96 protein-coding genes and 1 pseudogene (2 of these 97 running past the window's edge) are annotated in these 115,343 nt (G+C 74.5%); 52 read left to right on the forward strand and 45 right to left on the reverse strand.

Annotation, left to right across the window (positions count from 1 at the left end):
* From IPL61_05110 to IPL61_05120, 3 genes are all read right to left on the reverse strand, one after another.
* Window positions 1–550: the beginning of a hypothetical protein gene (locus IPL61_05110; protein ID MBK9030708.1), read on the reverse strand. Its footprint begins 1,433 nt before the window's first position; only the first 550 of its 1,983 coding nucleotides appear in the window; its start codon is at window positions 548–550; its stop codon lies beyond the left edge, outside the window.
* 406 nt (window positions 551–956) lie between these two features.
* Window positions 957–2,330, reverse strand: a complete 1,374-nt coding sequence (locus tag IPL61_05115; protein MBK9030709.1) for a cystathionine beta-synthase — start codon at window positions 2,328–2,330, stop codon at window positions 957–959.
* Between the two features lie 75 nt (window positions 2,331–2,405).
* Complete coding sequence (locus IPL61_05120) at window positions 2,406–3,119, reverse strand: hypothetical protein (protein ID MBK9030710.1); 714 nt, start codon at window positions 3,117–3,119, stop codon at window positions 2,406–2,408.
* A gap of 162 nt (window positions 3,120–3,281) precedes the next feature.
* Between IPL61_05120 and IPL61_05125 the strand changes: the two genes are divergently transcribed.
* Entirely contained in the window at window positions 3,282–3,635 is a 354-nt protein-coding gene (locus IPL61_05125; protein MBK9030711.1) for a hypothetical protein, read from the forward strand.
* A gap of 109 nt (window positions 3,636–3,744) precedes the next feature.
* On the forward strand, window positions 3,745–5,556 hold the full coding sequence (locus tag IPL61_05130) for a TonB-dependent receptor (protein MBK9030712.1): 1,812 nt from the start codon (window positions 3,745–3,747) through the stop codon (window positions 5,554–5,556).
* Here IPL61_05130 and IPL61_05135 read toward each other — a convergent pair whose 3' ends face one another.
* A complete protein-coding gene (locus IPL61_05135) occupies window positions 5,557–6,720 on the reverse strand; it encodes a hypothetical protein (protein ID MBK9030713.1) in 1,164 nt (387 codons plus the stop codon).
* Between the two features lie 183 nt (window positions 6,721–6,903).
* On the opposite strand from IPL61_05135, the gene IPL61_05140 reads away from it, so the two are divergent.
* Entirely contained in the window at window positions 6,904–7,830 is a 927-nt protein-coding gene (locus IPL61_05140; GenBank protein ID MBK9030714.1) for a hypothetical protein, read from the forward strand.
* A gap of 146 nt (window positions 7,831–7,976) precedes the next feature.
* Window positions 7,977–8,195 (forward strand): hypothetical protein, encoded by a 219-nt coding sequence (locus tag IPL61_05145; protein MBK9030715.1) that lies wholly within the window; start codon window positions 7,977–7,979, stop codon window positions 8,193–8,195.
* 114 nt (window positions 8,196–8,309) lie between these two features.
* Here the strand turns inward: IPL61_05145 and IPL61_05150 are convergent, their stop codons facing one another.
* Together IPL61_05150 and IPL61_05155 are read right to left on the reverse strand one after the other, a co-directional pair.
* Window positions 8,310–8,672: a hypothetical protein gene (locus IPL61_05150; protein MBK9030716.1), complete on the reverse strand. Its 363-nt coding sequence runs from the start codon at window positions 8,670–8,672 to the stop codon at window positions 8,310–8,312.
* Window positions 8,673–8,799: 127 nt separating this feature from the next.
* Window positions 8,800–10,371 (reverse strand): DUF4157 domain-containing protein, encoded by a 1,572-nt coding sequence (locus IPL61_05155; GenBank protein ID MBK9030717.1) that lies wholly within the window; start codon window positions 10,369–10,371, stop codon window positions 8,800–8,802.
* A 75-nt stretch (window positions 10,372–10,446) separates the two neighbouring features.
* Between IPL61_05155 and IPL61_05160 the strand changes: the two genes are divergently transcribed.
* The 3 genes from IPL61_05160 to IPL61_05170 all read left to right on the forward strand — a co-directional run bounded on the left by IPL61_05160 (window position 10,447) and on the right by IPL61_05170 (window position 13,981).
* Window positions 10,447–12,432, forward strand: coding sequence for an ATP-binding protein (locus tag IPL61_05160; protein MBK9030718.1), 1,986 nt, complete (start codon window positions 10,447–10,449; stop codon window positions 12,430–12,432).
* 34 nt (window positions 12,433–12,466) lie between these two features.
* A complete protein-coding gene (locus IPL61_05165; GenBank protein MBK9030719.1) occupies window positions 12,467–13,615 on the forward strand; it encodes an aminotransferase class I/II-fold pyridoxal phosphate-dependent enzyme in 1,149 nt (382 codons plus the stop codon).
* Window positions 13,616–13,735: 120 nt separating this feature from the next.
* Window positions 13,736–13,981 carry a hypothetical protein gene (locus tag IPL61_05170; protein ID MBK9030720.1) on the forward strand — a complete coding sequence of 82 codons (246 nt, stop codon included), beginning with the start codon at window positions 13,736–13,738 and terminating at the stop codon, window positions 13,979–13,981.
* Here IPL61_05170 and IPL61_05175 read toward each other — a convergent pair whose 3' ends face one another.
* Together IPL61_05175 and IPL61_05180 are read right to left on the reverse strand one after the other, a co-directional pair.
* Complete coding sequence (locus IPL61_05175; protein ID MBK9030721.1) at window positions 13,982–14,911, reverse strand: hypothetical protein; 930 nt, start codon at window positions 14,909–14,911, stop codon at window positions 13,982–13,984.
* Between the two features lie 38 nt (window positions 14,912–14,949).
* Window positions 14,950–15,567, reverse strand: a complete 618-nt coding sequence (locus tag IPL61_05180; GenBank protein MBK9030722.1) for a hypothetical protein — start codon at window positions 15,565–15,567, stop codon at window positions 14,950–14,952.
* A 396-nt stretch (window positions 15,568–15,963) separates the two neighbouring features.
* Between IPL61_05180 and metH the strand changes: the two genes are divergently transcribed.
* The 3 genes from metH to IPL61_05195 all read left to right on the forward strand — a co-directional run bounded on the left by metH (window position 15,964) and on the right by IPL61_05195 (window position 22,076).
* Window positions 15,964–19,626, forward strand: a complete 3,663-nt coding sequence (gene metH, locus IPL61_05185; GenBank protein MBK9030723.1) for a methionine synthase — start codon at window positions 15,964–15,966, stop codon at window positions 19,624–19,626.
* Window positions 19,627–19,685: 59 nt separating this feature from the next.
* Complete coding sequence (locus IPL61_05190; protein ID MBK9030724.1) at window positions 19,686–20,126, forward strand: hypothetical protein; 441 nt, start codon at window positions 19,686–19,688, stop codon at window positions 20,124–20,126.
* A 1,071-nt stretch (window positions 20,127–21,197) separates the two neighbouring features.
* Window positions 21,198–22,076 carry a hypothetical protein gene (locus IPL61_05195; protein MBK9030725.1) on the forward strand — a complete coding sequence of 293 codons (879 nt, stop codon included), beginning with the start codon at window positions 21,198–21,200 and terminating at the stop codon, window positions 22,074–22,076.
* A gap of 163 nt (window positions 22,077–22,239) precedes the next feature.
* Here the strand turns inward: IPL61_05195 and IPL61_05200 are convergent, their stop codons facing one another.
* Window positions 22,240–22,587 carry an alkylphosphonate utilization protein gene (locus IPL61_05200; protein ID MBK9030726.1) on the reverse strand — a complete coding sequence of 116 codons (348 nt, stop codon included), beginning with the start codon at window positions 22,585–22,587 and terminating at the stop codon, window positions 22,240–22,242.
* Between the two features lie 247 nt (window positions 22,588–22,834).
* On the opposite strand from IPL61_05200, the gene IPL61_05205 reads away from it, so the two are divergent.
* Together IPL61_05205 and IPL61_05210 are read left to right on the forward strand one after the other, a co-directional pair.
* On the forward strand, window positions 22,835–23,959 hold the full coding sequence (locus tag IPL61_05205; GenBank protein MBK9030727.1) for a hypothetical protein: 1,125 nt from the start codon (window positions 22,835–22,837) through the stop codon (window positions 23,957–23,959).
* A gap of 291 nt (window positions 23,960–24,250) precedes the next feature.
* Complete coding sequence (locus tag IPL61_05210; protein MBK9030728.1) at window positions 24,251–24,847, forward strand: hypothetical protein; 597 nt, start codon at window positions 24,251–24,253, stop codon at window positions 24,845–24,847.
* A gap of 203 nt (window positions 24,848–25,050) precedes the next feature.
* On the opposite strand, the gene IPL61_05215 is transcribed toward IPL61_05210, so the two are convergent.
* Window positions 25,051–27,300 (reverse strand): hypothetical protein, encoded by a 2,250-nt coding sequence (locus IPL61_05215; protein ID MBK9030729.1) that lies wholly within the window; start codon window positions 27,298–27,300, stop codon window positions 25,051–25,053.
* 165 nt (window positions 27,301–27,465) lie between these two features.
* Here IPL61_05215 and IPL61_05220 point away from each other — a divergent pair, with 165 nt between their 5' ends.
* Window positions 27,466–28,251, forward strand: coding sequence for a VOC family protein (locus IPL61_05220; GenBank protein ID MBK9030730.1), 786 nt, complete (start codon window positions 27,466–27,468; stop codon window positions 28,249–28,251).
* A gap of 232 nt (window positions 28,252–28,483) precedes the next feature.
* Window positions 28,484–29,266, forward strand: a complete 783-nt coding sequence (locus tag IPL61_05225; protein ID MBK9030731.1) for a hypothetical protein — start codon at window positions 28,484–28,486, stop codon at window positions 29,264–29,266.
* A 17-nt stretch (window positions 29,267–29,283) separates the two neighbouring features.
* Here the strand turns inward: IPL61_05225 and IPL61_05230 are convergent, their stop codons facing one another.
* Window positions 29,284–29,916 carry a glutathione S-transferase family protein gene (locus tag IPL61_05230; GenBank protein ID MBK9030732.1) on the reverse strand — a complete coding sequence of 211 codons (633 nt, stop codon included), beginning with the start codon at window positions 29,914–29,916 and terminating at the stop codon, window positions 29,284–29,286.
* 132 nt (window positions 29,917–30,048) lie between these two features.
* Here IPL61_05230 and IPL61_05235 point away from each other — a divergent pair, with 132 nt between their 5' ends.
* On the forward strand, window positions 30,049–30,750 hold the full coding sequence (locus IPL61_05235) for a DUF1801 domain-containing protein (protein MBK9030733.1): 702 nt from the start codon (window positions 30,049–30,051) through the stop codon (window positions 30,748–30,750).
* A 426-nt stretch (window positions 30,751–31,176) separates the two neighbouring features.
* On the forward strand, window positions 31,177–32,067 hold the full coding sequence (locus tag IPL61_05240) for a hypothetical protein (GenBank protein ID MBK9030734.1): 891 nt from the start codon (window positions 31,177–31,179) through the stop codon (window positions 32,065–32,067).
* 471 nt (window positions 32,068–32,538) lie between these two features.
* On the opposite strand, the gene IPL61_05245 is transcribed toward IPL61_05240, so the two are convergent.
* Both IPL61_05245 and IPL61_05250 read right to left on the reverse strand, forming a co-directional pair.
* Complete coding sequence (locus IPL61_05245) at window positions 32,539–33,561, reverse strand: hypothetical protein (GenBank protein MBK9030735.1); 1,023 nt, start codon at window positions 33,559–33,561, stop codon at window positions 32,539–32,541.
* 266 nt (window positions 33,562–33,827) lie between these two features.
* Complete coding sequence (locus IPL61_05250; GenBank protein ID MBK9030736.1) at window positions 33,828–34,199, reverse strand: hypothetical protein; 372 nt, start codon at window positions 34,197–34,199, stop codon at window positions 33,828–33,830.
* Window positions 34,200–34,413: 214 nt separating this feature from the next.
* On the opposite strand from IPL61_05250, the gene IPL61_05255 reads away from it, so the two are divergent.
* A complete protein-coding gene (locus IPL61_05255; protein ID MBK9030737.1) occupies window positions 34,414–34,827 on the forward strand; it encodes an MAPEG family protein in 414 nt (137 codons plus the stop codon).
* Window positions 34,828–34,837: 10 nt separating this feature from the next.
* Here the strand turns inward: IPL61_05255 and IPL61_05260 are convergent, their stop codons facing one another.
* The 6 genes from IPL61_05260 to pncA all read right to left on the reverse strand — a co-directional run bounded on the left by IPL61_05260 (window position 34,838) and on the right by pncA (window position 42,449).
* Window positions 34,838–37,207 carry an MBOAT family protein gene (locus IPL61_05260; GenBank protein ID MBK9030738.1) on the reverse strand — a complete coding sequence of 790 codons (2,370 nt, stop codon included), beginning with the start codon at window positions 37,205–37,207 and terminating at the stop codon, window positions 34,838–34,840.
* A 3-nt stretch (window positions 37,208–37,210) separates the two neighbouring features.
* Window positions 37,211–38,611, reverse strand: coding sequence for a hypothetical protein (locus IPL61_05265; GenBank protein ID MBK9030739.1), 1,401 nt, complete (start codon window positions 38,609–38,611; stop codon window positions 37,211–37,213).
* Window positions 38,608–40,029 carry a hypothetical protein gene (locus tag IPL61_05270; protein MBK9030740.1) on the reverse strand — a complete coding sequence of 474 codons (1,422 nt, stop codon included), beginning with the start codon at window positions 40,027–40,029 and terminating at the stop codon, window positions 38,608–38,610. The genes IPL61_05265 and IPL61_05270 overlap by 4 nt, the downstream gene beginning before the upstream one ends.
* Before the next feature lie 52 nt (window positions 40,030–40,081).
* On the reverse strand, window positions 40,082–41,092 hold the full coding sequence (locus IPL61_05275; protein ID MBK9030741.1) for a FecR domain-containing protein: 1,011 nt from the start codon (window positions 41,090–41,092) through the stop codon (window positions 40,082–40,084).
* Window positions 41,089–41,655: a sigma-70 family RNA polymerase sigma factor gene (locus IPL61_05280; protein ID MBK9030742.1), complete on the reverse strand. Its 567-nt coding sequence runs from the start codon at window positions 41,653–41,655 to the stop codon at window positions 41,089–41,091. The genes IPL61_05275 and IPL61_05280 overlap by 4 nt, the downstream gene beginning before the upstream one ends.
* A gap of 176 nt (window positions 41,656–41,831) precedes the next feature.
* Window positions 41,832–42,449: a bifunctional nicotinamidase/pyrazinamidase gene (gene pncA / locus IPL61_05285; GenBank protein ID MBK9030743.1), complete on the reverse strand. Its 618-nt coding sequence runs from the start codon at window positions 42,447–42,449 to the stop codon at window positions 41,832–41,834.
* A 42-nt stretch (window positions 42,450–42,491) separates the two neighbouring features.
* Here pncA and IPL61_05290 point away from each other — a divergent pair, with 42 nt between their 5' ends.
* Window positions 42,492–43,565 (forward strand): AAA family ATPase, encoded by a 1,074-nt coding sequence (locus IPL61_05290; protein ID MBK9030744.1) that lies wholly within the window; start codon window positions 42,492–42,494, stop codon window positions 43,563–43,565.
* Between the two features lie 145 nt (window positions 43,566–43,710).
* Here IPL61_05290 and IPL61_05295 read toward each other — a convergent pair whose 3' ends face one another.
* The 3 genes from IPL61_05295 to IPL61_05305 are packed head-to-tail and all read right to left on the reverse strand — an operon-like array spanning window position 43,711 to window position 45,992.
* The gene (locus IPL61_05295) at window positions 43,711–44,412 is read right to left on the reverse strand and encodes a hypothetical protein (protein ID MBK9030745.1); all 702 of its coding nucleotides are present in this window, start codon (window positions 44,410–44,412) and stop codon (window positions 43,711–43,713) included.
* 36 nt (window positions 44,413–44,448) lie between these two features.
* Entirely contained in the window at window positions 44,449–45,171 is a 723-nt protein-coding gene (locus tag IPL61_05300) for a hypothetical protein (protein MBK9030746.1), read from the reverse strand.
* Complete coding sequence (locus IPL61_05305) at window positions 45,171–45,992, reverse strand: hypothetical protein (GenBank protein ID MBK9030747.1); 822 nt, start codon at window positions 45,990–45,992, stop codon at window positions 45,171–45,173. The genes IPL61_05300 and IPL61_05305 overlap by 1 nt, the downstream gene beginning before the upstream one ends.
* 48 nt (window positions 45,993–46,040) lie before the next feature.
* On the opposite strand from IPL61_05305, the gene IPL61_05310 reads away from it, so the two are divergent.
* Window positions 46,041–47,039 carry a glycosyltransferase gene (locus IPL61_05310; protein ID MBK9030748.1) on the forward strand — a complete coding sequence of 333 codons (999 nt, stop codon included), beginning with the start codon at window positions 46,041–46,043 and terminating at the stop codon, window positions 47,037–47,039.
* 81 nt (window positions 47,040–47,120) lie between these two features.
* Here IPL61_05310 and IPL61_05315 read toward each other — a convergent pair whose 3' ends face one another.
* Window positions 47,121–47,588 (reverse strand): nuclear transport factor 2 family protein, encoded by a 468-nt coding sequence (locus tag IPL61_05315; GenBank protein MBK9030749.1) that lies wholly within the window; start codon window positions 47,586–47,588, stop codon window positions 47,121–47,123.
* A gap of 402 nt (window positions 47,589–47,990) precedes the next feature.
* Here IPL61_05315 and IPL61_05320 point away from each other — a divergent pair, with 402 nt between their 5' ends.
* The 3 genes from IPL61_05320 (at window position 47,991) to IPL61_05330 (ending at window position 50,496) form a co-directional block, all read left to right on the forward strand.
* Complete coding sequence (locus IPL61_05320; protein MBK9030750.1) at window positions 47,991–48,860, forward strand: endonuclease/exonuclease/phosphatase family protein; 870 nt, start codon at window positions 47,991–47,993, stop codon at window positions 48,858–48,860.
* 154 nt (window positions 48,861–49,014) lie between these two features.
* Window positions 49,015–50,064 carry a hypothetical protein gene (locus IPL61_05325; protein MBK9030751.1) on the forward strand — a complete coding sequence of 350 codons (1,050 nt, stop codon included), beginning with the start codon at window positions 49,015–49,017 and terminating at the stop codon, window positions 50,062–50,064.
* A 48-nt stretch (window positions 50,065–50,112) separates the two neighbouring features.
* Window positions 50,113–50,496, forward strand: coding sequence for a glutaredoxin (locus tag IPL61_05330; GenBank protein MBK9030752.1), 384 nt, complete (start codon window positions 50,113–50,115; stop codon window positions 50,494–50,496).
* A gap of 66 nt (window positions 50,497–50,562) precedes the next feature.
* Here IPL61_05330 and IPL61_05335 read toward each other — a convergent pair whose 3' ends face one another.
* The 4 genes from IPL61_05335 to IPL61_05350 all read right to left on the reverse strand — a co-directional run bounded on the left by IPL61_05335 (window position 50,563) and on the right by IPL61_05350 (window position 52,938).
* The gene (locus IPL61_05335; GenBank protein ID MBK9030753.1) at window positions 50,563–51,231 is read right to left on the reverse strand and encodes an ATP-binding protein; all 669 of its coding nucleotides are present in this window, start codon (window positions 51,229–51,231) and stop codon (window positions 50,563–50,565) included.
* 39 nt (window positions 51,232–51,270) lie between these two features.
* Window positions 51,271–51,639, reverse strand: a complete 369-nt coding sequence (locus IPL61_05340) for a hypothetical protein (protein MBK9030754.1) — start codon at window positions 51,637–51,639, stop codon at window positions 51,271–51,273.
* A 42-nt stretch (window positions 51,640–51,681) separates the two neighbouring features.
* Window positions 51,682–52,110 (reverse strand): CoA-binding protein, encoded by a 429-nt coding sequence (locus tag IPL61_05345; protein ID MBK9030755.1) that lies wholly within the window; start codon window positions 52,108–52,110, stop codon window positions 51,682–51,684.
* A gap of 204 nt (window positions 52,111–52,314) precedes the next feature.
* The gene (locus IPL61_05350; GenBank protein MBK9030756.1) at window positions 52,315–52,938 is read right to left on the reverse strand and encodes a hypothetical protein; all 624 of its coding nucleotides are present in this window, start codon (window positions 52,936–52,938) and stop codon (window positions 52,315–52,317) included.
* Between the two features lie 69 nt (window positions 52,939–53,007).
* Between IPL61_05350 and IPL61_05355 the strand changes: the two genes are divergently transcribed.
* The 7 genes from IPL61_05355 (at window position 53,008) to IPL61_05385 (ending at window position 62,438) form a co-directional block, all read left to right on the forward strand.
* On the forward strand, window positions 53,008–54,159 hold the full coding sequence (locus IPL61_05355; protein MBK9030757.1) for a PDZ domain-containing protein: 1,152 nt from the start codon (window positions 53,008–53,010) through the stop codon (window positions 54,157–54,159).
* Window positions 54,156–55,421: a hypothetical protein gene (locus IPL61_05360; GenBank protein ID MBK9030758.1), complete on the forward strand. Its 1,266-nt coding sequence runs from the start codon at window positions 54,156–54,158 to the stop codon at window positions 55,419–55,421. Before IPL61_05355 ends, IPL61_05360 begins: the two co-directional genes overlap by 4 nt.
* A gap of 31 nt (window positions 55,422–55,452) precedes the next feature.
* The gene (locus tag IPL61_05365) at window positions 55,453–58,596 is read left to right on the forward strand and encodes a winged helix-turn-helix domain-containing protein (protein ID MBK9030759.1); all 3,144 of its coding nucleotides are present in this window, start codon (window positions 55,453–55,455) and stop codon (window positions 58,594–58,596) included.
* A gap of 39 nt (window positions 58,597–58,635) precedes the next feature.
* Window positions 58,636–59,406, forward strand: coding sequence for an SDR family NAD(P)-dependent oxidoreductase (locus IPL61_05370; GenBank protein MBK9030760.1), 771 nt, complete (start codon window positions 58,636–58,638; stop codon window positions 59,404–59,406).
* Between the two features lie 184 nt (window positions 59,407–59,590).
* Window positions 59,591–60,838, forward strand: a complete 1,248-nt coding sequence (locus IPL61_05375; protein MBK9030761.1) for a glycosyltransferase family 9 protein — start codon at window positions 59,591–59,593, stop codon at window positions 60,836–60,838.
* Window positions 60,835–61,929 carry an SIS domain-containing protein gene (locus IPL61_05380; GenBank protein MBK9030762.1) on the forward strand — a complete coding sequence of 365 codons (1,095 nt, stop codon included), beginning with the start codon at window positions 60,835–60,837 and terminating at the stop codon, window positions 61,927–61,929. The genes IPL61_05375 and IPL61_05380 overlap by 4 nt, the downstream gene beginning before the upstream one ends.
* Complete coding sequence (locus IPL61_05385; protein MBK9030763.1) at window positions 61,926–62,438, forward strand: HAD-IIIA family hydrolase; 513 nt, start codon at window positions 61,926–61,928, stop codon at window positions 62,436–62,438. The genes IPL61_05380 and IPL61_05385 overlap by 4 nt, the downstream gene beginning before the upstream one ends.
* Window positions 62,439–62,448: 10 nt before the next feature.
* Here IPL61_05385 and IPL61_05390 read toward each other — a convergent pair whose 3' ends face one another.
* Window positions 62,449–64,578, reverse strand: a complete 2,130-nt coding sequence (locus IPL61_05390) for a glycosyltransferase family 39 protein (protein ID MBK9030764.1) — start codon at window positions 64,576–64,578, stop codon at window positions 62,449–62,451.
* 127 nt (window positions 64,579–64,705) lie between these two features.
* Between IPL61_05390 and rfaE1 the strand changes: the two genes are divergently transcribed.
* The 8 genes from rfaE1 to IPL61_05430 all read left to right on the forward strand — a co-directional run bounded on the left by rfaE1 (window position 64,706) and on the right by IPL61_05430 (window position 74,396).
* The gene (gene rfaE1, locus IPL61_05395; GenBank protein MBK9030765.1) at window positions 64,706–65,680 is read left to right on the forward strand and encodes a D-glycero-beta-D-manno-heptose-7-phosphate kinase; all 975 of its coding nucleotides are present in this window, start codon (window positions 64,706–64,708) and stop codon (window positions 65,678–65,680) included.
* A gap of 251 nt (window positions 65,681–65,931) precedes the next feature.
* Entirely contained in the window at window positions 65,932–68,202 is a 2,271-nt protein-coding gene (locus IPL61_05400) for a hypothetical protein (protein MBK9030766.1), read from the forward strand.
* 63 nt (window positions 68,203–68,265) lie between these two features.
* Window positions 68,266–69,114 (forward strand): class I SAM-dependent methyltransferase, encoded by an 849-nt coding sequence (locus IPL61_05405; protein MBK9030767.1) that lies wholly within the window; start codon window positions 68,266–68,268, stop codon window positions 69,112–69,114.
* A gap of 191 nt (window positions 69,115–69,305) precedes the next feature.
* Window positions 69,306–70,091 carry a ThuA domain-containing protein gene (locus IPL61_05410; GenBank protein ID MBK9030768.1) on the forward strand — a complete coding sequence of 262 codons (786 nt, stop codon included), beginning with the start codon at window positions 69,306–69,308 and terminating at the stop codon, window positions 70,089–70,091.
* A 449-nt stretch (window positions 70,092–70,540) separates the two neighbouring features.
* Window positions 70,541–70,876, forward strand: a complete 336-nt coding sequence (locus IPL61_05415; protein ID MBK9030769.1) for a hypothetical protein — start codon at window positions 70,541–70,543, stop codon at window positions 70,874–70,876.
* The gene (locus tag IPL61_05420; protein ID MBK9030770.1) at window positions 70,873–72,813 is read left to right on the forward strand and encodes a hypothetical protein; all 1,941 of its coding nucleotides are present in this window, start codon (window positions 70,873–70,875) and stop codon (window positions 72,811–72,813) included. The genes IPL61_05415 and IPL61_05420 overlap by 4 nt, the downstream gene beginning before the upstream one ends.
* Complete coding sequence (locus IPL61_05425) at window positions 72,810–73,373, forward strand: hypothetical protein (protein ID MBK9030771.1); 564 nt, start codon at window positions 72,810–72,812, stop codon at window positions 73,371–73,373. The genes IPL61_05420 and IPL61_05425 overlap by 4 nt, the downstream gene beginning before the upstream one ends.
* 342 nt (window positions 73,374–73,715) lie before the next feature.
* A complete protein-coding gene (locus IPL61_05430; GenBank protein ID MBK9030772.1) occupies window positions 73,716–74,396 on the forward strand; it encodes a hypothetical protein in 681 nt (226 codons plus the stop codon).
* 2 nt (window positions 74,397–74,398) lie between these two features.
* Here the strand turns inward: IPL61_05430 and IPL61_05435 are convergent, their stop codons facing one another.
* Window positions 74,399–74,776 (reverse strand): hypothetical protein, encoded by a 378-nt coding sequence (locus IPL61_05435; GenBank protein ID MBK9030773.1) that lies wholly within the window; start codon window positions 74,774–74,776, stop codon window positions 74,399–74,401.
* A 55-nt stretch (window positions 74,777–74,831) separates the two neighbouring features.
* On the opposite strand from IPL61_05435, the gene IPL61_05440 reads away from it, so the two are divergent.
* A complete protein-coding gene (locus IPL61_05440; GenBank protein MBK9030774.1) occupies window positions 74,832–75,089 on the forward strand; it encodes a hypothetical protein in 258 nt (85 codons plus the stop codon).
* Window positions 75,090–75,102: 13 nt separating this feature from the next.
* Here the strand turns inward: IPL61_05440 and IPL61_05445 are convergent, their stop codons facing one another.
* The 4 genes and pseudogenes from IPL61_05445 to IPL61_05460 all read right to left on the reverse strand — a co-directional run bounded on the left by IPL61_05445 (window position 75,103) and on the right by IPL61_05460 (window position 78,195).
* Window positions 75,103–75,585, reverse strand: coding sequence for a hypothetical protein (locus IPL61_05445; protein MBK9030775.1), 483 nt, complete (start codon window positions 75,583–75,585; stop codon window positions 75,103–75,105).
* A gap of 147 nt (window positions 75,586–75,732) precedes the next feature.
* Window positions 75,733–76,119 (reverse strand): cyclic nucleotide-binding domain-containing protein, encoded by a 387-nt coding sequence (locus tag IPL61_05450; GenBank protein MBK9030776.1) that lies wholly within the window; start codon window positions 76,117–76,119, stop codon window positions 75,733–75,735.
* A gap of 199 nt (window positions 76,120–76,318) precedes the next feature.
* Window positions 76,319–77,188: pseudogene (locus IPL61_05455) on the reverse strand (mechanosensitive ion channel).
* 65 nt (window positions 77,189–77,253) lie between these two features.
* A complete protein-coding gene (locus IPL61_05460; protein ID MBK9030777.1) occupies window positions 77,254–78,195 on the reverse strand; it encodes an MBL fold metallo-hydrolase in 942 nt (313 codons plus the stop codon).
* A gap of 183 nt (window positions 78,196–78,378) precedes the next feature.
* Here IPL61_05460 and IPL61_05465 point away from each other — a divergent pair, with 183 nt between their 5' ends.
* The 5 genes from IPL61_05465 to IPL61_05485 all read left to right on the forward strand — a co-directional run bounded on the left by IPL61_05465 (window position 78,379) and on the right by IPL61_05485 (window position 83,439).
* Window positions 78,379–78,972 carry a superoxide dismutase gene (locus IPL61_05465; protein MBK9030778.1) on the forward strand — a complete coding sequence of 198 codons (594 nt, stop codon included), beginning with the start codon at window positions 78,379–78,381 and terminating at the stop codon, window positions 78,970–78,972.
* 299 nt (window positions 78,973–79,271) lie between these two features.
* Window positions 79,272–80,174, forward strand: coding sequence for a sigma-70 family RNA polymerase sigma factor (locus IPL61_05470; protein ID MBK9030779.1), 903 nt, complete (start codon window positions 79,272–79,274; stop codon window positions 80,172–80,174).
* Window positions 80,171–81,865: a protein kinase gene (locus tag IPL61_05475; protein MBK9030780.1), complete on the forward strand. Its 1,695-nt coding sequence runs from the start codon at window positions 80,171–80,173 to the stop codon at window positions 81,863–81,865. Before IPL61_05470 ends, IPL61_05475 begins: the two co-directional genes overlap by 4 nt.
* A gap of 97 nt (window positions 81,866–81,962) precedes the next feature.
* Window positions 81,963–82,592 (forward strand): hypothetical protein, encoded by a 630-nt coding sequence (locus IPL61_05480; GenBank protein MBK9030781.1) that lies wholly within the window; start codon window positions 81,963–81,965, stop codon window positions 82,590–82,592.
* A gap of 4 nt (window positions 82,593–82,596) precedes the next feature.
* On the forward strand, window positions 82,597–83,439 hold the full coding sequence (locus tag IPL61_05485) for a hypothetical protein (protein ID MBK9030782.1): 843 nt from the start codon (window positions 82,597–82,599) through the stop codon (window positions 83,437–83,439).
* A gap of 23 nt (window positions 83,440–83,462) precedes the next feature.
* On the opposite strand, the gene IPL61_05490 is transcribed toward IPL61_05485, so the two are convergent.
* Window positions 83,463–83,987, reverse strand: a complete 525-nt coding sequence (locus tag IPL61_05490; protein MBK9030783.1) for a hypothetical protein — start codon at window positions 83,985–83,987, stop codon at window positions 83,463–83,465.
* 356 nt (window positions 83,988–84,343) lie between these two features.
* Entirely contained in the window at window positions 84,344–85,648 is a 1,305-nt protein-coding gene (locus tag IPL61_05495; protein MBK9030784.1) for a trypsin-like peptidase domain-containing protein, read from the reverse strand.
* Window positions 85,649–85,839: 191 nt separating this feature from the next.
* On the opposite strand from IPL61_05495, the gene IPL61_05500 reads away from it, so the two are divergent.
* Window positions 85,840–86,139, forward strand: a complete 300-nt coding sequence (locus tag IPL61_05500; protein ID MBK9030785.1) for a hypothetical protein — start codon at window positions 85,840–85,842, stop codon at window positions 86,137–86,139.
* 982 nt (window positions 86,140–87,121) lie between these two features.
* Here IPL61_05500 and IPL61_05505 read toward each other — a convergent pair.
* The 3 genes from IPL61_05505 to IPL61_05515 are packed head-to-tail and all read right to left on the reverse strand — an operon-like array spanning window position 87,122 to window position 90,808.
* Window positions 87,122–89,107 (reverse strand): Gldg family protein, encoded by a 1,986-nt coding sequence (locus tag IPL61_05505; GenBank protein ID MBK9030786.1) that lies wholly within the window; start codon window positions 89,105–89,107, stop codon window positions 87,122–87,124.
* Window positions 89,104–89,826, reverse strand: a complete 723-nt coding sequence (locus IPL61_05510) for an ABC transporter permease subunit (protein MBK9030787.1) — start codon at window positions 89,824–89,826, stop codon at window positions 89,104–89,106. The genes IPL61_05505 and IPL61_05510 overlap by 4 nt, the downstream gene beginning before the upstream one ends.
* 7 nt (window positions 89,827–89,833) lie before the next feature.
* Window positions 89,834–90,808 (reverse strand): ATP-binding cassette domain-containing protein, encoded by a 975-nt coding sequence (locus IPL61_05515; GenBank protein ID MBK9030788.1) that lies wholly within the window; start codon window positions 90,806–90,808, stop codon window positions 89,834–89,836.
* Window positions 90,809–91,016: 208 nt separating this feature from the next.
* Between IPL61_05515 and IPL61_05520 the strand changes: the two genes are divergently transcribed.
* The gene (locus IPL61_05520; protein ID MBK9030789.1) at window positions 91,017–91,412 is read left to right on the forward strand and encodes a hypothetical protein; all 396 of its coding nucleotides are present in this window, start codon (window positions 91,017–91,019) and stop codon (window positions 91,410–91,412) included.
* An 86-nt stretch (window positions 91,413–91,498) separates the two neighbouring features.
* Here IPL61_05520 and IPL61_05525 read toward each other — a convergent pair whose 3' ends face one another.
* Window positions 91,499–92,572 (reverse strand): PA0069 family radical SAM protein, encoded by a 1,074-nt coding sequence (locus tag IPL61_05525; protein ID MBK9030790.1) that lies wholly within the window; start codon window positions 92,570–92,572, stop codon window positions 91,499–91,501.
* Between the two features lie 424 nt (window positions 92,573–92,996).
* On the opposite strand from IPL61_05525, the gene IPL61_05530 reads away from it, so the two are divergent.
* Together IPL61_05530 and IPL61_05535 are read left to right on the forward strand one after the other, a co-directional pair.
* Complete coding sequence (locus IPL61_05530) at window positions 92,997–93,686, forward strand: hypothetical protein (protein ID MBK9030791.1); 690 nt, start codon at window positions 92,997–92,999, stop codon at window positions 93,684–93,686.
* A gap of 254 nt (window positions 93,687–93,940) precedes the next feature.
* Window positions 93,941–95,473 carry a hypothetical protein gene (locus IPL61_05535; GenBank protein ID MBK9030792.1) on the forward strand — a complete coding sequence of 511 codons (1,533 nt, stop codon included), beginning with the start codon at window positions 93,941–93,943 and terminating at the stop codon, window positions 95,471–95,473.
* Window positions 95,474–95,727: 254 nt separating this feature from the next.
* Here the strand turns inward: IPL61_05535 and IPL61_05540 are convergent, their stop codons facing one another.
* Window positions 95,728–96,387, reverse strand: coding sequence for a DTW domain-containing protein (locus IPL61_05540; protein ID MBK9030793.1), 660 nt, complete (start codon window positions 96,385–96,387; stop codon window positions 95,728–95,730).
* A gap of 96 nt (window positions 96,388–96,483) precedes the next feature.
* Here IPL61_05540 and IPL61_05545 point away from each other — a divergent pair, with 96 nt between their 5' ends.
* Window positions 96,484–100,098 carry a hypothetical protein gene (locus IPL61_05545; GenBank protein MBK9030794.1) on the forward strand — a complete coding sequence of 1,205 codons (3,615 nt, stop codon included), beginning with the start codon at window positions 96,484–96,486 and terminating at the stop codon, window positions 100,096–100,098.
* A gap of 114 nt (window positions 100,099–100,212) precedes the next feature.
* On the opposite strand, the gene IPL61_05550 is transcribed toward IPL61_05545, so the two are convergent.
* The gene (locus tag IPL61_05550) at window positions 100,213–101,073 is read right to left on the reverse strand and encodes an FHA domain-containing protein (protein MBK9030795.1); all 861 of its coding nucleotides are present in this window, start codon (window positions 101,071–101,073) and stop codon (window positions 100,213–100,215) included.
* A 116-nt stretch (window positions 101,074–101,189) separates the two neighbouring features.
* On the opposite strand from IPL61_05550, the gene IPL61_05555 reads away from it, so the two are divergent.
* Window positions 101,190–103,769, forward strand: a complete 2,580-nt coding sequence (locus tag IPL61_05555) for a PQQ-binding-like beta-propeller repeat protein (GenBank protein MBK9030796.1) — start codon at window positions 101,190–101,192, stop codon at window positions 103,767–103,769.
* Here the strand turns inward: IPL61_05555 and IPL61_05560 are convergent, their stop codons facing one another.
* Together IPL61_05560 and IPL61_05565 are read right to left on the reverse strand one after the other, a co-directional pair.
* Window positions 103,770–104,585: a hypothetical protein gene (locus tag IPL61_05560; GenBank protein ID MBK9030797.1), complete on the reverse strand. Its 816-nt coding sequence runs from the start codon at window positions 104,583–104,585 to the stop codon at window positions 103,770–103,772.
* The gene (locus IPL61_05565) at window positions 104,582–106,609 is read right to left on the reverse strand and encodes a hypothetical protein (GenBank protein ID MBK9030798.1); all 2,028 of its coding nucleotides are present in this window, start codon (window positions 106,607–106,609) and stop codon (window positions 104,582–104,584) included. Before IPL61_05565 ends, IPL61_05560 begins: the two co-directional genes overlap by 4 nt.
* Window positions 106,610–106,669: 60 nt before the next feature.
* Here IPL61_05565 and IPL61_05570 point away from each other — a divergent pair, with 60 nt between their 5' ends.
* Window positions 106,670–108,709, forward strand: a complete 2,040-nt coding sequence (locus tag IPL61_05570) for a sulfatase (GenBank protein MBK9030799.1) — start codon at window positions 106,670–106,672, stop codon at window positions 108,707–108,709.
* Between the two features lie 62 nt (window positions 108,710–108,771).
* Here IPL61_05570 and IPL61_05575 read toward each other — a convergent pair whose 3' ends face one another.
* A complete protein-coding gene (locus IPL61_05575; protein MBK9030800.1) occupies window positions 108,772–110,955 on the reverse strand; it encodes a hypothetical protein in 2,184 nt (727 codons plus the stop codon).
* Window positions 110,952–112,580: a CehA/McbA family metallohydrolase gene (locus IPL61_05580; protein ID MBK9030801.1), complete on the reverse strand. Its 1,629-nt coding sequence runs from the start codon at window positions 112,578–112,580 to the stop codon at window positions 110,952–110,954. Before IPL61_05580 ends, IPL61_05575 begins: the two co-directional genes overlap by 4 nt.
* A gap of 26 nt (window positions 112,581–112,606) precedes the next feature.
* On the opposite strand from IPL61_05580, the gene IPL61_05585 reads away from it, so the two are divergent.
* Together IPL61_05585 and IPL61_05590 are read left to right on the forward strand one after the other, a co-directional pair.
* The gene (locus IPL61_05585; protein ID MBK9030802.1) at window positions 112,607–114,802 is read left to right on the forward strand and encodes a hypothetical protein; all 2,196 of its coding nucleotides are present in this window, start codon (window positions 112,607–112,609) and stop codon (window positions 114,800–114,802) included.
* 104 nt (window positions 114,803–114,906) lie between these two features.
* Window positions 114,907–115,343, forward strand: the 5' portion of a protein-coding gene (locus tag IPL61_05590) for a hypothetical protein (protein MBK9030803.1). Its footprint extends 424 nt past the window's final position; the window shows 437 of its 861 coding nt (coding positions 1–437); it begins with the start codon at window positions 114,907–114,909; its stop codon lies beyond the right edge, outside the window.

Raw genomic sequence — 115,343 nt, forward strand, 5'->3', positions numbered from 1 at the left:
CGCCGTCGACGTCCTTGAGCGTGTCGCGCAGGAACACGGCGTAGTGGCTGGCCGGCGCCAGGCGGATCAGCGGCCGGATGATCAGCGCCCGCTCGGTCGGCTGCTCGACGTTCTGATCGATCTCGGCGAAGAACGGCGCCCGGGTGTGGGTGTCCATGTTCCACAGCACGATCGGCGAGGTCGCCGCCAGCGAGGCGTCGGGATCCTCGGGCGGCGGCAGGCCGGCGCCGGCGATGCCGTTGGGCATGACCACCAGGATCGGCGCCGACGGCGGGAACCCGTCGAAGCGGTTGTACGGCACCGGGTCGATCGCGACCTGATCGATGTTGACCGGCATCGCCTCGAGCGGCAGCGCCAGGCGGACGCCGCTGGCCGTCGTCGCGTCGGCGACCTCGTACGCGGCCGACGGCCACGGCAACAGGCAGGTGACGCCCCCGAGCGGGTTGCACTCCGCGGGGATGCCGCCCGGGGGCGGCGTGGTGCCGTCATCGCCGCACGCGGCGGCGCCGAGGAACACGACGAGACAAGCCAGGCTGGTAGGACGACCCATGGTCGGGCACCGTATCACCGGCGCGATCGAATCCGGGGCCGGAAGTGTGCCCCCGTGGCGGCCGCCACGGCCTCGGCGACGAGCCGTGCGCGGGCCGACGGCGCCGCCGGCCGGTCCGGCCACCCTGGCGCCTCAGCGTGCGTCGGTGTTTCGGTCGCGCGTGGGTCGACGCGGCGGGCGCCTCGCGTCGCGGAGGAGCGGCGCGTCGGGGCTCGGCCTCCGGGTTCCCGTGCGCCTGCCTGGGGAGGCTGGCGACCGGCCGCCCTGGGACCTCAGCGCTTGTCAGTTCTTTCGGTCGAGCACCGGTCCCTGCGCCGGGAGCTTCGCGTCTCGGAGGGGAGGCTCGTCGGGGCTTGCCCCCGACGAGGGGAGGCCTGGCGACCTGGCGACAGGCCTCCCTGGAGACTCAGCTGGGACGGCGCCGGGCCGCGAGCATCTCGATCAGGTCCATCTTGGTCAGCAGCGCCACCACGTGGCGGTCGCCGTCGACCACCAGCGCCACCTCGCCGCGCTCGAAGATCGACGGCAGCTCGCTCGACGAGGCGTGCATCGCCACGGTCGAGACCTTGCGCACCATGACCTCGGCCACGATCGTGTCGGCGTTGACCCGGCCGCTGACCAGGGCGTGGAGCATGTCGCTCTCGGTCAGGATGCCGGCCAGGCGGCCCTGATCGAGCACCGGCACCTGGCTGATGCCGCGATCCTTGAACAGCGCGGTCGCGTGGCCGACCTTGGCGTCGGCCGCGACCGTGATGACCTCGCGCGGGCCCAGGGCGCGGACCACGTCGGCGATCGTGCCGACCTCCCAGTCGGCCTTGAGGAAGCCCTGCTGGCGCATCCAGCGATCGTCGACGAACTTCGACAGGTAGTTGCGGATCGAGTCGGGCAGCACGACGACGACGCGCTTGCCGGCGCCGAGCTCGCGCGCGACCTGCAGCGCCGCCCACACCGCCGAGCCCGACGAGCCGCCGACGAGCAGGCCCTCCTGCCGGATCAGCTGGCGCGCGACCCGGAACGAGTCCTTGTCGTTGCTCTTGATCCAGCGATCGACCAGGGTCCGGTCGAGGACGTCGGGGATGAAGTCGTAGCCGATGCCCTCGACCTTGTAGCTCTTGATCTCGCCGGGGCCGGCCAGGATCGAGCCCTCGGGATCGACGCCGATGACCTGGGCGTTGGGGACCTCGCGCTTGATCACCCGGGCCACGCCGGTGATCGTCCCGCCGGTGCCGGCGGTCATCACGACCGCGTCGAACTGGCCGCCGGTCTGGGCGATGATCTCGCGGCCGGTGCCCTCCTCGTGCGCGAGCGGGTTCGACGGGTTGCCGTACTGGTCGAGGATGTGCGAGTTCGGGATCACCGACTGCAGGCGCCGGGCGACGCCGATGTGGCTCTCGGGCGCGTCCCACGCGGCCTCGGTCGGGGTCCGGATGATCTCGGCGCCCAGCGCCTCGAGCACGACCTGCTTCTCCTGCGACATCTTCTCCGGCATCGTGATGATCATCCGGTAGCCGCGGGCCGCGGCCGCCAGCGCCATGCCGATGCCGGTGTTGCCCGAGGTCGGCTCGATCAGCGTGTCACCCGGCTTGATGCGTCCCGCCTTCTCGGCGTCGAGCAGCATGCGCACGCCGATGCGATCCTTGATCGATCCGCCCGGGTTCATGAACTCGCACTTCGCGACGACCTCGCACTCGAGGCCGGCGGTGACGGCGTTCAGGCGCACCATCGGCGTCTCGCCGACAGCGTCGAGGATCGACGGCAGGATGTGGTCGCGGGTGCTCATGGCCGCGCATACTACACGGCCGCCCCGGCGATGGAAGGCACCGGCGCCGGCGCCGTCAGCCCGCCCGGCCCCCCGTCACAGGCCGGTGGCCTGGACCAGGATCTCGATCTCGTTGCGGATCTCGACCCGCATCTGCGAGCCGCCGACCGCGCCGGTCGGCGTGACCCGCTGCGACCGCTCGACCCGGATCCGCTCCTGCTCGACCTGGGACGAGGTGCTCTTGAGGCTGCCGGCCGGGAGCATGAACGAGCCGGTGTCGGCGATCGACAGCGAGTCGATCTGCTCGGTCTCGATCGACGCCGCGTCGGCGGCCTCGCCCCGCTTCCAGTCGACCTGGAGCGGCACCAGCGCGTCGACCGTGGCGCCCGCCTGCGGCGCCGTGAACGAGTGCAGGGCCGGGCCGTCGACCCGGACCCCCTCGACGAAGTCGGAGCCCGAGGTCACGTCGAGCTCGTAGACCTCCCAGTAGCCGACCTGGGCCCCGTTCCAGCGGTTCGAGTCGCCGCCGTAGACCAGCGCCACCTCGCCCTCGCTGGACCGGACGATCACCGAGCCGGTCGTCACGGTCGTCCCGGCCTTCTCGATCTGGACGTGGAACTCGGTCGTGAAGTCCTGCCCGTCGCGGGCGTTGGTGAGGATCGGCCGGGCGTTGACCTCGGCGTCGACCAGGAGCGTCACCGAACCGGTGCCGGGGTCGTCGCCGACGCCGGGGGACAGCGCCCCGCCACCGCAGGCGACGAGCGGGGCGCCGAGGAACAGGGCGAACAGGATCGCTTGGGCGTCGCGCATGACACCCGACGAAGCACGCGACGTGCCCGCCGAAGGTCGCCGACATCACTCGCGCGCGCCCGTCCCGCCGCCGCGGCTGTGCAACCAGGGGACACAGCCCAGATGTAGGCGGCGGTGGTGACGACCGTGGCGCGGTCCCACCAGGTCTGGTACCACCAGGACATGCGTGGCATCACCCTGGGAGCGCTTTCGGTCGGGATCCTCGCCGCCACCGGGATCGCCGTGGCGATCGCGACGGCCGAGCCGCGGCCCCTGCCGATGAAGGTCGGCGCCGACTGCACGCTCAAGGGCAAGCACCTGGCCGGGCGCGTGAAGGTGGTCACCGCGTTCCCCGACCTGCGGGTCAAGCGCGTCGACGCGTTCCCCGACCTGCGGGTCAAGTGGGTCGACGCCTTCCCCGACGCGTGCGGGCGCTGGCAGCAGGTCGACGCGTTCCCGGACTTCACGATCCAGTACGTCGACGCGTTCCCCGACCTCGAGATCAAGACCGTCGACGCGTTCCCCGGCCTGCCCTGACCGGCGGGTGTCGCAGGGTGCGGGGCGCGGGCGGCGCCAGGTCGCCGGCGCTCAGCGGCGGTGAGGGCCGCGGCCAGATCGATGCGCCCGCGGCGGCGTGGGCACGTCCATGCGCGCCCTCGCCTGTGTCGGTGTCCTCGTCGCCTCCACCTCGCTGGCCTGGGCCGGCGGCATCGCCGGGCTCGTGGTCGACGAGGGGAGTCGCGACCCGCTGATCGGCGTGACCGTGGTCGCGACCCCGTGCGCAGCCTCGGCCACGGCGCCCACCGCGTACGAAGGCTCGTGCACGACGATCACCGAGGACGATGGGACCTTCCGGATCGATCTTGCGCCGGGCACGTACGTCGTGACGTTCTTCTACGGCGAGACCACGATCGAGCGCCGCGACGTGCGGGTCCGCGACCAGGACGAGCCGGCCCCGCTGTTCCAGCGCATGCCGCCCGAGACCGCGACCGCGTGCCGGTTCGACGAGGCGACCCCGCTCGCGTACACCGGGCGACCGTCGACGTGGGCGACGATCACCGCCGCCGCCACGCCGCTGGTGCGCCGCCGCGATCACCTGAGCCTCGCCGCCCTCGACGCCCGGGCCCGGCCCGCGACCGCGGTGACCACGATCGGCGGCGCCCTGCGGCTGCCCGGCGCCCCGGCCATCGCCAGCGAGCTGATCGAGGAGGTCGAGCTGACGACCACCACCCCCGGCCCGGCGTCGCCCGGCGCCAGCGGCGGCCACCTCGGCGTCGCGCTCGTGACCGGCACCAACCGCCACCACGGCCAGGCCCGGCTCGAGCTGGGCCCCGACGCGCGGCTCGTCATGACCCACGACGGGCCCTTCGACCGCAACCACGTGTGGTGGTCGACCGGCGTCGTGCTCGCGCGCGACGGCGCCACCGAGGACCACGCCGGCGCGCACGGCGCCCAGGTCCTGACGACCCTGGGGTTCGCGATCGACGAGGATGCGGACGATCATGGCCTGGTGAGCGCGCTCGCGACCTGGCTGCCCGGCGGCGGGCGCGATCTGTGGAGCGACGCGACGCTGGTGATCAGGCGCGACGACCGCCGCCGCCAGATCGCGATCGGCGTCACCGCCGAGGCGCTCGACCAGCCCGCGGCGACCGCGACGGCGCGCGTGGTCGACGGCAGCGCGGCGCGCCCGGGCGCGGTCGATCGCCTGGCCGGCCGCCTGGGCCTGACCCAGCGCTGGCGCGGCACCGGCGACCACACCACCCAGCTCGGCGCCGAGGTCGGCATGGGTCACGCCGACGACACCGAGCACGGCGACCAGCGCGCGTACCTCGGCGACGCGTGGGCGCCGCGCCCGAACTGGACCGTCGACGCCAGCGTGCGCTGGGACCGGCGCGAGCTGGGCACCGCGCGGATCGACGCGGTGCTGCCCCGCCTGGCGGTGGCCTGGGATCCGTCCGAGGAGGGCCGCGGGTCGTGGTTCGCATCGGCCGAGCGGGTGGCGCGGCTCGACGAGCGCGACCTCGGCGCGTGGCGCGACGCCGCGCCGGTCGCCTTCGACCAGGCCACGGTCGGCGTCACCCGCGATCCGCGCGACGACCTGCGCATCACCCTCGCGGTGCGCGGCCGGCGGCCGGCGGTGGTCGGCGCCGAGGTCGACGGCGGCGTCGAGGGCGAGGTCCTGTGGCTGCCGCCGGGGACCTTCGCCGGCGTGCTGACCGGGTCGACGCTCGAGGGCGCGATCAGCGCCCGCGCGCGCTTCGAGGTCGCCTGTGAACGCAACCGTTACACCGCGGCGGCGATCGGTCGGATCGATCGCGACGGCCACGGCTGGGGCGGATCGGCGCAGTGGGCGCGGCGCTACACGACCACGCCCGACCTGCGGATCGCGGTCGAGCTGTTCGATCTCGACGATCCGAGCCGACGCGGCGGTCGGGTGGCGCTGGCGGCCCAGTGGTGATCACTTCCAGCGCAGCACGTCGACGGTGGCCGGGGCCTGCTCGGCCAGCGGCTCGATCACCAGGCGCGGATGGCCCATGTGGATCACCAGATCGAAGCCGTCGAGCTGTCCGTCGGGGCCGCCGTGGGCGGGCCCGTCGGGATCGCTGCGATCCTCCCACAGCGCCGCGACGTGATCCCAGCCGCGCGGGGTGTGGCCGGTGAGCGCGCCGCCGTAGTCGATGCGGATGAGATCGCCCCGCGCGACCCCGGTGATCGGCCGCGCCGGCCGGCCGTCGTCGTCGAGCGTGGTCGCGCCGGCGATCGTGCGCGCGACCTTGGGCAGCCCGGCGACGTTGGTGTAGGCCAGCCGCGCGCCGCCGCGCCGCCGCGCGCCGACCATGACGTCGGCGCAGTCGGCGCCGGTGAAGCGCTCGGTCTGGTGGTTCTTGCCACCGCCGGCCGAGCCGAACACCTCGGGCACCAGCAGGTACGCCGACAGCCAGCCGACGAAGTCGTCGCTCTGGCGCAGCGACACCCGGTGCACCGACGGCAGCAGCCCGAACGCGTCGACCGCCTCGGCGCCGGGGCTGGCCACGACCGCGCCCGACGGCAGCCGCAGCGCCGCCTGGTAGCGCACGGTGCCGACGCCCGCGATCTGGATCGCCCGCGGATCGCCGCTGCCGATCTCGGCCGGGATCCGCGCCGCCGCGACCCCGTCGGTCCACGGCCGCACCTCGGTGGCGAAGTACTCGATGCGGTCGTAGCCGAGCCAGCGCCCGAAGTCGGCGCGCTCGGTCGAGACGTTGCTGTAGAAGCGCGAGGTGGCGCCGTTGGCGGCGGCGCCGGTGCGGAAGCCGTGGGGCTCGACGATCGACCAGCGCACCGCGATCGCGCCGAGCGTCGCCAGGTCGGCGCGGCCGCTGGTCGGCACCGCGCGGCCGCCCAGGCGCAGCGGCGCGATCGCCGGATCCGCCAGCACCACCCGCGCGCGACCGTCGCGGGCGATCGCCACCACGGCGAGCTCGGCGCCAGCGTCGGCCCGGGCCTCGGTCGCGGCGTCGGTCCAGGGCCCGGCGGGGTCGGCGCGGCCGACCACGACGACCCGCTCGATCACCGGCGCGGCCGCGGCCGCGGGCACCACCGCCGTCACCGCCAGGAGCACGAGCGCCGCATGGATCCGCATCCTCTGGGTATGCGCGATCGAGCCGGGCCGGGCAACCGTCAGCCGCGACGCGGCGGCGCCGGGCCCGGGGGACAGCACGCCGCGAACAGGCTCCGGACCTCGCCCAGGATCCGATCGAGCGCGCGCCGGCGCCCCCTGCGGCATTCTGTCCCCCGCCCCGCCGCGGTTCTGGCACCATGCGGCATGCGCCGCGCCTGCCTCGCCCTCGCCTTCACGTTCGCCCTCACCGCCTGCAACGGCGGCAGCTCGATGCCGGCCGACGATGTGCCCGACGTCGACGCGGCCGTCGGCATCGACGCGCCCGAGGGCTGGACCTCGCTCCTCCAGGGCGACTGGTCGCTCAACCCCGGCGAGGAGGGCTACTTCTGCGTCTACGCGACGGTGCCCCAGGACACGTACGTCAAGGCGTTCCGCCCGATCATCCCGCTCGGCACGCACCACACGGTGCTGACGCGCTACTCCGGCAGCCAGCCCGACGGCACCGTGCGCTGCAACGTCGGCACCAACGGCCAGAGCATGATCTACGGCTCGGGCGTCGGCTCGCCGGACTTCACGTTCCCGACCGGCGTCGGCCTGCACCTCACCGCCGGCACCCGGCTCCTGCTCAACCTGCACCTCTACAACGCCGGCGACCAGGTGCTGACCGGCACCTCGGGCACGCTGATCCAGGAGGCCACCGCCGCCGAGATCCAGAACGTCGGCGAGATCGTCCTGGCCGGCCCGACCGCGACCTTGACCGTCCCGACCGGCACCTCGACCCAGTCGGGCACCTGCAACATCTCGAGCATCACCAACCAGCCGATCCAGGTGTTCGCGCTGTCGCAGCACATGCACAAGCTCGGCACCAACCTGCGCTCGGTCATCACGCGCTCGGGCTCGCCCGACATCGTGCTGCAGGACATCCCGTACAACTTCGAGCAGCAGACCTTCCAGCTGGTCGCGCCGTTCGTCGAGCTCCGCCCCGGCGACGTGCTCACGACCTCGTGCACCTACAACAACACCACCGGCGCGACCGTGCGCTTCGGCGACTCGTCCAACGACGAGATGTGCTTCACCGACCTGTTCTACTACCCGGCCCAGGGCGCGAACTTCGTCTGCACCGGGTTCTGAGTCCCAGAGGGTTCGTCGCCGAACCCAGGCAGGTGTCGGGGGCCTTCGCGAGGTGCAAGCCCGTCGGCCCCCATCACCAAACCGCGCTCATCGGTCCGATGCTCGGCAGATCCCGTCACGCCCGTCGCCCTCGCAGGAGCAGCCCGATGAGCAGACGCCGACGCACCTTCGTGCAGGTCCTCGCCATCGCCCGGATCGCGCTCGCAGCTGGGTGGGGCGCCGCCGCGTCGGCGTGCGCGGCCAGCCAACGGCCCCCGCACACCCACGCGCACTGTCACCTGGTCGAGAAGCACGACGGCACGGGCCGCCCGCTGCACCACCTGCGCGTCTGCCACACCCACGCGCACCGCACCGACCACCACTGACCGTCGGCGCACCGCGCGCCTTGATCACGCACCTCGCCGTGCGCGACACAGGCGGGCGCGCGAATTGAGCGTCGATTCGGGATCCAGCCCCGGGATCGGGTGCGGATCCGGCCGCTACTCGGCGGTGATCGAGGAGATCTCGACCAGGCTCGGACGCGCGTCGGGCGCGGCCGCGCCCGGCTGGGCCGCGGACGGCCCGATCAGCTTGCCGATCGCGACCACGCGCTTGCCGGTGAGCGCGGTCATCTCGTCGTCGGGCCGCACCCACAGATCGATGGCCCCGCCATCGAGCTCGAGCCGCACCACCTTGTTGGTGGCGGCCGAGGAGCCGTCGGCGCGCGTGTACATGATCTTGTGGCGGCCGGTCGTCACCACCGCGTAGGTGCCGTGGGCCTCGACCTGCGCGCCGACGTGCGCGCCGACGTCCGCGAGCGCGGTCAGGGTCGGGAGGGTCGAGGGAGCGGGCGGAGTCGGCATGGGGGCCTTGGCGGGGTCAGGCGTCGTCGTGGTCGTCGCCGCGGCGCCAGGATCGGCGCCGCGCGAGCGCGAACCATTGCACGCGGCCACGGCGGCGGCCAACGCCACCGCCGCCAGCCACGCGGGGTCAGTCGATCTGCGCCGCGAACGTGCTGGCGCGGGTGCCGTGGGTGCCGGTGCCGAGGTGCTCTTCATGGAAGCTCTGGCCCTTCTTGGCCGTACCGTACATCTGGAAGTTCCACTCGTGGTTGACCCAGTCGTAGGCCTTCTGCGCGTTCTCCTCGTCCTTCTTGTCGTCGCCGGTCGGCGCGAACCCGACCGCGTAGTTCTCGAGCGTGACGTTGTTGCTGCCGTCCTTCAGGATGACGCCGCCCCAGTGGAAGTTCCAGCGGCTGTGGCCGGGGACCTCGGCCGAGCCGGGCATGTTGTACTCGGTGGCCATCGTGTAGGCGCCACCGATCGCGGGATCGGCCGCGGTGTTGATGCCCGCGAACTTGTCGAACGCGCGCCGGCCGGCGTCGCCCAGCTCCCAGTACATCGCCCGAGCCTCGTCGGCGTCGGCCGGTGACTTGAGCTTGGTCTTGTCGCCGCTCTCGTAGTGGACGCCGTCCTTGAGGAACGCCTTGGCCTCGGCGCTGGCCAGGAACTTCGGGATCTCCTTGACGTAGATCTCGTCGGAGAAGCTGGATGGGTCGTACGAGCGCGCGGTCGTGCCCTGGCCGCCGCCGTCCTTGTACCGGGCGTGGGGGGCCTTGCCGGCGCCGTCGGTGCCCATGATCGTGCGCGACGACCGGCCGCAGTCGGCCCACAGCGCCATCGAGTCGCCGGTGTCGCCGCCGCTATCGGCCGCCCCCGGCTTGTTCGCGTCCTTGAGGATCTTGTTGGCCGGGTCGGACCCGGTCGGGCTCATGACCGGCTCGACCTTGTGCAGCGTGTTCTCGCCGACCTTGAGCTGGCCCGCGCCTGGCTTGAGCGAGATGAACGAACCCTTGTCGCCGGCGGTCTTGAGCCCGGCGTTGGCGGTCGCGATCAGATCGGTGGTGGCGAACAGATCCTGGAGCGTGCCGTCCTGCTTGAGCATCGACTTGCCCGACTCGGACACCCGCCACTCCTCGCCGCTGATGTTCTTCTCGTTGAACATCTGGACCGCCGCGTCGGTGCCGCCGGCCGAGGCCGGCAGCAGGTCCGCGGCCGACTGGCCGGCGACGACGCGGTCGGCGACCTTGTCGGCGTGGCGCTCGTAGACGTCGTCGGCGCGCCCGACCCCGCCCTTCATGGCGACGCCCTCGCGCTGCTGCACGACGTGGGCGGCCTCGTGGGCGGCCAGGTGCAGGTCGGGCTGGCGCGCGAACGCGACGTCGTTGCCGGTGGCGTAGCCCTGGGCGCCCATCTTGGCGCTGGCCTCGGCCGCCTCGCCGCCGACGTGGGCCTTCACGCCCGACAGATCGTGGGCGCTGCCGAACGAGGCCTGGATGCGGTCGAGGTGGGGCAGCGCCCCGCCGCCGGCCTGAACGCCCGACGCGGCCGCGGCCCGGACGTCGCCGTCCTCGGTCAGCGCGACCCGGCCGCCGTCGGCCTTCTGCTGCACCACGCCCGCCAGATCCGGCGGCGGCGCGTCGGCATCCGCACGTTCGGCGGGGCGCCGCCGGGTGTCGAGGTCGGCGTCATTCCGGAGGGCGAGTTCGCGATCGAAGGACATGGCTGACCATAGTACGGAGATCCAGCCCCCGACCTTCCCGGTTGATCTCGCCGAGCGGCCATACGAGGGTCGGGCATGGGCGATTCGGTAACAGCTGCGCGGTACATGGCGGCGATCGAGCGGGTGCGCCTACGGACCCTGCGCGCGGTCGAGCTGGGCTCGGCGCCCCGGCGCGATGACACGATCGCGGAGCTCGAGGCCCAGCTCGCCGCGCTCGAGCGGACCCTGATCGCCACCGCCAGCGCGGGTCGCGACAGCGCGCTGGCCCGCCGCCTCGACCTGGGCCCCGACGAGCTCGACTTCCTGTGGACCGCGGTGGCCCTGACCGCCGATCCGCGGCTGTGGCCGCACCTGCAGCGGCTGGGCGGCGGCGACACCGCGCGGGGCGCCTCGGTCGGGCTGCACGCGCTCCTGGCCCGGCTCGACGGCGATCGCGCGCTGGGGCTGGGCCTGGCGATCGGCCCGGCCTCGCCGCTCGTGCGCCATCACCTGCTGGTCGCCGCCGACGCGCTCCCGATGGCGGCGCGCCGGTTCGTCGCCGCGCCGCGGGTCGCCGCCTACCTGGCCGGCGATCCCACGCCCGACGCCGACGTGGTCGCGCTGGGCGGCGCCATCGCGGCGCCCGAGGATCGCTTCGTCGACGAGGCCGGGGCCGCGCTGATCGCGCAGCTCACGCTCGTCCTCGCGGGTCGCCCGGCGCCCGTCGTCGTCCTCGACGGCTCGCCCGGCGTCGGTCGGCGCACCGCCCTGGCGGCGGCGGCGGCGGCGATCGGCCGGCCCACCGTCGCGATCGATCTGGCGCGGCTGCCGCCGGGCGCGCAGCTGCTCGACGACGCCCTCGCGGCGCTGGCGCGCGAGGTCGTGCTGACCGACGCGGTCGCGATCATCGCCGGCGCCGATCAGCTCGACCGCGACGGCGATCGCGGGCCGGTCCGGGTGCTGACCCGCGCGCTCGACGCGCTGCCGGGCGCGGTCGCGCTGGTCACGCTCGAGCGCGGCCTCGAGCTGCCGCTGGCGCGGCCGCTGGTGCGGGTGTCGGTCGCGACGCCCGGGGTCGCGACCCGGCGGGCGCTGTGGGATCGCGCGCTCGGCGACGCGCCGGTGCCGCCCGACGATCGCGATCGCCTGGCGATGCGTTACCGCCTGGGCCCGGGCGGCATCACCGGCGCGGTCGCCACGGCCCGGCGGCTGTCGGCGGCGCCGCCGGCGCTGGCCGAGGTGGTCCAGGGCGTGCGCAACAACATCGCCGAGCGCATGGGCGGCCTGGCCCAGCGGGTCGAGGTCAAGCAGGCCTGGGACGAGCTGGTGCTCGGGCCCGACACCCTCGAGCAGATCCGCGGCCTCACCGCCCGGGTCCAGCACGGCCACACCGTCCTCGAGAGGTGGGGCCTGGGCAAGAAGCTCCACCGCGGCACCGGCGTGGCCGCGCTGTTCTCGGGGCCGCCGGGCACCGGCAAGACCATGGTCGCGGGGCTGATCGCGCGCCAGCTCGAGCTCGAGCTGTACCAGGTCGACCTGTCGAAGGTCGTGAGCAAGTGGGTCGGCGAGACCGAGAAGCAGCTCGCGCAGATCTTCGACGCCGCCGACGCCGGCCACGCGCTGCTGCTGTTCGACGAGGCCGACGCGCTGTTCGCCAAGCGCACCGAGGTCAAGGCCGCGGTCGATCGCTACGCCAACCTCGAGGTCAACTACCTGCTGCAGCGGGTCGAGGCCTTCGGCGGCATCACCGTGCTGACGACCAACCTCGACCAGTCGATCGATCCGGCGCTGATGCGGCGCCTGGCCGCGCACGTGCGGTTCTGGCCGCCCGAGCTCGACGAGCGGATCGCGCTGTGGAAGAGCATGATCAGCGCCGACCTGCCGGTGGCCGACGATCTCGACCTCGAGGATCTCGCGACCCGCTATCCGGAGATGACCGGCGCCAACATCCGCAACGCCGCGCTGGCGGGCGCGTTCCTGGCCGCGAGCGAGGACGGCCGCGTGGCACAGGAGCACCTGCTGCGCGCGGCCCGGAGCGAGTACGTGTCGATGGGCCGGGCGCTGGGCGGTCAGAGCCGATAGCCGCGGGCCGCGGGCCGCGGGGTAGGATCGCGCGATGGATCACCCGTTCGACGCGGTCACCGAGGCCAGCCTGCGCCGACGCCGCAGCGCCAAGTGGTCGGCCTACCCGCCCGACGTGCTGCCGGCCTGGGTCGCCGAGATGGACTACCCGCTGGCCGCGCCGATCCGCGCAGCGCTGCACGCGGCGATCGAGGCCGACGACTGCGGCTACGCCGATCCGGCGGGCCTCGGCGACGCGGTCGCGCCGTGGGCCGCCGCGACCTGGGGCTGGCAGGTGGCGCCGCGCGACGTGCGGGTGGTGTGCGACGTGGTCACCGGCCTGGCCGAGCTCCTGCAGGTCGCGACCGCGCCCGGCGACGCGGTGGTGATCGAGCCGCCGGTGTACCCGCCGTTCGCCGGCACGATCCAACGGCTCGGGCGGCGCGTGGTCACCGCGCCGCTGCGGCGCACCGACGCCGGCTGGGCGCCGGACCTCGACGCGATCGCCGCCGCGTACGCCGCCGGCGCGCGCGCGCACCTGCTGTGCTCGCCGCACAACCCGACCGGCCTGGTCTATCCGCCGGCCGCGCTCGCCGCGATCGCCGAGCTGGCCGATCGCCACGACGTGCTGGTGCTGGCCGACGAGGTCCACGCGCCGCTGACCCTGGCGGGCGCCACCCACGCGCCGTTCCCGACGGTGTCGGCGGCGGCCGCGCGCCGCGCGATCGTGCTGACCGCGGCGTCGAAGGCCTGGAACCTGGCCGGCCTCAAGGCCGCGGTGCTGATCGCCACCGCCGACGAGCCGCGCGCGATCCTGGCGCGGCTCGCGCCCGACCTCGGCTACCACGCCGGCCACCTCGGCCTCCTCGGCGCCCGCGCCGCGCTCACCGCCGGCGAGCCGTGGCGCGCGAGCGTGCGCGCGATCCTCGAGCGCAACCGCGCGCTGCTCGGCGAGCTCCTGACCCAGCACCTCCCGGCCGTGCGCTGGCGGCCGCCCGCCGCCGGCTACCTCGCCTGGCTCGACTGCGCGGCGCTCGGCCTCGGCGACGATCCCGCCGCCGCGTTCCGCGCCCGCGGCCGGGTCGCCCTGTCTCCCGGTCCCAGCTTCGGCCCCGAGGGCGCCGGCTGGGCCCGCCTCAACTTCGCCACCACCGCCGCGCTGCTCGAGGAGATCGTCGTGCGCATGGCCCGCGCGATCGGCTGAGCGCGCGTGTACCGCGATCGCCGTCGTCGCGGCCCGTGCCTCGCGTGCGTCGCCCCTGACGCGCGCCCGTGCGCCGCGTGCGCGCGCCCGTGCTGCCCGCGCCACCTGCGGCGCCGGGGGATGTGCCGCACCTGCGACGCCGAGTTCTACCTCTACGTCCGGCGGCGGGGTGTGCGCGGATCGTCGGTCGCCGGCGTGGTCGCGGTCGCGGCCATCGTCGGCGCGCTGGCGGTCAGCCCGGCGACGCCGTACGCCATCGCGGTCGCGGCGGTCAGCTTCCCGCTGGCGGCGTGGCGCCGGGTCGTGCGGCGCCGGGCGCAGTTCGTCGCCGACGTGCGCGCGCGGCGCGGGCCGCCGGCGCCGTGATCACGCGGCGGCGGCGGCGGTCGGCAGCGCGACCACGAACCGGCGCGCGAGATCGACGTCGTCGCCGGCGGGATCGATCGTGCCGGGCGGCAGCACCCGGGCCAGCGCCGCGTGAGCGGCCGCGACCTCGCCGGGGCCGGCGTCGAGCACGTCGGCCGCGGCGTCGATCACCGCCAGCGACGCGTCGATCGCCGCGGTCAGGTGCTCGGCGAAGGTGCCCCAGGTGCCATGCAGGTAGCGTGGCCGCGCCGCGTCCTTGGCCGCGGGCGGCGCGATCCGCCGTCCCAGCGGCGAGCCCAGCAGCCACGCGTGGGTGCGGTAGCCGCGGCCGAGCCGGGCCAGGCCCCGCGCCGTCGGCGCGTCGCCGAACGCTGCCGCGAACGCCGCCAGGATCGGCGGCCCGACGTCGGGCTGATCGAGCGCGGCCACCAGCGGGATCGTGAGGTACGCGCTGATGCCGCGATCGCCCATCAGATCGCGGCCGAGGTAGGCCTCGTGGAAGCAGATCGACTGGAACTTCTCGACCTCGCGGTGTGACGAGCCGTGGTCGCCGTGCGGGTGGGCCCGGGCCAGCGCGTTGATCAGCGGGTGCAGCGCGCGATCGATCGCCAGGTGCGACGCCAGGCCCAGCGCGATCGCGCCGGCCAGCGGCTCGGGCTGTGCGCGCGCCACGTCGAGCAGCGCGGTCAGGAGCGCGATCGCTCCGCCCTCGTGGAGGATCGCGCCCCACGGCGACGGGCGCGCCGGCCGGCCCAGCGCGTAGCGCACGACCTCGCCGGCGTAGCGATCGAAGTACGGCAGATCGACCAGCAGCGCGCCCAGGCGCGCGGCGTCGGCGTCGCGCTCGATCCGGCGCCGGGCCGCCGGCCCCAGCCGCGGCGAGGCCACGGCCTCGCGCAGCGCGGTCAGGTGGATCCCCTCGGCTGGCATCGGCTCGATCTACCACGGACGGCCGCGGCCGCGGCCGCTCACGCCGACGGCGCGTCGAGCCCGGCGCAGGCCTCGCGCAGCGCGCGGTCGAGGTTGACCAGCACCCGGCCGAGGTGCGCCAGGGCCGCGTCGTCGCGCGGGCCCCAGGCCCAGAACGACAGCATCAGCTGAGCGCCGCGCTGGGCCTCGGCCGGCCCCGGCAGCGTCCGGTAGTGTACCGGGATCCGCGTCGTGCCGATCGCGCCGCCCGCGAACACCTGATCGCGCGCGGCCAGGCGCCGGTGCAGGCGCTCGGTGAGGTCGGCCAGGCGCGCGTCGTCGAGGTTCTGGGCCAGGTCGCGGAACAAGACCATCACCCGCCCGGTGCACAGGACCGGCGCGGCCACCGCCATGCCGTGATCGCGGTGGGGCCCGGTGAACGCGCAGTCGTTGCTGATCAACGGCGAGGTCGGCCCGTTGATCCACGCGACCAGGTCGAAGAACCGTGCGATCGCCGGCTCGTGCTGCCACGGCACGAAGTCCTCGAGCGCGGTGCGGATCAGCGCCGGCTCGGCCACCAGATCGAGGTGGCGCGCCGACGGATCGTCGACCGCGCCGTCCCACGGGTGCGAGCGCGGCGCGGTGAACGCCGGGCCCGCGTACTGGTAGGACTTCACGCGATCACCGTCGGCGACGGGTCTACCACGGCCGACCCGCGCGCGCCGACGCGCCGGAGCCGGCGTCGGCGTCGGCGTCGGAGCCGGAGCCGGAGCCGGAGCCGGAGCCGGAGCCGGAGCCGGCGCCGGAGCCGGAGCCGGAGCCGGAGCCGGAGCCGGAGCCAGATCCGGAGCCAGAGCCAGAGCCAGAGCCGGAGCCAGAGCCGGAGCCAGAGCCGGAGCCAGAGCCAGAGCCAGAGCCAGAGCCAGAGCCAGAACCAGAGCCAGAGCCGGAGCCGGAGCCGGAGCAAGAGCCGGAGCCGGAGGCGGAGCAAGAGCCGCGCTCACCTCGCTCGCGGACCGCGCCGGCGCCGCCGCCCCGTTGGCCCGCCCCGTCGATCGTGCTACCGACGGGCGATGTCCGACCGCACCGCCGCCCTGGAGAGCCTCGTCCGTGAGCGCATCGCGATCCTCGACGGCGCGATGGGGACGATGATCCAGCCGCTCGGCTTCGACGAGGCCGCGTTCCGCGGCGACCGCTTCGCCGACCACCCGACCAGCGTGCGCGGGTTCAACGACCTCCTGGTCCTGACCCAGCCGGCCGCGATCGAGCACATCCACTACCAGTTCCTGATCGCCGGCGCCGACATCGTCGAGACCAACACCTTCGGCGCGACCTCGGTCGCGGCCGCCGACTACGCGATGGCGCCCTACGTCGTCGACCTCAACGTCGCCGCGGCCCAGGTCGCGCGCCGCGCCGCCGACCGCGCCGAGCGCGCCGACGGCCGGATCCGGTTCGTGGCGGGCTCGATCGGGCCGACCACCAAGACCGCGTCGCTGTCGCCCGACGTCAACGATCCCGGCTTCCGCGCGATCACGTTCGCGCAGCTCGCGGCGTCGTACCGCGAGCAGGCCCAGGCGCTGCTCGACGGCGGCGTCGACCTGCTCCTGACCGAGACCCACATCGACACGCTCAACATGAAGGCGGCGCTGTTCGCGATCGCCGAGCTGTTCGACGGCGGCGCCCGGCGGGTGCCGGTGATCGCGTCGGTGACGATCCCCGATCGCTCGGGCCGGACGCTGTCGGGCCAGAACATCGAGGCGTTCTACAACTCGATCGCCAACCACGACCTGTTCGCGATCAGCGTCAACTGCGCGCTCGGCGCCGAGGAGATGCGGCCCCACGTCGCCGAGCTGGCGCGGCTGCACCCGGGCCGGGTCATGTGCTACCCGAACGCCGGCCTGCCCAACGAGTTCGGCGACTACGACGACACCCCGGCCGCGATGGCGCGGGTGCTGGCCGGGTTCGCGACCGACGGCCTGCTCAACCTGGTCGGCGGCTGCTGCGGCACGACGCCCGCGCACATCGCCGCGATCGCCGACGCGGTCCGCCCGGTCGCGATCCGGGTGCCGCCCAGCCCGCCGCGCCACACCCGGCTCTCGGGCATGGACCCGCTGGTGATCACGCCCGAGTCCAACTTCACGATGATCGGCGAGCGCACCAACGTCACCGGCTCGGCCGCGTTCCGGCGGCTGATCCGCGAGGACCGCTACGACGAGGCGGTCGCGGTCGCGCGCCAGCAGGTCGAGGCCGGCGCCAACATCCTCGACGTCTGCATGGACGAGGGCATGCTCGACGGCGTCGCCGCGATGCGCCGGTTCCTCAACCTGATCGCCGCCGAGCCCGACATCGCCCGGCTGCCGGTCATGATCGACAGCTCGAAGTTCGCGATCATCGAGGCCGGCCTGGCCTGCCTCCAGGGCAAGGGGGTCGTCAACTCGATCTCGATGAAGGAGGGCGAGGCCGAGTTCCTGCGCCAGGCCCGGCTGGTCCGCCGCTACGGCGCCGCCGTCGTCGTGATGGCGTTCGACGAGACCGGCCAGGCCACGACCGCCGAGCACCGGGTCACGATCGCCCAGCGGGCGTACCACCTGCTGACCGAGCAGGTCGGGTTCCCGCCCGAGGACCTGATCTTCGACCCGAACATCCTGACGATCGGCACCGGGATGGAGGAGCACGACGCCTACGCGGTGTCGTTCATCGACGCGATCCGCCAGATCAAGGCCAGCTGCCCGGGCATGAAGATCTCGGGCGGCGTCTCGAACCTGTCGTTCTCGTTCCGCACCGCGCCGGTCGTGCGCGAGGCGATGCACGCGGTGTTCCTGTACCACGCGATCAAGGCCGGCCTCGACATGGGCATCGTCAACGCCGGCCAGCTCGCCGTCTACGACGAGATCGATCCGGTGCTGCGCGAGCACGTCGAGGACCTGATCCTGAACCGCCGGGCGGACGCGACCGAGCGGCTGCTGACGCTGGCCGCGACCCTGGGCGGCGCGGTCGTGCGCAAGGAGGACGAGCTGGCCTGGCGCAAGGAGCCGCTGGGCAAGCGCCTGGCCCACGCGCTCATCACCGGCACCACCGACTTCATCGACGTCGACGTCGCCGAGGCGCTGACCGCCTACCCGCGCCCGCTGGCGATCATCGAGGGGCCGCTGATGGACGGCATGAACGTCGTCGGCGAGCTGTTCGGCGCCGGCAAGATGTTCCTGCCCCAGGTGGTCAAGAGCGCGCGCGTGATGAAGAAGGCGGTCGCGATCCTCGAGCCGCTGATGGCGGCCGAGCGCGCCGCCGGCGGCGACACCGGCACCCGCGCCGGCAAGGGCACGATGGTCATCGCCACCGTCAAGGGCGACGTCCACGACATCGGCAAGAACATCGTCGCGGTGGTGCTGCGCTGCAACGGCTACGACGTCCACGACCTGGGCGTGATGGTGCCGACCGCCAAGATCCTCGACACCGCCGCCGAGCTCGGCGCCGACGTGATCGGCCTGTCGGGCCTGATCACGCCGTCGCTCGACGAGATGATCGGCGTCGCCAAGGAGATGCAGCGCCGGGGCCTGACCGTGCCGCTCTTGATCGGCGGCGCGACCACCTCGGGCAAGCACACCGCGGTCAAGATCGCGCCCGGCTACACCGGCGCGACGATCCACGTCGGCGACGCCTCGCTCGCGGTCGGCGTCCTCGGCAAGCTGCTGGGCGGCGAGCGCGGGCAGTTCGTCGCCGACAACGCCGCGCGCCAGGTAGTCGCGCGCGAGGCGTTCGCGTCGCAGCAGCAGCGCCGGCCGCTCTTGACCGTGGCCGACGCGCGGGCCCGCCGGGCCGCGCTCGACTTCGCGACCCTGCCGACGCCCGCGTTCACCGGCGTGCGCACGGTCGAGGTGCCGATCGCCGAGCTGGTGCCGTGGGTCGACTGGTCGCCGCTGTTCCACACCTGGGAGCTGTCGGGCACGTACCCGAAGCTGCTCGACGACCCGCGCAAGGGCGACGCCGCCCGCAAGCTCTGGGCCGACGCCCAGGCGCTCCTGACCCAGCTCATCGAGCAGGGCGCGCTGACCGCGCGCGGGGTCTATGGCTTCTTCCCGGCCGCCGCCGACGGCGATGATCTGGTGGTCTACGCGCCTGACGGCGGCGCGGTCCTGGCGCGGATGCCGATGCTGCGCCAGCAGGAGGACAAGACCCCGTGCCTGTCGCTGGCCGACTTCGTCGCGCCGCTCGAGCGCGGCGTCCCCCGCGACCACGTCGGCGCGTTCGCGGTCACCGCCGGCCTGGGCCTCGACGCGATCGTCGCCCGGTTCGAGGCCGACCACGACGACTACCACGCGATCATGGCCAAGGCCCTGGCCGACCGCCTGGCCGAGGCGTTCGCCGAGCACCTGCACCACCGGGCCCGCGTCGACTGGGGCTACGGCGCCGCCGAGCAGCTCGACCACGCGGGGCTGCTCGACGAGCAGTACCGCGGCATCCGCCCGGCGTTCGGCTACCCGGCCTGCCCCGACCACGGCCCCAAGCGCGCGCTGTTCGAGCTGCTGGGCCACGCCGAGTTCCACGGCATCACGCTGACCGAGAGCCTGGCGATGGTGCCGACCGCGGCGGTTTCGGGCCTGTACTTCGCGCACCCGCAGGCCAAGTACTTCGGCGTCGGCCGCGTCACGCGCGAGCAGGTCGAGGACTACGCGCGCCGCGGCGGCGTCGACGTCGTCGAGGTCGAGCGCATGATTCCGTCCAACCTGGCGTATTGAGCCCCGATGTCGGCCGGCTCGGCGCCGCTTGGGGGTAGCATCGCGGACAGGAGGACCTCATGAACTGGATCACTGTCATCGCGCTCATCGCCGCAGGCATCCTCGCCCTGGCGGGAATCATCATCGCCCAGAAGCCGCAGGCCAAGGACCTGATCGACAAGCTGGTGCCGTTCCAGGGGTTCATCGGCGTCGGCCTGCTGGTCTGGGGCGTCATCAACGCCATCAAGTTCCTGCCGAAGATGAGCGACATGACCCAGAGCAACTTCCCCATGTCGATCCTGCTGGCGGTCGTCAGCACGCTGGTGGCCGAGCTGGGCCTGGGCTTCCTGTTCGGCATGCCGATGGTGGCCAAGTGGATCCCGGGCGAGACCCCGGCCGAGCAGAAGGCGATGGAGATGCAACAGAAGCTGCTGCCGTTCCAGACGCTCCTGGGCGTGGTCGCGATCGTCGCCGCGGTGCTCATGGGCTACGTCACGAGCAAGTACGGCAGCGGCTGGTGATATCCGGCGCCGCCCGCCGCGCCTCATCGCGCCGGCGACGGTCCGCCGCGCCCGTCCCTGGTGACGCGCTGTCCTGACATTCTCGGACGCCTTCGAAGGCGCGCCTCGCCGTAGAGCGACCGGCTTCCGGCGCCGGCGCCGACTCGGGTCCCGGAGCCGACTCGGGTCCCGGAGCCGACTCGGTCCCGGCTCCGGTTCCGGCTCCGGCTCCGGTTCCGGCTCCGGCTCCGGCTCCGGTTCCGGCTCCGGTTCCGGCTCCGGTTCCGGTTCCGGCTCCGATCGGCTGACACCCGTCGCTTGGCTCCGGCCCTCCGGTGCCGGCTCCGATCGGCTGACACCCGTCGCTTGGCTCCGCTCCGACTCCGCTCGGCTGACCTCCGACTCCGATCGGCTGACACCCCTCCGACTCCGATCGGCTGACACCGTCGCTTGGTGCTCCGACTTCGCTCGGCTGACACCCGTCGCTTGGCGCTCCGACTCCGCTCGGCTGGCACCCGTCGCTTGGCTCCGGCCGCCGGTTCCGATCGGGTGACACCCGTCGCTTGGCTCCGGCTCCGGTTCCGATCGGGTGACACCCGTCGCTTGGCGCTCCGACTCCGATCGGGTGACACCCGTCGCTTGGCGGCGCCCGTCGCTTGGCGCCGGCCGCTGGTTCCGATCGGGTGACACCCGTCGCTTGGTGCCCATTCCGATCGGGTGACACCCGTCGCTTGGCTGACACCCGTCGCTTGGCTGCTATCCACTGCGCGGCACGGGCGTGAGCTGGCGTACGCACGTGCGCTCGGTGTTCGCTCATCGATGTTCGGCCGCCGCGCGGCGCGCCGGTGTGCGCCTGGCAGAATTCATCGCGACCGAACCGGAACGTCCGACCAATTCCAGCTTCATGTCGATTTTCGGCCCACGCCCGGCCGGATCCTGGTTAGACTTTCGGTTCTCCCCTAGAGGAACCACTCCAACCCCTGCCCTCCATGGCTGTCCCGACGCGTTCGCGGGGATGAGTCGGACGAGGCGAGCCAAGCGGGTGATCGCCGGAGGCGTGCCGCCGGCAGGATCCCATCTCACGAGGTAACCATGCGTATCACCGATGACCTCCACCGCGCCGTCCGGGCCCTCCGGGCGATCGTGGATCGCCTTCGGAGACGCAGCATTGCCTGGCTGGAGGCCGGGCTCGGCCTCGCCGCCTGCGAGCGCGGCGGCCAGCGCCTCGAGATGCCCCCGCCGGAGGTCGCCGTCTCGGCCCCGCGCGAGGTCCGTCCGGCCCCGGCCCCGGCGCCGGTCTCCGAGGTGCCGATCGCTCGGTTCCAGATGACGTTCTACTTCATCATCCACGAGGCCGAGATGGAGGCCCCCCGGCCGGCCAACGACAACACCTCGGACGAGGTGTCGCTCGCCGCGATCGGTGCCGCACCAGCCCCCGAGCTGGTGCCGCTCAAGGACCAGGCCTGCGTCCCCCTCGCCCACGTCACCAAGGCGTTCGCGGGTCAGGTGATGATGCAAGGGACAGGAAAATTACGAGATGGACGGATGGTGAACGTCGCGACCCGCTGCAAGTGCGGGCGGCCGTGCTTCCACCTGGTGTCGCCGCAGCGCCAGTGGGGGACCGGAGGGAGCGGCCGGGCCCTGGTGCCGTTCCGATCGGTGGCCGTCGATCCGGCCGTCGTGAAGATGGGGAGCCTCCTGTACATCCCGGCCCTGGACGGGATGCGCATGCCCGGCCCGGCGGGGGTCGGCGGGTTCGTCCACGACGGCTGCGTGGTCGCGGTCGACACCGGCGGCGGGATCGATGGGCACCAGCTCGATCTGTTCGTCGGCCGGCGCGCCTACTACAAGGCGATGTCCAAGCGCGGCGGCAGCCACAGCTGGTCGAAGAGCATCGAGGTGTGGCACGGCGAAGGTCGCTGCGAGCAGAAGGGCGGCAAGGTCCGCCGCTCCGCCGCCGGCTCGATCTGATCGGTCGGCCCCGCGCCCGGCGCGCCGGTCGCTCGCCGATCTGACCGCCGGTCGCGCCTGACTTCCGGTCCGGATCCGCCCGCGGTCCGGCCCCGCTCGTGCGCAGCCGCACGGAAATTCGACAAATTCAACCGACGGCCGAGACCCTCGCGGAGGCGCTCGATCAAGCCTTGCGCAGGAACTCGGCCTTGAGCATCACGCTCAGGTTGTCGACCTTGCAGTCGACCGCGTGGTCGCCGTCGGCCAGGCGGATGTTGGTGATCTTGGTCCCCTGCTTGAGGGTCACCGACGACCCTTTGACCTTGAGGCTCTTGATCAGGACCACGGCGTCGCCGTTGGCCAGCGCCACGCCGTTGACGTCCCGGACCACGCCGTCGTCCTCCGGCGCCGGGGCCTCGGCCGCCGGCTCGCCCGGCGACCACTCGTGGGCGCAGTCGGCGCAGACGTAGCGATCGCCATCGGGGTAGACGTTGGGCTGCGCACAGCGCGGGCAGGTCGAGGGCTCGTCCATCGCGGCCTTGTCGCAGAACCGGGCACCGGGCGCAATCGCACTTGGCGGGCACGGCCCGGCCACCGCAATCGCACCGACCGCCTCCGTCCGTTCTGGGACAGGACGCCGCGCGAGCTGCACATCCGCGCGTTCAAGGACGCCAACGGCGACGGCATCGGCGACCTGCCCCGGCGGGCCCTCGAGGTCCCAGCGCCACCGCGATCTCGATGAGCTCGGGCCGGCACATCGCGTGCATCATTTGCCGGGCATGGCCCTTCGAACCATGGCGCTGTCGCTGACCGTCGCCCTCGCCTGCGGTGGGAGTGATCCCGCCCCGGTGCTCGACGCAGCCGGCGCGGCCGACGCCAGCCCGGACAGCCCGGACCCGATCACCGTGGGCGGCTGCGCGCCGAGCGACCTGGACCTGTGCGAGTGGATCCCGGCCCCGGCCGACCGGTACGCCGCCGCCCAGCCGGTCACCGCCACCCTCGCCTACGTCGACGTCACCGGCGCCTCCCGGACGATCGAGGTCGCGATCCGGGCGCCGGTCGGGGCGCCCGAGCCGCTGCCGGTGGTGGTGTGGTCCCACGGCGGCAACGACGGCGTCATGAACGCCCTGAACGTCGGGACCGAGTGGGCGGCGATCCTGGTCGCGGCGGGGTACGTGGTCATCGACGTCGCCCACGCGCCGCGCGACGTGGCCTCGCGCCAGGCGCTGTGCGAACAGCTCGGCTACGACGCGGCCGGCTGCCTGACGTTCAAGTACCTGCACTGGGATCGCCCCCACGACGCGGCCCGGGTGTTCGACTTCATCGAGGCCCAGGCGGCCGCGGGCCCCTGGGCCGGGCGCATCGACGCCGCCCGGATCGTGTACGCCGGCCACTCGGCCGGCTCCGGCGGCGTGCTGATGGTCGACGGGGCGCCCCGCGACTATGCCGGGCAGCTCGTCAGCCTGCGCGATCCGCGCCCGATCGCCTTCCTCGCCAACTCGCCCCAGGGCCCCGGCGACGAGGGCTTCGTCGAGGCGTCGTTCGCCGGCTGCGCGCGCCCGACCCTGGTCAACACCGGGGTCGGCGACGACACCAACGTGCTCGGGATCAACCGCGCGCGCTCGTTCGACCTCATGCCCGACGGCGACAAGTTCCGGCTCTACCTGCTCGAGCCGGCGGCGCGCCACGCGACGTTCGATCAGAGCGGCGACGCGTGCGCGACCTACTCGAACCAGCAGGGCCTCGACGCCGGCCGCTGCCCCACGTACCAGCGGTGGATCGCGTCGTCCGCGCTCGCGTTCCTCGACGCCTACGCCCGGGACTCGGCCGCGGCCCGGGCCTACCTGGCCTCGGACAACCTGACCGTGCTGGCCGGCGGCGCCGCGACCTGGGACCGGCGCTGACCGCCGTTCGCCGTCGGCCGCGCTGATCTGGCTCCGGAGCCGGAGCCGGAAGCCGGAGCCGGAGCCGGAAGCCGGAGCCGGAGCCGGAAGCCGGAGCCGGAGCCGGAGCCGGAGCCGGAGCCGGAGCCGGAGCGGAGCCGGAGCCGGAGCCGGAGCCGGAGCCGGAGCCGGAGCCGGAGCCGGAGCCGGAGCCGGAGCCGGAGCCGGAGCCGGAGCCGGAGCCGGAGCCGGAGCCGGAGGCCGGAGCCGGAGCCAAGGCAATACGTGGTCGCTGCCGCGCGTCGAAGCGAGGTGCAGCACAACGGCGCGCTGGTCCTGGTGGCATGGCTGGCGGCGTGCGGGGGCGCCGCGGTCGCGCCCGTGGCCGAGGCCGTCCCGCCCGCTCCAGCGCCGGCGAGCGTCACGCCGTGCTTCCCCGACCGGCCCCCGCTCGACGCCGGCGACCTCCTGCGCCAGCTCGAGCAGCACGCGTGGTGGTGGGCCCAGGACGAGGCCGAGCTCCCGCCGCCCGAGGCCTTCGGCACGTGCACCGTGCACCGCGGCCAGATCCACAGCGCCGACGGGGTCGTGGTCGCCGAGCTCGGCTGCGGCGTCCAGATCTTCGTGCCCGGCATCCACGACGAGGTCGGGATCGAGCTGGGCGCGCGCGGCGCCGACGTGATGGCGCGCTGGACCGCGCCCCACGGCCCGATGCTCTGCACCGGCGACGGCCCCGACCAGGCGCGGTGCGGGTACGAGCGCCCCGAGGACGGCGACACCGACCTCACCCGCTACGTCGTCGCCGGCGCCCTGCCGCCCGACGTCGACGCCCTCACCGGCGCCGACGCCGAGGTGTTCTTCGCGCCCCGGCGGGTGGTCCAGATCCACTACAGCGGCTGGTGCCACTGAGCTTTCGGGTCGGCGCCTCCGCCCTTGGCAGAGGGCTTCGTCGCCGAACTCCATCGGGCCAGGGCGCCGACAGGGCCCCCACCCAGGACCACCCAGGACGCGAAACTCGCGGCGCGTGGCCGGGGGGCAAGCCCCGAGGGGCCCCTCTTCACGACCGCCCAGCACGCGAGACTCCGGTCGCGTGGACCGCGCCGGGCCGCCGGTCAGCGGGCCTTGGCGGCCCACTCGATCGAGCGCATGAAGAACTCGATCGACCCGGCCTGGGTGCCGTCGAGCAGGCTCTCGTTGTCGTAGGCCCCGTAGTCCTCGACGAACATCGGGCCGGCGAACACCGAGCGGCCCGCGCCGAGCGTCCACGCCTCGGCGACCGTGGTGCCGCCGACGGTCAGGAGCCCGGTCGCGCCCGGCTGCGGACCGCCGCCCCAGGGCAGCCACTGGTTGGTGGTGAAGTTGGCGACGCCGGTGGTGATCGGGTGGCCAGAGACCACCGCGACCGACTGGTTGCCGCTGAGGTAGTTCGCGACCAGGGTGCTCGGCAGCACGCCGACCAGCTGCGGCGACATGAAGTCGCTGAACAGGAACCAGCCCGACGCGACCACGCCGTGGCCGGCGGTGCGGACGTACTGATCGACCACCGCATCGTAGCTGGTGTAGTCCGGCATCACGCAGCCCGAGTTGCCGGGCCCTGGGATCACGACGACGTCGAACGCGTTGATCTCGGCGGCGGTGTCGATCTCGGCGCCGGTCACCACGGTGACGGTGTGGCCGCGGGCCTGGACCAGGGTCGTGACCCGCGGGTACGCGTTGGTGGCGGCCCGCAGGCACGACATGGCGCTGGCGTTGAGGGCGACCCGGGCCCCGCGGTAGGTGGCGGAGATCGTCGTGGCCGCCGAGACCGTGAACACGCACGAGCCGGTGCCCGAGCAGCCAGCGCCGCTCCAGCCGTTGAACACCGAGCCCCCGACCGTCGTCGTCAGCGTGACCACGGTGCCGGGCGCGAAGCTGCCCGAGCAGGTCGCCCCGCAGGTGATGCCCGCCGGCGACGACGTGACCACCGCGCCGGCCGCGGCCAGGCCGCTCTTGCTGACGGTGATCGTGACCACCGACCCGTTGAACGTCGCGGTGACCGCGCGCGCGGCCGACATCGTGACGACGCAGGTGCCGGTGCCGGTGCAGGCGCCCGACCAGCCGGCGAACGTCGAGGTCCCGGTCGCGGCGGCGGTCAGGGTCACGACCGTGCCCGAGCCGTAGCTCGCGCTGCAGGTGGCGCCGCAGTTGATGCCGGCCGGTGACGACGTGACCGTGCCGCTGCCGGCGCCGGCCTTGGTGACCGTGAGCGTGAACTGCTGCAGCGTGAAGGTCGCGGTCACGCTGGCGGCGGCGGTCATCGTCACCGTGCAGGCGCCGACGCCCGAGCAGGCGCCGCTCCAGCCCGTGAAGGTCGAGTTGGCCGCGGGCGTCGCGGTGAGCGACACCGTCGTGCCCGAGTCGTACGGCTCGGTGCAGTCGACGCCGCAGTTGATCCCGGCGGGGTTCGACGTGACCGTGCCGGTGCCGGTCCCGGCGGTGGCCGCGGTCAGCGTGAACTGCCGCAGCGTGAACGACGCCGTCACCATCCGGCTCTGGGTCATCGTGACCGTGCACGTGCCGGTGCCGGTGCAGGCGCCGGTCCAGCCGTTGAAGACCGAGTCCGGTGACGGCATGGCCGTGAGCACCACGGTCGAGTTGAACGCATACGACATCGCGCAGGTGGCGCCGCAGTTGATGCCTGCCGGCGCGGAGGTCACCGTGCCCGTGCCGTTGCCGGCCTTGCTGACGATCAGCGTGAAGTTGTCGAGCTGGAAGCTGCTGTTGATCACCGCGTCGCCGATGACCGTGAACGTGCACGGTCCGAGGCCGGTGCAGATCCCGCCGCTCCAGCCACCGAACAACGAGCCCGGCGACGGCGCCGCGGTCAGGGTGAGCGAGGTGCCGTACGCGAAGGTCGCGACGCACGCCCCGCCGCCGGGGCTGCAGCTGAGCCCGGCCGGCGCGGACACGACCTCGCCGGCACCGTTGCCAGCGACGTTGAGCGTGACGGTGTGCTGCGCCGGCCCGAACTCGATCGACACCGCGGCGTCGGCGGTGACGGTGACGGTGCAGGTCGTGCCGGTCGTGCCGGCGCAGGCGCCGCCCCAGGACACGACCGATGACCCGACCTCGGGGGTGGCGGTCAACGTGATGATGGCGCCGATCGTGAACTGCCCCGAGCAGGTCGCGCCGCAGTCGATCCCGGCCGGGGTCGACGCCACCGTGCCCGCGCCCGTGCCGGACTTGGTGACGATCACCGTCGCCATCGTGTCGGCGTCGATGCCGGCGTCGATCGGTGGGGGCGCGTCGGTGCTTGGCGACGAGACCTCGCCACAGGCGACGGCCGCGAACAGGATGGCGAACGAGAGACGAGCTAAACGCATGGGACCTCCCCGGTCTATCGACCATCATACAGGTGCGCGGGGTCGTGCTGTAAAGCCCCCGACCGCCGCGACGTCGCGACGTGTGACGCGCCTGGCGTCCGACCCAGACGGTGCGCCGCCCACTTCGTGAACGCCGGCGCCGAAGGTTTGCTACCGTCCCGGGCCATGACCGACAGCACTGGACGGTTCGTCTGGTACGAGCTGCTCACCTCCGATCCCCAGGGTGCGATCGAGTTCTACGCCGACGTCGTCGGGTGGACCACGGAGCCGTTCGGCGATGACGGATACACGATGTGGGTCGGTGGCCAGGGACCGCTGGGCGGTGTCACGCCGCTGCCGGAGCAGGCCAAGCAGCTCGGCGCGCCATCGCACTGGCAGTCGAACGTGGTGGTCGCCGACGTCGACGCGACGATCGCGCGTGTGCGAACGCTCGGCGGCAAGATCTACGTCGCCGAGGAGGTCCCGACGGTCGGCCGGTTCGCGGTCATCGCCGACCCGCAGGGCGCGACGATGGCCGTGTTCACCCCCGCGCAGGACATGGCCGCGCACGACGTCGCTGAGCCGGGCGAGTTCTCGTGGCACGAGCTGTACACGAGCGACCTCGACGCCGGGTTCGGCTTCTACCAGCAGATCGTCGGCTGGGAGAAGACGGGCGCCGTCGACCTGGGGCCGATGGGCGAGTACCGGCTGTTCGGCCGCGCCGGCGCGCCGCTCGGCGGCATGATGACCATGCCGCCCGGGATGAAGACCCCCGACGGCCGCCCGGTACCGCCCTCGTGGATGTACTACGTCACCGTCGCCGATCTCGACGCCGCGCTCGGCCGCGCCCAGGCCCGCGGCGCCACGGTGCTCAACGGACCGATGGAGGTCCCGGGCGGCCAGCGGGTCGTGCAGCTGCTCGATCCCCAGGGCGCCGCGTTCGCGCTGACCACGCCGCCCGCCGCGCGTTGACCGGCTCAGGGCTCGCAGGTTCTTCGGTCGACGGGAGGAGGCCTGGTGAGCTCAGGGTTCTCCATCCGAAATTCCCACGGAGCGCCGAAATCCGGTCGATGAGCAGCTGGCGACGGCCTCTCAGGAGGCTCAGATTGTCGTGGTGCGCGACCGGCTCACCCTCGGGAAAGCGCGACCGATCGCGGCGGCGGCGCGCCGGGCGCTGGCACATCCGCTGCATCGTGCCTCGTCCGTGCGCATGCCCGTCGCGATGAAGGTCCTGCTGGGCGCCGCCGGCGCGCTCGGCTGTGGTGGGGACGACGTCGACGACGACGCGCCCGCCGACGTCGTCGGCTCGATCGAGATCGAGGAGGCGCGCCTCGATCCGTCGCTCCGGGTCGCGTCGATCTACGCGCTGTTCACCGACCCGCCCTCGCCCGACCGCTTCGACGACGGCACCTGCCGGGTCTACGAGCGCCCGTGCCTCGGCCAGGTCGGCGCGTGCGCTTCGCCGCCGCAGTACTCGGCCGGGCCGATCACCATCGCCGGGCTCGCGGTCCCGGCGACCCTGGTGCCGGAGCCGACGAGCCACGGCTATCCGACGCCGCCGCTGCCCGCCGACGCGTTCGCCGACGCCGCGATGATCACCGTGTCCGCGCCCGGCGCCGGCGTGCCCGGGTTCGAGATCGCGGTCGGCGGGGTCGTGCCGCTCGAGTCACCCTACGCTGGCGCCTCGGCCGCGGTCGTGCCCGGCCAGCCGCGGGCGCTGACCTGGACGCCCGCCACCGACGGCGCGCGCATCCAGTTCCGCTTGAACTGGGCCAACGTCTGCCACGCTGGCGCCGAGTGGTACGTGCTCGAGTGCGACGTCCCCGACACCGGCGCGTTCACGATCCCCGCCGCCGCCACCGCCGCCCTGCCCGCCGACAGCTTCGGCCCCTGCGGCGGCGGGCTCGCGCGGGTGCGACGCGCGTCGGTGCCCGGGCGCGCCGTCGAGGTCCGGGTCGCCAGCGCCGACTACTTCGGGTTCTTCTGACGGCGGCGCGGGCGCGGTCAGGTCCACTCGGTGAGGCCCTCGCGCGCGTAGAGCTCGCGGAACGACGGCAGCGCCTTCATCGCCGTCGCGTGGGCCGCCAGCGCCGGCCACGTGTGCGTCGGGCGCGGCATGTTGCGCGACCACCGCATCAGCATGGTGAGCATGAAGTCCGCGGCCGTGCGGTTCGCCCCCACGAGCCATGGCCCGCGCGCCTCGAGGTGCGCGGCGACCTGGGCCCACGCGGCCTCGACGCGCGCGCGCGCCGCCGTCTTGGCCGCCTCGGCGTGGGCCGCGCCGGCCGGCTCGTCGGGATAGAACCAGGCCCGGTAGGCCGGCTGCAGCGTGTTGGCCATGAAGCACAGCCACTGGTAGTAGAGCGCGCGCGCGGTCGTGCCCGGCGACGGCGTGTGCAGCGCCTCGGCGTGGAGGTCGCCGAGGTGCATCACGATCGCGACCGCCTCGGTGATCGGCGTGTCGTCGACGACCAGCGTCGGCACCACGCCGGCCGGGTTGAGCGCCAGGTAGGCCGGCGCCTTGTGCGCCCGGGCCTCGAGGTCAAGGCGGTGCAATGCGTGCGGTACGCCGAGCTCGATCAGCAGCCAGTGGACGACCAGGCTGGCGGTGCTCGGTGCGTAGTAGAGCGTGATCATGCGGCGCCGAGCGTAGCGCGCCAGGGCGCGGTGCGACCTCAAGGTCAGGTCCACGACGCCTGCGCCGGTTGCCACGGCAACGCGCCGGCCCGGATCCTGACCGCTCGGACGCTGTGCCCTAGGATGGGGCGCATGACGAAGTCGGTCGCGCTCCAGGCCACGCCCGCATCGGCCCTCATCTCGCAGCGCATCGCCGAGCTCGGGGACTGGCGCGGCGACACGCTGCGTCGGATGCGCGCGCTGATCCTCGCGGCCTCGCCCCAGATCGTCGAGGAGTGGAAGTGGATGGGCACGCCGGTCTGGTCGCAGGCCGGCATCATCTGCACCGGCGAGTCCTACAAGCAGGTCGTGAAGCTCACCTTCGCCAAGGGCGCGGCCCTCTCGGACCCGGCCCGGCTCTTCAACGCGAGCCTCGACGGCAACGTCCGCCGCGCGATCGACCTCCGCGCGGGCGAGACGATCGACGCGACGGCGTTCACGGCGCTCGTCCGCCAGGCCATCGCCCTCAACCGCGCCGGCAAGGCGAAGCCCGCGCCGGCGGCGAGCGGGCAGACGACGGTCGCGCCGGCGAAGACGACGGCCGCGCCGGCGAAGACGACGGCCGCGCCGGCGAAGACGACGGCCGCGCCGGCGAAGACGACGGCCGCGCCGGCGAAGACGACGGCCGCGCAGCCGCCGACGAAGGCCAAGGGCGCGAAGCCGCCGACGAAGGCCCAGGACGCGAAGGCGAAGGCCAAGGGCGCGACGCCGCCGACGAAGGCCAGGGCCGCGAAGACGTCGACGAAGGCCAAGGGCGCGACGACGTCGACGAAGGCCAGGGCCACGAAGGCCTGACGACCGCCAAGGCGAAGGCCGCGAAGGCGTGACGACCGCCAAGGCGAAGGCCGCGACCGCCGACGATGGCCAGGGCCGTGAAGGCGTGACGACCGCTCCGGACAGAATCACCTCGGCCGGATCCTGGTATCCGTCCGGGACGTCCTCCGCGAGCGTGCGTGACTTGGGGACCGGCGCCGGGCGCGTCAGCTGGGTCGGATGGATGACGACGTCCGGGTCGAACCTGGCGGAGGTGACGCGCCGCTGGCCCGCGACCACCGCGAGCTGGCGGCGAGACGCAGGGGCGCCGCGGCGCTGGCGACGCTCGGGGCGTCCGGTGTTGTCCGGATTTCGGACAGATGGCCGAACACCGGACGCGGCCGGACAGTGGGCCGCAGGCGGATCGAGGGGATGGCGTTGGCAGGCGGCTTGCTCTGGGCTGGTTCGATGTCGTTGCCACGCCCGGTCCGGCCCGGACGGTTCCTGATGGTGAACCGGCGCTGCGTGCAGCGTCAGTTCCTGTTGCGGCCGAGCCCCGGGACCAACCAGACGTACCTGTACTGCCTGGCGGTCGCGGTCGAGCGCTTCGGCCTCGAGATGATCTTGCCGTCGGTGATGTCGAACCACCACCACGACGTCACGTACGACCGCCACGGCTGCGAGGTCGAGTTCCGCGCGTACTTCCACATGCTGGTCGCGCGGGCGATGAACGCGCTCCTCGGCCGGGCGGAGAACTTCTGGTCGGCCGAGGCGCCGTGCACCGTCGAGCTGGTCGATCCCGCCGACGTCATGGACAAGCTGGTCTACGCCGCGACCAACCCGGTCGGCGACGGCCTGGTCGAGCGGGTCCACCAGTGGCCCGGCGTCAACGGCCTGGGCGCGCTGCTGCGCGGCCGCACGCTGACCGTGCAGCGCCCGCGGCACTTCTTCGCCGCCGACGGCGATCTGCCCGAGGTCGCGACGCTCACGCTCACCATCCCGCCCGAGCTCGGCGCCGCCGAGGCGGTCCGCCGCGAGCTGCGCGAGCGCGTCACCGCCGTCGAGGAAGCGGCCGCGGCCGAGCGCCGGCGCACCGGCGCCCGGGTCCTCGGCCGCCGCGCCATCCTCCGGCAGTCGTGGCACGACAGCCCCGACACGCCCGCGCCGCGCCGTCGTCTGCGCCCGCTGATCGCCGCCCGCGACACCGCGCATCGCATCGCCGCGCTGAAGGCCATCCGCGCCTTCCGCGAGGCCTACCGCGACGCCCGCCTCCGCTGGCGCGCCGGACTCCCCACCATCTTCCCCGCCGGCACCTACTGGCTCGCCCGCTTCGCGTCGATCACCGTCGCCGCCGCCTGACGCCGGCCCCGAGCCGTCGCCCAGCGCGTGGCCCCCGCACGCGCCGTCGCGGCGTGGCCGAAACGGCCGCCGGTCGCGCCCGCGTCACCCGCCCGCAGCCCGCCCTGCCGCGCCGGCGGCCTGCCCCAGGCGCCCCCGCCTCGCCGCCCCTTGCCGCCCTACCCCCGGTCCGGAGCCACCACGCCGGTCCGGCGCCCCTTGCCGCCCTACCCCCTACCCCCGGTCCGGAGCCACCACGCCGGTCCGGAGCCACGCCGCCCCTTGCCGCCCTACCCCCGGTCCGGAGCCACGGTCCGGAGCCACCGGGTCCGCAGCCACCCGGTCCGGATCCAGAGCCACGGTCCGGAGCCACCGGGTCCGCAGCCACCCGGTCCGGATCCAATGGCCCCTGGTCCGGATCCACCTGCCGCCCCCCCGTCCGGAGCCACCGGAGCCAGCCGGTCCGGAGCCCCGGCTGACGACGCTCAGCGCTCAGGGCTCGAGCGGCTCGACGGTCGCGTTGACCATGACGAGCGCCAGCCAGGCGGTGATGCGCTCGCGCGCGGTGCGGGCCCGGTGGGCCGGCACGGTGATGCGGTGTCGCCAGCCGCCGTCGTCGTCGAGGTCGAGGCGCCCCCACGACCGGATCGCGCCGAGCGCCTCGAGCTCGCGCACCAGGCCGCGGGCGACGCCCTCGTAGCGGCCGCGCGTGTGATCGTCGTCGCCGGCGATGACCACCGTCGTCCCGGGTGGCGGCGCGGCGGCGAGGTCGACGATCCGATCGAGCGCGGCGGCGTCGGTCGCGGCGTCGCCGATGGCGGGCGCGCACGCGCGCGCCTCGGCGAACAACACCACCGCCGCCCGCTTGGTCAGCCGCGCGACATCACGCGCCGGTGGCGCCGGCGCCGCGAGGTAGAACGGGTCGGCACCGCCGGCGCCGATGGCGTCGAGGTCGATCCGCGCGCCGAGCGAGAGCCGCGACAGCCAGCGCAGCCACGCGGGGATGACCGCGCCCGGGACCGCCGCGCGGAGCTCAGGATCGGCCGCCAGCGGCGCCGCCAGCAGCAGCGCCCACCCGAAGCTGCCGAACCAGCCGAGCCCGTTGTGCCCGAGCGCGCGCGCCCGCACGAACCGCCGCACGTGCGGCCAGGCGGCGGCGAACGCCTCGTCGCGATCGTGCGCACGCAGGTGCGCGACCAGCAGCTCGGCGTCGCGCGGCCCGGCCCGCATCCGCCGCGCCACCTCGTCGTCGCCGTTGACGACCGTGACGTCGACCGCCACGCCCTCGAGCGTCCCGTGCATGCGCGGTGGCACGGTCGGGATCGAGGTCAAGCCGAGCGCGGCCGCCAGCCGGGCCGGGTCGTCATGAGAGACCAGCACGTCGACGTCGCTGGCGTGGGCCGGCGCGTAGACGCTCGAGCCGTAGGCCTCGACCACGGCGCCCGCGGCGGCGACGGATCGGACCCGCGCGAGCACGCGCCCGGCGGCGCTGAGGTCAGGGACAGACCCGGTCATCGACTCCAGGAGACGTCGGATCGGGTCGGGGCGCCACCCGATCGCCGCGCGAATTCATGCGCGCGCTCCCTCGACGCGCGCACGTCGCGCGGACCCGAGCAGCGGCAGCGCCCAGCCGGCGGCCCGGCCTGACATGGCGAAGATCGTCGCGACGCCAGGCCCCTGCGCTGCGCAGGATGCCCTGACGTCGTCATCGGTCGTCGCCTGTCTCGTGGACACCGCACCAACGCGATCGGCGGCCGCTCGCGCGCGGCGGGACGGGCCGCTCACGGCGCCCCGCCAGCGCGCCTGACGTTGTCGTCCTTGATGCCGCGCGCTGCCCGGCAGCGGTGCGCCGCTCGGTTGCCGGACCAGGCCGATCCGCCAAACGCGACGGCCACGACCGCGCTGGCGACCGCGCTCACGCCGAGCGTGGCCCGATAGCCCGCGGCCCGATCGTCGAGGGCGGTGACGGCCATCGCGCCAGCGCCGACCGCGGACCCCACGGCCGCGGCGAGATCGACGAGGACCCATCCCTTGGTGGCGGTGCAGCGCGGCTCCTCGACGTGGACGGGACCATAAGGGTGGTCGAGGCGTTCCATCATCACCATCGAGCACCCCGACGCCCCGGCCAACGCTACCAGCGAGACAACAAGCACGCGTCGCATCCCACACCTCCGGCCCAGGATGCTCGCCTGTCACCATCTCCGAAGAAAGAGGTGACGACGACAATCGACAGGCCGGCTCTTCGGCGAGGTATCCAGTCCGGCCGCGGGCCACAGGAGCGGGTCAGTATCTCGTCACGGCGCGCTCGAGTTCGCGTGCCCGGCGCGCTACGTCAGGCGTGCGCGGGGTGCGTGCTAGCGTGCGCCGATGCACGGCATGCTGGCCCCGATCGTCGCGCTGGTCGCGTGGACCCACGTCATGTGGGCGTGGATGTACGCGACCCGGATCCCGGCGATCCGGCGCGCGCGGATGCGGCTCGATCCGCGGGCGCCGAAGGGCGCGCAGATGGGCAGCCTGCCGCCGGAGGTGCGGTGGAAGGCCGACAACTACAACCACCTGCTCGAGCAGCCGACGCTGTTCTACGCGATCGCCGTGGTGCTGGCGCTGGTCGAGCCCGACGGCGCCAGCCGTGGCCTGGCGTGGGCCTACGTGGGCCTGCGCGTGGTCCACAGCCTCGTGCAGGCGCTGGTCAACAAGATCGAGGTGCGCTTCGGCGTGTTCGCGCTTGGCTCGCTGGTGCTGATCGCGCTGACGGTGCGCGCGGCGCTGGCGCTGGCGTGATGGGCCGCGGTCAGAACTGGAAGTAGATGAACGGCACGATCGTCGGGTGCGCGAGCTCGCGCAGCACCAGCGCCGCGGCGGTCAGGACCGCGCCCTGCACCAGCGGGTGCGCGGCGACGAACCGGGCCCGGGCGGCGGCGAACGTGCCGGGCGCGAACCAGTGGGCGGCGAGCGCGGCGACCAGCGCGATGCGCACGACCCGGATCAGGTTGGGCGCGTCGTACTCGCCGGCGCCGAGGCGGCGCAGCACCGCCAGCGCGCCGGCGAAGGTCTGGGCGCGGAAGAAGATCCACGCCAGGCACACGTACGCGAACACCAGCGCGATCGCGAGCCCGCGCCGCGCGGCCCACGCCAGCCAGCGCAGCGCGTCGGCCGAGCTCGGGCCGACCGCGGCCGCGTCGGCCGACCACGCGACGATCGAGCCGACGACGATCGCCGGCAGCACCAGCGCGGTCGGCCCCCAGGCCAAGGCCGCCAGCGCGCCCGCGAACAGCGCCGCGGTCGCCAGCCGCAGCCCCAGCGCCGCGGCCGGGCGCGGCGCGCCGGTGATGATCGGCGCCGGCGCGCTCTCGAGCCACGCGGTCACGGCCGCCCACAGCGGCACCGCGTAGGCCCACGTGAACGCCAGGTGGGTCCACGGCCGGGTCGGCGCGAGGCCGGTCAGCTCGAGCGCGAGCCCGACGACGAACACCGCCACCGCGAGCCCCAGCACCTGCGTCCGCGCCGCGGCGCGCTGGTAGATGCGCGTCACCGCGAGCCCGCCGCCGTGGAGCAGCCCCCAGACGATGAAGGTCCAGCGGGCCCCGTGCCACAGGCCGCCGAGCAGCATCGTCACGATCAGGTTGCGGTAGGTGGTCAGCTCGCCGCCGCGGTTGCCGCCGAGCGGGATGTACAGGTAGTCGCGCAGCCACGTCGACAGCGAGATGTGCCAGCGGCGCCAGAAGTCCTGCAGGCTGGCCGCGCGGTACGGCGTACGGAAGTTCTCGGGCAGCGTGAACCCGAGCAGCTGCGCGGAGCCGATCGCGATGTCGGTGTAGGCCGAGAAGTCGAGGTAGATCTGGAACGCGTAGGCGGCCACGCCAGCGCCGACCTCGACCGACGAGTACAGCTCGGGGTGCGCGAACACGCGGTCGGCCAGGGCGTCGCCGAGGAAGTCCGCGACCGCGATCTTCTTGGCCAGCCCGACCAGGATCCGGAAGAGACCGTCGGCGGCGCGATCGCGATCGAAGAGCGGCAGCTCGCGGAGCTGCGGCAGGAGCTGCGTGGCCCGGACGATCGGGCCGGCGACGAGCTGCGGGAAGAACAGCACGAACGTGGCCAGCTCGATCACCGACCGGGTCGCGCGGATCTCGCGCCGGTAGACGTCGACCGTGTACGACAGCGACTGGAAGGTGTGGAACGAGATGCCGGCTGGCAGGATCAGCCGCCACGGCTCGGCGCCGCTGCCGAGCACGTCGATCCGGAAGAAGTCGGCATACTTGAACACCGCCAGGATGCCGAGGTTGGACACCAGCGACGCGATCAGCAGCGCGAGCCGGACGCCGCGCCGCTCGCTGGCCTCGATCGCGCGCGCCAGGTAGTAGTCCAGGACGATCGTCGCCGCGATCAGCGCCAGCAGGTACTGGTAGGCGCCGCGCTGGCCCGCGGCCCACGCGTGATAGAAGACCGCGCTGACGAGGCCGAGGATGAGCACGCGGCCGAGGTGGCGCCCGCGCTCGGTCTGGGCCGCGCCGAGCGCGAAGCCGACGGCGACCAGGTAGACCAGGTGGCCGACGCTGGCGAACGCGGCGGTGAACGCGCCGAGCGTGCCGGTGCGCCAGCCGACCAGGACGCACAGCCCGAGCCCGACCAGCCCGGCGGCGAGCGCGTGCGCGGTCCAGGTGCTGATGCGCTCGGCGGCCGCGGGATCGCCGCTGACGACGATCGCCGTCGGGATCGGCGCGCGGGCCGAACCCTTGCGGCCCTTGCCCTTGCGGCCCTTGCCCTTGCCCTTGCGGCCCTTGCCCTTGCTCTTGCGGTGGACGACGTGCGCGGTCGCGGCCCGGGCCGACGCCAGCGACGCCGCGGCGTCGACCACCGGGCGGTGGCGTCCGGCCAGCCCGAGGCCGAGCCGGACCGCGCCCGCGAGCACGAACAGGCCGATCGGGAAGCGCGCCACCGCCGGGAGCGGCGCGTCGGTGGCCAGCGCGAGCACGGTGCCGCCGATCGGATCCCAGAGCGTGCCGACGTCGTGCGTGAGCAGCACGTAGACCACGTCGGCCAGGAGCACCATCAGCGCGACGCGCGCGGCCGAGCCGGGCCACCGGCCGGTCCGGGCCAGGCCGTACAGGAAGAACACCGCTGCGAGGAACAGCGGGTATTGCGGGCTCGAGAAGAGCATGCGCTACGGCGTGGTGCCGGTCGAGCGCGCGGTCGGGTCGGTCGCGCTCCAGCGCGCGTGATCATCGAGCAGCGCGGCGAGGACCGCCTGGCCCCAGCGGTCGTAGCCGGCCTGGGTGAAGTGCACGTGATCGGAGTACGCCAGCGCAGGATCGGCGTGGAAGAACGAGTCCATGAGGTTGCCGCCTCCCATGGCGGCGAAGGTGTCGAAGAACGCGACCTGGTGCCGGGCCGCGGCCTGGCGCTGCACGTCGATCACCAGCGGCAAGAGCGCCGGCGTGTGCCACTGGCACTCGAACGGCACGCCCGCGTCGGGATCGGCCGGCGGCGGCAGCTTGCTGCAGGCCCGGCCACCGTCGCGCTCGCCCATGTCGGGCGGCCCCAGGATCAAGATCGACGCGGCGGGCGCGGCCGCACGCACGCGCGCGATCACGTCGTCGTAGGCCCGGGCCAGGTTGCCCAGGTCGAGCGTGGGATCGTCGGCCTCGTTGGTGCCGTACTGCAGCACGACCAGCGCCGGCCCGCGGGCCGCGACCTGGGGGCCGATGACGGACCAGTCCCAGGCGCGCAGGTGCGTGAGCCGGCGCCCGACCACGCCCAGCGCGTCGACCACGACGCCGGGGCCGGTGCGCTCGAGCGCGATCCCGAACAGCTGGATGGCCCCGCCGCCAGCCGGCTTGAGCCAGAGCTTGTGGGCGCCGTCCGCGACCGGGACCTGCAGCACCTCGGGCACCTGGGCCTCGGGCGCGCCGGCCGGCAGCTTGGTCGCGACCTTGGTCCAGGCGCCGTCGTCGACCTTGTAGCTGAACGCCCCCGAGGTCCGGGTGCGCAGGTGGAACACGTCGAAGCGCGCGACGCGGTCGACCGGACAGCTGCCGCAGGTCGCGACCCAGGCCAGCGCGCGCTTGTCGTCGGTGTGGCTGCGGACGCCGGCCAGGCCGACGGGCTCGACCGCGCCGCGCTTGCCGCCGAGCTCGGCCTTCCACTTACCCTCCGAGCCGAACGCGACGTCGCGCAGGTAGTAGTGCCGGACGGCGGGCTTGCCGGGCAGCACGAACCCGCGCCCGCCCTGGCCGAAGCGCGCGCCCAGGCCGCGGCGCAGCGTGCCGGTCAGCTGATCGCCGGCGGTGTGCGAGTCGCCGAACACCATCACCAGCGCGCGCCCGTCGGGGTCCTTGGCCTCGGCCCGCGCGAGCGCGGCGTGGAAGCCGTCGAGCGCGCCGGGCGGCACGGTCAAGAGCGGCAGCGCCGCGACCGGCGCGGGCCCGTCGTCGACGCCGGCGTCGAGCACGGCCGTGGGCGGCGCGGCCTCGGGGCTCGCCGGCGAGCGCGGCGGCACGTCGGTCGGCGCGCCAGCGCACGCGCCGAGCGCCAGCAGCGCCGCTATGAGACGAGGTGTGGTCACCGGCCCTTGTAGGCCTTGTAACCGGTCACCAGCGCGTCCGCCAGTCCGTCGGCGACCCGCGCCGTGCCGCGGCCAGACATGTGCGCGAAGTCGGGGCCGAGCAGGCCGCGCTTGTTCCACTTGATCGCCGCGCCCGAGCCGCCCATCCACGTGAACGTATCCCAGAACCCGCAGCCGAGCGCGAACGCGGCGCGGCGCTGGGTCTCGACCATCGCCGGCACGCCCCGGCGCGAGCGGACGTGGTCGTCATCGACCTCGGCCTGGTCGAGCGGCGACACCACCAGGCACGAGCCGTGCGGCTGCGCCGTCCGCACCGGCGCCAGGAGCCTGGTCCACACGTCCTCGTACTCGGTCATCGAGCGCTCGCTGCCCGACAGCCACTGCGCCTCGTTGGTGCCGATCATGATCACCACCAGGTCGGGCGCGCGGTGGGCCAGCTGGTCCCGCCAGTGGTCGGCCCGGTTGAGCAGCATGTTCTTCGCGGTGGCGCTGACCAGCGCCATGTTGTCGACGACCACGCCGGCGTCGCGCTCGAGCGTGAAGCCGAACAGCCGGACCCGGCCCGCGGCCCGCAGCTCGACCTGGTGCGCGCCGTCGGGGACGGTCACCCGCTCGAACCGGGCCTGCTTGTCGGCCGCGCCGGTGTCGATCGTGGCCGCGACCTCGCCGTCGACAGTCAGCTCGGCGGTGCCGCCGTGGGGCTGGGCCAGGTAGTAGACCTCGACCGACGACACCTTGCCGGTGGGCGTGCGCGCCGCCAGCTTGATCGTGCCGCTGCCCTCGGCGGTGGCGTTGCCGAGCCCGTAGAGGTGATCGCCGACGTTGGCCAGCGACACGCCGTACGACTTCCACGCGCCCGAGGCGGTGCGCGCGACCGCCTCGCTGTGGTTGAAGCGGTGGGGCGCGACCGCGTGGACGAACCCGGGGCCACCGTCGCCGAAGGCGTCCTGCAGGCGGGCGCGGATGCGGCCGGGCAGCGCGTCGGTCGCCGACACCGAGTCTCCGTACCACGACAGCCGGACCGGCCGGGCCGCGGCCCCGCGCTCGGTGGCCGCGAGCGCGGCGTAGAAGTCGTCGAGCGCCCAGCGCGCGCACCGCTCGGTCGCGCCGGCCGGCTGCACGCAGGTGTCCTCGAGGGTCCTGCCCGGGATCGAGGCCGGGACGCCGCCGAGCGCGGGCGCTGGCGCCGCGGCCAGGTCGGGCCGCGGGGGCAGCGGCGGGGCCACGGTGTCGGGCGTGTCCTCGAACGACGTGGTCCGCGCGGTCGGCGAGGACGGCGGCTGCGGCGGTCGCCGGGTCGGCAGGCCCCGCAGCGCGCGCAGGTTCCCGTCGGCGATCCAGACCGCGGCGCACAGCGCAGCGGCGAAGATCCCGAGGCTGGGAGCGACGGTCCAGGGTTGACGCGCGGCCTGCGCCATGGCGGCGTACGTAGAGCGCCCGGAGCGCGCCGTCAATTCCCGCGGGCCGCGATCACTTCCACACGCCGCCCGGCACGTCGCTCGGATCCGGAGGGGTCGGCGCCAGCCAGACGCCGCTGGTGAGCACGTCGCGCAGGCCGTCGATCGCCTGGGGCTGGCCATCGACCACGTCGCCCTCGAGGATCCACTCGGGCCGCGGGAACAGGTCGTCGAGCCGGGCCAGGATCGACCCGCGCTCAGCGGCCGGAGCGTTGGCCAGCAGGTTCCAGACCGTCAGGGTGTCGCCGGGGCCGGCGGCGACCAGGAGCGCGGGCAGCGCCGCCGCGTCGCCGGCGTCGTAGCGCTCGACCAGCTCGACCAGCGCCGGCGCGGCGGTGACCGCGACCGGCGTGCCGGGGCCGCGGCCGGCGACCGTCGTGACGGTGTGGCCGACCGTGACGTGGGCCAGGTGGTCGTGGGCGCCGAGCTCGACGACGCCGCTGGTGACCGTCAGGCGCGTGCGGCCGTCGGGCAGCACGACCAGCTCGTAGGCGCAGCCGAGATCGACCGCGGTCGCGGCCGGGGTGTCGACGACGAACAGCCGCGGCGGCGCGGTGACCCGGGCCGCGAGGCGGCCGCGGGCCAGGCGCAGGCGGTGCTGCTCGGCGCCGGTCGCGGCGAGCGTGAGCTGCGAGCCCCCGGCCAGGGTCAGCGCGCCGATGTCGGCGACCGTGACCTCGGCGGTGGCGCCGGCCGGGGTCTCGAGCGCGACGCCGACCGGCAGCACCCCGCCGCGGGTCGCGACGCCGCCACAGCGCGCGGGCGCGCCGGTGACCGTGAACGCGAACCCGGGCCCGGCCGGACCACAACCGGCGGCCCCGCCGCCGCCGCGCGTGGCCCACGCCGCGATCGCGATCGCCGCCGCCGCGACCACCACCGCCCCGATCGCGAGCCACGGCCGCCGCCGCCGGCGCTCGGGCAGCGGCCCCAGCGGCGCGTCGTGGGCGTGACCACCCAGCAGCGCCTCGAGCCGCGCGACCTCGGGATCCGCGCCGGTGCGATCCCACAGGTAGTCGTCGCTCATGGCGCACCTCCGTCGAGCCGCTCGCGCAAGAGCTTCATGCCACGGTGCAAGTTTACCCGCACCGACTCGGGCGTCAGCCCGGTGCGCTCGGCGATCTCGGGCCCGGTCAGGCCCTCGACCAGGCGCATGAGCAAGGTCTCGCGGTAGGCCTCGGGCAACGCGCGGATGGCGCGCAGCGCCGCGGCGGCCTCGGCGGTCGGCACCGGCGCGACCGCGACCTCGCGGGCGGTGTCGCCGCGCGGCTCCCGGGCCCGGGCCCGATCGATCGCCCGATGGCGAGCCATGGTCATGAGCCACCCCGCGAACGCGGCCGGCTCGCGGACGGCGTCGAGCCGGACCCAGGCCCGCGCGAACACGTCCTGGACCACGTCGGCGGCGTCGGCGGGCCCGACCCGGGCCAGCGCCACGGCGTGGACCGCGCGGTGGAAGCGCTGGTAGAGGCTCGTGAACGCGGGCTGGCTGCCAGCGCGCGCGGCCACCACCAGCTCGGCGATGGTCGCGTCGGTGATCGCCGGCGTGGCCACGCCTCGACCATGCGCTGGCCCGGCCGCGCGCTCAAGCACGCGCACGCCATGATCCCACGCGGATGGTCATGACGGCAGGACGGGCGCGACGGCCCGACCGTTAACCGTGATCGTTCGGAAGGACGGCATCGTGCGCCAGCGGGTGAGGCCACGTCGGCGCTGGCGCTGATGACCACGCGGGCGGCGCGGGGCCGACGGCGTGTCACGCCATCGCGTCAGGCCACGTCGGCGCTGGCGCTGATGACCACGCCGGCGTCGCGCATGGCCGCGATCGCCCGGTCGCCGTCGCCGGGCGCGAGCTCGACCGCCCGGCAGCCGTCGGCCACGAGCGTGACCGCGAGGCCCTCGGCGACCGCGTCGATGGCCGTGGCCCGGACGCAGTAGTCGGTCGCGAGCCCGAGCACGTGGACCGAGGTGACGCCGCGCGCGCGCAGCCACGCGCCGAGCCCGGTGGCCTTGCGCCGGCCGTTGTCCCAGAAGCCGCTGTAGCTGTCGACGGTAGGATCGGTGCCCTTGGGGAACACCGCGGCGATGCGCGCGCGATCGAGGTCGTCGTGGAGCGCGGCGCCGCGGGTGCCGGCGACGCAGTGCACCGGCCACAGCACCTGGGCCAGCCCGTGCAGGTCGACGACCTCGTACGGCGCGCGCCCGGGGTGGTTGGCGGCGAAGCTGCCGTGGTCGGCCGGGTGCAGATCCTGGGTCGCGACCACGCACGCGAACCCCGGCATCAGCCGGTTGGCGACCGCGACGGTCTCGTCGCCGCGCGGCACCGCGAGCGCGCCGCCAGGACAGAAGTCGTACTGCAGGTCGACCAGGATGAGCGCGCGGGTCACGGCGGCGATTGTACCGCCCCGGCCGGGCCCGTATCGTCGGTCATGGCCATCGATCCCGGGATCGAGCTCCTGCCCGACGTCCCCATCGCCGGGGCGCGCGACGATCTGCTCGGGCGCGCGCCGCTGGCCGAGCGGCTGATCGAGGTGGCGTGCGCGCAGCCGACCGCGCAGCCGCGCGTGGTCGGCCTGGTCGGCACCGCCGGCGCCGGCAAGACCAGCGTCGTGCGCCTGGCCCAGGCGGCGCTGGCCGAGCGCGCCGACGCCGCGACCGTCGCCGTCGACGCGACCGAGCACGGCACGGTCGAGTCGCTGCTGGCGACCTTGCAGCGCCACCTGTCGGACTACTTCGACGCCGCCGGCGTGGTCGAGCGCACCGACGCCGCGCGCGACGCGCTGGCCCGCTACGGCGAGGTGGTGTCGACGGTGGTGCGCCTGGTCGGCGTCAAGGTCGACGTCGCCGGCGCGGTCAAGCGCTCGCAGGACAGCGTCGCGGCCGAGCTGGTCGAGAACGCGTACCAGGTCGGCAAGCGCCTGGTCGTGATCATCGATCACCTCGATCGCCTGCCCGATCGCGATCTCGTGACCGCGCTGGTGGTGCTGCGCATGTACGCGCAGCTGCCGTACACCACGATGATCCTGGCCTACGACCGCCGGGCCCTGGCCGCGCGGACCGCGATCGAGGCCAGCGCGCTGGCGCGGCTGGTCACCGTCGAGGTCGCCGTCCCCCCGTGCGACCGCACGCTCCTGGCGCGGCTGGTCGCCGGCGGCGTGGCGCGCGTCGGCGCCCGCCTGGGCCGCGACACCGACGCGATCCTGCCGCTGTTCGATCCCGACGACGCCACCGGCCTGGCGCTGGCGCTGCTCGAGACCCCGCGCGACGGCAAGCGCGCGGTCAACGCCCTGGCCGCGGCGCTGCCGCTGTGGCCCGCTGGCGATCTGGGTCGGGCCGCCCTCGATCTCGTCGTCCGGCTCGTCGCGCCGGTGATCGACACGCCGCGGCTGGTCGCGGTCGCGAGCGGCGAGCGCGCCGGCCGCCGCGCCGAGCTGCGGGCCGCGGTCGCCCACCTCCCGATCGCCGCGGCATTGGGCCCGGCGATCGACGCGCTGCTGGCGTGACCCGCCCCCGGACTCAGAATCAGAGCCTGTCCGTATCTTCCGTCGAGCACCGGTCCAGGCGCCGGGCGTCTCGCGTCTCGGAGAGGAGGCTCGGCGGGGCTTGCCTCCGACGAGGGGAGGCCTGGCGACAGGCCTCCCGGGAAGCTCAGGTCAGCGGCTGACGCATCGGCTCGGGCACCGTCGGGCCCGGCGCTGGCGGCGGCGGCGGCGGCGCGTCGGGGCTGGGCTCGGTCAGCTGGGCCTTGCCGAGGACGAGGCCCTGGACGATCCACGCGGTCACGTAGACGAACACCAGCGACCACATCATCCGGCCGCCGTCGTCCATCGAGCCCTTGGCGAACAGCGCCTGCAGCCCGGCGACCAGGCCGATCGTCCCGACGACCGCGGTCACCAGCAGCGACAGGCCGCTGAACAGCCGCGTGACCAGCGGCAGCTCGGCGTGGTTGGTCTTGCCGAGCATGACCGTGTGGACGCCGAACAGGAGCCCGCCCGAGGTCAGGAAGCCGAGCGCCGCCCGCCACACCGGCGAGCGCTCGTTGCTGTTGCCCTTGAGCAGCACCGAGTACAGCAGCAAGAACGTGCCCAGCAGCATGAGCTGGTAGCCGTAGAACCGGAACAGGTGCAGGGCGAACTTCAGCCCGAACTGCGGATCGGCGGCGCCGGTGCGGTTGTGGCGCCAGCGGGCCACGACGTAGAGGATGCCGACGCCCCAGAGCGACGCCATGAACAGCATCGCCATCGCCGGCGCCAGCATGCTGACGAGGCCCATCATCTGGAACGGCGACGCGCGGTCGCCATAGTCGTAGTCGTCCATCGTGATCCCCCTGAGCGCGCGCGCTGCGCGCACGGCCATGCTACGCGGCGATCGCGCGCGCCGACAAGGTCACTCGTCGCCGACGACGCCCCCGGGCCCGTACTGGAACCGCGCGCCGGTGACGCGCGCGACCTGCTGGCCCGCGTCCTCCCAGCCGTAGGTGTACTTGCCGACGTGGCCCAGCCGCAGCGTGGTGTCGACGACGATCTTGTGGCCGGCCTGGCGCGCGCGCTCGCAGAAGGCGTAGTCCTCGCCCAGGTACCAGTACGCGCCGGGCGGCCCGGCGGGATCGGCCACGACCATCGGCAGGAAGTACGGCACGGTCGGCGCGCCGAACCGGGTGTTGCACGTGGGCAGCCCGAAGTGGCGGCGGACGTCGTCGTAGACCTCGCGCTCGGTGTAGAGGAAGCCGGCGCCGACGTACCGGACGTCGTAGAGGCCGCCGCTGGTGCCGACGCCGAGCTCGGTGGTCCCGGGCTCGAGGTGGACCGCGAAGTCGCGCACGCCCTTCTTGGGGTACAGGCCCGCGACCACCGGCAGGCGGTGCGCGCACAGCGCCGCGACCTCGGCGGCGGTGAACGCGACGTCGGAGTCGATCCACAGGAGCGCCTCGGCGCCGTCGGCCAGCGCCGCGGTGGCGGCGTCACCGCGGGTGCGATCGATCGCGGCCGAGGCCGCGAACCGCCGGACCTCGAGGCCCGCCGCCTCGACCTCGCGCAGCCCGCGCTCGCACGCCGGCTCGATGTGCGTGAGGAACGGGCAGAGGACGATCGTGCGCGGCGCCGCCGCCATCAGCTGCAGAAGCAGGCCGAGCTGCCGGCGATGTTGAAGCTGGCGGCGAGCGCGAGCGGCGTGACCGAGCAGACGGTGCCGGTCACCTGGTAGGTGACGGTCTCGCTGGCGGTGCAGGCGCCGAACGTCAGCACCGCGAGGTCGGTGCTGACGGTGGCGCCAGCGGCCACGTCCGACGACGGCGTGAAGCCACCGACCGTGAAGTTGCTGGCGCCGCTGTTGAACAGGCTCGCCGGGGCGTTGCCGCTGTTGTGGATGAAGATCGCCCGCGGCGCCGGGCAGCTCGCGTCGGCGGTGTCGAGCGCGACCACGGGCTGGGGCTGGCCCACGGCGTCGACCAGCGCCAGGTTGGCGCCGATGACCGTGCTGGTCAGGTCGATCGGGGTCAGCGCGCCGCCGGTGTCGGCGGTGATCGTCAGCGTGCCGGTGACGGTCGCGCCGCCGACGTCGGTGCCGATCACCGCGGCCGGCGGCGACACCGTGATGACGAGGTCAGCCCCGACGGCGATCGTCGCCGGCAGCGCGACGTCGAGCGTGAAGCCGCCGGTCAGATCGAGCGCGGTGATCGCGACCGGCTGGGCCGCGACGTTGGTGATCGTCAGCGTGGCGTCGGCGGTCGCGCCGCCGCACTCGGCGGTCATCGCCAGCGTGGGCGCGAACGTCACGGCCGGCGGCGCGGCGTCGACGGTCGCGGTGGCGTCGAACCCGGGCGCGTCGATGCTGGCGGCGTCGACGATCGCCGTCGACGGATCGTCACAACCCACGGCGGCGGTGACGGCCGAGGTCCACAGCATCGCGGTCAGGATCGGCGTACGACTCATGGCCGCAGACGGTACCACGCGTCGCCGGGCCCGCGTACGCTCGGCGCGATGCCGCGCGCCAGCCTGGTCATCCCCACGCGCAACCGGGCCGCGGCCCTGGCCCGGACGCTCGCCGCGCTGACCCGCCAGACCGAGCGCGACTTCGAGGTGGTCGTCGTCGACGACGGCAGCGACGACGCGACGCCCGAGGTCGCGCGCGCCTGGGGCGCGCGCCTCGACCTGCGCTACCTGCGCCGGGCCCACCGCGGCATCGCGGCGGCGCGCGCGGCGGCGATGCGGGCGGCGCGCGGCGCGGTGCTGATCCAGACCGACGACGATCGCATCGCCGCGCCCGGCTTCGTCGCCGATCACCTCGCGGCCCACGCCGACGGGTGCTGGCTCGTCGCCGGGACCCAGCGCGCGGTCCTGGCCGAGTGGTCGGCCACCGCCGAGCTGCCGGCGACCGCGGTCGCGGCGGTGCTGGCGCGGACCCCGGCGCTGGCCGCGCGCTGCACGGCCGCGCGCGCGGAGCTGATCACCGCGGACGAGCTGGCCGACGAGCTCGAGGCCGCGCTGGCGCGGGTCGCGGTCGACGAGCCGTGGTGGCAGCGCCACGGCGCGCCGCTCCGGGCGCGGTTCGGCCCGACCCTCGACGGCTACGCGTTCCCGTGGGCGGTGGCGGTCGGCGGCAACACCTCGGTGTCGGCGGCGCTGGCGGCGCAGGTCGACTACCTCGACGAGCAGTTCGTCGGCTGGGGCCTCGAGGACACCGATCTCCACTACGGGCTGTGCCAGGCCGGCGCCCGGGTCAAGCTCATCGACGGCGGCCTGAGCTACCACCAGCTCCACCGCCGCGGCCCCGAGCTCGGGCGCGAGTGGCTGGCCAACGCCCGGCGCCTGCTGGCCAAGCACGGCGACCTGGCGCTGTCGTCGTACGTGGTGGCCGTGCTGCGCCAGGCGGCCCTGCCTGAGGCCAGCGCGATCGCGCTCGCGGCCATGGCCGCCGCGCCCGAGGTCGGCGCCGAGCTCGGGCGGTGCCACCGCGAGCTGGTCGCCGCGGCGCGCTGAGGTGCGACGAGCCGCCCCGCCGAGACCGAGCCGCGGAGCGCGTCGACCGACGCTCGGCCGGAGCCGCGACCGGCGCCGAGATCAGGCCGGCTTGTACGCGGCCAGGCCGGCCGCCGCCTGACGCTGGACCTTGCCGCGGACCAGCGGGGTCCAGCCCAGCACCGCGCCCACCGGGCCCAGCGCCTGGCGGGCCCAGCGATAGAACGAGAATTCGTCGACGTGGCGCACGATCAGGCCGTCGCCGAACTCGAACCGCGCGTCGATCCGATTGAGCACCTTGCGACCCGTGGCCGAGAACGTGTAGCGCGCGTCCCAGTGGGCGCGGCCCGCACGATCGTCAGCCTCGATCCCCGAGTGCTCGATCTGCAGGTCCTTGCCCCGCTCGCACAGCATCGCCCACATGCGCCCGGCCTCCGCGCCGCGCAGCTCCGGGAAGACCGGGTCGGTGAACACCACGTCGGCGTGGTAGCAGCCGGCCATGGCGGCGGCGTCGCGGCGCGCGAACGCCTGGTAGAAGCGATCGATGAGGGCGGCGTTCGGGTGAGTCACGGCCGCATCCTACGCCGGAGCGGGAGCCGGTGCCGGAGCCGGAGCCGGAGCGGGAGCCGGAGCCGGAGCCGGAGCCGGAGCCGAACCCGGTGCCGGAGCCGGACCGGAGTCGCCGGAGCCAAGCCGGAGCCGGAGCCGGAGCCCGGCCGGAGCCGGAGCCGGGCCGGCCGGACCCGGAGCCGGAGCCGGAGCCGGACCCGGAGCCGGTGCCGGACCCGGAGCCGGAGCCGGACCCGGAGCCGGAGCCGGAGCCGGACCCGGAGCCGGCCCCAGAGTCGCGCCATCTGACAGCGTTCGCCCGCCCAGCCGCGCGGCGCCGTCGAACCTTCACCACCGGCGCGTCCCAACTCCGCGACCGCACGCCGCGGGCGCGGTGGCCGCGGGCTTGCTTCACTGCCGCCGGTGCGCCTGTCCGCTCTCGCCCTGGTCCCGCTGGTCGCCTGCGCCGCCCTCAACCACGCCCCGCCGCGCGATCCGTCGCCCGAGCTGCGGCCGACCCCGCCGACGACGCCCGCGCCGCCGGTGGCCCTGCGCGTCGTCACGTACAACGTCCACGGCGTCGACGGCGCCACGATCGCCGCGGCGCTGCGCACCAACCCGCGCCTGGCCAACGCCGACGTCGTGCTGATGCAAGAGGTCGCCGCCCACGGCCCGTGCAGCGCGGCGTGCGCGGCCGGCGCCGAGCTGGGCCTGGCGTCGATCTACGCCCCGGGGCACCAGCAGGACGGCGGCACCTCGGGCGTCGCGATCCTGGCGCGGTTCCCGCTGCGCGACGTCGAGATCATCGAGCTGCCGTACCGCTCGACGGTCGTGAACTCGGCGCGGCGCGTGGCGCTGGCCGCGACCCTCGACGGGCGCGACGGCCCAGTCCGCGTGATCGCCACGCACCTCGACAACCGGATCAACCCGGCCGCGCGGGTCGCGCAGCTGGCACCGGTCCTGGCCCACGCCCAGGCGTGGCCGGGCGCGGTCGTGATCGGCGGCGACATGAACACCAGCCCGTTCCTGTGGCTCGGGCACCTGGTGCCGGTGCCGGCCGGGATCCAGGACGACCGGCTCGAGCGCTCGGTCCGCGCCGCCGGCCTCGACACGCCCGTGGCCGGCAGCGCCGCCACCAGCCAGTGGATGAACATGCGGCTCGACGCCATCTACACCCGCGGCCTGGTCCCGGGCCGCTTCGGCGTCGAGCAGACCGTCCGGATCTCGGACCACCTGCCGCTGTGGCTCGACGCCCGCATCGGCCCCGCGCCGGCCGTGGCCGCGACCCGCTGAGCCCCGCGGCGGTCGGTGGCGCCAGCGCCGCCGCACAGGTGGGGCCAGGCGCGCGCGCCGGCGCACCCCGTCGGGCCTACCGCGGCGACGGCGCGCGGCGGGGCTGGGCGCGATCACGCTTGCCGCGCGCGGTCGGGCGCGGGATACCGCGGTCGTGCCCCATCGATCGCTCCTGCTCCTCGGCGTGCTCACGTTCGGCTGCGGCGGCGCGTCGTCGGGGGATCCGCTCGACGCCCCCGGCGCGGTCGATGGCGCGGCGCCCGACGGACCATCGGTCGACGCCGGCGGCGCCGACGCCGGCGGCGATGCGGCCATCGATGCCCCGCCGGTCGCGCCCGATCCGTGCTTCCCCGACCTGACCGCCGGCCACCACGTGTTCGGCTGCGGCGGGTTCCGGTTCGACGTCGAGGTGCCGGCCGCGTGCGTCGGCGGTGGCTGCGGCGTGATCCTCGACGTGCACGGCCTGACCATGAGCGCGGCGATGGAGGACGCCAACACCGGGCTGCGCGCGCGCGGCGCCGCCGCCGGCTTCGTCGTGATCCAGCCCAGCGCCAACCCGGCCCCGCCCCAGGCCTCGTGGAGCCCCACCGACGACGCGGCCGTCTACGACTTCCTGACCCGCGCGATCGCGGTCTACGCGATCGATCCCGACCGCGTGCACATGACCGGGTTCTCGCAGGGCGGCTTCATGACCTGGCGCATGCTGTGCGCCCACGCCGACCGCTTCGCGTCGGTCGCGCCCGGCGCGGCCGCCTCGAACTGCCCGACCGGTGGGATCGGGCCGGTGACCGCCGCGTGCCGCTTCACCGGCGCCGAGGTGCCGTCGCGCCACCTGTCGATCCTGTACCTGCACGGGCGCGCCGATCAGAACTACATCCCGTGGTCGTGCGCCCAGCCCCAGGTCGACGCCATCGTCAGCGCCTGGGGCCTGTCGGCGCAGGGCGTGGTCGCGTCGGGCCCGGCGTTCACGCGCACCCGGTGGACCGACGGCGCCGGCGCCGTGGTCGAGCTGCTCGCGCACGACTACACCTCGACCGCGCAGGTCCCGTTCGTCGCCGCCACCGAGCTCCAGGGCCACTGCTTCCCGGGCTCGACCGATCCGGGCAACCAGGTCGGCCAGCTGTTCAGCTTCAAGTGCGAGCAGCCGGCCGGGTTCGTCTGGGGCGCCGAGGTCGTCGCGTTCTTCGTCGCGCACCCACGCTGACGGCCCGCCGCGATGGCGCCGGCGGCGATCGCCGCTACAGTGGGCGCCATGACGCGCCGCACGTTGCCCGAGGCCCAGATCCACCCGGCGATCCGCGCCAAGCTCGCCGACAACCACCAGGACATCGTCGACGAGGTCCTCGCCGCGATCGCCGCCCACGACGTGGTCGTCGTCGGCATGAAGCAGAACCCGTACCCGAAGAAGGCGCGCAAGGCGCTGACCGCCAAGGGCACGCCGTTCCATTACCTCGAGTACGGCAGCTACCTGAACACCTGGCGGCGCCGCAACGCGCTCAAGATGTGGACCGGGTGGCCGACCTTCCCGATGATCTTCGTCAAGGGCGTGCTGATCGGCGGCTTCCAGGACCTCGAGAAGCTGCTGGCCTCGGGCGAGTGGGACCAGCTCCTCGCCGCGCCCCGCACCGCCGCCTGATCGAGCGCCGGTCCGGTCGCGCGCCGGGAGCCTCGCGTCGCGGATGGGCGACCGGCCCTCTGGGCTTCAGCTCGGGCGGACGCCGCCGATGGCGGCGCGCAGGGCGTCGAACGCGGGCGTCGACGAGGTCTCGACCGCGCGGCCGCCGTCGCTGGTCCTGGTGCGCTCGCTGGCCGCGACCGTCGGCGCGATGCCGGCGCGCGACAGCACGAACTCGACCGCGCGCACGCGCTCCTGCATCGACACGCTCTCGATCGGCAGGTACGGGATGCGGTGCTGCTCGAGCAGGAGCTTGATCATGCCGTCGATCCGCAGCACCGACTCCCACGACACGCCGGCGCGGACGCCGTCCTCCTTGAGGAGGTCGCGGTGCGGGCGCAGGAAGAACACCGTGCCCTCGGACACCCAGCGGATGTAGTCCTTGAACCGCTGATCGCCCATCAGGTCGGCGACGACGGTGGTGTGCTCGGCGGCGTAGGCCAGGTTGTCGAACGCGCGATCGCTGACGAACGCGCCCGCGTGCATCTTCTCGATCGCGACCTGCCGCCCGAACACGCGGTCCTGGTACTCGGCGACCAGCTCCATGTCGGTGCGCAGCGCGTCGAGCGAGCTCTCCATCTCGGCCAGGACCGCGCGGGCGACCTCGGTGATCATCGGCAGGCCGAACCGGCGGCTGACGTACCGGCACAGCGTGGTCTTGCCGGTGGCGTGGCTGCCCACGAAGTAGATGCGCATGAGCGATCGAGTACGGGATCGCTCTGACAGTCGCGCCGACTACGCGGCGGCCGGCTCGAGGTAGACCGACCGGGCGTGGCCGCACGCGGCGCACGCGAGCCGGACCACCACCAGCAGGCGACCGTCGAAGCGGATGGCCTCGTCGCTGGCCAGCGCGAGCGGCTCGCCGCAGGCGCACGTGCCGGCGGCCAGCTTGCTGCGCCAGGCGGCCGGGACCTTGACCGCGGTGGCGGCGGTGTCGCCGCGCAGGATCGGCGCCGCCGGCGGCGGGGACGGTGGCGGCAGCGCGGCCGGCCCCGCGGCCGAGCCGTCCGCGGGCGTCGGCAAGGCCATGCGGCGATCGGCCAGCACGCCGACCACCACGTACGCGGTGACGGCGCCGGCGAGCACGAGCACGACCCAGAGCATCTTGGCACCATGACCGATGCCGCCCCGCTGGTCAAAGGTGATTCAGGCCGGACGGCGCGGCGCGCCCAGGCCGAGCCGACGGTGGTCGGCCAGCGTGCATCGATCCTGGACCACGCGCTTGCCGGCGGCGCGCAGCGCCTCGGCCACGGCGTCGTTGCGGATGCCGAGCTGGAACCACACCACCGGCGCCGGGCACGCGGCCAGCTCGGCCAGGTGCCCAGGCAGCGCGTCGGCCCGGCGGAACACGTCGATCAGATCGATCGGCTCAGCCAGGTCGGCCAGGGTCGCCACGACGGGCGCGCCGAACAGCGCGCGGCCGACCAGCGCCGGGTTGACGCCGAGGACGCGATAGCCCTGCGCGTGCAGGTAGGCCGGCACGTAGTGGGCCGGGCGCGCGGGATCGTGGTGGACGCCGAGCACCGCCACGGTCGGGCTGTGCGCGAGGATCGCGCGGACGTCGAGATCGGTCATCGCCCCGATCTTAGGGCCCGCGCGTGAACAACTCGGTCGGTCTCGCGGCCGATCCATCCCGGCTGGCTGCGTTGCCGGCTCCGGTCCTCGGGTCACGTCCAACGAGGACGCTCCCCTCCGGTCCTCGCCGTCGCCTTGCCATCCGGGCGCCTCGTCCGCGATCCTCGATCGACTTGTTCACGCGCGGGCCCTTACCCCAAGGCGTCACTCCTTCGGCATGTCGATCATCGTGCGCGCGGCCTCGTCCTCGACGAACGCCCCGCCCTGCCACGCCCAGCGCTCGACCTGCAGCTTCGACGGACAGCAGGCGCCGTCCTCGGGCCCCGACATCATGCGCTCGACCACGACCGCGCCGCCCTCGACCTTGATGTCGTAGAGGCCGCCGTCGCCGCGATCGCCGCCGGGGAGGTGCCCGATCACCACCGGCTGGCCGTCCCGCAGGCCGTAGGCGTCGACGCCGTCGAACTGGCCGGTGCCGCCGCCGTTGTAGACCGAGACGATCAGCGCCTCCTCGACGCCGTCGCCGGTGACGTCGCCGAACACCGGCGGCTGGACGGTGAAGTAGCCGCGCTCGACGAACGCGTCGGGGTCGGTGGGCTGGTAGTCACCGGCGACCTCGTTGCCGTCCTCGTCGAACGCGAACGCGGCCTCGCCGTTGACGACGGTGAACGAGCCCTCGCCGACCTCGTAGGTCCGGTTGGCCCAGTCGATGGCGCGCAGGCCGGCGGGGGCCGTGGCGCCGCCGGTGTTGGCGACCGCGGTCGACCGAGCGCCGCCGCCGCAGGCGGCCAGCGTGAGGAGCGTGGAGCTGATGAGCGCGAGCTTCATGGGCGCGGATGTAACGCACCGGTCCGGCGCCGTCATCCGCGAAACCACCGTGGTAGCGTCGCGGCGGTCATGCGCGCGTCGTCGATCCTGGCCTGGACCTGCGTCGCGGCCGTCGTCGGCTGCGGCCGCGGGCGCGGCGGGCCGCACGGCCTGCTCGACGCGATCCCGCTCGAGGCCACCGCGGTGGTGCAGCTCGATCCGGCGGCGCTGCGCGACACCTGGATCGAGACGGTCGCGGTGGCGCTCGCGACCCGGGCCGAGGTGCCGCCGTGCGTCGTGACCCGGGCCCGCACCGCGACCCGGGTCGTGGTCGCGTGGGCCGACATGCTGCCCGACGACGGCTTCCTGGTGGCCCTGACCGGCGGCGCCGTCGCGCCCTGCCCCGAGCTCACCACCCGCGGCGGGATCGCGACCTGGTCGCGCGACCTCGCGCCCCGGGCCGACGGCGACGACGGCTACTTCGCCGACCGATCGCGACGCGCGCGCTTCACCCGCCTGGCGGCGGCGCCGGTGCGCGGCCTCGCCGACCACGAGCTGTCGGCCGGGATCGTCGCGCGGGCCGACGTCACGATCGACGGCCGCGACGGCGTCGACGCGCGCGCGACCGTGCGCTTCGACGCGGCCAGCGCCGCCGACGGCGCCCGGGCCCGGCTCGATCGCTGGCGCGCCAACGTCGACCGCGATCGCCTCGGCGGGGCCGCGGCCGCGGTCCAGGCGCTGGCGGTCGACGGTCCGGTGGCCGGCACGCCCAACCTCGAGCTGACGCTGCGGATGCCGGGCCCGCCCGGGGCCGAGGCGGCGGCGCTGCTCGCGGCGGCGGTCGTGGCCGGCTCGTACCTCGACGAGCGCATGCCGTGCCCGGCCGACACCGCGATGGCGCCGTGGGCGATCGTCTGCACCAGCGGCGAGGTGCGGGTGCCCGCCGCGGCGCGCGATCGCATGCTGGCGGTCGACGGCCCCGGCGCGCTGCTCACGCTGCGCCGGGTCGGCAGCAACGCCCAGCGCGTGGTCGTGCGCGCGGTCGAGCCGACGTCGCCGCTGCGCGCGCTGGGGCTGGCGGCCGACGACGTCGTCCTCGACGTCGACGGGGTCACCGCGACGCCGGCGTCGATCGAGGCCGCGCTGGCGGCGGCCGCGACCCGCCCGGTCGACAGCACCGCGACCGTGCGCATCATGCGCGGCGGCCGGCGGCTGACCTTGCGCTACCGGATCACCCCGTGAGCGCGCGCCCGCTCATCGCGCTCACGGCGATCGTCGCCGCGGCGCTCGCGCCCGCGTGCGCAGGCGATCGCGGCCCGGCCGCGGCCATCGACGCCGCGCCGGCCGCCGAGGCCGCGCCGCCTGCGGTCATCGCGCCGCCGCCGATCGCGGTCGCGCCGCCGCCGATCGCGTCCGCGCCGCCCGCGCCGGCCCCGCCGCCCGGCCACGACTTCTTGCCCGACGCCCGGGCGCTGCAGGCGCTGGCGCTGTGCCAGGGCGACACCGCCGCGGCGCTGCCGCCGGGCGTGCGCGCGCGCCACTGCGCGCGGGTCGCCGCGATCCAGGAGCGCTACCGCGCGCGCTGGCTGACGCCGGCCCGGGCGTTCCTGGCGACGATCGTCCCGGCCGACGTCCCGACCACCGTGGTCTACCCGTTCGCCGGCGGCGATCTCGCGACCGCGCTGACGGTGTTCCCGGCCGCGACCGAGCTGACGACCTTGTCGCTCGAGCCGGCCGGCGATCCGCGCACGATCGCGACCCTGACGCCGGCGCAGCGGGCCCGGGCGCTGGCGGTGATCGCCGACGAGCTGCGGTTCCTCTACGTCGCCAACTTCTCGAACACGCGCAACCTGATCGACGCGATGCGCGGCGGCGAGCTGCCGACCCAGCTCGCGTTCTCGCTGTCGGCGCTGGCGCTGCACGACTGCGAGCTGGTGTGGGTGCGCTACTTCCGGCTCGCGCCCGACGGCGCGATCGCGTACCTCACCGACGCCGACGTCGCCGCGGCGCCACCAGCCACGGCCGGCGCGCGCGACCGCCGCAACCGCGCGTTCGGCGACGTCGAGCTGGGCTTCCGCCGCGCCGGCGACCCGACCGTGCGGGTGTACCGCCACCTCCAGGCCAACCTCGACGACGCCCACCTCGGCGCCGACGGCCGGGTCCTCGCCCACCTCGCGGCCAAGGGCCACGTCGCGGCGATGACCAAGGCCGCGGCCTACCTGCTCGGCTGGGACACCTTCGCGCGGGTCCGCGCGTGGCTGATCGCCGACGCGGTGTGGATGGTGTCCGACGCCAGCGGCCTGCCGCCGCAGCGCGCCGCGGCGGCGGGGCTGGGCCAGGAGGTCTGGGGCCAGTTCGTCGGAGCGCACATGCACGCGCCCCGGGCCAGCGATCGCGCGTGGCGCGCGCTGTTCGCGGCCTCACCGACGCGCGCGCTGCCGATCCCGTTCGGGTACCGCGACCGCCGCGGCCACGCGCACCTGATCGTCACCCGGCGGCCGTGACCGCGCCGGCCAGCGCGGCTACGATCGCGCGGTGACCGAACGCGCCGGCCGCCGTCGCACCGTGCCGCCCCCGGCCGGGCCGCCGTTCCCGCGCGCGGTCGCGACCTGGGTCGGTCGCTCCGACGAACTGGCCCGGGCGGTGGCGCTGCTCGACCGCGACACGCTGCACCTGTTCTACGGCGTCGGCGGCGTCGGCAAGAGCGAGCTGGTCTACAAGCTGGTCGAGGAGGCGCAGCGCACGACGCGCTGGACCGACGCCGCCGCGGTCGTGCTGGCGGCGCGGCCCGGGGCCAGCGGCGCCCACCTCGCGGCCGCGCTCAAGTCGCAGCTCGGCGCCCGCCGCCGCCGGATCGCGTTCGCCGCCACCGGCGCGTCGGCCGACGACGATCTGACCGACATCGCGAGCGCGCTCGAGGCCCACCCGACGCTGGTGTTCCTCGACGATCTCCACCACCTGCCCGCGGCCGACACCGCCGAGCTGCTCGGGTTCCTGTCGCGGCACGTGCGCGCGAGCCGGATCCTGGTGGCGTCGCGGGTCGAGCTGGCGCTGCCGGCCGACACGCCACCGCCGGTCGTGCACCGGCTGGGCCCGCTCGACGCCACCGCCACCGCGACGCTGGTGCGCGAGCTCGCGGTGCGCCTGGGCGTGCCGCCGCCCGACGTCGACGTGGTGTTCGCGCGCTCGGGCGGCAGCCCGTTCTTCGTCCTGCGCGAGGTCGCCGGCGACGCCGCCGCGGACGGCGGCCTCGACGACACCGTCCGCGCGCTGGCGCCCGACGCGCGCGCGCTCTTGCTGGCGCTGGCCACCAGCCGCGGCCGGCTGTCGACCGGCGACGCCCAGGCCCTGGCCGGCGGCCCGCCCGATCCCGACGGCGGCCCCGGCGCCAGCGCCGAGCGCGTGCGCGAGCTCGGCCGACACCTGCTGGTCGACGTCAGCCGCGGCACCGCGCTGGTCCACGACCTCGTGCGCGACGCGGTCCTGCGGGTCGCGACCCGCCGCGAGCGCGCGGCCTCGCACCGCCAGCTGGCCGAGCTGCACCTGGCCCACGCCGGCGACGGCGTGCGCGCGACGACGCCCGCCGACGCCGCGTACCTGGTCGAGGCGATCCACCACCTGACCGCGGCCGGCGACGTCGACGACGCCTGGGATCGGTGCGAGGGCCACTACCGGATCATCGCCGCCGCCGGGCTCGATCACCTGCTGATCGACAGCCTGCGGACCCTGGCCGGCGCCGTCGACGACGCCCGCGACGGCATCGGCATCATGCTGGCGCGCATCCTGGTGCGGCGGTCGCTGATCGCCGAGGCCGCGGACGTGCTGGCCGGCATCAGCGCCGCGGCCCGCGGCTCGCTGCGCGGGCTGCGCCTGGCCGGCGAGGTCGCGCAGCGCCGCGGGCGGCTGACCGAGGCCGAGGCGCTGTTCCGCCAGGCCCGCGCCTGCGCCGCGACCCCGGCCGAGCGCTTCGGCGTCGCGCTCGAGCTGGCCGACATCGCCGGGCTGCGCGGCCACGGCGACGCCGCGCGCGAGGTGCTGTCGACCGCGCTCGCTGACCACCCCCAGGCGTCGCCGCGCGAGCGCGCGCGCTGGGGCTGGTCGATGGCGGTGTCGTACCTGATCCCCGAGGGGTTCGCCGCGTCGATCGAGTGCGTGCGCGCGGCCAAGGCCGCGATCGGCGGCGCCGGCCTCGACGATCTCGAGGTCATGCTGGTCATGCTCGAGGTGCTGGCCCGGGCCGAGTGCGACGATCTGCCGACCGCGCGCGCGCTGCTCGATCGCGTGACCCGGGCCGCCGCGGTCGGCGCGCTGCGCGAGCACGTCGGCGCGCTCTACGCCGGGGTCGTGGCCCAGGCCGCCGGCGAGCTGAGCGTGGCCCGGGGCCAGCTCGAGCGCGCGTTCGCGTACCTGTTCGATCACGGCGATCAGGTGCTGGCCTCGATCGCGGGCTACTACATGGCGCGGGTGTTCCTGGCCCAGGGCGACGTCACGGCCGCGATCGAGATGAGCGGGCGCATGAGCCGCCTCGCGCAGGCCGCGGAGCTCGACTCGCTCGGCGCCCACGGGCGCACCACGGCCGCCGAGGCGCTGCTGGTCGCCGGCAAGGCCACCGAGGCCCGGGCCCTGGCCGAGGCCGCGTTCGCCGCGGGCTACGCCGGCGCCCAGACCCGGCGCATGGCCCAGGCGGTGCTGGCGCGGCTGGCCGCGCTCGACGGCGATCTCGGCGGCGCCCGCCGTCTCCTCGACGCGATCGCGGCCGATCTGGACGCGCGCCCGACCGATCTCGAGACCGGCGCCGCCCGGGCCGCGCTCGAGCTCGACCGCGCCAGCGTCGAGCTGCACGGCGGCGACGCCCGCGCCGCGCTGGCCGCGGCCGGCCGCGCGCTCGAGCACTACCGCAAGAGCGGGCGCCACGGCCAGTACGCCCGGGCGCTGGTGGCGCGGGCCGCGGCCCTGATCGCCACCTCCGATCCGGCCGGCCTGCTCGAGGCCGAGGGCCTGACGACCGAGGCGATGGGCCTCGCGACCACCCACGGCCACGGCCGGGTGCTGGCGCGGTGCGCGCTCCTGCGCGGCGCGCTGCGCACGCGCGGCGGCGACGCGGTCGGCGGTCGCGCCGAGCTCCTGGCCGCGGTCCACGCCGGCGTCGCGTCGCTCGAGCACGGCGAGGGCCGCGCGGTCCGGGTCGCGCTGGGCGAGGCGCCGCCGACGCCGGGGCAGCGCGCGCTCCTGGCCGCGCTCGGGCTCGCGCCCGGCGCCACCTACCGCGTGGTCGGCAAGACCGGCACCCGGGTCGTCGACGACGCCGAGCTCGATCGCGTGCGCACCGGCCACGCGTTCGTGATCGAGCCCGTGCGCGCGGTGATCTCGTGCAACCACGCCGGCGCGGTCGCGATCGATCGCGGCCGACCGCTGGCGTGCGAGCTGTTCGCGGCCCTGGTCGAGGCCCACGGCGCCGTGATCTCGGCCGAGCAGCTGTTCCTCGGCGTCTGGGGCGGCCGCGAGTACCACCCGCTGCGCCACCGCAACACCGTCTACGTCGCGGTCAAGCGCCTGCGCCAGACCCTCAAGGGCCTGATCGCCGACGAGCGCGAGATCATCGAGACCGCGGCCGGCGGCTGGCGCCTGGCCGACGGCGTCGACGCGGTGGTCGTGCGCCCGGTCGACGACGCGCCGTGACGGCTTGACCCCTCGGGCGGCCGTCGGCATCGTGCCGGCATGCAGCTCGATGGAACCGTCGCTCTCGTCACCGGTGGCGCCTCCGGCCTCGGCGCCGCCACCGTCCGCCGGCTCGCCGCCGGCGGCGCCAAGGTCGTCATCGTCGATCGCGATCTCGCGGGCGGCACCGCGCTGGCCGAGGAGCTCGGCGTCGACCGCGCCCGGTTCGCGCAGGCCGACGTCACCGACGCCGCCCAGGTCGAGGCCGCGATCGCCGCGGCCGCGCACTTCGGCCCGCTGCGGATCGCGGTGTCGTGCGCGGGGGTCGGCTGGGCCGCGCGCACGCTCGACCGGACCGGCAAGCCCCACGCGCTCGACCTGTTCCAGACCATCGTCGGCATCAACCTCATCGGCACGTTCAACGTGCTGCGCCTCGCCGCCGCCGCGATGAGCGCGCACGAGCCCACCGCCACCGGCGAGCGCGGGGTCATCGTCAACACCGCGTCGGTCGCCGCCTACGACGGCCAGATCGGCCAGATCGCCTACGCCGCGTCCAAGGCCGGCGTGGTCGGCATGACCCTGCCCGCCGCCCGGGACCTCGCGCCCGCCGGCATCCGCGTGTGCACGATCGCCCCGGGCCTGATGGACACGCCCATGCTCGCGGCCCTGCCCGCCGAGAAGCGCGCCGCGCTCGCCGCCGACGTGGTCTTCCCCAAGCGCCTCGGCGCGCCCGCCGAGTACGGCGAGCTGGTCGCCGCGATCGTCGGCAACGGCTACCTCAACGGCGAGACGATCCGCCTCGACGGCTCGCTGCGCATGCCGCCGAAGTAACGCGCGGCGCGGCTCAGCGCGGCCGCCACCGCTGCAGCGCGGGGTGGCGGCGAAGGGGGGGGGGGCGGGGGGGGGCCACGCGACCGCGCCGACGTAGCCAGCACCGTGCCCCAGCGCACGCGACACTCCCGCTGGACTTCCGCGACCTTGACGCTCGCGGCCGGGCCGTGGGATGCACGGGGCCGTGAACGTCAAGCTGATGCGCCGCATCGACGGCCTGGTCGGCAACCTGCTCTGCACGGCGCTGGCCGCGGGCAAGGAGCTGTCGCGCCCGTTCGCCGGGCCGCCCGGGCCGGTGCGCAACATCGTCGTGATGAAGTTCTTCGGGATGGGCTCGATCGTGGTGGCCAGCCCGGCGCTGGCGGCGCTGCGCGATCAGTTCCCGGGCGCGCGCCTCCACTTCGTCACGTTCAAGGGCAACCGCGACGTCCTCGACATCCTGGCGCTGACCGACGTCAACCACTACATCGACCCGTCGACGCCGGCCAGCTTCACCCGCTCGACCCTGGCGGTGGTCCGAGCCCTGCGCGCGGCCCGGTGCGAGCTCGCGGTCGACCTCGAGTTCTTCGCCAAGTTCCCGCTGACCCTGGCCAGCCTCGCCGGGATCCCGCGCAAGGCCGGGTTCTACCTGCAGTCCGAGGCGTGGCGGCGGTCGCTGCTCGACGTCACCGGCATCTACAACCACTACTTCCACACCAAGGACATCTTCCTGTCCTTGCCGTACCAGCTCGCCACCGGCGATCCGTACTTCTTGCGGTTCGGCGAGTGGACCGCGCGCTACCACTACCCGCGCCGGCTGCCGTCCGAGGTCGAGCGCGCGGCCCTGCGCAAGAAGCTGGGCGCGCGCATCGCGGTCGGCGACGAGCTGGTGGTCATCAACGCCAACACCTCGCCCGATCTCGCGCCCGAGGCCCGCAAGTGGCCCGAGGACCGCTACGCCGAGCTGGCCGATCGGATCGTGGCCGAGCGGCCCCGGGCCCGGTGCCTGTTCATCGGCGCCCCCAGCGAGCGCGCGTACGTCGAGCGGGTCGTGGCCCAGGTCAAGACCCCGCGCGTGGTGGCCATCGCCGGCGACCTGTCGCTGCGCGAGCTGGTGACGCTGTTCGCCGAGGCCGCGCTGGTGGTGTCCAACGACAGCGGCCCGATGCACCTGGCGTGTCTGGTCGACGCGCCGATCGTCGGGCTGTTCTTCGCCGACTCGCCGGTCCTGTTCGCGCCGATCGGGACCCGGGTCCGGTCGGTGGTGCCGCCGCTGTACTCGATCCCGCTGTTCACCGTGTACAACGGCAAAGACATCTCGGTCGGACGGCCGTCGTCGGAGATCACCAACACCGCGGCCTGCACGGTGGCGGTCGACGACGTGATGACCCAGGTGGGTGAGGTCCTCGGGGTCGCGCTGCCGGCGCCGGCCCGCGCCCGGCTGGTGCCGTGACCGACCTCGTCGCCACCGCCCGGGCCGCGCTCGCCGATGGCGTGCGGGTGCGCCATGAGCTGATCGCCACCGAGCTGCCGGCGATCGTCGCCGCCGGCGAGCTGATCGCCGCGACCCTGGCCGCCGGCGGCAAGGTGCTCCTGTGCGGCAACGGCGGCTCGGCCGCCGACGCCCAGCACATCGCGGCCGAGCTGGTCGGGCGGTTCGTCGTCGAGCGACGCGCGCTGCCGGCGATCGCGCTGACCACCGACACCTCGGCGCTCACCGCCATCGGCAACGACTACGGCTATGACGTGGTGTTCAGCCGCCAGGTCGAGGCCCTCGGTCGGCCCGGCGACCTGCTGATCGCGATCACCACCAGCGGCGGCTCCCGGAACGTGGTCGCGGCGGTGGCCGCGGCCCGGGCCGCCGGCATGCAGGTCGTCGGGCTCACCGGCGCCCGCGGCCGAGACTTCATCGCCACCTGCGACGCCGGCGTCGCGGTGCCGTCGGGCGAGACCGCGCGCATCCAGGAGTGCCACATCGCGATCGGCCACGTCTGGTGCGAGCTGGTCGACACCGACCACGGCGGCGCGCGCGTCCCAGCCAGCGGCGACGGCCGGGTGACCGCGTCGGCCAAGGAGTACGGCCTGGCCGAGCTGATCGAGTTCCGGGCCCGGTGCCGGCAGAGCAAGCGCGCCGTGGCGTGGACCAACGGCGTGTTCGACGTGCTCCACGTCGGGCACCTGCAGTCGCTGCGGGCCGCCCGCGGCTTCGCCGACGTGCTGATCGTCGGGGTCAACAGCGACGCCTCGGTCCGCGGCAACAAGGGCCCGAGCCGGCCGATCTTCCCCGCGGCCGAGCGGGTCGAGCTGCTGGCCGCGCTCGAGTGCGTCGACGCGATCACCGTGTTCGACGCGGCCACGCCGGTCGACGTGCTGACGGCGGTGCGCCCCGACGTCCACGTCAAGGGCGCCGACTACGCGCCGCCCGACGGCAAGCCCATCCCCGAGGCGGAGCTGGTGCGCAGCTGGGGCGGGCGGGTCGAGTTCGTGCCGCTGGTGCCCGGGCGCTCGTCGACCGACACCCTGGCCCGGCTCCTGGCCGAGTGACCCGGGCGCTGTTCCTCGATCGCGACGGCACGCTGATCGTCGACGTCGGCTACCCGCGCGACCCCGACGCCGTGGAGCTGTTGCCGGGCGCGGCGGCCACCCTGGCCGCGCTGCCGGCCGACGTCGCGCTGGTGATCGTCACCAACCAGTCCGGCCTGGCACGCGGCCTGGTCACCCCGGCCGAGGCCGCGGCGGTGCAGGCCGAGGTCGAGCGGCAGTTCGCGGCGGCCGGCGTGCGCTTCGCCGGGGTCTACGTGTGCCCCCACGGTCCCGACGACGGCTGCCCCTGCCGCAAGCCGGCCCCCGGCATGCTGCGCGACGCCGCCCGGGACCTCGGCCTCGACCTCGGTCGTTCGCTGATGATCGGCGACAAGGCCGCCGACGTCGCCGCCGGTCGCGCCGCCGGGTGCGCGGTAACCCTGCGCTTCGCCGAGGCTTCGGGCCCCAACGTCGACGTGGTTGGCTGGCCGGCCGCCGGCGCCACGCTGGCCGCGTTCTTCGCGGCGTGATCCGCAACGGTCAGCGAACCCCGGCGCCGACGCGGGCGACGCGCAACTCGGTGCCGGCGATCAACACGACGATATCGGGTGCACCGGGCGCGTCGACGACTCGCCGCGCGGCCTCAAGCGCGGCTGGAGGCACCGCGTAGGTGACCTGCTGCCATCCGGCCACCAACCGCTGCTCGCCGAGATCCACGCCGTTGAGTTGGACCCGCAGCCGCCCTTCCCCCGCCGACCACACCGCGACATCCACCACCGCTTCGGCACCAACGACGTGGAGCTGGACGGCACCGCGCGCTTCATGGCCTGCCGGCACATCGACGAGGCCCTGCATGGTGAAGCGCACGTCCGCGACCTCGTGACCGCTCAACGCCGCCGCGGCGACCCCATCGGCGCCGACCGTCGCCGGCCCGAGCCCGTACAGCTTGTAGCGGACCGCCTGCGGATCGCCGAGATCGACCGTCGACACGTCATCGGTGATCGGCGTGGCCCAGCCCCGATCGCCGATGGCGGGATCGATGCGGTACACGCGGAACGGCCCACGCACGAACTCGAGCGTGCCTCGCGCCTCGATCGCCTCCATCAGGTCGTCATCTGTCTGGCTCAAGCGTTTGCGGATCTTGGCGCGGTTCGCGTACGGGCTGGCGATCCACGACCAGCGCTTCTGGCCGGCCAGCAACGCGAACACGAGCTTGTCGTAGGCGACGTCCGGGGCGCCGCTGATCGCGACGAACCGCACTGGGCGGTTGCCGTACCGCCAGAACAGGTCCCGGAAGTACGCGTCGGCCGCGGGCTCGGTCATCGCCGGCAACCCCATCAGGTGCCGCTGCCAGTAGTACCGCACCGGCCCGTCGACCAGGAAGTTGGAGAGCACGAAGCGGCGGTCGTCGACTCGCGCCAGGTGACCACCGACCGCATGGAGGTCAGACTCCGCGAGCACCACCTTGGGGAACCGCGCGATCTCGCGCGCCTGCCAGGCGAGGAGAAACCCGGCCAGTACCAGGCCGCCGCGCCGAAGCGCCGGCCGGGCGTGCTCGCGCATCGCGACGATGATCGCGGCGAAACCGACCGCGTAGTACGGCACGAACTGCAGCGTGGGGTGGTACTGCTCGACGAGCAACTGCGAGAACACCACGCAGAACGGCACACCCGCCGCCAGGAACCATAGCGGCCGGAACGTGATCGGCGCCTCGACGCCGGTCCGGCGCCAGCGCCACGCCAGCCACGGGCCGCCGAGCACGAGGGCGAGGAACAGCGGCGTGAAAAACCGCCACAGCCGGGCGCTGACGATCGGCATGAGCCCCGCCGTGTAGTTGGTCGAATGCCGCCCTGTGGCGCGCTCCTCGAACTGAAACAGCAGGTCGTGGACGAGATGCACCGGCCCCACCGCCCACGCGATGAGGGCGAACTTGACGGCGACGCCGAGGATCAGGCCGGCGCCCACCGCCACTATCACCGGCCACGACTCGCGGTCGCGCAGCCTGCGCCCACTCCATACGACCGCGGCCACGGTCATGATCGGCAGGTACAGGCCGAAGTCATAGGACGCAAGCGCACACAGCGTCGTCGCGATCAGGATCACGGCCAGGCGCCCCCGCGCCGGTCGTTCGGTCCAGGCGCCGACCTGATCGAGCGCGGCATAGCCGAGCGCGGTGTACAGCGGCACGTGGTGCAAGGTGTCGGCGTACTGGAGCCACAACAGGTTGGTCCCGACCAGCAACACGGCGTAGCCCGCCAAGGCCGCCGACGTGAAGCGGCGGACGAAGCGATAGAAGAACACCAGGCTGAGCAAGCTCAGCAGGTCGGCGAGCACGCGGAAGCCGCCGATCGACATGGTCCCAACCACGCGCTGCTGGACGCCATTCACCAGGTCCGGCAGCGGTGGATAGTGGGTGTAGCGCAGCGAGTCCGGGGTCAGCGGACCGACGTCGAGCACCGGCGTCATGCCGGTGGCGGCGAAGCCATCCCTCGCGAAGTAGCGTCCCGAGGTCAGCGCGTTGCCGTCGGACCACGGATCGCCCCAGTTGGCCCGAAATCCCTCGGTGCGCGTGGCGAACAGGAACGCGGCGGCCAGCGCCAGGCCCAGGAGCGCCGCGGGGTGAACACGCGGGCGCGCCCGGGGCGCGCCGTTCGTCGACGAGGAGGTCACGCGCGTGCGAGCTTTAGTCGTGAGCATCGACGGTGTCAACCGCTTGTCTCGACTGGAAGCGTGGCGACGCACACGCGCTCCGCCACCGCGTTGCATCGGCTGGAGGCGTAGAGTAGCGTCGGCCAGCATGTTGAGCCCGGCCCTCGTCGACGAGCTGCGCGGTCGCCGCGTGGTCGTGCTCGGCGACCTGATGATCGACGAGTACCTCCGCGGCGAGGTCCACCGGGTGTCGCCTGAGGCTCCCGTACCGGTCCTCGATCTCCGCACCACCGAGCATCGGCTGGGCGGCGCCGCCAACACCGCGCACAACCTGGCCCAGCTCGGCGCTCACGCGACCGTGGTTGGCGTGGTCGGCGACGACGAAGGTGCGCAGATGCTCGGCGCAGCGCTCCACCGCGCCGGGATCAAGCCGTGGACAGTGGTCGACCCCGCGCGCCCCACGACCCGCAAGACCCGCCTGGTCGCAGGGGGCCACCAGATCGCCCGGGTGGACAGCGAGCGGCGGACCCCCGTCAGCGGCGCGGTGGCCGCGGCCCTCGGTGATGCGCTCGAGAGCGCGCTCGACGCCGCTGATGCGATCGTGCTGTCGGATTACGACAAGGGCGTGGTCACGCGCGATCTGGCGCGCCGCGCGATCGACGCCGGCCACCGCCGTCCCGTGCCGGTCGTCGTGGACCCCAAGCAGCGCGACTTCTCGGTCTACGCCCGGGCCACGGTGATCACCCCGAACCTGGCCGAGCTCGAGCGGGCGGTGAGTCATCCGGTACACAACCTCGCGGAGATCGACGCGGCCGCCCGCCGCCTTGCCCCAGCGCTCGACGGTGCGGCGTTGCTGGTTACCCGCGGCGCGGATGGCATGACGCTATATCGTGGCGGCGACCGCGGCGCCCACGTCCCGGCCGCCGCGCGCGAGGTCTTCGACGTCACAGGTGCGGGCGACACCGTGGTTGCGACGCTGACGCTGGGCCTGGCAGCTGGCCTCGAAATGGAGGTGGCGATGGAGCTGGCCAGCCTGGCCGCGGGCATCGTCGTGTCGCGGCGTGGTACCTCGACGGTGTCGCCGGCCGAACTCGCGGCCGCAATCGCGTCGGCGCCACGATGACGAGCCGACGACCGGGCACGGCCCTGGCTCGCTGGGTCGTGGTCGAGATCTACGCCGCCTTGACGGTCGCGTAAGGCATCGCGGCCGACCTCGCGCTGGCAGGCTGGCTGATGCTCGGTCGGTCAGGCCACCGCGCTGGTGCACGGCGGGCTGCTCGCGATCGGCGCCGCGCCGCCCGCCGTGGACACGTGGCGCGGTCCGGCGACGCGGCCGCGGCGCTCTGGCGTCGCTGGGCCGTGGTCGTGGTAGCCGTGGCGCAGGCGGCCGCCAACCTCGTGGCCGGCGTCGCCCGCCTGCCCGCAAGCGTGAAGACGAGGCGTCGCGCGTCGCGTGGCCTGAGGTACGGTTGGTCCATGCGATGCGCGTGGCGTCACCTCGGGTTGGCCTTGCTCGCCATGGCGGGCGCTTGCAGCGGGGACTCGGAACCCGCGTTGGCGATCGACTTCGAGTGCCAGCCCACGGCGACGATCGACTTTCCGCCGACGCAGGTCGGACAGCAGGCCGACGCCGTGCTGATGGCCCGCAATGACGACCATGCGGGGACCGTCGTCGCCGCACTCGATGGCCCGGACGCCGACCAGTTCACGATCGACCCGATCTCGACGTGTGACGGGCGGCGGCTGACAGCCGGCGATCGGTGTCTGGTCCGGATCAGCCACACGCCGTCCCGGGCCGGCGCCCACGTCGCCACGCTACGTATCGGCAGCACCGCCACTCCGTTGACCGGCATCAGCACCGCGACGACGACGGGGTTGCTCGTCACGTCGGCGCGGCTCGGGTTCGCACGCGGCGCCGTGGCGCTGGGCCCTACCGACGTGCTCATCACCAACCAAGGGACCACCCCGATCACCCTCGGGTCGCCCATCTTCGCCGGCGACGGGTTCCTCGGCTCGACGGCGGGCGCGTGCGGTCCGACGTTGACCCAGGGCGGCGCCTGCCGCCTCCAGGTCGCGATCACCCAGCTTCGGAACGGCTGCGTCGCCGGCACCCTGACGATCCCGTCGAGCGTCGGCGACGTGACGGTGCCGGTGACGACGCGCCTGACCCGAGGCGTCGACGTCGCGTTCTCTGGGACCGGCGCCGCGCGGGTGACGTCCGATCCGCCAGGCATCGACTGCACCACCAATGGCGGCGTCTGTGGCTGGCTGTTCGACGAGGACACGGTCAACCTCACCGCGGCGGGCGAGGGCGGCACGCGCGTGGTCAGTGTCCCGACGCCCTGGGCGCCGGAGCTCACGCCCCTGGCGCCCGTGTACCACGCGATCGTCGCCCTGGCGCCCCCCGATGCCAAGACGCTGGTGGTGACGCACGAGGGCGCCGGCGCCGGCATGCTCATCGGCAGTGGCACCGTGACAGCCACGCCGTGCACCGAGGCTACGTGCGTGTTCTATGCGCCGCCCAACAGCACCGCCAGCATCGTCGCGTTGGCGCCGTCGCGCTTCGTCGGGTGGAGCGGGGCCTGCATCGGCCAGGCGCGCGTCTGCAATCTCGGCCTGATCGTCAATGACCGGATAGCCGCGGCCACGTTCGCGCGCGACGACCGCGAGGTGACCACGCTGTTGCCAGGGTACGAGTTCCCGGCGGACGCGGTTGCGGCAACCCGCGATGGCGACCTGCTGGCCGCTGGCCGATCGCGCGATGGGACCGTCACGAGCCTGCGCGTGACCCGGCTCGGCCTCGATGGCACACGCCGCTGGCACGTGTCGCTGGTCGAGAACGACCCGTTCCTCGCGATCGGGGACCTCACGACGATCGGCAGCGACGCCATCTACGTCGCCTCGTTCCATCGGCTCTGGAAGCTGACCGCCGCCGGCACGGTCGCGTGGACCGTCCCGCTCCCGGTCGGGCTCGCGACCAGCGCAGGGTTCGCGGCCCGGCTGTTGGCGGTCGGCGACGACGTCCTGGTCGCGACCGCCGACCACGTCGAGCGACGCGCCGCGAGCGACGGTCACGTCGTGTGGACAGTCCCGGCGCCTGGCGCCATCGCGGTCGCGGCGCGCGCCGACGGAGAGATCGCGATCGCGCATGCGGAGACGCCGCTGGCGCTGACCATCGAGCGGGTAGCGCTCGACGGCACCACGCGGGGACCGCCATGGTCGGTGGCGGTACCTGGAGCGGCGACGTCGCTGACCTACGACGCTGGCGGGGCGCTGGTCGTGGGCGCGAGCGGCGCCCTGCTCCGCCTCGACGCTACCGGCGCCGTGGTCGCGACGACCGACGCCGAGGCGGGGCGACCGATCGGCATCGCGACGACCGCGACCGGTCGTGTGGTGGCGATCCATGGCCACCTGTACCGTTCCCACTACGACTTCGAGGCGGGGCTGCGGGTGGATGCGCTCGACGACGCCGTCGGCGTCGTGTGGTCGCTCGACAAGCCCGTCGACAACCCGTCCGACTACGAGACCGGCTGGTTCAACGGCGTCGAGGTGACCGACCTCGCGGTCGACGCCACCGGCCGGGCGATCGTCGCCGGGCGGTTCAACACGCGGCGGACGTGGATCGAGGTCCTCGCGCCGCCGTGACCTCCCCGCGCCATTGACGCGCCGCTGCGACGGTGGCACACACATCCGATGATCGCCTGCGAGGTGTGCGCTTCGTCTCAGTTCCGGCCGATGTTCGACAAGGCCGAGCACCACTTCGTGCGCTGCGGCGACTGCGGCCTCGAGCGGATCTCGCCGCAACCGTCCGACGAGACGCTCGGCAAGATCTACGGCGCCCACTACTACGACGCCTGGGGCCTCCACGACAACGAGACCACCGTCGCGAACCTCAAGCGCGGCACGTTCAAGTTCGTTCTCGGCAAGCTGCCGGCGGCGCAGCCCGGCGACAAGCTGCTCGACTGCGGCGCCGCCACCGGGTTCTTGCTGGAGGTCGCGCGCGACCTCGGCTACCAGCCCTACGGCCTCGAGCTATCCGATTTCGGCGCCCAGGCGATCGCGACCAAGTTCGGCCCCGACCGCGTCTTCTGCGGCGAGCTCGCCGACGCCCGGTTCGCCGACGCGGGCGCCGGAGACTTCGCGGTCGTCACGATGTGCGACTACATCGAGCACGTGCGGGATCCGCGGCGGACGCTCGAGCTCGCGCGCAAGCTCTTGCGCCCGGGCGGCGTCCTGGCGATCACGACGCCCGACGCGGGCTCACCCTCGCGCCGCGTGCTCCGCACCGGCTGGACCCACTACAAGGTCGAGCACCTGTTCTACTTCAACCAGCAGAACCTCCGGCGCCTGCTCACCGACGTTGGCTTCGCGTCGGTCCACTTCCACACGCTGTGGAAGTCGCTCACGCTCGACTACATCGGCCACCAGTTCGAGGTCTACCCGCACCCGGCGCTGACCAAGGTCGCGCGCGCGGTCACCCGCCTCACCCCGGCGGCTGTGCGCGCGTTCCCGCTGCCGTTCTCGACGGGCGAGCTGCTCGCGGTCGCCCGGCTGTAGCCGCGCCGTCAGCGCGCCGGCCCGGTGTACGGCGCGGCCGCCAGCGCGGCGTCGAGCTGCTCCGGGAACGGTCCCCCCCGCCCCCGGCGGGTGCACCTCGCAGCGATCGCCTCGAAGGTCAGGAAGTCCATCCGAGGCCAGCGCGCAAGACAGCGTTTCGAGATGGCCGTGTGGCCTGGTACCCTGGCGGCGTGCGCCCCGTCGCGGTCGTCTGCGCCGTCGTCGCCGCCGCGGGTGGCTGCGGCGACGATCTGCCAGTGGCGCACCCGGCGGCGATCGACGCGGCGTGCGCCGGCGCCGCGGGCCAGCCGCGGGTGCTGGTGTACTCGCGCGAGACGCTGTGGACCCACCCATCGACGCCGGTGGCGCGCGCCGCGCTGATCGACATGTGCGCGAGCCGCGGGTTCACCGTCACCGCGTCGCGCGATCCGGCGGTCTTCAGCGCCGCACGCCTCGCGGACGTCGACGTCGTGGTGTTCGCGGTCACCAGCGGCAACGTCCTCGACGCCCCGGCCCGCGCCGCGTTCGAGCCGTGGGTGCGGGCCGGCGGCGGCGTGGTCGGCCTGCACTCGGCGTCCGCCACCGAGTACGACTGGCCGTTCTTCGTCGAGCTGATCGGCACCCGCTTCCGCACCCACCCGCCGGTGCTGACCCTCGCCGACGTCACGGTCGAGGACCCGGCAGCGCCGGTCACCGCCGGGCTCCCCGCCCGCTGGTCCCGCGCCGACGAGTGGTACGCATTCCACGAGCGGCCCGAGGCGCTAGGCCTCCACATCGTGCTCGCGCTCGACGAGGCCAGCGCCCAGCCGGCGCTGCCGGATGACCAGCGCGTCGGCTACCACCCGATCGCCTGGACCGACGACCACCTCGGAGGCCGCATGTTCTACACCGCGATGGGGCACACCCCCGAGTCGTACGCCGAGACGGTGTTCCTCGACCTGCTCGCCCAGGCGATCACCTGGACGGCGGGCTCGTAGCGGCGCCCGGACGGCGGCGCCAACCCGCCGGTCGCGGCCGCCTCGGCGCCGCGCCATCGCATCGTCACCGCACGATGTCGCTGCGGTGGGTCCAGCGCTGTTCCTCGACCGCGATGGCAGGCTCATCGTCGACGTGGGCTATCCACGCGATCCCGAGACCGTGGGCGCTCCTCCCTGGCGCAGCGTGGGCGCTCCGCGCACTGCCGCAGACGTCGCGCTGGTGATCGTGTCGAACCAGGCGGGCCTCGCGCGTGGACGCATTCACGCCGGCCGAGGCTGCAGAGCCACCTCGGCCTCGACCTCGCGGCATCGCCCATGCTCGACGACAAGCCGTTCGACGTCCTCGCCAGCCGCACCGCCAGCTGCGCGGCGTCGCTGGGGTTCACTGACAGGGCCGACGCCGGCTCACGCGTTGCGGCGCTCCCGGGCTCGGGTTAGCCTCCGCCGCGATGATCTCCATCATCGAGGGTCTGCGCGATCACCGCGTGCTTGTGATCGGCGGTCTGATGGTCGACGAGCACCTGCGCGACGACGTCCACCGGGTTTCGCCCGAGGCGCCGGTGCTGGTCCTCGAACGGCACGCCACCGAGTACCGTCTAGGCGTCGCCGCCAACACCGGCGACACCGTGGTCGCCACGCTCGCGCTGGCGCTCGCGGCCGGGCTCACGCTCGAGGACGCGATGGATCTGGCCAACCTCGCGGCCGACATCTCGGTGTCGCGGCGCGGGACCTCGACGGTGAATCCCGAGGAGTTCGCCGCGATCGCCGCCGCAGGGCCGGTGTGACCGCGCGCGCCCGGCTCGCCGCGCGCGCGCTCCTGCTCGCCGCGCCGGTGACCGGGGCCGTGGTCGGCCTCGGCTGCCCCGACGATCGGCTGCTCGGCGGGGCCGCGTGGCTGCTGGTGCTGGCGACCAGCTTCGCCGGCTGGGGTCGGTGGGTCGCGCGCGCCGCGCGGCTCGACGTCGATCTCGGCCTCCGCCTGGCGTGGGGCTGCGCAGCGTACCTCGCCGTCGCCGGCTGGCTGATGATGCTCGGTGTGCTCACCGCGCCGGCGCAGCTCGCGCTGCTCGGCGTCGGCGCGGTCGGCTACGGCTGGCACGTCGTCACCGCCGCGCCGCCGGATCTCGCGGCCACCTGGCGCGCGCTGCGCGATCGTCCGGCGCTGGCGCTCTACGGCCTGATCGCGCTCGCGGTCGCGATCGACGTGCTGCACGGCATCGCCAACCGCCAGGTCAACGTCAACGACGACGACCTCGCCTACACCGCGCTGGTGCGCCGCCTCTTGCAGATCGGCGACCTCGACGAGCGGTTCAGCTTCCGGCGCATCTCGGCGTACGGCGGTCAGACGATCCTGTCGTCGCTCGGCGCGGTGCGCGGTACGTTCGCCAACCCGTACCTCGTCGACCATGGCCTGTTCCGCCTCATCACCTTCGCGCTGGTGATCGGCCTGGCCCGCGGCCGCGCCGCGATCGATCACGCGCTGGTCGCCGCGCTCTTGCTCGTGCTCGCGGTCCTGCCCGACACCTCGATCAACACCGGCAGCCACTGGTCCGGGCTCGCGCTGTGTCTGGCGCTATACCGCACCGCCACGCTCGACGACACCGCGCGCCGGTGGGCGCTGGTGGCGCTGGTCGCCGCTGCGGCGTCGTCGCTGCGCCAGACCAACCTGTTCATCGCCGGCGTGTTCGTGCTCGCCACCCTGGCGTGGTCGCCGCGGCCGTTCGCCCGCCGCGATCGCTGGGCCGCCCTGGCGCTCGGCTTCGCCGTCGGGCTCCTGCCCTACGCGATCGCCGCGTGGCGCACCTGCGGCACGCCGCTGTATCCGCTGTGGCCCGGCAACTTCAGCCCCGACATCCAGCTCGGCGCGACTGGGTCGCTGTGGCGCGAACTGCAGTTCTTCGGCAAGGTCGCCGTCGAGCCCACGCCGATCCGCGTGATGTTGCCGCTAGCGCTGGTGCTGTTCTCGATCCGAGATCGCCGCCCCGGCGCGCCGCTCACGGCGCTCGCGGTCGCGTGCGCGCTCGGCTTCGTCGAGCTGGTCCACGCCTTCTCGCTGTCAGATCCGCCCAACCTGTGGCGCTACGCGTTCGGCTTCATGACCGCGTGGACCGTGGTCGCCATCGTCGAGCCCAGCCACCAGCCCGATGCGCCGGTGACCACCCCGGCGCTGGCGCGCCTGATCGCGCTCGCTGCGCTCCTGACCCAGCTCGCGATCGCCGCGCCCAGCATGATCAGCAGCTACGCCAATCTCGCGCGCGATCTCGACGGCGCCCACCGCGGCGCCGCCGCCGAGGAGCTCACCGCGCCACGCGCGCTCTACGCCGAACTCCAGGCCGCGACCCCACCTGGCGCGACGCTCGCCGTGCTGCTCGATCAGCCGTTCCTGCTAGACTACGATCGCAACGACATCATCAACGTCGACACCCCCGGCTACGTGAGTCCGGCGCCGGGCTGGCCCGCGTTCGCCGGCCCCGAGGCGTTGGCGACCTACCTGCGCGGCCAGGGCATCCGCTACTACGCGTTCGTCCGCGGCGATCGCTCGCGCTACTTCTACCGCCGCGACTACTGGGTGCTGCGCACGCTGTTCGACAGCGAGCTGTGGCAGGTGATCGGCGCGCACACCGTCGACGCGGTCGAGACATCGGCGGCGCTGGCCACCACCCGCGCGATCCTCTTCGAACGCGACGGCATGGTGCTGCTCGATCTGGAGAGCCGGCGATGAAGCGCCTCGCGCTGACGATCGCCCTCGCCGCGTGCCGCGAGCCGGCGCCGTCGGCCGGCGTCCGGGCCCGCGAGGCCTTCGTGCGCGACCTCGCGGTGCGCGAGGGCCTGGTGGCGGCATGGCAGCTCGGCAACCGCAGCGACCTCCGTTTCGAAGACGACCTGTCGGCGATCCAATGCGTGGCGCCCGACGGCTCCGTGGTCGATCGCGATCGCGGCCAGCGCTGCAAGAGCGGCGAGGCCGCGCCGGCGCGGTGGATGGGCGCGACCGCGCGGCTGCGGGTGCGCGGCACCGGCGCCATGCGGCTGTGGCTCCACGGCCACGTCGATCGCACACGGGTGCTGACCGAGCCTGACCTCACCGTCACCTTCGCCGGCGCGGTCGTCTACACCGGCGCGCTCGCCACCGACGGCAGCTTCGAGGTGACGGTCGACCTCCACCCGAGCGGGGCGTGGCAAGACGTGTACGTGATCCTGTCGTCGGTCGGCGAGCCGATGCGCGAGCCGTCCCGCATGGCCGCGGCGCGGCTTGACGGCGTGCGCTGGGAGCCGGTGCGGTGACGCCGCGCGCGCGCGCCGTCGCGGTCGCCGCGCTGCCCGTCGTCGCTCAAGCGCTCGCGCTCGTGCCCGGGCTCGACGTACGGATAGCGCTCGTCGCAGGCACAGTCGGCGTCGCCGGCGGGCTGCACGGTCTCGGCCGCGTCGTCGGGCGCGCGCTCGATCGCGATGACGCGCCGGTCGCGCTGGCGATCGCCTGGGGCCTCGCGCTCATCGCACCGCTAGGCGCGATCGTGCAGCTCGGTGCGTCGATCGTGCTCGTCGACCTCGCGCTGGCGCTCGGCGCCGCTATCGGCGGGGCCCGGGCCGCGACCCGGGCGCCGCTCGGCGCGCGGGTGGCCCCGGGTGCCGGTCGCCATCGCCTGCGCCTTCGCCGGCCTGGCCATCGTCGCGGGCGCCGGCGATCACCACGGCCTCGGCAGCGCCGCCCATCACCCGCGCGGGCTCCAGGCCGGGCTCGATCTGCTCACGCATCGGGTCGCCGCGAGCGCGCATCTCCTCGACGACGGCTGGGCCTTCGCGCTGGTGCTCGGCCTGGTCTTCACGCGCCTCGACGCCGGGCACGCCATCGGCCGCGTCGCGCTGGTGCTCCTGCTCGCATCGCTGCCCTTCGACGGCCACGATCTCGCGCCGCGCTGGACGCTCATCGCGGTCGTCCTCGCCGCGTACATGACCGCGCGCACGATCCCCGGGCGACGCGCGCAGTTCGTCGCCCTCGGGCTCACCGCGGTCGCGATCGCGCTGGCCGTGCCACCGACCCGTCCGGCCCACGCCGGCATCGCGCTGGCCATCGCAGCGGTCGTGATCGCGCTCACGGCGGTCCTCGCCGACGATCGCGCCGACGCCGTCCTCGACACCGGCCGGGCCCGCGGCACCACCGCACTGATCGCGGTGTGCCTGATCATCATGCTGGTCCTCGTTGGTGTGCGCACGCGCCGCGGCGTGCCGGCGACCTCGTGGCAGGACCGGCTGCGCTACAGGATCGACGTCGCGGTCGCGCTGGGCGACCTGCCGCGGGCGCGATAGGCTCACCCCATGCGTACGCGCGTCGCCGTCCGCCCGACACCCGGCTCGTGCAGCGCGACCACGGTCACCCGGTTCCGCAACGACGGCGCGCCCGGCCCGACCTCGCCGACGCCGCCGAGTTCACCGTCGCTCCGATCACCGACTGCGACGAGGGCCGCCGCCTCGGCGCTGGCGACCGGTGCTTCGTACAGGTCGACGTCGCGCCGCAGTCCCTCGGCGCCAACCAAGCGTCGCTGCGCGTCGGAGGCACCCGCATCGCGCTCACCGGCACCGCGCTCGCCACCACCACCGAGCTGTTCGTCGGCGCCGCCAGCCTGTCGTTCAGCCGCGGCGCGGTCGCTCGTGCTCGGCGCGCCCGCCTTCAGCGGCGCCGGCTTCATCGGCAACACCGCCTCGGGCTGCGGTCTCATGCTTACCGCTGGCGGGGCGTGTCGGATGCAGGTCGTATACTCGCTGACGATCCGCGGGTGCGCCGCGGGCGCGATGCGCCTGGGCGGCGTGGGCATCCCCATCGACGGTCGCTTCGTCGGCGGCACCGAGGTCTACGTCCGCGGTGGCGGCCCACTCCCCAGCAGCCGCCGGATCGTGAGCGACGTCATCCCGTTGGTTCGGCGCCTTCGACGCGCAATGATCGGCACGCTGGCCGGCGCCGCGCCGATCGACCTGCGCGGTCCGCTGCCCGGCCTGGTGTGACCAGCCCCGCCGGCTACGACGGCGGCGTCGGGCCCGGCGCGGTGGCGACCGTCGCCGGCCACGGGCAGACGTTGGCGATGCGGAGCCCCAGCTTGTGGAACGTCGCCTGGAGGATGTCGCCGTCGAAGATCTGGATGCTGTCGCCGTCGGCGGCGAACCACGGTCGGTGCTCGACCATGCAGTCGGCGGTGCAGTAGCCCGCGCGGTTGCCGAAGTAGTCGGCCTCGGCCAGGTCGCAGCAGCCGTCGCCGCACTCGTTGAGGTGACGCAGGGGATCGTCGCAGGTCGAGGGCGCGTCGACGACCTGCAAGCCGGGCTCGTCGATCGACAGCCGGCAGAGGGTCTTGCACGGCCGATCGGGCAGGCAGGCGTCGACGCACAGCCAGTCGCGCGCGGCCGCGGCGGTGGCGGGCTCGTCGGCGCTGGTGCACGCGCCCAGCGCGGCCGCGAGCAGGATGGAGGACAGCGGGAGACGGCGGTTGATCAAGATCGGCATGCTCCCAGGGGACCGCTGCGGCGCCCGGTCGCGCGGGATTCGTCGTTGGCCCCGCGGTCGGTATCGGCGATCACAACCCGCGACCGAGCGATCGCGCGCGCTCGGTCGCCGTCCTCGGGGTCGGTCGGCCGCGCGCGCCGGCAGCGCCTACCCGCGCAGGCCGAAGAAGTCGCGGATGCGATCGGCCAGGTCGGCCTTGACGTCGGCCCGGCTGGTGGCGGCGCGGGCGCCGCGGGCGCTCTCGAGCGCCTCGCGCCGGGCGGTCAGGACCTCGGCGATCTGCTCGGCGATCTCGGGCCGGGCGGTGACCAGCGCCTGGAACACCGCCTTGTCGATGCGGTAGCAGTCGAGGTCGGTGGCGGCGACCACGGTGGCCGAGCGCGCCTCGCCGGTCATGAGCGACATCTCGCCGAAGAACTGGCCGGGGCCGAGGCGCGCGACCTCGCGGGCCTTGGCGCCGCGGCCGAGCTGGACCACGGCCGCGCCGGTGGTGATGAGGTACAGGCCCTCGCCGGCCTCGCCCTCGTGGGTCACGGTCTCGCCGGCGGCGAACGGCTCGGGCTTGAGCGCGGCCGCGAGCGTGGCCCGCTCGGCGGCGCCCAGCGGCGCGAACAGATCGACCTGGTCGAGCGCGGCCAGGCGCCGGGCCTGCTCGTCGTCGAGCTTGCGGGCCCGGCGCTCCTCGGTCTCGGCGGTGACGAACAGCGCCTGGGCCGGGATCGACCGACATCGGGATGCCGGCCCGGCGCAGCGCGAAGTACGCGCGGATGCGGACCGCGCTGTCGGTGACCTCGTCGATCGACAGATCGGTCAGCCAGTAGCGCACGGTGTAGACCGCGTAGCTGTCGCGGATGCCGGTGAACAGCACCTGCGGCGGCGGCTCGGTCGCCATGTTGGCCACCGGATCGCTGGTCAGCTCGCGCAGGACCGCGGCGATGACCTCGGTCGGCGCGGTCCGGAAGTCGACGTACAGCTCGAACGCGCGCCGCAGCTGCAACGGCTCGCCCTGGCGTCGCCCCTGGACCGTGACCTGGCTCTTCATCAGGACCGAGTTGGGGATGACCACGGTCTCCCAGGCCCGGGTCTCGATCGCGGTGTAGCGCCAGCGGATCTCGCTGACCCGGCCGGCCGGGCCGCCGGGCCCGAGCGTGATCCAGTCGCCGACCTTGATCGAGCTGTCGGCCTGCAGCGCCAGGCCGCCCATCAGGTTGCCGAGCGTGTCCTGCAGCGAGAAGCCGATCACCGCGGTCAGCACCGCCGAGGTGGTGATGAGCCCGGCCACCGACCAGCCGGCGCGCTTGCCGACCGCGATCAGCACGATCACCGACGCCACGCCGGTGGCGATGTCGACCAGGATCCGCGGCACCACCACCCCGACCCGCGGCAGCGCCACCGCGAACAGCCCGACCTGGGCCAGGCCGACCGCGGCCAGGAGCTCGCACCCCAAGGCCGCCACCGCGATCGGCCGATCGTCGTAGCCGGTCGCGGCCGCGGCCGCGCCCCACACCAGGAGCGCCGCCGCCAGCGCCAGCAGCACGATCGACGGCTGGACCCGGCGTCGGGCCGCGGGCGCCCAGCGCCGGACCGCGTTCGTGACCACCAGGGCCGCCAGCGCCATCCACACCACGTGGCCGGCGCGCGCGTACGCGACCAGCGTGTCGACGAAGATCACGACGGCGCGCTCCCGATGACCTGGCCCAGCCCGAGCGTGCGCACGGTGAAGTCGCGCGACACTGCGCCGACCTCGTCGACGAACCCGGCCAGGTTGACGTTGAGGCTCATCGCCAGCGGCGCGTCGAGGGGCCGGAAGAAGTCGTCGAAGTGGTGGGGGACGATCAGCCGGGGCTCGAGCCCGCGCAGCAGGCGCGCGACGTAGCGGCGCGTGAAGCGCCGGCCGGCGATGCCGCACAGGAGCACGTCGACGCCCTTGTGGCGCAGCTCGCCGTCGAGCAGATCGCACGAGCCCTGGTGGTAGAGGGTGCAGCCGGCGACGTCGACGTGGATGCCCCAGACCTGGCCGCACCGGTAGGCCTGCGGGGTCAGCTGGTCGACGTGCTCGCACGTGAGCTCGCCGCTCGACGGGGTCCACAGCCCGCCGGCCAGCTTGGAGTGCAGGCTGGGCACGAACGTGACCGCGAACGGGCCGATCCGGTAGACCCGGTGCGGCTCGACGGTGACCGCGCGCTCGGGCTGGCCGTGCAGCGCCATCAACCGCGCCAGCGACGCCGAGCCGTAGACCGGGCAGCCGGCGCGCCGGGCCAGCGCCGGCACGTCGAGCGCGTGATCGAAGTGGGTGTGGCCCACCAGGATCGCCAGCGGATCGGGCACCGCCGCCAGGCGCGCGGGATCCGCGGGCACGACCCGGCGCCGCACCACGTCGCCGAGCGACAGCCGGGTGAGGTACGGATCGATCAGCAGGTGCTGGCCCTGGTAGCTCAGCCGGAACCCGGCGGTGCCGAGCCAGGCCAGCTCGAGGCCCGGGGGCAGCCCCGGGGACGCCGCGCGATCCCAGGCGAGCTCGCGGTGCGCGTCGAGATCGTGGGCGACCTGGGCACCGCGCCGCACGCCGTAGGCCGCCAGCGCCGCGAGGTGGCCGATCGGTCCGAGCATCGCGCCCATGGTAGCCCCGCGCCGCCCGCGCCGGGACCGCTGGCCGGCCTGCCAATCTATTGGCAACAGTTCCATCCCTTGGCCATGCATTGACCCGCCCGAGACCGGCGCGCCGGGCCAGGCCTGGTACGGTGCCCGCCAGCAACCACCCGCCGGCTCCGGCCGGCCACCGAGGAGAACGTCATGGCTTTCACCCTGCCCCCGCTGCCCTACGGCAAGGACGCGCTCGCGCCCACCATCTCGGCCGAGACCATCGAGTACCACTACGGCAAGCACCACCAGAGCTACGTCACCAACCTGAACAACCTCGCGCCCGGCACCAAGTACGAGGCGATGTCGCTCGAGGAGGTCATCGAGGCCTCGGTCGGCCAGGCCTCGGAGAAGGCGTTCTTCAACAACGCCGCGCAGGTCTGGAACCACACCTTCTACTGGAACTCGCTGGCGCCCAAGGCCGGCGGCGCGCCGACCGGCGCCATCGCCGCGGCGATCGACGCGAGCTTCGGCAGCTTCGCTGACTTCAAGGACAAGTTCAGCAAGGCCGCCGCGACCCAGTTCGGCTCGGGCTGGGCCTGGCTGGTCAAGAACGCCGACGGCACGCTGGCGATCGAGCAGAGCGCCAACGCCGACACCCCGTTCGCGGTCGGCAAGTCGTGCATCCTGACGATCGACGTCTGGGAGCACGCCTACTACATCGACTACCGGAACGCCCGGCCCAAGTACATCGAGGAGTACTGGAAGCTGGTCAACTGGGACTTCGCGAACGCCAACCTGCGCTGAGCGCGATCGGGTTCGTCGCCAGGCCCAGGGCCTCCGCCGCGCGGATTCGGTGCGCGACCGAGCGCGTTGCCAGCGCTCAGCGGTCGAGCGCACCTCGCGCCACGCGCCGCAGTGGCCGGCTTCGATCGCGTCCCTGCGGCCGAGCAGCCGCCGGATCGCGTCGCGCCGCGGCGCGACCTGGCCGGACGACCTCCGTCCGGATCCTCGTGAACGCGCTCGTCTGGACCCGGTCGGCGGTGCTGCCCCGCGCCGCGCTGCGGCGATGGGGTGGCTGGGGGCGCCGTGCTACCGTCGCGCCGATGGCCGGCGACGAGCTGGTGGCCCGCTTCCGCGCGAGCGTCTCCGCCGCGCGCCTCGACGAGGTCGACGCCATCGCCGACCTCGGCGATCGGCTCGCCGCCCTGGTCGCGGCGGCGGCCATCGCCCATCCCGCGCTGGCCGATGGCCCGACGCTGGCCGCGGCCATCGCGATCCGCCTGGGCGCCGGCGCCATCGCCGATCAGCTGGCGCGGGTCCACGCCGCCGACCTCGCGCTGGCCGTGGCCGCCAGCGCGGGTGACCGCGTCGCCGTCGCCGCGTTCGAGCGCGCCCACGGTCCCGTGCTCGACGCCGTCGCGCGACGCTTCGCCGGCGGGGACCACTCGGTCGAGGACCTGCGCCAGATCGCGCTGGGCCACCTGCTGGTCGCGGCGCCCGGGCGCGGCCCGAAGCTGGCCGACTACGCCGGGCTGGGCTTCCTCGACAACTGGCTGCGGGTGACCGCGGTCCGGCTGTTCCTCGATCTGGGCCGCCGCAAGGACCGCGCCCGCGAGGCCCCGGTCGACGACGACGTGGTGGCCGCGCTCGCCGCCCCGGGCGACCTCGCGCTCGATCACCTGAAGAGCGAGTACCGGGGCGTGGTCGCGGCCGCGCTGCAGCTCGCGGCCCGCGGGCTCGAGCCCGGCGATCGCCACCTGCTGCGGCAGCACCTGGCGCACGGCATGACGATCGATCACCTGGCCGCGGCGCTGGGCATCCACCGCGCGACCGTGGCCCGCCGGATCACCCGCGCCCGCGAGCGCATGCTGGCGGCGGCCCGCGCCGAGCTGGCGGCGCGGCTGCGCTTGCCCGACGACGAGCTGGCCAGCGTGATCCGGCTCGCCGCCAGCGGCTTCGACGTCAGCGTCGCCCGGCTCCTCGCGAGCGCGCCGGAGCCGTCGTGACGCCGTGCCCCGACGAGACCCAGCTCGCGCTCCAGGCCGAGGGCGGCCTCGACGCCGCCGCGCGGGCCGCGCTCGAGCGCCACCTCGACGGCTGCGCCGCGTGCGCGTCGGTGGTGCGCGAGCTGGGCGCGCTGATCGCGCCGGTCGGCGGGCCGAGCCGCTACCGCCTCGAGCGCCGCCTGGGCGAGGGGGCCATGGGCGTGGTGTGGGAGGCGTTCGATCGCGAGCTGGAGCGACCGGTCGCGCTCAAGTGGATCCAGGTCGTCGGCGACGGGGACGACGAGCGCCGCGCGCGGCTGGTGCGCGAGGCCCGGGTGCTGGCGCGGCTGCGCCACCCGAACGTCGTCGCGGTCCACGACGCCGGCATCGAGGGCGACGAGGTCTGGGTCGCGCTCGAGCTGGTCCGCGGCCAGACCGCCCGCGCGTGGCTGGCGGCGGCGCCGCGCTCGTCCGCCGAGATCCTCGCGCTGTGGCGCGCGGTCGCCGGCGGGCTGGCGGCGGCCCACGTCGCCGGGGTGATCCACCGCGACGTCAAGCCCGACAACGTCCTGGTCCGCGACGACGGCGAGGCCGTGCTGGTCGACTTTGGGCTGGCCTCGGCGCCGGTCGGCGCGGTCGACGCGCTGACCCGGACCGGCGAGGTCGTGGGCACGCCGGCGTACATGGCGCCGGAGCAGCTGCGCGGCGACGCCGTCGACGCCCGCGCCGATCAGTTCGCGTGGAGCGCGTGCGTGTGGGAGGCCCTGACCGGGCGCCGGCCGTTCACCGGCGCCTCGGTCGCCGCGCTCGCGGTCGCGATGACCCGGCCGCCGACGGTGCCGGCGGGCGCCGACGCGCCCGTGCTGCGGGTCCTGGCCCGGGGCCTGGCCCACGAGCCGACGCGGCGCTGGCCCGATCTGCCCGCGCTGATCGCCGCGCTCGATGGCGCCGCGCGCGGCCGAGGTCGCCGTCGGCGCGGCCTGATCGCCGCCGCGCTCGCCGGCGCGCTGGCGGTGACCGCGGTGACCGCGACGCTGGCGCTGAGCGGCGGCGGCGCGCGGTCCGCGCCGCGCCCGCCGACGCCGTCGGTCGAGCCGGCGTCGATCACCGCCGCGCCCGTCGCGCGGCCGCCGCGGCGCTTCGTCGACGAGGCCACCGACCGTCTGGTCGAGCTCGACGGCGCCGGGTGCCTGCGGATCCTCGACGCCCACGCGCCCGTGGCGCCGGCGCTGGTCGACGAGGTCGAGTCGCTGCGCGCGCTGTGCGAGATGCGCGCGGGTGACTGTGACGGCGGGCGCGCGCGGCTCACGCGGCTGTTCGAGGCCCGCCGGCCGCCCGCTGTCGCGGCGCGCGCCGTCGACGCGCAGGACGCCGCGCAGTGCCCGCTGGCCGCGCCGGCGGCGACCCCGGCGCAGCGCGCGCAGCGGCTCGTGACCCAGCTGATCGTCCTGACCGCCCGCCACCAGTCGTGCCGGCCGCTGCTCGCCGAGGAGGCGCGCCTCGGCGTCGAGCTGGACGCGTTCCAGCGACGCGCCGTCGCGTTCCAGCGCGCGCTGTGCCACGCCATCGACGGCGACTGCGCGCAGGCCCGCGCCAGCTGGCGCGCCGCTGCCACCGCCGCCCTCCCCGCCGGCGCGGTCCCGGGGCCGGCCTGGCGCGCGGGCGTCGAGCTCGACTTCGATCGGTCGGCGCCGACCTGCGCCGGTCGCTGACCACGGCGCCGGCCCGCACGACCGACGGCGGCAAGAATCTGGGCGCGCCCGCGCGACCTGGCGCGACGACCTCCGTCTGGACCGAGGAGAGGTCGTCGTGCACTCCAGTCCCACCTGCCTGATCGTCGCGCTGGCCGTCGCCGTCGGCGGCTGCGCGCTGTTCGTCCCCGGCCTGCCCCCGCCCCACGGGCTCACCGGCGGCGAGCACCTCCACGTCGTCGACGACTCGCTGCTCCTCGACATCATCGGCCCCGGGCTCCATCCCGAGGACTTCCACCGTCGCGGCTTTCGGTTCGACCGGGTCCTGCCAGCCGGCGCCGAGGTCCGGGTCGCCGACGACTACGTGGCGCAGCGCGAGGCCCTGGCGCCCGACGCGTGGCTGATCGGCCGCAACCCGTGGATCTACGTCGAGGTGGTGACCTCGCCGATCCCGGCCCAGCGCGGCTGGAAGGGCTGGATCTACCTCGGCACGACCGGCGCCGCGACCGCGCCGGTGGCGCCGCTGGCCGACGCCACCGTCACGCGCGAGTCGAGGCTGTGCCCCGGCGCCGACAGCATCGTGCCGGCGTGCGTGGTCCTGCTGCGCGCCGTCACCCCGGTCCGCGTCCTCGGCTGCGGCGGCCGCCGCGTCCACGTCGAGCTGTGGAACGTCGACGGCCTCTACATCCACGGCTTCGTCAACGCGACCCAGCTCGATCGCACCCCGTGCGTCGCCACCAAGGAGTGACCCCATGTCCCCCCGTCGATCCCGCCTCGTCCCCGCCGTCGTCGCCCTGTCGCTGGTCGGCGGCCAGGCCGCCTGCAACCTCCCCGCGCTCCTGGAGCGCAACGCCGCCGACCGGAAGATGACCGAGGACGCCCGGCGCCGGGGCGAGGCCGCCCAGGCCAACGCCCGCGTCGATCGCTACGTCATCGCCGACGAGGTCTGGCTGTGCCCGACCGCCGAGGCCGCGCGCGCCGGCGGCCCGTGCGCCGGCGGCCACCACGTGCTCCACAACCGCGACGTCACCGTCATCGGCCAGGCCGCCACCGACGGCGTCTGGCGCACCGAGATCTGGGACGCCCAGGGCGCGCACCCGCTGTTCGTCGCCGACGCGGCGCTGGGCGAGCTGCCGGAGCTGACCGCCCTCGACCAGCTCGCCGCCGACCTCGACCGGCGCTACCCCGACGCGCGCCGCATCCCGGTCGCCACCGTGACGCTCGCCAACCTGATCGAGGCGCCGCGCTCGTTCAAGGGTCGCTACCTGGTCCTGCGCCAGCCCAGCGGCAGCATGACCAACAAGGACTTCACCGGCGATCGCTTCGTCTTCACGATCCCCATCGCCGTGAGCAGCACCTCGCGCTGGTCCGCGCTCGCGCAGTTCGAGCTCACGAACCGCGCGCTGGTCGCTGACTTCAAGGCCGGCGACCGCTCGTACCGGTGCGGCGCGTCGTACTGCGATGAGTTCCTGATCGTCGCCACGCTCACCGGCCGCACCGTCGAGCGCCTCGACGACCTCGGCCACGTCCACCGCCTGCCGGTGTTCGAGATCAAGGAGCTCGGCGACCGCTTCGGCGCGACCCGAGGACGCTAGCGCACCGGCGCCATCGTCGCGGCCTACCGCAGGCCGATGGTCAGCGCGACGCCGACCGCGACCCCGAGCACGAACAGCGGCCAGCGCGCGGACGCCACCGCCGCGACCGGCAGCGCGAAGCGGACCTCGTGGACCGCGCCGGTGGTGGCGTCGACCAGCACGACGCCGACCGCGCCGTAGGCGACCTGGTACTCGAGCAGCTGGCGGCGCGTCGCGGGGTTGGCCAGGCTCGGCGCCTCGGCCCCGGTCTTGATCTCGCCGACCCAGCGCTGGCCGGCGCGCTCGACCAGGTAGTCGCAGCGCAGCCCCGCGTCGTAGCGCTCGGCGTCGACCTCGACCGTCAGCGCGTGGCGGACCTGACGATCGATCACCGCGAAGCCGGCGGCCTCGAGCAGGGCCGCGCCGGCCAGCTCCCCGTCGGCGGCGGCGCGCCCGACCCGCCGCGCCCGCCGCGACCGGCCCCGGGCCGCGAGCCGGCGTGCGCCGACCGTGAGCGCCAGCGCCAGCACCACCGCGGCGAGCAGCGCGGCCAGCGCGATCATCGGCATCGCGACGATCGTGCGCGGTCACTCTGACAGCGCGCGGCGGCCGGCGGAGCCCCGGGACTCACCCGGGGGTCGACCCACGGCGCGACGTCGCGCGCGGGTCCTCGTCGTCGCGTCCGCGCCGGCCGGCGCCGCGCCTCGACCGCGCACGCGGATCGGGCTCGACCCCGGCGAACCCTCAGGGCCCGCGCGTAAACAACTCGGTCGGTCTCGCGGCCGATCCATCCCGGCTGGCTGCGTTGCCGGCTCCGGTCCTCGGGGCACGTCCAACGAGGACGCTTCCCTCCGGTCCTCGCCGTCGCCTTGCCATCCGGGCGCCTCGTCCGCGATCCTCGATCGACTTGTTCACGCGCAGGCCCTCACGTCAGGGCTGGACCTGGCCCTGCGGGTCGTCGCTGCTCGACTGGCGCCGCTCGACGCGCCCGTCGGGGTGGATGATGATCTCCTCGCGCTGCCAGCTCGACGCGTCGGGCCCGAGGCCGCGGCCCGTCGGCGCCCGCGGTCGCAGCCGCGACGGCGCCGGCGCCGCCTGGGCCACGCGCACGTCCGGCAGCTCGCCGAGCGTCACCGCCACCGCGCGGGCGTCGCCGCCGCGCACGACGTCGAGCTTGGCGGTCTTGCCGGCGCCGCGGGTGGCGATCAGGTTGCGCAGCCGACCGACCTCGCGCACCGGCTGGCCGTCGATCGCCGTCACGAGGTCCCCGACCGCCAGGCCCGCCTTCGCGGCCGGGGTGCCGGGGCCGACCGACTGCACGACCACGCCGCTCGCGGCCTTGATGCCGAACTGCGCGCGCGTCCTGATCGAGCGGCGCGAGCTGCACGCCCAGATAGCCGCGCGACACCCGCCCGTCCTTGATCAGCATGTCCATGATCGGCCGCGCCATGTTGGTCGGGATCGCGAAGCCGATGCCCTGGTAGCCGCCGGTGCGCGACAGGATCGCGGTGTTGATCCCGACCAGGTGGCCCTTCATGTCGACCAGCGCGCCGCCCGAGTTGCCGGGGTTGATCGCCGCGTCGGTCTGGATGAAGTCCTCGTACTGCTCGATGCCGACCGAGGCCCGCCCGACCGCCGAGACGATGCCCATCGTCACCGCCTGGCCGACGCCGAACGGGTTGCCGACCGCGAGCACGACCTCGCCCAGGCGCAGCGTGCTCGAGTCGCCCATCGGCAGCGGCCGCAGCGCCGGCAGCTTGGCGCCCTTGCCCGGGATCAGCTGCAGCACCGCGACGTCGCTGCGCGGATCGGCGCCGATCACCTTGGCGGCGAACTCGGTGCCGTCGCGCAGCGTGACGCGGATCGCCGCGGCGTTGTCGACGACGTGGGCGTTGGTGAGGATCCGGCCGTCGGGGCTGACGATCACCCCCGAGCCGAGGCTCTGGGCCTTGCGCGGGTCGTCGCCACCGAAGAACGGCGAGCTGGGATCGTTCCAGAACGGATCGGCCGCGTACGGGCCGGCCGCCGCGCGCTGCGTGGTCGACACGTTGACGACGCTGTCGACGACGCGCTCGGCGACGTCGGCGATCTCGGTCGAGCCGCCGGCGAGGGGCGTCGCCTGGGCGGCGCGAGGATCAGCGGAGCGCGCGACCAGGCCGACGCCAGCGGCCAGGCCGACCGCGCAGGCGCCGGCGACGAGGGAGCGACGGATGCGAGTGAATCGGGTCATGGGGTCTCCGTGGGGTTCAGATCGACAGACCGCCGCCGCGGTTGCTCGTATTCCGATGCGCGTCGCCGCCCGCGCGCCGAAAAGCACCGAGGCCGCCTCGCGGGCGGCCTCGGCTCGACTCACGCCCGCGGCGGCGTCACTGCGCGAACAGGGTCGGCACGTCCTGCTCGACCCGCTCGGCCTGCAGCGTCGTGAGCAGCCCCGGCACCCGCGTCCGCTCGGTCCACAGGAAGTACTCGACCTTGTCCGCCGGCTTGGTCGGCGCGGCGGTCGGGTCGGCCGGCTTGGTCGGGTCGGCCGGCTTGGTCGGGTCGGCCGGCTTGGCCGGGTCGGCCGGCTTGGACGGGTCGGCCGGCTTGGCCGGGTCGGCCGGCTTGGCCGGGTCGGCCGGCTTGGTCGGGTCGGCCGGCGCGCTCGGATCCGCCGGCGCGGCGGTCACTCGGCGCAGCAGCTTGATCGTGCCGAGCTGCGCGCCCTTGCCGTCGCGGTAGGTCGCGGCCACGACCACCTCGAGCGACGCGAGGTCGGTCTTGGTGTCGTAGCTGGTGGGGCGCAGCTTCTCGAGCTTGTCGAGGAAGTTCGCGGCCACGGTGTCGGCGGTCGCGCCCTGGCCCCAGGTCTCGATCAGCTCGTCGGCGTTGGGCGGCGGCGCGTGGGGGTCGGGCTCGTCGGGGGTCGGCGGCTTGACCTTGATGCGCTGGACGCGCTTGGTCTTGTCCTGCGCGACCAGCTCGACCGCGGTCGCGGCCTTGGCGTCGAACGAGCGCAGGTCGATCGGCCGCAGGCTGGCCTCGCCGCCCTCGAGCGACGCGACCAGGGTGCCGAGCACGACGAAGGCCTTGCCGGTGTCGAGATCCTGCAGATAGCGATCACCGCCGCCGAACACCCGGCCGCCGACCACGAGGGTCTTGGCGCCGTCGGCGAACACCACCGCGATCGAGGTCTGCGAGTCGAGCAGGCCGTAGTCCTTCTTGACGTCGTCCTTGGGCACGCCCACGCCCTTGATCGCGCGCATGCGCGCGAACTGCTTGACCAGCTTCTCGCCCTCGGGCCCGATCGGGAACTCGGTCGTGGTGGTCTCGTCGATGAACTCCGGCGCGGGCGGCGCCGGCGGCGGCTCGGCCGCGTCGGAACCCGAGCCCGCGCCCGGCGTCGCCGGATCGGCCGAGCCCGAGCCCGCGCCCGGCGTCGCCGGATCGGCCGGCGGCGTCGGCGGGGTCGGATCGACCGGCTTGGGCTTCTTGACCGTCTTGGCCTCCGAGCCCCACCAGTACGCGTCGGCGCCGGTGCCGCGCCGCTCGATCGTGACCAGGCGGTTCTCGGTCTGGAACTCGATCTTGGTGAGGCTGTCCTCCCCGCGGGTCCACATGACCACCTCGCCGCTCGCGGGCTTGGTGGCCGCCTCCTTGGTCCAGGTCTTGTAGCCGTAGACCAGCATCACGCCCAAGAGGGCGCCGTGGACGATGACTCCCTTCATGACGTCTTCTCCATCTTCGCGGGCGCCAGCGGCCGGCGCCGGCGGGTCGACAGCGCGTACGCGAGGCCGAGCCCGAACACCATGATCGGGACCACGAGCGTCGTCGCCAGGAACCACAGCGCCTGCTGCTTCTTGGTCTGGCGGACCTCGTTCTCCTTCTCGTTGTTGACGATGCCGGCGAAGGCCTCCTCGCCGCCGAGCCAGCGGATGCCGTCGTCGGGCAGGGTCCGGCTGTTGGTGTCGAGGCCCTTCTGGCCGGTCAGGGTCTGGAACAGGCGGTCGGCGAACAGATCGTTGTCCGAGAACACCAGCGCGCGCCAACCCTCGGCGTCGGCGCCGTCGGCGTCCTTGCGCTTGGGGCCCTCGACCGCGGCGCCGACCGGGTAGCGATCGCGCTTCTCGGTGGCGCCGTCGAAGCTGTGGTTGCCGTCCAGGTCGAGCCACGAGTCGCTCATCGACCGGATGATGATCGTGCGCTTGGGCTTCTCGGTCGAGCCGGGCACGTCGAAGTCCCGCTCGACCAGCGCGCCGGCGGTCTGCAGCAGGATGGCCTGGTTGGCCGAGCCGCGCGACAGCGCGGTCGTGGCCGGGTGCGACGAGAACCCGTTGGTCAGCGCCAGCATCTTGTCGGTGGGCTGGCCGCGCTCGGGCGTGTAGTTGCGATCGTCGTGGATGATGTGGCGGTCGACGGTGACGCCGAAGTAGCCCGCGAGCGGGCCCAGCTCGAACTCGCCCATCGGATCGACCGCGACCAGGAGTCGGCCGCCGCGATCGAGGTACGCCGTCAACGCCGTCAGCTCGCCCGGCTCGAACCGGGTCTTGGGGCCGAGCACCATCACGATCGTCGCGTCGGCCGGGACCTCGCGGTTGAGGTCCATCGTCGGCAGCGTCTTCACCTCGTAGTTGAGCTGGCCGAGGATGGCCTTGATCACCACCGACTTGGCGTCGGGGTAGCGCCCGCGGGCGGCGACCGGCAGCGAGTCGGGATCGTTGAGCTCGGCGTGGCCGACCGTCAGGTAGGCCTTGCGCTTCTCGCGCACCAGCTTGAGCAGCTCGCTGTTGACGGTCTGGTCGAGCACGCGCAGCTTGCCGGTCTGACGCCGGGCCCGATCGAAGTCGGTGTCGACGTCGAACTTGCCGCTCTTCTCGGCGTCGGCGCCGGTGGCCTTCGGATCGTCGCTGGCGCGGACCAGCACGACCGTGCCGTCCTTCTGCACCTGGTACTTCTGGGCCAGCTGGGCCGAGACCAGGCGGTCGTGGCGCTCGATCGTCACCTTGCCGGTGCGGCGCGCCAGCTCCTTGAAGTAGCCCTCGACCTCCTCGCCGACCTCGTTGACCTCGGGGAAGAACAGCAGCACCCGGACCGGCGCCTTCATGCTCTCGACGATCTTGCGGGTCGAGTCGCCCGGCGCCGAGGTCTTGAAGTACGAGACGTCCTTGCGGATGTTCTTCTGCTTGGCGACGTTGCACGTCACCATCATCAGCGCCGCGGCCAGCGCGATCGTCAGGCCCGACAGGCCCATCTCGCGGACCCGCTGGAACTCGACCGCGTCGTCGGGATCGTCGGCGGTCCACTCGCCGACCGTGGCCTCCATGAAGACCGCCGGCAGCAGCGAGCACGCGCCCACGAGGACCCAGCCGATCGTCATGACGACGTCGTAGCGGGCCAGCGACCTGGGCGCGGCCTCGGCCATGCCGACCAGGCCCAGGCCGCCCTTGGTGGTGAGGAAGTACATGAGCCCGGCGACGAGGACGCCGAGGTAGCACGCCAGGAGCGTGGTCTCGGACTGCCGGCGCTTGCCCTTGGCCGCGGTCCAGCGCCAGGCCTGGGCGCCGAGGCCGCCCAGGAACACCGCGACGCCGAGGATCGTCAGCGCCCTGGCCAGCGACGGCATGGTCTCGAGGTTGCGCCGGGCCGGGATCAGGAAGACCACCGACGCCAGGAGCGAGACCCGCACCCACAGGCGGGACGGAGTGTTCATTGCCATCGCTTCGCCTCCAGCGTCTTCACCGCGAGCAGCAGGAAGAAGTACGTCATCGCCAGGTAGTAGACGAGGTCCTTCAGGTTGAAGATCCCGCGCATGAACCCGTTCTGGTAGTGGATCCACCACAGGTCGAGCTCGGCGAAGACCGAGCGCAGCGGCGGGTCGAGCACCAGCGACAGCTTGTAGAGCAGCACCAGCGACGCCACCGCCATCGCCGCGACCACCGCCGCGATGACCATCTCCCGGGTCAGGCTCGACGCGAACACGCCGATCGCCAGGCAGGTCGCGCCCAAGAGCCACAGCCCGAGGTACCCGACGAAGATCTGGCCGCCGGTGATCTTGCCCTGGCCCTTGATCAGCAGCGGGATGTACGCGGACAGCGCCAGGATCACGGTCAGGAAGGCCAGCGTCGCCAGGAACTTGCCGACGACGATCGCCGACTCGCGCACCGGCGAGGTCGACAGGAGCATCATCGAGCCGGACTGGCGCTCCTCGGCGATGACCCGGAACGACAGGATGACCGAGATGATCATGACGACGCCGCTCGAGCTCCAGAAGAACTGCTGCAGCATCTCGCTGGCCAGCGCGCTCTTGTAGCCGAAGGCCTGGAAGGTGATGCCCATCGCCAGGAGCGCGACGGCCGCCACGACCCAGCCGAGGATCGAGCGGGTGTAGGACGCGAACTCGCGTCGGAAGATCGTCAACATCGCTCGCATGGTCAGGTCACTCCTTGGCCTCGGCCGACGGCGCCGCGGGCGCGACGTCGACCATGCGCAGGAACGTGTTCTCGAGGTCGACCCGGCGCGCGTCGAGCCGCAGCAGATCGAGGCCGGCGGCGATCACCGCCCGGCTGATCTCGGCCCGGACGTCGCGCTTGCTCGACACCACCAGCTCCCAGCCGTCGCCGCGCTCGGCCGGCGCGCTCTTGCCGAGCAGGCCGTCGACCCCGGCGACCGCGTCGACGATCGTCGCCGCGGCCGCGGTCTTGCCGTCCGGGATCCGGACCGTCACCTCGACCGAGAACACCGGCTCCTGCTGCGCCGCCAGCTCGGCCTCGGTGCCGCTGCCGAGGATCTGGCCGCGGCCCAGGACCAGCAGCCGGTCGCAGGTCTGGCTGACCTCGGACAGCACGTGCGACGACAGCAGGACGGTGTGCTTGTCCTTGAGCTCGTGGATGAGCTTGCGCATCTCGACGACCTGGCGCGGATCGAGGCCGCGGGTCGGCTCGTCGAGGATGACCAGCTGCGGGCGGTGGACGATGGCCTGGGCCACGCCGACGCGCTGGCGGTAGCCGTGGGACAAGGTCCCGATCGGCTCGCCGGCGACGAGCGTGAGATCGGTCAGCGCGAGGGCGTCGCCGATCTTGGCCTTGCGCTCGCTCGACGGGACCTCGCGCAGATCGCACACGAACGTCAGGAACGCCTCGACGGTCATGTCGGTGTACAGCGGCGGGGTCTCGGGCAGGAAGCCGATGCGCCGGCGGACCTCGTGCGGGTTGGACAGCGCGTCGGTGCCGCCCACCGAGACCGCGCCGGCGGTCGGCCGCAGGTCGCAGGCCAGGACCCGGAGGGCGGTGGTCTTGCCGGCGCCGTTGAGCCCGAGGAAGCCGACGGTCTCGCCCTTCTCGATCTCGAACGAGACCGGGCCGAGCGCGCGCTTCCCACCGTAGTACTTGGTGAGGTTGGAGACTTGGATCATGGGTGCTCCCCGGGCTTGCGGAGCCGGGCTCGCGTCGTGGAGATCATCGAAAGAACAGCGCTTTTATTGTTGACCGGAGTTTCTGTCAAGCCCCCGACCTCGCTGCGACGGGGTGCGACACCGGCCGAACCGACCAGACGGGCAAGACATTCCCGGATCGGCTCCCAGATCGGGCGCGGCGATCGCGCGGCGGCGCTATGGTCGGGGCATGGCGACCAAGGCACAGGCGTTCCGGACCGAGCAACAGCGGGCGGCCAAGCCCCCCCGCCCCAAGCAGCCCAAGAAGCCCCGTCGCGACGAGGTCGTCGACACGTCGCTGCCGGGCGTCAGCGCGACCGACCGCAAGGCCACACGCGGTCCCAACCGCAACCTGCTGGCCGGGCGCCGCGGCGGCGCCGCGCTCGAGGACTCGGCGACCGGCACGCCGTCGCGCAAGTCGACCCGCAAGAGCGTCGACCGCACCAAGCGCACGACCAACCAGCAGCTCCAGGCGGTCCGCGCGACCACCTCGCCGACCGCGCGCGCGACCCGCAGCAAGGCGAAGGCCAAGGTGACGCCCAAGGCGGCGCCGAAGAAGCCGTCCACGCGCACGTCGCGGCGCTGACGAGACGACGCCGCGCCGGCGGTCAGAACAGGCGCAGCCGACCGCGCCGGCGGTCAGAACAGGCGCTGCCCCGCCCGCGCCGGCGGTCAGAACAGCCGCAGCTGCCCCGCCCGCGCCGGCGGTCGGAACTGCGCGCGGTCGAGGATCGGCGGCGTCGGCGCGTAGCCGAGGCGATCCCGGGCGACGGTGAAGCGGCGCTCGAGCAGCTGGGCGTACGGCCCGGTGCCGCGCATGCGGGTCGCGAAGTCGCTGTCGTAGAGCTGGCCGCCGCGCAGGCCGCGCACCAGCGCGAGCACGCGCTCGGCCCGATCCGGAAAGTGCGCGCGCAGCCAGTCGTCGAAGATCTGCTTGAGCTCGTGCGGCAGGCGCAGCACCACGTACGACGCGTAGCCGGCGCCGGCGGCGCGCGCCGCGGCCAGCAGGGCCTCGAGCTCGCCGTCGTTGATCGCGGGGATCATCGGCGAGGTCAGCACGCCGACCGGGACGCCGGCGGCGGCGAGCCGCTCGATCGCCGCCAGGCGCCGGTGCGGGCGCGCGGCTCGAGGCTCGAGGATCGCGGCCAGCCCGGGATCGAGCGAGGTCAGCGACAGGTTGACCTGGGCCAGGCCGGCGGCGGCCATCGGCGCCAGCAGGTCGAGATCGCGGACCACCAGCGCGCTCTTGGTGATGATCGTGACCGGGTGCCGGGTCTCGGCCAGGACCTCGAGCACCGCGCGCGTCAGCCGGCGCTCGCGCTCGATCGGCTGGTACGGGTCGGTGTTGGCGCCGAGGTTGATCGGCGCGCACTGGTAGCTGGCCTTGCCCAGCTCGCGCCGCAGCACCGCCGCCGCCTCGGGCTTGGCCCGGAGCTGGGTCTCGAAGTCGAGCCCCGGCGACAGGCCCAGGTAGGCGTGGGTCGGCCGCGCGAAGCAGTAGACGCAGCCGTGCTCGCAGCCGCGGTACGGGTTGATCGAGCGATCGAACGGCACGTCGGGCGAGTCGTTGCGCGCGATGATCGACTGGATCTGCTCGTCGACGACGGTCGTCGCCGGGGCCGGGCGGGGATCGTCGTCGCTCAGCGGCCCCCAGCCGTCGTCGAAGGTGGCGCGGGTCAGCGCCTCGTAGCGCCCCTGCGGGTTGGTCACGGCGCCGCGGCCGGCGTGGACCTCAGGCCCGGGCATGTCCTCGGGCCGGCGGTCGGGCGGTTTGGTCCAGGCGGCCACGACCGTGAGCGTGCCCGGACCCTGTGACGTCGCCCAGACGAGATCGGACGCGGGGTCCGCTCTCCGGTTCCGCTTCCGGCTCCGGGTCCCGGTTTCCGCTTCCAGCTCCGGTTCCGGCTCCAGCTCCGGGTCCGGCTCCGGCTCCGGCTCCGGTGCCGGCTCCGGTTCCGCCCCGGCCCGGCCCGGCTCCGGCTCCAGCCCGGCTCCGGCTCCGGCTCCGGCTCCGGCTCCAGCTCCGGCTCCGGCTCCGGCTCCGGATCCGGCTCCAGGTCCGGGTCCGGCTCCGGCTCCGGGTCCGGCTCCAGCTCCGGATCCGGATCCGGATCCGTGCGACAGTGTCGCCGACCGCGCCGCCGGCGCTCGAGCACTCATGAACCACCCGATGCGTTTCGCCATCGCCGCGCTGCTGTGTGCGTTCACGGTCTGGTGGTACGTCCGTCGCGACAAGCCCGCCAGGCCGACCAGGCCTCACGCCGGCGCGATCGCCGCGCCGACCCGCCCGGTCGTCCCCGACGGTCCGCCGCGGTTCCGGCCGATCCGGCCCGACGCCCGCGCGGCGCTGCTGGCCCGGCTCGCGGCCAAGCGCGCCACGCCGGCCACGCCGGTCACGCCGACCACGCCGACCACGCCGGTCACGCCGACCACACCGACCACGCCGACCACGCCGACCACGCCGACCACGCCGACCACGCCGACCACGCCGACCACGCCGACCGAGCCCGCGCCGACGCCGCTGCCCGGCACCGTCGACGCCAACGCGGTGCTCGACAGCATCATGCCCCTGATGCCGTCGTTCCAGGAATGCTACGAGCGCACCCGCGCCAGCCGCAGCACCGATCGGGTGCAGGTCGACTTCGACCTCCGGCTCGAGGGAGACCCCGACCTCGGCACGCTCGTCGTCGAGGTCGAGCTCGCCGGCGACGCCCCGTTCACCGCCGACCTCGAGCTCGGCCCGTGCCTGCGCGACGCGCTCTTCGCCGTCGAGCTGCCGCCGATGACCAACGGCACGGCGGCGACGTTCCGCACGAAGATCACGCTGGCCGACGCCGACGCCGACGCCGACGATCACTGACCGCGGGTCGTCCGACCCACGCCGCGCCATCACGTCACCCCGTCGGGGTGATCGCGCCTGTCGGGTGATCGTCGGCGCGCACGCACGCCGCGCCCGATCGGCGCACACGTCGACACGTCCGCGCACACGGCTTTCTGTAATGACCGTTAATTTAGTTTCACCTCAAAACGATTTTACAAAGACTCACATTGAGACACGCGCGCGCGATTCTCCAGGATGGTCGTTCGGTCGTTGGTGACCGAGAGGAGAAGAGGATGAACAGCGTCCCCCGTGCGATCGTGCTCTCGTTCCTCGGCGTCGGCCTCGCGGCCTGCGCCGACCAACCGTCGGACCTCGATCAGCTCGAGCGTCCGACCGTGGTCGATCACGGCCTGTCGACGGCCGAGCGCCACGGCCGCGACGTCTGGTTCAAGAACACCTACGGCGGCGAGAAGTTCTTCGCGTTCCTCGCGGTCCACCCGGATCCCGCCAAGCGCATCCGGATCGCGTTCCAGGAGGTGCTGGCCACGCCCCGCGCCGACCGGTTCGCGCAGTGGGGCCTCATCAACGACCCCGACTGCGTCGCCGACCCAGCCGGCGGCCTCGACCTGTGCAGCGATCCCGAGGCCACCGGCGTCGTCGGCATCCGCAAGCGGCCCGGCCCCGGCGGCTCGACGATCTACGGCGCCGCGTGCGCCGCCTGCCACGCCGGCTTCGACCCCGTCGATCCGCCGGCCGATCCGGCCGAGCCGACCTGGGCCGAGATCCATCCCACGATCGGCAACCAGCACGCCAAGTTCGGCGAGGTCTTCGGCCACAACCTGGCCGCGACCGATCCGCGCCGGCTGATGTTCGCGGCCTGGCCCGACGGCGCCGTCGACACCACCGCGCTGTTCAACGACAACATCATGAACCCGGGCGTCGTGACCGCGTTCTGGGATCAGCCCAAGCGCGCGACCTTCGACGTCGGCATGGACGCCGAGCAGCTGCGCAACGGCCAGGGCGGCGAGGACGACGTCGGCAGCGCGCTCGCGGCGATCCGCGTCTACACCAACATCGGCGTGTGCTTCGCCGAGTGCATCGCGCCGCGCGCCGATCGCCCCGACCCGGGCGCGCCGATCGATCTCGCGCAGTGCCGGGCCGCGTGCCCCGACTTCCCGCCGCAGGACGACCTCGACGATCTGGGCCAGTTCCTGCGCTCGGTGCGGGCGCCGCAGTACCCGGACCACCCGCGCAGCCTGCTGCGGTACCTGTACGGCCGCGTGGCGTTCGAGACCACGTGCGCCGGCTGCCACGTCACCCACGGCGACGGCCGCCGGGCCCACAGCGACGACGAGATCACGCCGCTGGCGGATCCGCAGAGCACCAACGCGTGCCGGGCGCTGTCCACCAACTGGGACACCGGCAAGCTGTGGTCGGCGTTCTCGTCGGACGTGTTCAAGCAGCGCGGCTACAAGGGCTACCGGACGATGCCGCTGACCGGCATCTGGTCGACGGCGCCGTTCTTCCACAACCAGTCGATCGGGCCGTGGACGCCGCCCGACGCCTCGCCCGCGGCCCGCGCCGCCAGCTACGAGGCGGCGATGGCCGAGCTGATGAGCTCGACCCGCACGCCCAAGATCTACGCGCTGCCGATCGCGCTGGGGCCGTTCCCGGCCGGGACGCCGCTGACGTACGTGTTCTCGCGCGATCCCGCGACCGGCGCGGTGCTGTGCACCGACGCGGTCGAGAACCGCGGCCACACCTACGGCGCCGAGCTCCCGGCCTCGGCCAAGACCGCGCTGACCTACTGGCTGAAGTTCCAGTAGCGCGGGCGCGCCGGTGATCGCGGCGGCGCCCGCGGTCACCTCACAGCGCGATCGCGGGCGGCGTCGGCGCGCTGGCGCCCCAGCACCAGATCGTGTGATCGGCGGTGAGCGCGCAGGACATCGCGGTGCCCCGCCCGCCCCGTCAGTTCACGTCACGATGTCCGACGTCCGGACTTCGTGCATGGGCGGACGCCACGCGGGCGGCGGCCCTCGGCGGTCGCCGCGCTCGACGCGGTCGCGGCGCGCCGGCGGCGTCACGGCTCGCTCGACGGGCGCCGCGGATCCCGGGTGACGCCCGGCGGGATCCCGCCGGTGACCGCGTCGGCGGCGAGCAGACCCCGGGTCCACAGGGTCCGCTCGACCATGACCGCGAACACGTGCTCGAGCGCCGCCTGGGCGGCCGGGCCCTCGAGGATCCCGAACGCCCGCGCGATCGCCTCCATCGTCGCCAGCCCGCCCGGGCGCGGCTCCGAGCGCAGGCGGTAGCGCGACGGCGGCCCCGGCGGCAGGGTCGCGCACGCGACCGCGTCGAGGCCGAGCACCCGCGACCGGACCCGCTGGGCCTGGCGCCAGGTGCCGTCGGGGACGATCAGCGTGACCGGCTCGGCCCCGCCGGCGAGCTGATCGAGCGGCACCGCGTCGGCGTCGGGGAACAGCAGCACCGGGCGCGTGCCCGCGGGCGGCGCGAACCGGGTCTCGACGTGGTCCTCGCCGCCGCGCACGATCACCTCGCTGTTGCGCAGGCACTCGGTCGCCAGCCGACCGGTGTTGGTCGGCTTGCGATCCTCGTAGCGGTGGATCACCAGCACCAGCCGGGTCCGGGTGTCGAGCGCGGGCAAGAGCGCGCACAGGCACAGGCCGCCCAGCATCCGACAGCGGGCACAGCGGAGATCGGCGTTGGCGCGGCGGCTCACCGCGCCATCCTACGCGGCCCGGCGCGCCGACGTCGGCCGGCGATCCCGCTTGACCCCCGCCACCGCATCCGGTCCCATCGCCACCGGGGAGCCATCATGACCAAGCCTTACCTTGCGAGCCTCGTGCTCGTGGCGGTCGCCGCATCGACAGGATGCGGCGGCGGCTGCTCGAGCCTCGAACCCATCCCGGGCGGATTTCCGTCGGCGGCGCGCACGCCCAACGCCGCGCAGGTCCGCGTCAGCCAGTCGGGCCTGGCCTCGGTCGCCGCCGATCCCGCGGCGCTCCTGGGCGGCCTGCTCGGCGGCATGGGCCTGACCTTCGACGTGCCGGCGAGCTGCGGCGGCTCGACGCCGGTGTGCTGCCCGGGCGGCAACCCGCAGTCGCCGTGCGGCCCGATCGTGATCGATCTGACCCAGCAGCCCGGCGATCAGCCGCGGCTCGAGCTGCGCCCGGCCCAGGGCGCGTCGCGCCTCGACGTGACCGTGCGCGCGCGCGTCCGCACCCAGATGGACATCCCGGTGACCGTGCCGCTGGTCGGCGACTGCGGCGTGCGGATCGACACCGCGCCCGGCCCCGACCCCGACATCAAGCTCGACATCCCGGTCAACTTCCGCCAGGACGCGACGGCCTCGACCACGCGCATCGAGGTCGGCGACGTGGTCGTGTCGCAGCTGACCAGCGCCGACGTGGCGCTGACCGGCAGCTTCGGCTGCCAGCTCGCCAGCCTCGGCATCGGCCTGTTCATCGGCACGCTCACCAGCACCTTCTCCGACGCGATCAAGGGCGCGGTCGCCGACCAGGCGTGCAAGCAGTGCCCGTCGGGTCAGGTCGGCGAGTGCGGCCCGTTCGCGACCGCGTGCACGAACAACGTGTGCATGCGCGCCGACGACACCTGCTACCAGGAGGTCGGCATCACCGGGCGCGCCCGCGGCGCCAACCTGTTCTCGAGCCTGTCGCCCGGCACGACCGGCGCGATGGACGTCTACGACGTCGCCGGCGGCTACGCCACGTCCGACAGCAACGGCCTGGCGCTGGGCCTGCTCGGCGGCTTCCAGCCGGCCGGCGCCCCGCGCGATCGCTGCGGCCCGCCAGCGACCGCGCCGGCCCGGGTCACGATCCCGACCTCGCCGTTCTTCCAGGGCAACACCCGGCCCGACACCGGCGCGCCGTTCGGCCTGGCGTTCGGCCTGCACCAGAGCCAGATCGACGAGCTGGCCTACAGCCTCTACGACGGCGGGCTCCTGTGCCTGACGGTCGGCACCCGCACGGTCGACCTGCTCACGACCGACACGCTCGGGCTGATCGCGCCGTCGCTGTCGAACCTGCTCACCAAGACCGGGGCGGTCGCGGTCGGCCTGCGGCCCCAGGCGCCGCCGACGATGGTGCTCGGGCTCAACACGTTCACGATGGCGCCCGACGGCACGATGGTCGTCGACGAGCCGCTGCTCGACATCACGTTCCGCGGCCTCGAGCTCGACTTCTTCGTGTCGATCGAGGACCAGTACGTCCGCATCTTCACGATCGTCACCGACCTGCACCTGCCGCTGGGCATGCAGGTCAACGCCGCCGGCGAGCTCGAGCCGGTGTTCGGCGATCTGGCCGGCGCGTTCACCAACCTGTCGGTCAAGAACAGCGACGCGCTCACCGAGGACCCGGCCCAGCTGGCGCTGCGGTTCCCGGCGCTGCTCGAGCTGGCGCTGCCGGGCCTGGCCGGCGGCCTGGGCTCGTTCGCGCTGCCGGCGCTGGGCGGCCTGAACATCGAGGTCACCGACATCACCGCCGTCGACAGCAAGCGGTTCCTGGCGATCTTCGCCGACCTCGTGCCGGGCCAGATGATGCGCGCGCCGGTCGAGACCACCGCGACGATCGACGACGTGCTGCTGCCGCCGGCCGACGCGCTCGACGATCCCGACCGCTGGACCACCGAGGCCGCGCCGAAGGTGGCGCTGGTGCTCGGCGGCGACGCCCCCGATCTCGAGTGGTCGTGGCGCACCGACGATGGCCTGTGGTCGGCGTGGTCGCCCTACCCGACCCAGACCGTCACCAGCCGCACGCTGTGGCTGCCCGGCATCCACCGCATCGAGGTCCGCGCCCGGGTCCACGGCCGGAGCGAGACGATCGATCCGACGCCGGTCGTGCTCGAGCTGCCGATCGCGCCCGAGCGCGGCCAGCGCAAGGCCGGCTTCCACGGCGCCCCCGGCGAGGGCGGGTGCAACTGCGCCACCGGCGGCGGCGCGGCCGACGCCCTGCCCCTGGGCCTGACCGCGCTGGCGCTGCTGCTGCGCCGGCGCCGGCGCGGGTCGCTCGACCGGCGGGCGCTGCGGCGGCTCGCGACCGCGGCGCTGGTGCTGGCGATCGGCGCGACGATCCCGGCGTGCGACTGCGGCGGCACCCCGGCCTGCGGCGACACCGCGTGCCTGCCGGGCGAGGTCGCGGTCGGCACGCTCGGCCGCTACAACGGCGCCGCCACCGACGGCGCCCGCACGGTCGTGTCGACCTACGATCAGCTGCTCACCGACCTCGTGCTGGTCGACGTCGCCGCCGACGGCACCCGCAGCTTCACCGCGGTCGACGGCGTCCCGGACGAGACGCCGACCTACGAGCCGTCGACCTACCGCGGCGGCGTCACCGCGGCCGGCCCCGACGTCGGCACGTACACCTCGGTGGCGCTGGCCGGCGGGCTGGCGCGGATCGCCTACCAGGACCGCGACCACGCCGCGCTCAAGGTCGCGATCGAGACCAAGGCCGGCGAGTACACCAGCTACGCGCTCCAGGACGACGACAGCGACGTCGGCGGGTTCGCGAGCCTGGCGCTCGACGGCACCGGCGCGCCGGTGATCGCGTACCTGGCGCAGAACGTCGCCGGCGCCGGCGGCGCCCGCGAGACCCAGCTGCGCCTGGCGCGGGCCCAGGCCGCGGCCCCGGCCGGGCTCAACGACTGGCGGTTCTCGACGATCGCGACGGCGACGGTGTCGTGCGCCGGGCTGTGCGGCACCGGCAACGCGTGCCTGGTCCCGGTCACCGCCGGCGATCCCGAGGTCTGCGCCGCGCCCACCAGCGACTGCGCGACCGCGTGCGCCGACAACCAGGCGTGCGTCGCCGGCACGTGCCGCGAGGCGGTCCCGACGCCGACGGCGGGCGATCTGCCCCAGGGCACCGGCCTGTTCGCCAGCCTGGTGCTCCTGCAGGACGGCCGCCTGGCGATCGTCCACTACGATCGCAGCCGGACCGCGCTGGTGCTGCTGGTCGAGAACGGCGCCGGCTCGAGCGTGTTCAGCGAGACCGTCCTCGACGCCACCGGCGATCGCGGCATGTGGGCCAGCGCGGTGGTCGGCCCCGACGGCACGCTCCACATCGCCTACCAGGACGCCCGGACCGACACCGTGCACTACCTGGCGTGGACCGGCACCGCCGGGGCCAGCGAGCTGGTCGACGACGGCACCCGGGCCGGCGATCGCACGCACTCGGTCGGCGCTGGCGCCACGGTGTTCCTCAGCGGCGGCGCGCCGGCGATCGCCTACCAGGACGCGGCCACCGCCGACCTCGTGATCGCGCGCAAGACTGGGGCGACCTGGACGCCGACGCCGCTGGCCACCGGCCGGACCCTCGACGGCTTCCACATCGCCGCGGCCGGCACGACGCTGGCGTGGGACGCGCTCGACCCGACGGTGATCCCGGCCGGCTCGCTGGCGATCCAGACCGCGCCCTGAGTCGCGACGGTGCGCGTCGCTGGGTCGGCGCGCGTGCGCCGTCGCGGCGACCGCGTGCGCCGTCGCGGCGACCGCGAGGCCGGCGCCACGTCCGCGGCCCTGGCGCGGCCGGCGTCAGCCGCCGCTGACCAGCAGCAAGATGACGGTGGCGAACGCCGCGGCCGCGACCACCGCCGCCACGGCGATCGGCCAGCGCGGCGGCACCTCGACCGGGATCGCGATCCCGGTCCGCGTGTGGGTGTCGGCGATCAGCATCGCGGCGGCGCCGCCGAGCGCGGCCGCCGCCGGATCGCGGTAGCGGATCGTGGTCTTGCCCATCGCGATGATCGCGCCGTCGGCGAGGATCGCGCCGGGCGCCTCGCTCGGCGCCGGCGCGCCGTTGATGCGCGTGCCGTTCTTGGACTCGAGATCGTAGAGCCAGGCCCCGTCAGGGCGATGCTCGACCACCGCGTGGTTGCGCGACAGGTCGGGGTCGAGCACGACCCAGCCGCTGTCGCCGCGGCCGATCACGACCCGCGTGCCGACGCCGGGCAGCGCCAGGCGCTGGCCCGCGGCCGGCCCGGACTCGACCACCAGCTCGGGCGGCGGCACCGCCTGTTCACCCAGCAGATCGCGCATCAGCTCGCGCGCCAGCGAGTCGGTGCGCGCGGGATCGGTCGCCGGCGCGTCGGTCCAGGCGGCCGCCACCAGCCGGGCCGGACCGACCTTGATCGCGCGCCCGGTCACCACCACCGGCTGGTCGACCGCCAGGGCGACCCCGTCGACCTGGACGCCCGGCGCCACCGCGATCGCCACGACCCCGTCACCGTCGCGCGCCAGCCGCAGCTGGACCGGCGCCACGGACGGGTCGGTGACCCGGACGTCGGCGGCCCGGCCCGACCCGCACAGCACCGGCGACGCCAGCTCGAGCATGCGCATGGGCGCCGAGCCGATGGTGACGGTGATCCGGATCGCCCGGGGGCTGGGGTCGGTCATGGCGGGAGTATCGGCCGGTCGCGCGAACGGTTGCCTGGGACTTGATGGCAGGACGCGGCACGTCCGGCCGACATCCCCCGCGACAGCTCGCTGGAATTGTCCCACACTGGGGGGAGATGCGACGCGCCGTCCTGACGATAGCCACGCTGTCGGCGCTGTCGGGCGCCGCGTGCGCCGCCACGCTGACCGGCAAGGTCTACGTCGACACCAACGGCGACCACGAGCGCCAGCCCGACGAGCCCGGCGTGGCCGGGGCCGTGGTCGCGCTCGAGCGCGGCGTGTTCACGACCACCGACGCGGACGGCAGCTATCGCCTCGACGTCGCCGCCGCGACCGGCTTCGTGTGGGTGCGTGTGCCCGACGGCTTCCGGCCCGGGCCGGTGTGGCGGGCGGCCGACGGCCCCGACCTGGACCTGCCGCTGATCCCGCTGACGGCGGCCGAGGCCGCGGCGCCGCTGACCTTCGTGGTCGCGGCCGACTCGCACACCAACACGATCGCCGCGACCGATCCCTGGGACGGCGGCGACCTCGCCGACGCGATCGACCAGGCGATCTCGCTGCCGACGCCGCCGCGGTTCTTCACGATCGTCGGCGACATCACCCAGGGCAACGCGCCCGATCAGTTCGAGCGGGTCCAGGCGGCGCTGGCCGGCGTGACGGTGCCGTGGGTGCCGGTGGCCGGCAACCACGACTGGTACGACGGCGGCGGCACCTACCGCCGGTACTTCGGCCCCGACAACTACAGCTTCGACGTCGGCAACCTGCACGTCGTGGTCTGGGACGCCAACCTGTCCGAGCCGACCCAGGTGGCGTTCTTCGCCGCTGATCTCGCGCTGGTCGATCCGGCGATGATCGTGATCGGCCTGGGCCACGGCTCGCCCAAGGACGAGGTCGCCGATCAGCTCGCCGCGCTCGGCGTCGACTACCTGTTCACCGGCCACTGGCACGCCAACCGCAAGGTCGAGCGCACCGGCCTGGTCGAGTGGGGCACGCAGACCCTGGTGATGGGCGGCATCGACTCGTCGCCGGCCGGCTACCGGGTCGTCACCTTCGAGGGCGACACGCCGACGGTCGTCCACCGCGAGCGCCTGATCGAGCCACACCTCGGCCTGGTCGCGCCCAGCCCCGGCTCGTGCGCGCCCGCCGACGGCTTCGAGCTGCTGGCGGCCGCCGCGCTCGACGCCAGCGTCGCCGAGGTGACCGCGTCGATCGACTGCGGGCCGACGCTGACGCTGACGCCGGTCGGCGGCTGGACCTACCGCGCCACCGTCGGCGCGCTGGCGCCGGGCACCCACGCGCTCGCGCTCACCGCCACCACGCCGGCGGGCCGCACCGTCGACAAGCAGGTCCGCTTCGACGTCTGCGCGCCGGCCGATCCGACCCCGATCGTGGGCGCGTGGCCGCAGCTCGGCGGCGGCCCGACCCACCTCGGGCGGCAGCAGCAGGCCATCGCCCCGCCGGTGGTCGCGCGCTGGACCACCGCGGTCGGCGGCAGCATCGCGCTGGGCTCGCCCGTGGTCGCCGACGGCACGGTCGTGGTCAGCGTCGCGGACCGCGCCAGCGGCGAGCGCGGCGGCCTGGTCGCGCTCGACCTCGTGACCGGCGCCGTCCGCTGGCGCTACCAGACCCCGTACCCGCCCTCGAACGCGCCGGCGATCGCCGACGGCACGGTCGTGGTCGGCCTCGGCAACGGCGAGGTCCACGCGGTCGCGCTGGCCGACGGCGCCCCGCGCTGGACCTTCGACGTCGCCGAGGGCCTGCCGATGCTCGAGTCGGCCCTGTGGGCCGCGCCGACGATCAGCGACGGCACGGTCTACGTCGCGGTCCAGGGCAAGCTGGCGGCGATCGAGCTCGCCACCGGCGCCGAGCTGTGGAACCGCGATCGCGCGCCCGGCTACCCCTGGCTCGGCACGCTCGCGGCGATCGCGGTCGCCGACGACACCGCGCTGGTCGCGTTCAACCGCGACGACGGCCTGACCGGCTGGCGCGCGACCACCGGCGCACCGCTGTGGGCCAACACCGGCGGCGCCACCGTCGCGATCAACGCCACGCCGGTCATCGACGGCGCCACGGTGTACATGGTCAACGCCCGCGGCGAGGCCTCGGCCGCCGAGCTGGCGACGGGCCAGGTGCTGTGGACCACGAGCACGACCGACGGCGGCTTCGACTGGGGCTACAGCGTGACCGCGGCGCCGGCGGTGGCCGACGGCAAGGTGTTCGTGCCGACGCAGTGGGACGATCTGGTCGCGCTCGACGCGACGACCGGCGCGGTGCTGTGGCGTTACGCGACGCCGCCGGGCCCGCTCAACTTCGCCCACTACCGCTCGAGCCAGGCCGGCTTCGTCGCCAGCCCGGTCGTCACCGGCGATCGCGTGTGGCTCGGCCGGCCCGACGGCGCGCTGGTCGCGCTCGACGCCGCCGACGGCCGCGAGCGCTTCTCGGTCGACCTCGGCGCGCCGATCGCCAGCGCGATCGCCGCGGCCGGCGGCTACCTCGTCGTCGCCACCTACGACGGCAGCGTCCACGCGCTCGCCAGCGGCGCGGCGGCGGTGCCGACGACGCTGGCGCCGTGCGAGGCGCCGCTCCCGAGCGAGGCCGGCGGCTGCTGCTCGACCGGCGATCGCGACGGCCCGGTCAGCGCCGGCGCGGGGCTGCTCGTGGTGGCCGCGCTCTTGCGGCGTCGCCGTCGCCGGTGACTACGGCGAGATCCCGTACCCGTACCCGAGCGCGGCCTGCAGGTAACCGGCGTCGCCGTCGCCGCCCAGCAACCCGAGCGCGAGCCCCAGCCGTTGGGGCTGGGCGCCCCATTCGGCGACGCCGACCAGCTCGACGCCGAACCAGCGGGTCGTGCGATCAGGCGCCGGGTGCTTCGGCGCGGGCTCGGTGAGATCCCAGCTGAACAACGGGAAGTCGGTGTGCTCGTGCGGCTGGGGCGGCCGCGGATGGTTGGCGAACCAGCCCTCGCCCGCGACCACCGGCATCGACGCGCCGAACCACACCGCGCCGCCGCCGGCGATCGGGCGCGTGCCCGACGCCGCCGCCACGCCACCGTCGACCGTCAGGTAGCGAAGGCCGGTGTCGGCGGCGCCGTAGCCGACCCCGCCCGTGACCGTGCCCCAGCGGATGCCGGCCGGGTTCCAGGTCGCGAACCCGCGGGCAGCGCGCAGGTGCATGCCGACGAACTGCCACTGGCTGTCCTCGCTTTCCGCGTGGGCCACGGCCAGCGTCAGGCCCACGCCGCCGCGGACGTCCGGCGTCGCCTGCCAGGTGGGCCGCAGCTCGATGGCCCGCCCGGCCGTGGCCTCGGTGTAGACCAGCTCGACCATGACCGTGCCGCGCGGCAGCGGCACCGTGTCGTCGACGTGCGGCGCCAGCGGCGGCGGGGTGAACGACTCGCAGCCGGCCACCAGCAGGCACCCCAGCGCCAGCGCGCGCGGGCCCCGCGCCGACGTCGCCGCGGCGGTCCCGAACGTGACCGCCGCCGCCGATCTGGTCCGCGCGCGTCGCGTCACTCGCCGGTGAACCGCAGCTCGCCGACCGCCACGCCGACCGGCCCGGTCGCGGCGTAGGCGGTGGCCTCGGCGCTCGGCGGATCGATCGCGGCCTCGATGGTCAGCTCGTTGATGCCGACGTCGCCGGCGATGGTCCAGGTCAGGTTCGTGGCCTGCTCGAGCGAGCGGTCGGCGACGACCCGGCCGTTCCACCGCACGATCACCGCCTTGGTCGCCGCGCCCGGGGCGAGGTTGGGCTTGAGCCACAGCGACACCACCAGCGGCTCGGGGATGATGTTGGGGACCAGGAACGTGGCGCGCGGAGCGATCGTCCAGCGGACGCCGCCGAACGCCGCCTGTCCGGGCGCGAAGCCGTGGATCGCGAACTCGTCCTGGCGCGGGCTGCCGATCCGCCAGGTCTCCGCCTGGCCGTGCAGCGTGGCGCGCGTGTACTCGAGGCCCGGCACCCACGGGTAGGCGCCGACGACGCGATCCCAGGTCTGGAGCGGTACGTCGTGGCGCCACGCGAACCACGCCGTCGCCGGCAGCGCGAACGGGTTGCCGACCGCGCGGTAGACCGGCGTCGCGATCGTGCGCAGCGGCCGCGGGACCCGCCGGCAACACGACGGGCCGGTCCCGTACTGCGCCGGACGGCCGCCGTGCAGCGGCCACACCAGCGCCAGGTTCCACCACACGAACCAGCCGACCCCGACGACGACCGCGCCGTGGGCGAGCGCGCGCGGCCACCGCAGCCGCCGCACCAGGGTCGCGCCGAGGTGCAGCCAGGTCGCGAGCCCGACCACGAGCGGCATCGTCATCGAGCACAGCCGCCGCTGGCCGAAGCTGGCCTGGGCCCACCAGTCGAGGATGATCGAGTTCAGGTACACCTGCAGCGCCAGCGCCGCGAGCAGCCCGAGCGCGACCACGCGCGCCTGGGCGTGGACGCGCGGCCCGCGCCACGCCAGCACCACCAGCCCGAGCGCGCCGGCGTAGGCCAGCGGGTGGGTCGAGAGCCAGCCGTTGCGCGACGCGAACAGCAGCTCGAGCACCATCGGGTGCCCGGGGCGGGTGAAGGTCGCGCCCTGGGGCAGCGAGGTCCACTTGCCGAACATGTCGTTCCAGGCCGCGGCCTGCGGGATCAGCACGATCAGCGCGACCAGCGCCATCAGCGCCGCGCTCCCGACGACCCGCGCGCGCCACTGCCACGGCGGCGCGCCCTCGGGCGGCGCCGCCAGCAGCGTCAGCGCGACCTCGAACGCGACGACGACGCCCAGCCCCAGCTCCTGCGTGCGCATCAGCGCGGCGACGCCGAGCAGCCCGCCGAGCAGCAGCACCCGCCGGCGGTCCCAGCGCCCCAGCGTCAGCGCCCACGCCGTCAGGAACCCGGCGGCGCCGGCGGCGTCGAGGGCGTGGCTGTAGCTGGGCATGAACGTCGCGTAGTACGTGATCGACGTGCCCAGCAGGATCGCGGCGCCCGCGTAGGCGGGCCCCCAGCGGCCGCCGAGCAGCCGGCGCGCCAGCAGCACGCCGAGGCCGATCGCGATCATCGCCGCCAGCGCGCTCGACGCGAACACGATGCGCTGGTGCCAGAGCGTGTAGCCGTGGAGCTCGATGCCGGCGCCGAGCTGGTTGGCGACCACCGCCGTGCCCTGGGCGGTCCACAAGAGCGGGACCCACACCAGCGGCGGGCCGATCGGGTGCGGGATCGTCGGACGCGAGGTCCAGCCCTCGGGCGGACGGAAGGGATCGCCGAACCGGCCCAGGTCGTTCTCGAACCGGAGGTCGCCGTCGTAGGCCAGCGACCGCGCCATCAGGAACATCAGGTGGCCGTCGCCGCGGGCCAGCACCGGGCGGTACACGCCGTCGCCGCGCGGGGTCTTGGGATCGCCGCCCATGTCCTTGTTGCAGCCGTACATCAGCGCGATCAGGAGGAACGCGGCGGCCACCAGCGCGCGCGGCCCGCGGCCCAGGCCGACGCCGAGGCCGGTGAGCCAGCACGCAGCCCGGCGCGCGCGCGATCGTCGCGGGGGCACCAGCGCGGTCACGCGCGCATCCTACTCCAGCGGCGCAGGCGCCGGGCCGCGCGGTCGCGTAGTATGCGGGCGATGTCGTCTCGTGCCGGCGCCGAGAGCCGGGCTCGTCGGATCCTGCGCTGGCTGGCGCCGTCGCTGATCGCGACCCTGGCCGCCGCGGCGATCGCCGGGCTGATCGACGCCGCGACCTACGCCGATGGCCCGACCCGGATCGCGGTCACCGCCGGCTTCGCGGTCGCCCTCGCCGCGCCGGTGCTGCTGGCGCTGGCGCTGGCGGTGCGCGCCGCGGTCGCGACCTGGCGGCCGCGGGCGCTGATCGCCCGGCTGACCGACGCCGACGGCGCGGCGCCGCGCCTGGCCGGGTGGCTGCTCGGCGGCGGGCTCGGGCTGGCGCTGGTGGCGGTCGCGACCCACCAGACGGTGATCGTGCTGGCGCGCGCGACCGCGTGGAAGCCGCGCACGATCAGCGTGCTGTTCCCGCTGGTGATGGTCGCGGCGGTCGCGATCATCGCGATCGCGACCGTGCCGATCGCGGCCGGGCTGGGCCGCGCCCTGGCCGCGCTCGAGGCCTGGCGGGCCCGTCGCCGGGGCCGACCGACGCTGACGCCGACCGTGGTCCTGCTCGGCACCGCGCTGGTGCTGGCCGCCGCCGCCGCCGCGGCCTGGCTGATCGTGGTGCGGCCGCTGATCCGGACGCTCGCGCTCGACGGCGCCGGGTTCGTGGTCGTCGCGCTGGCGGTGCTCGCGGCCGTGCACCTGAGCTGGGGCCGGCTGCCGCGCCCGGGCCAGGCCGCGGTGACCGCGACCGCGCTGGTGCTGGCGCTGGGCCTCGGCGCCAGCGCGACCTGGGCCCGGCTGGCGCGCCCGACGCTCTTGCTCGGGCTGTGGGGCAACGACGGCTTCGGCGCGCTGGCGATCGACGTCGTCGTCAACATCCGCAAGGTCCGCGCGGCGGTGCCGGCGGCGGCGCTGCGCCCGACCCCGCGCCCGGGCGCGCCGCGGCGCGACATCATCCTGCTCACGATCGACACGTTCCGGCCCGATCGCCTCGCCGCCTACGGCGGGCCGGTGTCGACGCCGGCCTTGGCCGGGCTGGCCGCGCGCGGCACGATCTTCGATCTGGCGCTGGCGCCGTCCAACGTCACGCGCCGATCGCTGCCGGCGCTGGCGACCGGCGTCGCCGCGACCCGCGTGCGCGGCCGGGTCGCCGGCTGGGCGCTGCGCCTCGACCCGCGCCACATCACGATCGCCGAGCGGCTGCGCGCCGGCGGCTACCGCACGGTCGGGCTGTTCTGCTGCGAGGGGTTCTGGAGCGCGACCCGCCCGACCGGCCTCGAGGGCGGTTTCGGCGAGCTGGTCATCGAGCACGACGCCGACGCGCTGGTGGCGGCGCTGGCGCAGCGCCTGGCCGCGCGGCCGGCCGACGATCCGCCGCTGTTCGCGTGGCTGCACTTCATCGAGCTGCACGAGTGGGCCGGCGGCGATCCCGACATGCGGCCCGAGCACCGGCGGCTCTACGACGACGCGCTCGGCCGGGTCGACGCCTCGGTCGGGCGGCTGGCCGAGGCGATCGCCGCGCTGCCGCCCGAGCGCCAGCCGATCGTGATCGTCACCGGCGACCACAGCGAGGCCCTCGGCGATCACGGCCAGCCGTTCCACTCGAGCGATCTCTACAACTCGCAGGTGCAGGTGCCGCTGATCATCGCCGGCCCCGGCGTCGCGGTCCGGCGGGTCGACGAGGCCGTCAGCCTGCTCGATCTCGCGCCGACGATCCTGGCCTTGGCCGGGTTCGAGCCGCTGCCGCACCCGTGGTTCGACGGCCGCCCCCTCGACGATCTGGTGACCGGCGCCCGCGCGCCCGATCCCGCCGCGGGCCGCGCCTACGCCGCGATGATCGTCGATCGGTTCATGCGCACCGGCCGGCTGGCGCTGGTGGTCGGCCGCTGGAAGCTGATCCGCACGCTCGGTGGCAAGGACGAGCTCTACGATCTCGGCAGCGATCCGCGCGAGCTGGCCGATCGGGCCGCGACCTCGCCGGCCGAGCTGCGCCGGATGCAGGGCGAGCTCGAGGCCCAGCGCGCCCGCGACCGGGCGTCGCCGTTCTGGCAGTGACGGTCAGGGCGTCGCCGGGCTGGCCGTGACGGTCATCCGCGTCGCCGTTCTGGCAGTGACCGTCACCGCCGCGGGCGCAGCTCGACGTAGTCGATCGCCAGGACCTCGCCCTTGCGCGCGGTCGGCATGCGGAAGCCGATCCGGTGGCGGCCCGGGGTCAGCTCGACCGCGATCGGGTGCGAGGTGATCGCCCAGGTCGGGCCCGCGGTGGCCAGCGCGCGCGCCACGACGACGCCGTCGACGGTGACGTCGATCGCCGGGCTGCCCGGGTGGTCGACGATCGCCAGGTCGAGCGTCATCGGCCCGGCGTCGGCCGCGAGCGCCCACACCGGCAGCGAGAACCGCGCGCCCGGTCGGTCGATCGCGAACCGCAGCGCCTCGCCGCCCGACAAGGTCACGCCGCCGACCGCCGGCCCGGGCGCGCGATCGCCGAACCCGCCGCGGGCGTCGTCGAGCGGGTACAGCGCGCCGGCCTCGTGGCGCATCGGCGCGTCGGGCGCGAACTCGAGCGGCACGAACCGCGTCCCCTGCATGCGCAGCGGCCGCCGCTCGGGGTACAGGCGCGCGAAGCCGGCGTCGGCGGCGTCGCCCAGGTCCTTGACCACCAGCGGCCGGTTGTGACGGAGCTCGACCGGGTCGAACAACACCGTCGCCGGCAGGGTCATCGAGTCGACGAACACCAGCGCGTCGCGCAGGGCCGGCGCCTCGAGCGCGGCGACCATCGTGCCGCCGCCGGTGCGCGGGCGCTTGCCGGCGTGGGCGCGCACCGCGGGCCAGCTGGCGATCATGCCGGTGACCAGCACCGCCGGCAACGCCGCCGCCAGCGCGCCGGCCAGCGCCGCCGCCACCCGCGGCCGCGGCACCCGCGCCAGGAGCGCGCCCAGATCGACGACCGCGGCGGCGCTGGCGATGAGCGCGATCGGCCACGCCAGGTAGTAGAAGCGCGCCCCGTAGATCACGCCGTGATAGAAGAACAGGCCGTAGCCGACGACGGTGGCCACGAACACGCCGCCGACCAGCGCCAGGCCGCGCGCGCGGGCGCCGCCCCGCACCGCCGCGCCCAGCAGGCCCAGCACCGGCAACAGCGCCAGCGGCGTCCACCCGAACGAGTAGCGCACCCACGCGTCGAGGCGCTTCTTGCTGTTGGCCACCGCGTGCTTGGGCGCGAAGCCCTTGGGCCCGAAGCTCGTGCCCTGGGTGATCGGGCACTCGCCGACGCCGGGCCCGAAGCCGATCCGGAAGCAGTCGCCGCGCCGCTCCTTCAGCTGCATGTAGCGCTGCTGCGGCGGCAAGAACGCGTCGCCGGTGAGCGCGCGGTTGTAGAGCAGGTACGCGCCGGCGATCGGCAGCGCGCACGCGATCGCCAGCGCCAGCCGCCGCGCGGCGACCACCCGCCCGCGCGCCAGCGCCAGCCCCAACACCGGCACCAGCGCCGCGGCGATCACCACCGCGTCGAGCTGCCGGGTCGCGCCCAGGAACGCCAGCGCCGCGCCGCCAGCGCCGGCCCAGCGCGCGCGGTGTTCGGTCGCCCCGGCGACGCCGCGCATGAGGCCCAGCACCGCCAGCGCCGCCGCCAGCGCCGCGGTCGGGTGGGCCATGAAGCTGGCCGCGTTCATCAGCCGGAACCACGACGCCAGGTACAGGAGCACCACCACCCGCGCGCCGACGCCGTCGCGGCCGAGCAGATCCTCGGCCAGCAGGAACAGCACCAGCACCAGCGCCGCGCCCAGGATCGGGTTGATCCAGCCCGGCGCGCCGGCGACCTCACCGACCGCGAGCAGCGCGCCGTAGCCGGGCGGGAACACCGCGTACCACTGGTCGTGATCGTGGACGCCCCACGACACGTAGAAGAACTCGGTCGCCGGCGGCGACGGCGCGATCAGCTCGCCGTGCGCGAACGTCCGCGCGGTGTGCAGGTAGCCGAGCTCGTCGGGCACGTCGGGCACGCCCCGGGCGATCGCGTGGTGGGCCCACACCCCGGTGCCGAGCGCGACGATCACCGCGGCGCCGACGAACCACCGCCGCGGCGGCCACGCCAGCACCCGCGCCGGCGACCAGCCGCGCGCCGCCGCCACCGCGCCCGCGATCACGGCCAGCGCCACCGCGAGCCCGCGGCCGCCGCGCAGCGCCGGGCCGACCGCGTCGCCGATCAACCCGCGCGCGCCCAGCGCCAGCCCGACCGCGCACGCCAGCGCCACCACCGCGACGAAGCCGCGCGCCAGCCAGGCGACGACGCGCTCGATCACGGCGCGGCCGCCGCGGGCAGCGCCACCCGGATCGGGTTGATGATCGCGAACGGCACCACGCCGGGGCGGTGCTTCTCGACCTGGTAGGTGCCGGTCAGCCAGGTCGGCAGCGGCTCGTCGCCGCCGGCGTCGACGCCGATCCAGGTCGGGCCGGTGATCGGCACCTCGAGCGTCAGGCGGTGGCGGCGCACGCCGCGGGGCACCGGCTCGGTCCGCACCACCACGCCGCCGACGATCACCCGGATCGCGTCGGTGTGGACGTGCCGCGCCTGGGCCAGCTCGACGTCGATCCGCACCCGGCCGCTGGCCGCGATCACGGTCTGGCCGGGCCCGGCGCTGGCGCCGCCGGCGACGTCGACGACCTCGACGTCGAGCCACGGGCCGGTGGTCGCGACCGCGCGGCGGGCCCGCACCTGGGCCACGAACGCCGCCTCGTCGAACGGCGCGACCGTGGCCGCGCGCGGGTCGTCGTAGAGCACGTAGGTGCGCGCGACGCCGTCGAGGACGCCGTTCAGGTGGTGGGTGTCGCTGGTGCCGACGCCGGTGACCCAGGCGCCGTGGGCGATCAGCGCGTAGAAGTCGCGCACCCCCTGATCGCTGCGACGATCGCCGGGCGCGTTGAACGCGGTGTGCCCGGCCAGCACCTCGACCGCGTCGAAGTCGAGCGGGAACGGCGGCGGCCAGCGCACGCCGTCCCAGCCGGCGTTGTCGAACAGCGCGTACATGCGGAAGCGCGGGTGGTTGACCTGCACGATCGGTCGGCCCGGCTGGGCCCGGCCCCAGGCCATCAGCGCCGCCGGATCCATCGCCGCCAGGGCCGCGGCGTCGGGGCTGCCGCCGCGCGGCCCGGGCGCGACCGGCACCGGGTACACGCCCAGGTGCACGCCGTCGCTGCCCAGCTCGTTGGACGCGATCGACGCCAGCACGCCGTCGAGCCCGGCCGCCGTGATCGCGGCGTCGAGATCGCCGTTCGACGCGTGATCGGACAGCGCCGTGACCGCGATGCCGGCGCAGGCCTGGCTCATCGCCCGCAGGGTGTCGGGCACGCCCGAGTCGTTCGAGCGCGCGGCGTGGACGTGCAGGTCCGCGACCAGCGCGCCGTCGACCTGCCACGCCCGCTCGAGCGCGATGTCGAGCCGGGCCGCGGCGCCGGCCGCGAGCGTGACCTCGCCGTCCCAGAGCTCGTGCTCGAAGTCGCGCCACGCGGTCACGCGGTAGCGCCCGAGCGGCAGCGCCGGCGACGGCTCGCAGTCGTCGCCGCCGCCGACCGGCAAGGTCGCGACCCCGTCGGGCACCAGCACGCCGGCGACGGTGCCGATCGCGCGCGGGCCCAGCTGGCAGCTGCCCGTGGCCTGGCGCACGCCGCCGTAGAGCTCGGCCCGGCCCATCGGCAGCGGCGCGTCGCCGTCCCAGAACAACACCCGGGCCGCGACCGGCGGGCCGCCGAGGCCGTCGGTGATGCGCAGGGTCAAGGTCGCGGCTGCCAGCGGCCGCGCCTGCTTGCGACAGCCGCCGACCACCGCCGCGGCCGCGAGCGCCACGACGACCGGCGCGACGCGGCCGCGCCTCGACGACGACGCGCCCGGCGATGGACCTCGCGGCAGCTCGGACGGTGGGCGCCCCACGACGGCGCGTTGTACCACGCGCGGTCGTGGCGATTGCGCGGCTGGGGCCGGCGCGCCAGGATGCGCCGGTGCTGCGCTCCACCGCCCGACTCCTGATCCCGGCCCTCGCGGCCCTGTGCGCGTGCCCGGCCCGCGCCCCGCTCGCGCCGACGCCCACGCCGACGCCGTCCCCGCCCGAGCTCCCGGATCCGACGCCGACGCCGACGCCGACGCCGACGCCCACCGTCGACGTCGATCGCCCGGTCGACGCCGCCACCGTCGCGGCCGCGAAGGCGGCCCTGCGCGCCGCCCACCCCGACGCTGGCGCCCGCATCGACCGCGGCGTCGATCAGGTCGCCAGCCTGTGGCGCGCCAGCGACGGCGACCTCGTCGAGTTCGTCACCGCGCAGTTCGCGGCCAGCCCGGCCGAGATCGACGCGCTGTTCGCGCGCCTCGAGGATCGCCTCGAGCACGTCGACGGCCTGACCAACCAGCTCGGGCGCTCGCTGCGCTGGCACGCCGACGTCGACACCGGCCCGATGCTGCCGGTCGACGAGCTCCTCGCCGCGGTCGATCCCACCGCCCACGTCACCGACGATCTGTTCGCGACCAAGGTCGCGTTCGTGGCGCTGCTCAACTTCCCGCTGACCACGCTCGACGATCGCCTGCGCGACGCCGCGGGCTACAGCCGCCGGCAGTGGGCCGAGGTCCGCCTGACCGGCCGGTTCGACGCGCGCGTCCCCGGCGACGTCGCCGCCGCCGCCAGCGCCGCCGAGGCCGCCGCCGACGCCTACATCGCCGGCTACAACATCTGGATGCACCACGTCGTCTCCGACGACGGCCAGCGCCACTTCCCCAAGGGCAAGCGGCTGATCAGCCACTGGAACCTGCGCGACGAGCTCAAGGCCAACTACGCCGACGCCGACGCGCTGGTCAAGCAGCGCACGATCGTCGCGGTCATGGAGCGCATCGTCACCCAGACCATCCCGGCGGCGGTGATCGACAACCCGCGCCTCGACTGGAACCCGGTCACGAACGAGGTGACCGCCACGCCGGCCGCCGAGCTCGAGGCCGACGCGCCGGTCGATCGCCCGTCGACGCCGGCGACCGCGCCCGAGCCCGACGCCCGGTTCCAGCAGGTCATCAACCACCTCGCCGCCAAGCGCGCGATCGATCGCTACGCGCCCACCGCCCCGACCCACCTCGCGCGCGCGTTCGCCGCCGCCGAGATGCCCGAGCCGCGGGTCCGCGCGCTGATCGTCGAGCTCCTATCGTCGCCCAACGTCGCGCTGGCCGCCGCCGAGATCGAGCGCCGGCTGGGCCGCCCGCTCGGGCCCCAGGACCTCTGGTACGAGTTCGGCGGCGGGGCCGTGCCCGAGGCCACGCTCGACCAGGAGACCCGCAAGCGCTACCCGACGCCGGCGGCGTTCAAGGCCGACCTGCCGCGGATCCTGACCAAGCTCGGCTGGAAGCCGGCCGACGCCAAGGTCATCGCCGCGCACATCGCGGTCGATCCGTCGCGCGGCGCCGGCCACGCCATGGAGGCGCGCTGGCGCCAGGATCTGCCGCACCTGCGCACGCGGGTCGAGCAGGGCGGCATGGACTACAAGGGCTACAACATCGCGGTCCACGAGCTCGGCCACAACGTCGAGCAGTACCTGTCGCTGTACGAGATCGATCACACGCTCCTGGCCGGCGTGCCCAACACCGCGTTCACCGAGGCGCTGGCGTTCCTGTTCCAGGCCCGCGACCTGCAGCTCCTCGGCAAGCCCGCGCCCGACGCCGCCGCCGAGCGCAGCCGCGTGCTCGATCACTTCTGGAACACCTGGGAGATCGCCGGCTCGGCGCTGGTCGAGATCGACGTCTGGCACTGGCTGTACGACCACCCCGACGCCACCGCCGCCGAGCTGCGCGACGCCACCGTGCGCATCGCCCGCGCGACCTGGGACCAGTACTACGCGCCGGTGCTCGGCGGCGCCGGCGAGACCTCGCTGCTCGGCATCTACTCGCACACGATCTCGTCGCCGCTGTACCTGTTCAACTACGTGCTCGGCCACCTGATCGCGTTCCAGCTCGAGGAGCACCTCGCCGGCAAGGACGCCCGCACGTTCGCGACCGAGTTCACCCGCGTCGTCCACCAGGGCGCGATCCTGCCCGACACCTGGATGACCGGCGCGACCGGCGCGCCGGTGTCGGCGGCGCCGATGCTGGCCGCCACCGCCCGGGCCCTCGCCGGCAAGTAGCCATGGCCGGCGTGTGCCCCGTGTGCGGCGGCGAGATCCCGACGATGGATCTTGACGCCACCGGGCGCGGCCGCTGCCCCGCGTGCGCGCGCGCGGACGCACAGGTGCCGGCGACGCAACCGACCGCGCAGCCCTCGGCGCTCCTGTGGCTGACCCGGCGCACCGAGGGCGCCGGGCCGATCGCCGACGGTCCGTTCCGCCAGGCCGGCGCGCCCCGCCCGATGACCGTGCTCGAGGTCCGCGCGGTCGACGCGACCGATCCGCGGCCCGCGGTGACGGTGACCGACCGCGACCTCATCGGGCTCACGACGGTGGCGCGCGCCGACGTGACCGCGCTGGGGTGCGCGGCCGCGGCCGACGGGCGGTGGGCGCTGGTCGCGGTGGCCGGCGCGCGCGTGGCGCTGGCCCGCGGCTCGCCGCCGTCGGTGGCGGCGATGGCGCGGCTCCTGTCCGAGGAGCTGGCGCTGCCGCGGCTCGCCGCGGCCGAGCCCGCGACGGCGCTGGTGCCGCCCGGCTGGATCGCGACGCGCATGCCCGACGA

It is taken from the genome of Myxococcales bacterium (assembly GCA_016717005.1).
GTDB lineage: Bacteria > Myxococcota_A > Polyangia > Haliangiales > Haliangiaceae > UBA2376.

Bases quoted from the DNA above. Each gene is read 5' to 3' on its own strand.
- IPL61_05300 (MBK9030746.1), bottom strand. From the start codon at position 45,171: ATGGCGGCGGCGCCGCGCACGATCGTCCTCTGCCCGTTCCTCACGCAC.
- metH (MBK9030723.1), top strand. From the start codon at position 15,964: ATGTCCGACCGCACCGCCGCCCTGGAGAGCCTCGTCCGTGAGCGCATC.
- IPL61_05115 (MBK9030709.1), bottom strand. From the start codon at position 2,330: ATGAGCACCCGCGACCACATCCTGCCGTCGATCCTCGACGCTGTCGGC.
- IPL61_05165 (MBK9030719.1), top strand. From the start codon at position 12,467: ATGGATCACCCGTTCGACGCGGTCACCGAGGCCAGCCTGCGCCGACGC.
- IPL61_05415 (MBK9030769.1), top strand. From the start codon at position 70,541: ATGATCTCCATCATCGAGGGTCTGCGCGATCACCGCGTGCTTGTGATC.
- IPL61_05150 (MBK9030716.1), bottom strand. From the start codon at position 8,672: ATGCCGACTCCGCCCGCTCCCTCGACCCTCCCGACCCTGACCGCGCTC.
- IPL61_05370 (MBK9030760.1), top strand. From the start codon at position 58,636: ATGCAGCTCGATGGAACCGTCGCTCTCGTCACCGGTGGCGCCTCCGGC.
- IPL61_05440 (MBK9030774.1), top strand. From the start codon at position 74,832: ATGCAGGTCGTATACTCGCTGACGATCCGCGGGTGCGCCGCGGGCGCG.
- IPL61_05120 (MBK9030710.1), bottom strand. From the start codon at position 3,119: ATGCGCGACGCCCAAGCGATCCTGTTCGCCCTGTTCCTCGGCGCCCCG.
- IPL61_05345 (MBK9030755.1), bottom strand. From the start codon at position 52,110: ATGACCGATCTCGACGTCCGCGCGATCCTCGCGCACAGCCCGACCGTG.
- IPL61_05485 (MBK9030782.1), top strand. From the start codon at position 82,597: ATGTCCCCCCGTCGATCCCGCCTCGTCCCCGCCGTCGTCGCCCTGTCG.
- IPL61_05175 (MBK9030721.1), bottom strand. From the start codon at position 14,911: ATGCCAGCCGAGGGGATCCACCTGACCGCGCTGCGCGAGGCCGTGGCC.
- IPL61_05255 (MBK9030737.1), top strand. From the start codon at position 34,414: ATGCACGGCATGCTGGCCCCGATCGTCGCGCTGGTCGCGTGGACCCAC.
- IPL61_05330 (MBK9030752.1), top strand. From the start codon at position 50,113: ATGACGCGCCGCACGTTGCCCGAGGCCCAGATCCACCCGGCGATCCGC.
- IPL61_05515 (MBK9030788.1), bottom strand. From the start codon at position 90,808: ATGATCCAAGTCTCCAACCTCACCAAGTACTACGGTGGGAAGCGCGCG.
- IPL61_05230 (MBK9030732.1), bottom strand. From the start codon at position 29,916: ATGATCACGCTCTACTACGCACCGAGCACCGCCAGCCTGGTCGTCCAC.
- IPL61_05145 (MBK9030715.1), top strand. From the start codon at position 7,977: ATGAGCAGACGCCGACGCACCTTCGTGCAGGTCCTCGCCATCGCCCGG.
- IPL61_05465 (MBK9030778.1), top strand. From the start codon at position 78,379: ATGGCTTTCACCCTGCCCCCGCTGCCCTACGGCAAGGACGCGCTCGCG.
- IPL61_05160 (MBK9030718.1), top strand. From the start codon at position 10,447: ATGGGCGATTCGGTAACAGCTGCGCGGTACATGGCGGCGATCGAGCGG.
- IPL61_05305 (MBK9030747.1), bottom strand. From the start codon at position 45,992: ATGAGTCGTACGCCGATCCTGACCGCGATGCTGTGGACCTCGGCCGTC.
- IPL61_05460 (MBK9030777.1), bottom strand. From the start codon at position 78,195: ATGCTCGGACCGATCGGCCACCTCGCGGCGCTGGCGGCCTACGGCGTG.
- IPL61_05530 (MBK9030791.1), top strand. From the start codon at position 92,997: ATGCGTTTCGCCATCGCCGCGCTGCTGTGTGCGTTCACGGTCTGGTGG.
- IPL61_05200 (MBK9030726.1), bottom strand. From the start codon at position 22,587: ATGGACGAGCCCTCGACCTGCCCGCGCTGTGCGCAGCCCAACGTCTAC.
- IPL61_05525 (MBK9030790.1), bottom strand. From the start codon at position 92,572: ATGCCCGGGCCTGAGGTCCACGCCGGCCGCGGCGCCGTGACCAACCCG.
- IPL61_05490 (MBK9030783.1), bottom strand. From the start codon at position 83,987: ATGCCGATGATCGCGCTGGCCGCGCTGCTCGCCGCGGTGGTGCTGGCG.
- IPL61_05445 (MBK9030775.1), bottom strand. From the start codon at position 75,585: ATGCCGATCTTGATCAACCGCCGTCTCCCGCTGTCCTCCATCCTGCTC.
- IPL61_05510 (MBK9030787.1), bottom strand. From the start codon at position 89,826: ATGCGAGCGATGTTGACGATCTTCCGACGCGAGTTCGCGTCCTACACC.
- IPL61_05550 (MBK9030795.1), bottom strand. From the start codon at position 101,073: ATGACCGACCCCAGCCCCCGGGCGATCCGGATCACCGTCACCATCGGC.
- IPL61_05170 (MBK9030720.1), top strand. From the start codon at position 13,736: ATGTGCCGCACCTGCGACGCCGAGTTCTACCTCTACGTCCGGCGGCGG.
- IPL61_05505 (MBK9030786.1), bottom strand. From the start codon at position 89,107: ATGAACACTCCGTCCCGCCTGTGGGTGCGGGTCTCGCTCCTGGCGTCG.
- IPL61_05215 (MBK9030729.1), bottom strand. From the start codon at position 27,300: ATGCGTTTAGCTCGTCTCTCGTTCGCCATCCTGTTCGCGGCCGTCGCC.
- IPL61_05275 (MBK9030741.1), bottom strand. From the start codon at position 41,092: ATGAGCGACGACTACCTGTGGGATCGCACCGGCGCGGATCCCGAGGTC.
- IPL61_05335 (MBK9030753.1), bottom strand. From the start codon at position 51,231: ATGCGCATCTACTTCGTGGGCAGCCACGCCACCGGCAAGACCACGCTG.
- IPL61_05495 (MBK9030784.1), bottom strand. From the start codon at position 85,648: ATGACCCGATTCACTCGCATCCGTCGCTCCCTCGTCGCCGGCGCCTGC.
- IPL61_05545 (MBK9030794.1), top strand. From the start codon at position 96,484: ATGACCAAGCCTTACCTTGCGAGCCTCGTGCTCGTGGCGGTCGCCGCA.
- rfaE1 (MBK9030765.1), top strand. From the start codon at position 64,706: ATGTTGAGCCCGGCCCTCGTCGACGAGCTGCGCGGTCGCCGCGTGGTC.
- IPL61_05310 (MBK9030748.1), top strand. From the start codon at position 46,041: ATGCCGCGCGCCAGCCTGGTCATCCCCACGCGCAACCGGGCCGCGGCC.
- IPL61_05290 (MBK9030744.1), top strand. From the start codon at position 42,492: ATGGCCATCGATCCCGGGATCGAGCTCCTGCCCGACGTCCCCATCGCC.
- IPL61_05235 (MBK9030733.1), top strand. From the start codon at position 30,049: ATGACGAAGTCGGTCGCGCTCCAGGCCACGCCCGCATCGGCCCTCATC.
- IPL61_05435 (MBK9030773.1), bottom strand. From the start codon at position 74,776: ATGAAGCCGGCGCCGCTGAAGGCGGGCGCGCCGAGCACGAGCGACCGC.
- IPL61_05355 (MBK9030757.1), top strand. From the start codon at position 53,008: ATGCGCGCGTCGTCGATCCTGGCCTGGACCTGCGTCGCGGCCGTCGTC.
- IPL61_05340 (MBK9030754.1), bottom strand. From the start codon at position 51,639: ATGCTCTGGGTCGTGCTCGTGCTCGCCGGCGCCGTCACCGCGTACGTG.
- IPL61_05570 (MBK9030799.1), top strand. From the start codon at position 106,670: ATGTCGTCTCGTGCCGGCGCCGAGAGCCGGGCTCGTCGGATCCTGCGC.
- IPL61_05520 (MBK9030789.1), top strand. From the start codon at position 91,017: ATGGCGACCAAGGCACAGGCGTTCCGGACCGAGCAACAGCGGGCGGCC.
- IPL61_05260 (MBK9030738.1), bottom strand. From the start codon at position 37,207: ATGCTCTTCTCGAGCCCGCAATACCCGCTGTTCCTCGCAGCGGTGTTC.
- IPL61_05245 (MBK9030735.1), bottom strand. From the start codon at position 33,561: ATGACCGGGTCTGTCCCTGACCTCAGCGCCGCCGGGCGCGTGCTCGCG.
- IPL61_05205 (MBK9030727.1), top strand. From the start codon at position 22,835: ATGGCCCTTCGAACCATGGCGCTGTCGCTGACCGTCGCCCTCGCCTGC.
- IPL61_05195 (MBK9030725.1), top strand. From the start codon at position 21,198: ATGCGTATCACCGATGACCTCCACCGCGCCGTCCGGGCCCTCCGGGCG.
- IPL61_05240 (MBK9030734.1), top strand. From the start codon at position 31,177: ATGTCGTTGCCACGCCCGGTCCGGCCCGGACGGTTCCTGATGGTGAAC.
- IPL61_05220 (MBK9030730.1), top strand. From the start codon at position 27,466: ATGACCGACAGCACTGGACGGTTCGTCTGGTACGAGCTGCTCACCTCC.
- IPL61_05555 (MBK9030796.1), top strand. From the start codon at position 101,190: ATGCGACGCGCCGTCCTGACGATAGCCACGCTGTCGGCGCTGTCGGGC.
- IPL61_05130 (MBK9030712.1), top strand. From the start codon at position 3,745: ATGCGCGCCCTCGCCTGTGTCGGTGTCCTCGTCGCCTCCACCTCGCTG.
- IPL61_05535 (MBK9030792.1), top strand. From the start codon at position 93,941: ATGAACAGCGTCCCCCGTGCGATCGTGCTCTCGTTCCTCGGCGTCGGC.
- IPL61_05190 (MBK9030724.1), top strand. From the start codon at position 19,686: ATGAACTGGATCACTGTCATCGCGCTCATCGCCGCAGGCATCCTCGCC.
- IPL61_05135 (MBK9030713.1), bottom strand. From the start codon at position 6,720: ATGCGGATCCATGCGGCGCTCGTGCTCCTGGCGGTGACGGCGGTGGTG.
- IPL61_05270 (MBK9030740.1), bottom strand. From the start codon at position 40,029: ATGGCGCAGGCCGCGCGTCAACCCTGGACCGTCGCTCCCAGCCTCGGG.
- IPL61_05125 (MBK9030711.1), top strand. From the start codon at position 3,282: ATGCGTGGCATCACCCTGGGAGCGCTTTCGGTCGGGATCCTCGCCGCC.
- IPL61_05350 (MBK9030756.1), bottom strand. From the start codon at position 52,938: ATGAAGCTCGCGCTCATCAGCTCCACGCTCCTCACGCTGGCCGCCTGC.
- IPL61_05155 (MBK9030717.1), bottom strand. From the start codon at position 10,371: ATGTCCTTCGATCGCGAACTCGCCCTCCGGAATGACGCCGACCTCGAC.
- IPL61_05140 (MBK9030714.1), top strand. From the start codon at position 6,904: ATGCGCCGCGCCTGCCTCGCCCTCGCCTTCACGTTCGCCCTCACCGCC.
- IPL61_05425 (MBK9030771.1), top strand. From the start codon at position 72,810: ATGAAGCGCCTCGCGCTGACGATCGCCCTCGCCGCGTGCCGCGAGCCG.
- IPL61_05470 (MBK9030779.1), top strand. From the start codon at position 79,272: ATGGCCGGCGACGAGCTGGTGGCCCGCTTCCGCGCGAGCGTCTCCGCC.